Source organism: Streptomyces sp. SD15, from assembly GCF_054462255.1.
In genome coordinates, this window is sequence record NZ_JBTLMO010000022.1 from 1 (window position 1) to 115343 (window position 115343).

88 protein-coding genes, 1 tRNA gene, 1 rRNA gene and 3 pseudogenes (1 of these 93 running past the window's edge) are annotated in these 115343 nt (G+C 69.9%); 64 read left to right on the plus strand and 29 right to left on the minus strand.

The genetic code is table 11. The features are described from left to right. The 3 genes from rrf to ACX28W_RS22265 form a co-directional block, all read left to right on the plus strand. Window positions 1–73, plus strand: a 5S ribosomal RNA gene (gene rrf / locus ACX28W_RS22255); the annotation flags it as partial. A 114-nt stretch (window positions 74–187) separates the two neighbouring features. Continuing rightward, the gene (locus ACX28W_RS22260; protein WP_459000996.1) at window positions 188–850 is read left to right on the plus strand and encodes a DegT/DnrJ/EryC1/StrS family aminotransferase; all 663 of its coding nucleotides are present in this window, start codon (window positions 188–190) and stop codon (window positions 848–850) included. Window positions 851–944: 94 nt separating this feature from the next. Then, window positions 945–1020 (plus strand) — tRNA-Thr (locus ACX28W_RS22265). A gap of 60 nt (window positions 1021–1080) precedes the next feature. On the opposite strand, the gene ACX28W_RS22270 is transcribed toward ACX28W_RS22265, so the two are convergent. Next, window positions 1081–3828, minus strand: coding sequence for a SpoIIE family protein phosphatase (locus ACX28W_RS22270; protein ID WP_459000818.1), 2748 nt, complete (start codon window positions 3826–3828; stop codon window positions 1081–1083). Between the two features lie 367 nt (window positions 3829–4195). Here ACX28W_RS22270 and ACX28W_RS22275 point away from each other — a divergent pair, with 367 nt between their 5' ends. The 10 genes from ACX28W_RS22275 (at window position 4196) to ACX28W_RS22320 (ending at window position 19076) form a co-directional block, all read left to right on the plus strand. Further along, window positions 4196–9694, plus strand: a complete 5499-nt coding sequence (locus ACX28W_RS22275) for a HAMP domain-containing protein (protein ID WP_459000819.1) — start codon at window positions 4196–4198, stop codon at window positions 9692–9694. A 301-nt stretch (window positions 9695–9995) separates the two neighbouring features. Then, window positions 9996–10679 carry a response regulator gene (locus ACX28W_RS22280; protein WP_153288245.1) on the plus strand — a complete coding sequence of 228 codons (684 nt, stop codon included), beginning with the start codon at window positions 9996–9998 and terminating at the stop codon, window positions 10677–10679. Between the two features lie 122 nt (window positions 10680–10801). Continuing rightward, on the plus strand, window positions 10802–13543 hold the full coding sequence (locus tag ACX28W_RS22285; protein WP_459000821.1) for a DNA translocase FtsK: 2742 nt from the start codon (window positions 10802–10804) through the stop codon (window positions 13541–13543). Between the two features lie 269 nt (window positions 13544–13812). Then, window positions 13813–14667: a helix-turn-helix domain-containing protein gene (locus ACX28W_RS22290; RefSeq protein ID WP_459000822.1), complete on the plus strand. Its 855-nt coding sequence runs from the start codon at window positions 13813–13815 to the stop codon at window positions 14665–14667. A gap of 91 nt (window positions 14668–14758) precedes the next feature. Further along, window positions 14759–16234 carry a 30S ribosomal protein S12 methylthiotransferase RimO gene (gene rimO, locus ACX28W_RS22295; protein WP_459000823.1) on the plus strand — a complete coding sequence of 492 codons (1476 nt, stop codon included), beginning with the start codon at window positions 14759–14761 and terminating at the stop codon, window positions 16232–16234. Beyond that, complete coding sequence (pgsA, locus tag ACX28W_RS22300) at window positions 16231–16944, plus strand: CDP-diacylglycerol--glycerol-3-phosphate 3-phosphatidyltransferase (RefSeq protein ID WP_459000825.1); 714 nt, start codon at window positions 16231–16233, stop codon at window positions 16942–16944. The genes rimO and pgsA overlap by 4 nt, the downstream gene beginning before the upstream one ends. Continuing rightward, on the plus strand, window positions 16941–17486 hold the full coding sequence (locus tag ACX28W_RS22305) for a CinA family protein (RefSeq protein WP_459000826.1): 546 nt from the start codon (window positions 16941–16943) through the stop codon (window positions 17484–17486). Before pgsA ends, ACX28W_RS22305 begins: the two co-directional genes overlap by 4 nt. Window positions 17487–17595: 109 nt before the next feature. Beyond that, window positions 17596–17973: a helix-turn-helix domain-containing protein gene (locus ACX28W_RS22310; protein WP_459000828.1), complete on the plus strand. Its 378-nt coding sequence runs from the start codon at window positions 17596–17598 to the stop codon at window positions 17971–17973. A gap of 207 nt (window positions 17974–18180) precedes the next feature. Then, entirely contained in the window at window positions 18181–18651 is a 471-nt protein-coding gene (locus ACX28W_RS22315) for a Dps family protein (protein ID WP_459000830.1), read from the plus strand. A gap of 167 nt (window positions 18652–18818) precedes the next feature. After that, window positions 18819–19076 (plus strand): hypothetical protein, encoded by a 258-nt coding sequence (locus ACX28W_RS22320; RefSeq protein ID WP_459000832.1) that lies wholly within the window; start codon window positions 18819–18821, stop codon window positions 19074–19076. A 59-nt stretch (window positions 19077–19135) separates the two neighbouring features. Here ACX28W_RS22320 and ACX28W_RS22325 read toward each other — a convergent pair whose 3' ends face one another. From ACX28W_RS22325 to ACX28W_RS22335, 3 genes are read right to left on the minus strand one after another with little or no spacing between them, the layout of a single operon-like run. Then, window positions 19136–19897: an SDR family NAD(P)-dependent oxidoreductase gene (locus ACX28W_RS22325; RefSeq protein ID WP_459000834.1), complete on the minus strand. Its 762-nt coding sequence runs from the start codon at window positions 19895–19897 to the stop codon at window positions 19136–19138. 32 nt (window positions 19898–19929) lie between these two features. Beyond that, window positions 19930–20769 (minus strand): Fpg/Nei family DNA glycosylase, encoded by an 840-nt coding sequence (locus ACX28W_RS22330; protein ID WP_459000836.1) that lies wholly within the window; start codon window positions 20767–20769, stop codon window positions 19930–19932. 35 nt (window positions 20770–20804) lie between these two features. After that, window positions 20805–25805: an ATP-dependent helicase gene (locus ACX28W_RS22335; protein ID WP_459000838.1), complete on the minus strand. Its 5001-nt coding sequence runs from the start codon at window positions 25803–25805 to the stop codon at window positions 20805–20807. 133 nt (window positions 25806–25938) lie between these two features. Between ACX28W_RS22335 and ACX28W_RS22340 the strand changes: the two genes are divergently transcribed. From ACX28W_RS22340 to ACX28W_RS22350, 3 genes are read left to right on the plus strand one after another with little or no spacing between them, the layout of a single operon-like run. Continuing rightward, on the plus strand, window positions 25939–26928 hold the full coding sequence (locus tag ACX28W_RS22340) for an AraC family transcriptional regulator (RefSeq protein WP_459000840.1): 990 nt from the start codon (window positions 25939–25941) through the stop codon (window positions 26926–26928). Beyond that, window positions 26829–27584 carry an AzlC family ABC transporter permease gene (locus tag ACX28W_RS22345; RefSeq protein ID WP_459000998.1) on the plus strand — a complete coding sequence of 252 codons (756 nt, stop codon included), beginning with the start codon at window positions 26829–26831 and terminating at the stop codon, window positions 27582–27584. Before ACX28W_RS22340 ends, ACX28W_RS22345 begins: the two co-directional genes overlap by 100 nt. Continuing rightward, entirely contained in the window at window positions 27581–27889 is a 309-nt protein-coding gene (locus ACX28W_RS22350) for an AzlD domain-containing protein (RefSeq protein WP_459000842.1), read from the plus strand. Before ACX28W_RS22345 ends, ACX28W_RS22350 begins: the two co-directional genes overlap by 4 nt. A gap of 45 nt (window positions 27890–27934) precedes the next feature. Here ACX28W_RS22350 and ACX28W_RS22355 read toward each other — a convergent pair whose 3' ends face one another. Then, window positions 27935–28879 (minus strand): hypothetical protein, encoded by a 945-nt coding sequence (locus ACX28W_RS22355; RefSeq protein WP_459000843.1) that lies wholly within the window; start codon window positions 28877–28879, stop codon window positions 27935–27937. Window positions 28880–28959: 80 nt separating this feature from the next. Here ACX28W_RS22355 and ACX28W_RS22360 point away from each other — a divergent pair, with 80 nt between their 5' ends. Then, window positions 28960–29154 carry a DUF3046 domain-containing protein gene (locus ACX28W_RS22360; protein ID WP_459000844.1) on the plus strand — a complete coding sequence of 65 codons (195 nt, stop codon included), beginning with the start codon at window positions 28960–28962 and terminating at the stop codon, window positions 29152–29154. 60 nt (window positions 29155–29214) lie between these two features. Next, on the plus strand, window positions 29215–30429 hold the full coding sequence (locus tag ACX28W_RS22365) for an AI-2E family transporter (RefSeq protein ID WP_459000846.1): 1215 nt from the start codon (window positions 29215–29217) through the stop codon (window positions 30427–30429). On the opposite strand, the gene ACX28W_RS22370 is transcribed toward ACX28W_RS22365, so the two are convergent. After that, the gene (locus ACX28W_RS22370) at window positions 30419–30589 is read right to left on the minus strand and encodes a hypothetical protein (RefSeq protein WP_459000848.1); all 171 of its coding nucleotides are present in this window, start codon (window positions 30587–30589) and stop codon (window positions 30419–30421) included. The two genes, ACX28W_RS22365 and ACX28W_RS22370, sit on opposite strands and share 11 nt — an antisense overlap. Window positions 30590–31030: 441 nt before the next feature. Here ACX28W_RS22370 and recA point away from each other — a divergent pair, with 441 nt between their 5' ends. The 4 genes from recA to ACX28W_RS22390 all read left to right on the plus strand — a co-directional run bounded on the left by recA (window position 31031) and on the right by ACX28W_RS22390 (window position 37002). Next, on the plus strand, window positions 31031–32155 hold the full coding sequence (recA, locus tag ACX28W_RS22375) for a recombinase RecA (RefSeq protein WP_459000850.1): 1125 nt from the start codon (window positions 31031–31033) through the stop codon (window positions 32153–32155). 3 nt (window positions 32156–32158) lie between these two features. Next, window positions 32159–33193 carry a recombination regulator RecX gene (gene recX / locus ACX28W_RS22380; protein WP_459000852.1) on the plus strand — a complete coding sequence of 345 codons (1035 nt, stop codon included), beginning with the start codon at window positions 32159–32161 and terminating at the stop codon, window positions 33191–33193. A gap of 537 nt (window positions 33194–33730) precedes the next feature. After that, window positions 33731–34471, plus strand: coding sequence for an ArsR/SmtB family transcription factor (locus ACX28W_RS22385; RefSeq protein WP_459000853.1), 741 nt, complete (start codon window positions 33731–33733; stop codon window positions 34469–34471). Continuing rightward, window positions 34468–37002, plus strand: coding sequence for an FtsX-like permease family protein (locus ACX28W_RS22390; protein ID WP_459000855.1), 2535 nt, complete (start codon window positions 34468–34470; stop codon window positions 37000–37002). Before ACX28W_RS22385 ends, ACX28W_RS22390 begins: the two co-directional genes overlap by 4 nt. Window positions 37003–37079: 77 nt before the next feature. Here the strand turns inward: ACX28W_RS22390 and ACX28W_RS22395 are convergent, their stop codons facing one another. From ACX28W_RS22395 to ACX28W_RS22405, 3 genes are all read right to left on the minus strand, one after another. Further along, complete coding sequence (locus ACX28W_RS22395) at window positions 37080–37478, minus strand: rhodanese-like domain-containing protein (RefSeq protein WP_459000857.1); 399 nt, start codon at window positions 37476–37478, stop codon at window positions 37080–37082. Continuing rightward, the gene (locus ACX28W_RS22400) at window positions 37475–38023 is read right to left on the minus strand and encodes a cupin domain-containing protein (RefSeq protein WP_459000858.1); all 549 of its coding nucleotides are present in this window, start codon (window positions 38021–38023) and stop codon (window positions 37475–37477) included. Before ACX28W_RS22400 ends, ACX28W_RS22395 begins: the two co-directional genes overlap by 4 nt. 326 nt (window positions 38024–38349) lie before the next feature. After that, window positions 38350–40071, minus strand: a complete 1722-nt coding sequence (locus ACX28W_RS22405; RefSeq protein ID WP_459000860.1) for an FAD-dependent monooxygenase — start codon at window positions 40069–40071, stop codon at window positions 38350–38352. A 259-nt stretch (window positions 40072–40330) separates the two neighbouring features. Here ACX28W_RS22405 and ACX28W_RS22410 point away from each other — a divergent pair. After that, a pseudogene (locus ACX28W_RS22410) lies at window positions 40331–40795 on the plus strand (transposase); the annotation flags it as partial. Window positions 40796–40833: 38 nt separating this feature from the next. On the opposite strand, the pseudogene ACX28W_RS22415 reads toward ACX28W_RS22410, so the two are convergent. The 5 genes and pseudogenes from ACX28W_RS22415 to ACX28W_RS22435 form a co-directional block, all read right to left on the minus strand. Then, window positions 40834–40956 (minus strand): annotated as a pseudogene (locus ACX28W_RS22415) (IS5/IS1182 family transposase); the annotation flags it as partial. A gap of 112 nt (window positions 40957–41068) precedes the next feature. Next, window positions 41069–41980: an amino acid ABC transporter permease gene (locus tag ACX28W_RS22420; RefSeq protein ID WP_459000862.1), complete on the minus strand. Its 912-nt coding sequence runs from the start codon at window positions 41978–41980 to the stop codon at window positions 41069–41071. Beyond that, on the minus strand, window positions 41977–42645 hold the full coding sequence (locus ACX28W_RS22425) for an amino acid ABC transporter permease (RefSeq protein ID WP_459000864.1): 669 nt from the start codon (window positions 42643–42645) through the stop codon (window positions 41977–41979). Before ACX28W_RS22425 ends, ACX28W_RS22420 begins: the two co-directional genes overlap by 4 nt. Window positions 42646–42760: 115 nt before the next feature. Continuing rightward, window positions 42761–43606 carry a glutamate ABC transporter substrate-binding protein gene (locus ACX28W_RS22430; RefSeq protein WP_459000866.1) on the minus strand — a complete coding sequence of 282 codons (846 nt, stop codon included), beginning with the start codon at window positions 43604–43606 and terminating at the stop codon, window positions 42761–42763. Between the two features lie 82 nt (window positions 43607–43688). Further along, a complete protein-coding gene (locus tag ACX28W_RS22435; protein WP_459000868.1) occupies window positions 43689–44465 on the minus strand; it encodes an amino acid ABC transporter ATP-binding protein in 777 nt (258 codons plus the stop codon). A 283-nt stretch (window positions 44466–44748) separates the two neighbouring features. Between ACX28W_RS22435 and ACX28W_RS22440 the strand changes: the two genes are divergently transcribed. Beyond that, complete coding sequence (locus ACX28W_RS22440; protein ID WP_459001000.1) at window positions 44749–45435, plus strand: response regulator transcription factor; 687 nt, start codon at window positions 44749–44751, stop codon at window positions 45433–45435. Between the two features lie 9 nt (window positions 45436–45444). Continuing rightward, window positions 45445–46851, plus strand: a complete 1407-nt coding sequence (locus tag ACX28W_RS22445) for a sensor histidine kinase (RefSeq protein ID WP_459000869.1) — start codon at window positions 45445–45447, stop codon at window positions 46849–46851. A gap of 21 nt (window positions 46852–46872) precedes the next feature. Here the strand turns inward: ACX28W_RS22445 and ACX28W_RS22450 are convergent, their stop codons facing one another. Next, on the minus strand, window positions 46873–47871 hold the full coding sequence (locus tag ACX28W_RS22450) for a TAXI family TRAP transporter solute-binding subunit (protein ID WP_459000871.1): 999 nt from the start codon (window positions 47869–47871) through the stop codon (window positions 46873–46875). A 96-nt stretch (window positions 47872–47967) separates the two neighbouring features. On the opposite strand from ACX28W_RS22450, the gene ACX28W_RS22455 reads away from it, so the two are divergent. Then, window positions 47968–48444 (plus strand): pyrophosphohydrolase domain-containing protein, encoded by a 477-nt coding sequence (locus ACX28W_RS22455; RefSeq protein WP_459000873.1) that lies wholly within the window; start codon window positions 47968–47970, stop codon window positions 48442–48444. 32 nt (window positions 48445–48476) lie between these two features. Here ACX28W_RS22455 and ACX28W_RS22460 read toward each other — a convergent pair whose 3' ends face one another. Together ACX28W_RS22460 and ACX28W_RS22465 are read right to left on the minus strand one after the other, a co-directional pair. Beyond that, window positions 48477–49790, minus strand: coding sequence for a cation:proton antiporter (locus tag ACX28W_RS22460; RefSeq protein ID WP_459000875.1), 1314 nt, complete (start codon window positions 49788–49790; stop codon window positions 48477–48479). Between the two features lie 4 nt (window positions 49791–49794). Continuing rightward, a complete protein-coding gene (locus tag ACX28W_RS22465) occupies window positions 49795–50280 on the minus strand; it encodes a cation:proton antiporter regulatory subunit (RefSeq protein ID WP_459000877.1) in 486 nt (161 codons plus the stop codon). 95 nt (window positions 50281–50375) lie between these two features. Between ACX28W_RS22465 and ACX28W_RS22470 the strand changes: the two genes are divergently transcribed. The 4 genes from ACX28W_RS22470 (at window position 50376) to ACX28W_RS22485 (ending at window position 54698) form a co-directional block, all read left to right on the plus strand. Continuing rightward, window positions 50376–51524, plus strand: a complete 1149-nt coding sequence (locus ACX28W_RS22470; RefSeq protein WP_459000879.1) for a HAMP domain-containing sensor histidine kinase — start codon at window positions 50376–50378, stop codon at window positions 51522–51524. Then, window positions 51521–52189: a response regulator gene (locus ACX28W_RS22475; protein ID WP_459000881.1), complete on the plus strand. Its 669-nt coding sequence runs from the start codon at window positions 51521–51523 to the stop codon at window positions 52187–52189. The genes ACX28W_RS22470 and ACX28W_RS22475 overlap by 4 nt, the downstream gene beginning before the upstream one ends. A gap of 134 nt (window positions 52190–52323) precedes the next feature. Then, complete coding sequence (gene miaB, locus ACX28W_RS22480) at window positions 52324–53844, plus strand: tRNA (N6-isopentenyl adenosine(37)-C2)-methylthiotransferase MiaB (protein ID WP_459000882.1); 1521 nt, start codon at window positions 52324–52326, stop codon at window positions 53842–53844. A 134-nt stretch (window positions 53845–53978) separates the two neighbouring features. After that, entirely contained in the window at window positions 53979–54698 is a 720-nt protein-coding gene (locus tag ACX28W_RS22485) for a class III extradiol dioxygenase subunit B-like domain-containing protein (RefSeq protein ID WP_459000883.1), read from the plus strand. A gap of 113 nt (window positions 54699–54811) precedes the next feature. On the opposite strand, the gene ACX28W_RS22490 is transcribed toward ACX28W_RS22485, so the two are convergent. Both ACX28W_RS22490 and ACX28W_RS22495 read right to left on the minus strand, forming a co-directional pair. Next, the gene (locus tag ACX28W_RS22490; protein WP_459000885.1) at window positions 54812–55075 is read right to left on the minus strand and encodes an antitoxin; all 264 of its coding nucleotides are present in this window, start codon (window positions 55073–55075) and stop codon (window positions 54812–54814) included. A 24-nt stretch (window positions 55076–55099) separates the two neighbouring features. After that, entirely contained in the window at window positions 55100–55360 is a 261-nt protein-coding gene (locus ACX28W_RS22495) for a hypothetical protein (RefSeq protein WP_459000886.1), read from the minus strand. Window positions 55361–55543: 183 nt separating this feature from the next. On the opposite strand from ACX28W_RS22495, the gene miaA reads away from it, so the two are divergent. The 6 genes from miaA to hflX all read left to right on the plus strand — a co-directional run bounded on the left by miaA (window position 55544) and on the right by hflX (window position 63807). Beyond that, entirely contained in the window at window positions 55544–56482 is a 939-nt protein-coding gene (gene miaA / locus ACX28W_RS22500; RefSeq protein ID WP_459000888.1) for a tRNA (adenosine(37)-N6)-dimethylallyltransferase MiaA, read from the plus strand. 108 nt (window positions 56483–56590) lie between these two features. After that, a complete protein-coding gene (locus tag ACX28W_RS22505) occupies window positions 56591–57190 on the plus strand; it encodes a hypothetical protein (protein WP_459001002.1) in 600 nt (199 codons plus the stop codon). Between the two features lie 48 nt (window positions 57191–57238). Beyond that, on the plus strand, window positions 57239–58108 hold the full coding sequence (gene dapF, locus ACX28W_RS22510) for a diaminopimelate epimerase (protein WP_459000889.1): 870 nt from the start codon (window positions 57239–57241) through the stop codon (window positions 58106–58108). Window positions 58109–58410: 302 nt separating this feature from the next. Beyond that, the gene (locus ACX28W_RS22515) at window positions 58411–60564 is read left to right on the plus strand and encodes a RelA/SpoT family protein (protein ID WP_459000891.1); all 2154 of its coding nucleotides are present in this window, start codon (window positions 58411–58413) and stop codon (window positions 60562–60564) included. Between the two features lie 79 nt (window positions 60565–60643). Continuing rightward, the gene (locus ACX28W_RS22520) at window positions 60644–62143 is read left to right on the plus strand and encodes a M1 family metallopeptidase (RefSeq protein ID WP_459000893.1); all 1500 of its coding nucleotides are present in this window, start codon (window positions 60644–60646) and stop codon (window positions 62141–62143) included. Between the two features lie 170 nt (window positions 62144–62313). Next, a complete protein-coding gene (hflX, locus tag ACX28W_RS22525) occupies window positions 62314–63807 on the plus strand; it encodes a GTPase HflX (protein WP_459000894.1) in 1494 nt (497 codons plus the stop codon). A gap of 107 nt (window positions 63808–63914) precedes the next feature. On the opposite strand, the gene ACX28W_RS22530 is transcribed toward hflX, so the two are convergent. After that, a complete protein-coding gene (locus ACX28W_RS22530; protein ID WP_459000896.1) occupies window positions 63915–65144 on the minus strand; it encodes a trypsin-like serine peptidase in 1230 nt (409 codons plus the stop codon). 354 nt (window positions 65145–65498) lie between these two features. Between ACX28W_RS22530 and ACX28W_RS22535 the strand changes: the two genes are divergently transcribed. The 8 genes from ACX28W_RS22535 to ACX28W_RS22570 all read left to right on the plus strand — a co-directional run bounded on the left by ACX28W_RS22535 (window position 65499) and on the right by ACX28W_RS22570 (window position 77791). Continuing rightward, complete coding sequence (locus ACX28W_RS22535) at window positions 65499–65699, plus strand: hypothetical protein (protein ID WP_459000898.1); 201 nt, start codon at window positions 65499–65501, stop codon at window positions 65697–65699. Window positions 65700–65853: 154 nt separating this feature from the next. After that, a complete protein-coding gene (locus ACX28W_RS22540) occupies window positions 65854–67065 on the plus strand; it encodes an MFS transporter (protein ID WP_459001004.1) in 1212 nt (403 codons plus the stop codon). Window positions 67066–67343: 278 nt separating this feature from the next. Continuing rightward, window positions 67344–68648 carry a respiratory nitrate reductase subunit gamma gene (locus tag ACX28W_RS22545; RefSeq protein ID WP_459001006.1) on the plus strand — a complete coding sequence of 435 codons (1305 nt, stop codon included), beginning with the start codon at window positions 67344–67346 and terminating at the stop codon, window positions 68646–68648. 165 nt (window positions 68649–68813) lie between these two features. Further along, entirely contained in the window at window positions 68814–70343 is a 1530-nt protein-coding gene (locus ACX28W_RS22550; protein WP_459000899.1) for a diaminobutyrate--2-oxoglutarate transaminase family protein, read from the plus strand. A 274-nt stretch (window positions 70344–70617) separates the two neighbouring features. Then, window positions 70618–72768 carry an IucA/IucC family protein gene (locus ACX28W_RS22555; RefSeq protein WP_459000901.1) on the plus strand — a complete coding sequence of 717 codons (2151 nt, stop codon included), beginning with the start codon at window positions 70618–70620 and terminating at the stop codon, window positions 72766–72768. 39 nt (window positions 72769–72807) lie between these two features. Then, entirely contained in the window at window positions 72808–73719 is a 912-nt protein-coding gene (locus tag ACX28W_RS22560; protein WP_459000903.1) for a GNAT family N-acetyltransferase, read from the plus strand. A 57-nt stretch (window positions 73720–73776) separates the two neighbouring features. Then, window positions 73777–75726, plus strand: a complete 1950-nt coding sequence (locus tag ACX28W_RS22565) for an IucA/IucC family protein (RefSeq protein WP_459000905.1) — start codon at window positions 73777–73779, stop codon at window positions 75724–75726. An 88-nt stretch (window positions 75727–75814) separates the two neighbouring features. Next, entirely contained in the window at window positions 75815–77791 is a 1977-nt protein-coding gene (locus ACX28W_RS22570) for an ATP-dependent DNA helicase (protein ID WP_459000906.1), read from the plus strand. A gap of 239 nt (window positions 77792–78030) precedes the next feature. Here ACX28W_RS22570 and lexA read toward each other — a convergent pair whose 3' ends face one another. Continuing rightward, window positions 78031–78807: a transcriptional repressor LexA gene (lexA, locus tag ACX28W_RS22575; protein WP_459000908.1), complete on the minus strand. Its 777-nt coding sequence runs from the start codon at window positions 78805–78807 to the stop codon at window positions 78031–78033. A gap of 519 nt (window positions 78808–79326) precedes the next feature. Here lexA and nrdR point away from each other — a divergent pair. Further along, window positions 79327–79881: a transcriptional regulator NrdR gene (gene nrdR / locus ACX28W_RS22580; RefSeq protein ID WP_459000910.1), complete on the plus strand. Its 555-nt coding sequence runs from the start codon at window positions 79327–79329 to the stop codon at window positions 79879–79881. A 150-nt stretch (window positions 79882–80031) separates the two neighbouring features. Then, complete coding sequence (locus ACX28W_RS22585) at window positions 80032–82929, plus strand: vitamin B12-dependent ribonucleotide reductase (protein ID WP_459000912.1); 2898 nt, start codon at window positions 80032–80034, stop codon at window positions 82927–82929. 104 nt (window positions 82930–83033) lie between these two features. Here ACX28W_RS22585 and ACX28W_RS22590 read toward each other — a convergent pair whose 3' ends face one another. Further along, complete coding sequence (locus ACX28W_RS22590) at window positions 83034–83567, minus strand: TerD family protein (RefSeq protein ID WP_459000913.1); 534 nt, start codon at window positions 83565–83567, stop codon at window positions 83034–83036. A 150-nt stretch (window positions 83568–83717) separates the two neighbouring features. Here ACX28W_RS22590 and ACX28W_RS22595 point away from each other — a divergent pair, with 150 nt between their 5' ends. The 4 genes from ACX28W_RS22595 (at window position 83718) to ACX28W_RS22610 (ending at window position 88025) form a co-directional block, all read left to right on the plus strand. Then, window positions 83718–84323, plus strand: a complete 606-nt coding sequence (locus ACX28W_RS22595) for a YdbC family protein (RefSeq protein ID WP_459000914.1) — start codon at window positions 83718–83720, stop codon at window positions 84321–84323. Between the two features lie 106 nt (window positions 84324–84429). Next, window positions 84430–85113 (plus strand): histidine phosphatase family protein, encoded by a 684-nt coding sequence (locus tag ACX28W_RS22600; RefSeq protein ID WP_459000915.1) that lies wholly within the window; start codon window positions 84430–84432, stop codon window positions 85111–85113. After that, window positions 85103–86008, plus strand: coding sequence for an ADP-ribosylglycohydrolase family protein (locus ACX28W_RS22605; protein WP_459000916.1), 906 nt, complete (start codon window positions 85103–85105; stop codon window positions 86006–86008). Before ACX28W_RS22600 ends, ACX28W_RS22605 begins: the two co-directional genes overlap by 11 nt. Window positions 86009–86393: 385 nt before the next feature. Next, window positions 86394–88025: a DUF4153 domain-containing protein gene (locus ACX28W_RS22610; RefSeq protein WP_459000918.1), complete on the plus strand. Its 1632-nt coding sequence runs from the start codon at window positions 86394–86396 to the stop codon at window positions 88023–88025. Between the two features lie 111 nt (window positions 88026–88136). Here ACX28W_RS22610 and ACX28W_RS22615 read toward each other — a convergent pair whose 3' ends face one another. Next, the gene (locus ACX28W_RS22615) at window positions 88137–89684 is read right to left on the minus strand and encodes an MFS transporter (protein WP_459000919.1); all 1548 of its coding nucleotides are present in this window, start codon (window positions 89682–89684) and stop codon (window positions 88137–88139) included. A gap of 173 nt (window positions 89685–89857) precedes the next feature. Between ACX28W_RS22615 and ACX28W_RS22620 the strand changes: the two genes are divergently transcribed. The 3 genes from ACX28W_RS22620 (at window position 89858) to ACX28W_RS22630 (ending at window position 91960) form a co-directional block, all read left to right on the plus strand. Further along, the gene (locus ACX28W_RS22620; protein ID WP_459000920.1) at window positions 89858–90481 is read left to right on the plus strand and encodes a TetR/AcrR family transcriptional regulator; all 624 of its coding nucleotides are present in this window, start codon (window positions 89858–89860) and stop codon (window positions 90479–90481) included. Window positions 90482–90563: 82 nt separating this feature from the next. Next, window positions 90564–91265 carry a ribonuclease HII gene (locus ACX28W_RS22625; RefSeq protein WP_459000921.1) on the plus strand — a complete coding sequence of 234 codons (702 nt, stop codon included), beginning with the start codon at window positions 90564–90566 and terminating at the stop codon, window positions 91263–91265. 68 nt (window positions 91266–91333) lie between these two features. After that, window positions 91334–91960 (plus strand): hypothetical protein, encoded by a 627-nt coding sequence (locus ACX28W_RS22630; protein WP_459000922.1) that lies wholly within the window; start codon window positions 91334–91336, stop codon window positions 91958–91960. Between the two features lie 289 nt (window positions 91961–92249). On the opposite strand, the gene ACX28W_RS22635 is transcribed toward ACX28W_RS22630, so the two are convergent. Continuing rightward, complete coding sequence (locus tag ACX28W_RS22635) at window positions 92250–92885, minus strand: hypothetical protein (protein ID WP_459000923.1); 636 nt, start codon at window positions 92883–92885, stop codon at window positions 92250–92252. A gap of 183 nt (window positions 92886–93068) precedes the next feature. Next, window positions 93069–93335: pseudogene (locus tag ACX28W_RS22640) on the minus strand (hypothetical protein); the annotation flags it as partial. A gap of 270 nt (window positions 93336–93605) precedes the next feature. On the opposite strand from ACX28W_RS22640, the gene ACX28W_RS22645 reads away from it, so the two are divergent. After that, on the plus strand, window positions 93606–95765 hold the full coding sequence (locus tag ACX28W_RS22645; RefSeq protein WP_459000925.1) for a DEAD/DEAH box helicase: 2160 nt from the start codon (window positions 93606–93608) through the stop codon (window positions 95763–95765). 88 nt (window positions 95766–95853) lie between these two features. Here ACX28W_RS22645 and ACX28W_RS22650 read toward each other — a convergent pair whose 3' ends face one another. Then, window positions 95854–96012 (minus strand): hypothetical protein, encoded by a 159-nt coding sequence (locus ACX28W_RS22650; protein ID WP_459001008.1) that lies wholly within the window; start codon window positions 96010–96012, stop codon window positions 95854–95856. Window positions 96013–96145: 133 nt separating this feature from the next. Between ACX28W_RS22650 and ACX28W_RS22655 the strand changes: the two genes are divergently transcribed. The 7 genes from ACX28W_RS22655 to ACX28W_RS22685 all read left to right on the plus strand — a co-directional run bounded on the left by ACX28W_RS22655 (window position 96146) and on the right by ACX28W_RS22685 (window position 107387). Continuing rightward, the gene (locus ACX28W_RS22655) at window positions 96146–97819 is read left to right on the plus strand and encodes a DUF4192 domain-containing protein (protein ID WP_459000926.1); all 1674 of its coding nucleotides are present in this window, start codon (window positions 96146–96148) and stop codon (window positions 97817–97819) included. A gap of 683 nt (window positions 97820–98502) precedes the next feature. After that, window positions 98503–100635, plus strand: coding sequence for a glycogen debranching N-terminal domain-containing protein (locus tag ACX28W_RS22660; protein ID WP_459000927.1), 2133 nt, complete (start codon window positions 98503–98505; stop codon window positions 100633–100635). A 132-nt stretch (window positions 100636–100767) separates the two neighbouring features. After that, a complete protein-coding gene (locus tag ACX28W_RS22665; protein WP_362073472.1) occupies window positions 100768–101526 on the plus strand; it encodes an NUDIX hydrolase in 759 nt (252 codons plus the stop codon). Window positions 101527–101650: 124 nt separating this feature from the next. Beyond that, complete coding sequence (locus ACX28W_RS22670) at window positions 101651–103570, plus strand: ABC transporter ATP-binding protein (RefSeq protein WP_459000928.1); 1920 nt, start codon at window positions 101651–101653, stop codon at window positions 103568–103570. A 3-nt stretch (window positions 103571–103573) separates the two neighbouring features. Beyond that, window positions 103574–104461: a FadR/GntR family transcriptional regulator gene (locus tag ACX28W_RS22675; RefSeq protein ID WP_459000929.1), complete on the plus strand. Its 888-nt coding sequence runs from the start codon at window positions 103574–103576 to the stop codon at window positions 104459–104461. Window positions 104462–104900: 439 nt separating this feature from the next. Further along, entirely contained in the window at window positions 104901–106436 is a 1536-nt protein-coding gene (locus tag ACX28W_RS22680; RefSeq protein ID WP_459000931.1) for an RNA polymerase sigma factor, read from the plus strand. Window positions 106437–106568: 132 nt separating this feature from the next. Beyond that, window positions 106569–107387 carry a serine protease gene (locus ACX28W_RS22685; RefSeq protein WP_459000933.1) on the plus strand — a complete coding sequence of 273 codons (819 nt, stop codon included), beginning with the start codon at window positions 106569–106571 and terminating at the stop codon, window positions 107385–107387. Window positions 107388–107762: 375 nt separating this feature from the next. Here ACX28W_RS22685 and ACX28W_RS22690 read toward each other — a convergent pair whose 3' ends face one another. Continuing rightward, window positions 107763–107993 carry a DUF7455 domain-containing protein gene (locus ACX28W_RS22690; protein ID WP_362073487.1) on the minus strand — a complete coding sequence of 77 codons (231 nt, stop codon included), beginning with the start codon at window positions 107991–107993 and terminating at the stop codon, window positions 107763–107765. A 441-nt stretch (window positions 107994–108434) separates the two neighbouring features. Here ACX28W_RS22690 and ACX28W_RS22695 point away from each other — a divergent pair, with 441 nt between their 5' ends. From ACX28W_RS22695 to ACX28W_RS22705, 3 genes are all read left to right on the plus strand, one after another. Then, window positions 108435–110558, plus strand: a complete 2124-nt coding sequence (locus ACX28W_RS22695; RefSeq protein WP_459000935.1) for a DNA gyrase/topoisomerase IV subunit B — start codon at window positions 108435–108437, stop codon at window positions 110556–110558. Between the two features lie 535 nt (window positions 110559–111093). Beyond that, entirely contained in the window at window positions 111094–111582 is a 489-nt protein-coding gene (locus ACX28W_RS22700) for a DUF485 domain-containing protein (protein ID WP_459000937.1), read from the plus strand. After that, window positions 111579–113171, plus strand: coding sequence for a solute symporter family protein (locus tag ACX28W_RS22705; protein ID WP_459000939.1), 1593 nt, complete (start codon window positions 111579–111581; stop codon window positions 113169–113171). Before ACX28W_RS22700 ends, ACX28W_RS22705 begins: the two co-directional genes overlap by 4 nt. 135 nt (window positions 113172–113306) lie before the next feature. Here the strand turns inward: ACX28W_RS22705 and ACX28W_RS22710 are convergent, their stop codons facing one another. Beyond that, window positions 113307–113987 carry a response regulator gene (locus ACX28W_RS22710; protein ID WP_459000940.1) on the minus strand — a complete coding sequence of 227 codons (681 nt, stop codon included), beginning with the start codon at window positions 113985–113987 and terminating at the stop codon, window positions 113307–113309. After that, window positions 113984–115343, minus strand: the 3' portion of a protein-coding gene (locus ACX28W_RS22715; protein ID WP_459000942.1) for an ATP-binding protein. The gene runs 479 nt beyond the window's last position; only the last 1360 of its 1839 coding nucleotides appear in the window; its start codon lies beyond the right edge, outside the window; it ends in the stop codon at window positions 113984–113986. The genes ACX28W_RS22710 and ACX28W_RS22715 overlap by 4 nt, the downstream gene beginning before the upstream one ends.

Here is a 115343-nt window from a genome sequence, read left to right on the forward strand (position 1 = left end):
CCCGGAAGCTAAGCCTCACAGCGCCGATGGTACTGCAGGGGGGACCCTGTGGGAGAGTAGGACGCCGCCGAACTAATATTAGAAGAGCTGGTCCCCGAACTTCGGTTTGGGGACCAGCTCTTTTTTGTTGTGTGTCACTTTGCGTTCACATTGCACGACAAGCATCCGCGACATGGGTACTGCTGCAATGCTCAAGGCCGCAGGCGTCGGAGCTCGTGACGAGGTCATCGTGTCGGCGTTCGGGAACGTGGAAGTCGCCGAGGCCGTGACCCAGGCCGGCGCGTCGGCCGTCTTCGCCGATATCGACCCGGTGACGTACTGCCTCGATGCCGGCGCGGTCGAGGCGGCCGTGACTCCGCGGTCGGTCGCCGTCGTCGTCGTACACCGCTTCGGGCGGTCGGCCGACCTGGTGCGGCTGCGGGACGTCGGGCAGCGGCACGGGCTCCTGGTACTGGAGCTGGGGGAGTCCGAGGCGCCGTACGACGAGATCGCGCAGCGCAGGCAACGGGCCGCCTATCTCGACGGTCGGTTGAGCGGGGTGCGCACGCCGCGGGGCGGTGACGGGCACACATACCAGCAGTACGTCGTGCGAGTGCCCGGCAATGGGCGGCCGGACCGGGATGCCTTCGCTCGGGCCGTGCGGGCCCGGGGAGTTGAATGCCGGGTGCCGGTGAAGACGCCTGTGCACCGGCTGCCCGGATTCCGTCGGGACGTATGCCTGCCGGAGACCGAGCGGGCTGCCGACGAGACCCTCGCGCTGCCCGTGGACGCGTCGTTGACGAAGCGGGACATGCAGCGGATCGTCTCCGCATGCAATGCGCTTGGCGGTCTGCTGCAGCCCGCCTTCTGACCCGACAAGGCGCAACGGGACCGATTAGGAGCACGCTTCTGTTCGGGGTATGATCTATTTCGTTGCCGCGAGGGAAACCTCGAAAAGGTGACCGGCCCCCCTAGCTCAGTCGGCAGAGCGTCTCCATGGTAAGGAGAAGGTCAACGGTTCGATTCCGTTGGGGGGCTCCAGCGAGAAAAGGCCTCCGCCCTTGTGGGCGGGGGCCTTTCGCATGTCCGGATGTCCCGGCCTCAGTCCTTCTGGAGGCCGGGTACCCGCATCGCCAGAATCGCCATGTCGTCGGACGGGGCGTCAGAGGCGAAGCGTTCTACCGCGCGCATGACGCGGGCGGCGACCGCTCCCGCCGTCAGGCCCGTGCATGCGGTGAGAACGTCCGTGAGACCGTCGTCGCCCAACATGCGGGTGCCCTCGCGGCGTTCGGTGACGCCGTCCGTCACGCACAACAGCACGTCGCCCGGATCGAGGGTGATCGTCTGCTCGTACAGTTCCAGGTCGTCCATGACGCCGAGGAGCGGCTGCGGTTCGGCGGCCGCCTCGACCGTTCCGTCCTGGCGCAGCCGGAGCGGGAGCGGGTGGCCCGCGCAGACCACCTTCAATACGGCGCTGCCGTCCGCCTGGGGCCACAACTCGCCGTAGAGCAGGGTCAGGAAGCGGCTGCGGGCGCCCTCGTCGAGGATCGCGGAGTTGAGGCGCTCCAAGACGGCCGGGCCGCCGAAGCCCTCACGGGCCAGCAGACGCAGTGCGTGCCGGGCGAGGCCCGTGACGGCCGCAGCCTCCGGGCCCGTACCGCAGACGTCGCCGATGGCGAAGCCGTACGCGCCGTCGCGGATGGGGAAGAGGTCGTAGAAGTCGCCGCCGACCTCGTTGCCCTCGCCGGCCGCGCGGTAGATGACCTCGACCTCGACGCCCTCGATATGAGGGAGTTCCGGGGGCAGGAGGCTGCGCTGGAGGGACTGGCTGATGGCCATGCGCTCCGAGTACAGGCGGGCGTTGTCGAGGGCCAGGGCGGCCCTTCGGCTCAAGTCCTCGGCCAGTTCCAGGATCTCCTGGCGGAAGTGTTCGTCCGACGGCTTGCCCAGCGTCAGCATGCCGATGACGCGGTTGCGGGCCACCAGGGGGAGTACGACGGTCTCGCCGCCGACCGCCGAGGCCGTCGCCAGTGTCGTACCGATGCCGGAGCTCACCGAGGCGGGTTCCCTGAGGCCCAGGCTGCGCATGGAGGTGCGCAGGGCCGCCTCGTGGGCCGCTGCGGCGGGGGCGGGCCAGACACGGGCGCCGGGGGTGGGGACCGGGTCGGGCGGGGCGATCTTCGAGAGCAACGCCTTGAGGCCGTCGATGCGGTCCTCGTCCTCGTGCAGGACGTACGAGAGATACGGGTCCGAGGCCTGGTCGGCGATCGTGTAGACGGCGCACCAGGTGGCCAGGGTCGGGACCGTCATCTGGGCCATGAGGGCCAGGGTCTGGTCGCGGTCCAGGGTGCCGGCGAGGAGGTCGGAGGCCTCGACGAGGAAGGACAGGGAGCCGCGGCGCAGGCGCTCCAGCTCGCCCAGTCGGGCCGATTCCACCGCCAGCGCGATGCGGTCGGCGGCGAACTGGAGGCGTAGGGCCTCCTCGTTGGAGTATCTGCCGGGAGCCTCGGCCGCGACGCCGAGCGAGCCCGTGAGGCGCCCCTCGACCTTCAGCGGGACCGTGACGACCGAGCGCATGCCGGTGCCGCCGAGCAAGGGTACGGCGCCAGGAACGACCGTCAGGTCCTCGTGCACGGCGGGCATGCGGGCCGATCCGTAGCGGCCGGGGCCCGCCTCGACGGGGACGCGGGCGAAGCGCTGGCGGGCGGAAGGTAGGCCCGTCGAGGCTCGTACCTCCAACTCCGTTTCGTCGTCGGTCGCGAGGAGCAGGAAGGCCGAGTCGCCGTCGAGCATGTCGCGGGCGCGCTCGACCGTGCGCTGGAGGAGGCCGTCGAGGTCGTCGGGGGCCGGAGAGCCGATGAAGACCTCGAAGGGGTCCGTGGCCTGGCCCTCGGAGCTGGTGGTCGTGTCGGAGGCCGAGATGCGCAACGGCGTCTGGAGGACGGCGCGTTCGTGGTCGCGGACGAGAAGACAGACCGTGGAGGGTTCGCCGCCCGTGTCGCGGACCCGGAGATGGGAGGCGTAGACGGGAGTGACACGGCCGTTGGCGTCGCGGATGCCGTAGCTGCCCTCCCAGCGCGACAGTTGGAGAGCCTCGGCGACGCCGGTGCTGGTGCCAGGGGTGTGCGGCCAGGCCGCGAGGTCGGCGAGGGGTTTGCCGACGACCTGCTCGGCGGCGTACCCGAAGAGGTCTTCCGCGTCCTCGTTCCAGGCGGAGATGGCGGAGGCGCGGTCGATCTGGATGACCGCGACGCGCACACGGCCGTCGGCGAGCGGGAGGAGGGCCGCCGGGAGAGCAGGGCCCGCGGTGCGGGTGCCGACCGGGCGCTCGGGGAGGTCGAGCTGGAACCAGACCTGTTTGTGCGTGGGCGAGTACTCGACGCCCCAGTGGCCGGCCAGGGCCGCGCACAACTGAAGGCCGCGGCCGCCCTCGCGGTCGGGGCTGCCCATATTCACGGCCGTCGCCTGGAGTGGAATTTCACGTTCCGGGTAGCGGTCTGCCACCTCGATGCGTACGCCGTCGTCGCTGCGCAGACACAGGACATCCGCGGAGGTGCCCGCATGCACGACAGCATTGGTGACGAGTTCGCTGGTGAGGACCACGGCGTCGTCGACGATGTCGGCGAAGCCCCAGCCCTGGAGGGTGTCACGGACGAAGGAACGGGCGGTCGCTACCGATCGCCCGACGGGATCGAAGCTGGCGGCCGCGCGCGCGGTGATCACAGAACTCCTTGTCCGGTTGTCGGCGTGCGAGGCTCCGTGGTCGACCCGCTCCTGCCGCGGCAGTGCGTTGTTCTCCGTCGGCCGAGGATCCTGGGGCGGTCCCTCAGGATGCAGTCCGGTGGTCATGGTGCGGTGCCCCTCCGATGCCTGCCCGCTCGTTCTCGTGCCACCGCCCAGGCCGGACGGAAGGCGCGGCTGGACAGCCGCATGCAAGGTTACTTACCTTCGCGGTCCGTGCGGATGCCGGTCACCAGTGTTTCCGTCCGAAGGGTCGCTGATTCCGTCCCGGCGGTGTGCGGACGATGTGCGAAGCTGCCGAACTGTTATGGCCGGGTTCGGCCGGGGTGAAACACTGGGCAGGCTCCAGTGAGAAGGTCCTGGCAGGCCGAGTGCCTTCCGGTCCGCCGAGCAGTAGTACCTGAGCAGTAGTACCCGATCAAGTAGTACCCGAGTACACCGAGCAGTAATGGTCGACCCTTGCGGGAGGGACACAGTGGAGTCTGGCGAAGCGACGCGGGGTACCAAGACGCGCGCAAAAGGCGGACAGTCCCTGAACAACGAGCGCGCGCCACGCACTGGCACCACGGCGGTGGACACGGCTGCCCTGAACCGGCTGCTGGCAGCCCTGGTGTCGATGCGGGACGGCAATTTCCGAAAGCGTCTGACGGTCTCCGGCGATGGCGTGATGTCGGAGATCGCGGCTGTTTTCAACGAGGTGGCCGATCGCAATCTGCATCTGACGGGCGAGTTGTCACGGGTGCGGCGGATGGTCGGACGTGAGGGAAAGCTCACGGAGCGGCTGGAAGAGGGCGCCTGCGAGGGTTCCTGGGCGGCGGCGATCGACGCGTCCAACGCGCTCGTCGATGATCTCGTACGACCGGTCTCCGAGGTCGGCCGGGTGCTGTCCGCAGTGGCGGAAGGCGACTTGTCGCCTCGCATGGAGCTACGGGCGCAGGCGGCGGACGGCAACGGGCATCCGCTGCGCGGGGAGTTCCTCAAGGTCGGGCGGACGGTCAACAATCTGGTCGACCAGCTCTCGACGTTCACCGATGAGGTCACGCGTGTGGCCAGTGAGGTGGGCACCGAGGGCAAGTTGGGCGGACAGGCACGGCTGCGCGGCATGTCCGGTTCGTGGAAGGATCTCACGGATTCGGTCAACACCATGGCGTACCGGCTGACGGCTCAGGTGCGTGACATCGCTCTGGTGACGACGGCGGTCGCCAAGGGTGATCTGTCCCGGAAAGTCACAGTTCATGTGGCCGGCGAGATGCTCGAACTGAAGAACACCGTCAACACGATGGTGGACCAGCTGTCTTCGTTCTCCTCCGAGGTGACGCGAGTCGCGCGTGAGGTGGGCACCGAGGGCGAGCTCGGCGGTCAGGCGCAGGTACCGGGTGTGGCCGGCGTGTGGAAGGACCTCACCGATTCGGTGAACCTGATGGCCGGCAACCTCACGGCCCAGGTGCGCGGGATCGCGCAGGTGACGACGGCGGTCGCCAGCGGTGACCTGTCGCAGAAGGTGACCGTGTCGGCGCGCGGCGAGGTCGCGCAGCTCGCCGAGACGATCAACCAGATGACCGAGACGCTGCGGACGTTCGCGGACGAGGTCACGCGGGTGGCCAACGAGGTCGGCGGCGAGGGACGGCTCGGCGGGCAGGCGAATGTGCCGGGTGCGGCGGGGACGTGGAAGGACCTGACGGATTCGGTCAACACGGTCTTCCGGAATCTCACGACCCAGGTGCGGGACATCGCCGCGGTGACGACGGCCGTGGCCAATGGTGATCTCTCGCAGAAGGTCAGCGTCGAGGTCGCCGGCGAGATGCTGGAGCTGAAGAACACCGTCAACACGATGGTCGACCAGCTCTCGTCCTTCGGTGACGAGGTCACGCGGGTGGCGCGCGAGATCGGTGTCGAGGGTGAACTGGGCGGTCAGGCGCAGGTGCCGGGCGCGGCCGGTACGTGGAAGGACCTCACCGACTCCGTCAACACGGCCTTCCGGAACCTGACGGGCCAGGTCCGCAACATCGCGCAGGTGACGACGGCCGTGGCCAACGGTGATCTGTCGCAGAAGGTCACCGTCGACGTGTCCGGCGAGATGCTCCAGCTGAAGAACACCGTCAACACGATGGTGGACCAGCTGTCCTCGTTCGCCGACCAGGTGACACGGATGGCCCGGGACGTGGGCACGGAGGGCCGCCTCGGCGGTCAGGCCCGCGTGGATGGCGTATCCGGCACGTGGAAGGAACTCACCGACTCCGTCAACTTCATGGCGGGGAACCTGACCTCGCAGGTACGGCAGATCGCCCAGGTGACGACGGCCGTGGCCCGGGGTGACCTGTCGCAGAAGATCGATGTGGACGCGCGGGGCGAGATCCTCGAACTGAAGAACACCATCAACACGATGGTCGACCAGCTCTCCGCCTTCGCGGACCAGGTGACGCGGGTCGCCCGCGACGTGGGTACCGAGGGGCGGCTGGGCGGTCAGGCGCAGGTGCCCGGCGTCGCCGGTGTGTGGCGCGACTTGACCGACTCCGTGAACGGCATGGCGGGCAACCTCACCGCCCAGGTGCGGAACATCGCGCAGGTCGCGACCGCGGTGGCCCGGGGTGACCTGTCGCAGAAGATCGATGTGGACGCGCGGGGCGAGATCCTCGAACTGAAGAACACCCTCAACACGATGGTCGACCAGCTCTCGAACTTCGCCGAGCAGGTGACGCGGGTGGCCCGTGAGGTGGGCACGGAGGGCATGCTCGGCGGGCAGGCCGAGGTGCAGGGTGTCTCCGGCACCTGGAAGGACCTCACCCAGTCCGTGAACTTCATGGCGAACAACCTGACGAGCCAGGTGCGCGGGATCGCTGAGGTCACGACCGCGGTCGCCAAGGGCGACCTGTCGAAGAAGATCACGGTCGACGCGAAGGGCGAGATCCTCGAACTCGTCACCACCGTCAACACGATGGTCGACCAGTTGTCCAACTTCGCCGAGCAGGTGACCCGGGTGGCCCGTGAGGTGGGCACCGACGGCAACCTGGGTGGTCAGGCGCGGGTGCCCGGTGTCACGGGCATCTGGAAGGACCTGAGCGACAACGTCAATGTGATGGCCAACAACCTGACCAACCAGGTGCGGAACATCTCGCAGGTCGCGACCGCGGTGGCCAACGGCGACCTCACCAAGACGGTCACGGTCGAGGCGAGCGGCGAGGTCGCACAGCTTGCGGACACCGTCAACACGATGGTGAAGACGCTGAGTTCGTTCGCCGACCAGGTGACCCGGGTGGCCCGAGAGGTGGGCACGGACGGCATCCTCGGCGGTCAGGCCCATGTCCCGGGAGTCGCCGGTACGTGGAAGGACCTCACCGAGTCCGTGAACGGGATGGCGTCCAATCTGACCGGCCAGGTGCGCAACATCGCGATGGTCACCACGGCCATTGCCAAGGGCGATCTGACCAAGAAGATCGACATCGACGCGCGCGGCGAGATTTTGGAGCTCAAGACCACCATCAACACGATGGTCGACCAGCTGTCGTCCTTCGCCGAGGAGGTCACCCGAGTCGCCCGTGAGGTGGGCACCGAGGGCCAGTTGGGCGGCCAGGCGCGGGTACGCGACGTCGACGGCACCTGGCGCGACCTCACCGAGTCGGTGAACGAGATGGCCGGGAACCTGACCCGGCAGGTGCGTGCCATCGCGCGCGTGGCGACCGCGGTGACGCGTGGTGACCTGAACCTGAAGATCGACGTGGATGCCTCGGGCGAGATCCAGGAACTCCAGGACTACATCAACAAGATGATCGCCAACCTGCGCGACACCACGATCGCCAACAAGGAGCAGGACTGGCTCAAGGGCAACCTCGCCCGGATCTCCGCCCTGATGCAGGGGCGGCGCGACCTCGACGACGTGGCTTCGTTGATCATGAGCGAGCTGACGCCCGTTGTCTCCGCGCAGCACGGTGCGTTCTTCCTGTCCATGCCGCTGGTCGACGGCAAGGAAGAGGGGAACGAGGTGGACGCGTACGAGCTGCGCATGCTCGGGTCGTACGGCTACTCGATGGGCTCCATGCCGACGTCGTTCCGGCCCGGTGAGGCGCTGATCGGGACAGCCGCCCAGGAGAAGCGCACGATCCTGGTGGAGAACGCGCCGAGTGGCTATCTGAAGATTTCCTCCGGGCTCGGCGAGGCGCCCCCGGCGCAGGTGATCGTGCTTCCGGTGCTCTTCGAGGGGACCGTGCTCGGCGTCATCGAGCTGGCGTCGTTCACGCCGTTCACGCAGATCCAGAAGGACTTCCTCAACCAGATCGCCGAGGTGATCGCGACGAGCGTCAACACGATCTCCGTCAACACGAAGACGGAGGTGCTGCTGAAGCAGTCGCAGGAGCTGACCGAGCAGCTCCAGGAGCGGTCGGCCGAGTTGGAGAGCCGTCAGAAGGCGCTTCAGGAGTCCAACGCGCAGCTGGAGGAGAAGGCCGAGCAACTCGCCCAGCAGAACCGCGACATCGAGGTCAAGAACACCGAGATCGAGGAAGCCCGGCAGGTCCTGGAGGAACGCGCCGAGCAGCTCGCGGTCTCCATGCGCTACAAGAGCGAGTTCCTGGCGAACATGTCGCACGAGCTGCGGACGCCGCTCAACTCCTTGCTGATCCTCGCCAAGTTGCTCGCCGACAACGCGGAGACGAACCTCACCCCGAAGCAGGTCGAGTTCGCCGAGACCATCCACGGAGCGGGTTCCGACCTGCTCCAGCTGATCAACGACATCCTCGATCTGTCCAAGGTCGAGGCAGGCAAGATGGATGTGTCACCGACCCGCATCGCGCTGGTCCAACTCGTCGACTACGTAGAGGCCACTTTCCGCCCGCTGACCGCAGAGAAGGGGCTCGACTTCTCGGTCCGCGTGTCGCCGGAGCTGCCCGCCACGCTGCACACCGACGAGCAGCGGCTCCTGCAGGTACTGCGCAACCTGCTGTCCAACGCGGTGAAGTTCACCGACTCCGGTGCGGTGGAGTTGGTGATCCGGCCCGCCGGCGCGGATGTTCCGGTGGCGATCCGCGAGCAGCTCCTGGAGGCGGGCTCGCTGCAGGACGCGGACGCCGCTCTGATCGCGTTCTCGGTGACCGACACCGGCATCGGGATCGCGGCCAGCAAGATGCGGGTGATTTTCGAGGCCTTCAAGCAGGCGGACGGCACGACGAGCCGGAAGTACGGCGGTACGGGTCTGGGACTGTCCATCTCGCGGGAGATCGCCCGCCTGTTGGGCGGTGAGATCCACGCGCAGAGCGAGCCGGGACGCGGTTCGACGTTCACGCTGTATTTGCCGCTGCACCCGAGCGAACTGCCCCCGCAGGGCTACGGTCAGCTCGCGCCCGTACTGGAGGCCGGTGAACTGCTCGCCTCCGAGGCGCAGTTGTCCGGGGCGGACATCGATACGCCGGCCGAGGTGAAGTCGTACCAGGAGACCCAGAACGGGCCTGCCGCGCTCTTCAGGCGGCGCCGCAGGGTGTTGCCGCCGGCCGAGCAGCGGACGGCGCTACCGGGGCAGCCGAACGGGGTCTCGGGCGCGGCTCAGGAGCAGTGGGCGGCCACGGCGCAGCAGGACGCGGCGGCGCGTTCGCGCGGCGGCATCCGGTTCGAGGGCGAGAAGGTGCTGATCGTCGACGACGACATCCGTAACGTGTTCGCGCTCACCAGTGTCCTGGAGCAGCACGGGCTTTCGGTGCTGTACGCCGAGAACGGGCGTGAGGGCATCGAAGTCCTGGAGCAGCATGATGATGTGACAGTCGTCCTGATGGACATCATGATGCCCGAGATGGATGGGTATGCAACGACCACGGCGATTCGCCGGATGCCGCAGTTCGCCGGTCTGCCGATCATCGCGCTCACGGCCAAGGCGATGAAGGGTGACCGGGAGAAGGCCATCGAGTCCGGTGCTTCCGATTACGTCACCAAGCCGGTCGATCCCGATCATCTGCTCTCCGTGATGGAGCAGTGGATGCGTGAGGAGTGAGCGGGATGCGGGTCGCTGCGTGGTGTCGGCGACCGGGACGCGGGGGTGGGCGCGCCGATTCGTCGGCGCGGCACGCCCGACGTCGCATAACTCGCTGTGGCCGACGCAGTGTAGAAGTGCGGGATTCGGGGAACCTTCTGGTCTCCCGCTACGTTTCTGCTACGTGCACAGTGACATCGCGGTGACAGGGTGTGGCGACAGGCGGGGTGCGGCTACCATGACCGGCACAAGGACGGGCGGCGCAAGGGAGCCGTCCCCTGGGGCGGAGCCCGGTGCACTGCCGGGGCGAGGAGGGCGGGCCATGGTGCAGAAGGCCAAGATCCTCCTGGTCGATGACCGGCCGGAGAATCTGTTGGCGTTGGAGGCGATCCTCTCCGCGCTCGATCAGACACTGGTGCGGGCATCGTCCGGGGAGGAAGCGCTCAAAGCACTACTCACGGACGACTTCGCGGTCATTCTGCTGGACGTCCAGATGCCGGGCATGGACGGTTTCGAAACCGCCGCGCACATCAAGCGGCGAGAGCGGACTCGGGACATCCCGATCATCTTTCTCACCGCGATCAACCACGGCCCGCACCACACCTTCCGGGGGTACGCGGCGGGTGCGGTCGACTACATCTCCAAGCCGTTCGACCCGTGGGTGCTGCGCGCGAAGGTCTCGGTGTTCGTCGAGCTCTACATGAAGAACTGCCAACTGCGGGAGCAGGCCGCGCTGCTGCGGCTCCAGCTGGAGGGCGGCGGCAAGGCGGCGCTGGGTACGGCCAAGGAGCCGGCCGGTCTCCTCGCCGAACTCTCCGCGCGGCTCGCGGCTGTTGAGGAGCAGGCAGAGGCGCTGTCCAAGCAGCTCGACGACGACTCGGCGGACGCGGCGGCGGTGGCGACCGCGGCCCATCTCGAACGCAAACTCACAGGACTGCGGCGAGCGCTGGACGCGTTGGAACCGGGCACGGGGAGCGGGGCGCCATCGGTGCCCTCGCAGAACTGAGTTTCATGGTTCTGCGCTCGCGGTGAGTCGGCGTCAGTTCCGCGCCCTGGAAAGGGCGACACGAACGGGTGAAGCAGTAGGCACACGTGTCGGCTGTCGTCTCCACCGGTAACCTCACACACATGGCCTCACGTCAGTCCGCAGCCAAGAAGCCGCCCGCGAAGAAGGCGGCCGCTCCGACGAAGGCTCCGGCGAAGAAGGCCCCCGCGAAAAAGGCAGCCGCGAAGAAGGCGCCTGCCAAGAAGGCCGCGGCGAAGAAGCCCGCACCCGCGCCGGCGCCCAACCCGACCGCGGGCGTGTACAGACTCGTACGCGCCGTGTGGCTGGGCATCGCGCACGCCGTCGGAGCGATGTTCCGCGGCATAGGGCGGGGCGCGAAGGGGCTCGACCCGGCGCACCGCAAGGACGGCCTCGCGCTCCTGCTGCTCGGCCTGGCGCTGATCGTCGCGGCGGGCACGTGGTCCAATCTGCGCGGTCCCGTCGGTGACCTTGTCGAGATGCTGGTGACCGGTGCCTTCGGCCGCCTCGACCTGCTGGTTCCGATACTGCTCGCGGTCATCGCCGCCCGCTTCATCCGGCACCCGGAGCAGCCCGAGGCCAACGGCCGTATCGTGATCGGCCTGTCCGCGCTCGTCATCGGCGTGCTCGGTCAGGTCCACATCGCCTGCGGTGCGCCCGCGCGCAGTGATGGCATGCAGGCGATAAGGGACGCCGGCGGGCTCATCGGCTGGGGCGCCTCCACGCCACTGACGTACGCGATGGGCGACGTCCTCGCCGTACCGCTCCTGGTGCTGCTCACGGTCTTCGGTCTGCTGGTCGTCACGGCGACCCCGGTCAACGCGATCCCGCAGCGGCTGCGGCTGCTCGGGCAGAAGCTGGGCATCGTCCAGGCCGACATCCACGAGGACGACCTCGGCGAGGACGACGAGCGCTACGACGAGCAGTGGCGCGAGGCGCTGCCCGCGCGCTCCCGGCGGCGCTCGCGCGCCCCCGAGGGGTACGACCCCGAGGGCGCCGAGGAGGAGGCCCTCACCAAGCGCCGTGGCCGCCCCCGGCGGTCCGCCGTGCAGCACCCCGGCCTGAACCGGCCGATGGACGCGGTGGACGTCGCCGCGGCCGCCGCTGCCGCGCTCGACGGGGCCGTGCTGCACGGGATGCCGCCCTCGCCGCTGGTCGCCGACCTGACCCAGGGCGTCACCGTGGAGCGCGACGGGTACGAGGAGACGACTCCGGTGCCCGCCGCGCGCGCCGCCAAGGCCACCCCGGGCGCGAAGCGGCCCAAGCAGGAGGCCCTGGACGTCGAGTCCGTCGTGCCCGACCTCACCAAGGCCGCGCCCGACCAGCCGCGCGACCTGCCACCGCGGGCCGAGCAGCTCCAGCTCTCCGGCGACATCACCTACTCCCTGCCGTCGCTGGACCTCCTGGAGCGGGGCGGCCCCGGCAAGACGCGCAGCGCCGCCAACGACGCGGTCGTCGCCTCGCTGCAGAACGTCTTCATGGAGTTCAAGGTCGACGCCGCCGTCACCGGCTTCACGCGCGGTCCCACGGTCACGCGCTACGAGGTCGAGCTCGGCCCCGCCGTGAAGGTCGAGCGGATCACGGCCCTCACCAAGAACATCGCGTACGCCGTCGCCAGCCCCGACGTGCGGATCATCAGCCCGATCCCCGGCAAGTCGGCGGTCGGCATCGAGATCCCCAACACCGACCGCGAGATGGTCAACCTCGGCGACGTGCTCCGTCTCGCGGACGCGGCCGAGGACGACCACCCGATGCTGGTCGCGCTCGGCAAGGACGTCGAGGGCGGCTATGTGATGGCCAACCTCGCGAAGATGCCGCACGTGCTCGTCGCCGGAGCCACCGGTTCCGGTAAATCCTCGTGCATTAACTGCCTGATTACGTCCGTCATGGTCCGCGCGACACCCGAGGACGTGCGGATGGTCCTCGTCGATCCCAAGCGGGTCGAGCTGACCGCGTACGAAGGCATCCCGCACCTGATCACGCCGATCATCACCAACCCGAAGCGGGCCGCCGAGGCGCTGCAGTGGGTCGTACGGGAGATGGACCTGCGCTACGACGACCTTGCGGCGTTCGGCTACCGGCACATCGACGACTTCAACGAGGCCATCAGGAACGGCAAGGTGAAGCTGCCCGAGGGCAGCGAGCGCGAGCTGACGCCCTACCCGTACCTCCTCGTGATCGTCGACGAGCTCGCCGACCTGATGATGGTCGCGCCGCGTGACGTCGAGGACGCCATCGTGCGCATCACCCAGCTCGCGCGCGCGGCCGGTATCCACCTGGTGCTCGCCACACAGCGGCCGTCCGTCGATGTCGTCACCGGCCTGATCAAGGCGAATGTGCCGTCCCGGCTCGCCTTCGCCACTTCCTCGCTCGCCGACAGCCGCGTCATCCTCGACCAGCCGGGCGCCGAAAAGCTGATCGGCAAGGGCGACGGACTGTTCCTGCCGATGGGCGCCAACAAGCCGACCCGTATGCAAGGCGCTTTCGTGACCGAGGCCGAGGTCGCGGCCATCGTGCAGCACTGCAAGGACCAGATGGCGCCGGTCTTCCGGGACGACGTCACCGTGGGCAGCAAGCAGAAGAAGGAGATCGACGAGGACATCGGTGACGACCTCGACCTGCTGTGCGCCGCCGCCGAGCTGGTGGTGACCTCGCAGTTCGGGTCCACCTCGATGCTCCAGCGCAAGCTGCGCGTCGGCTTCGCCAAGGCCGGGCGTCTGATGGACCTCATGGAGTCCCGAGGCGTCGTCGGCCCCAGCGAGGGGTCCAAGGCACGTGATGTTCTGGTGAAGGCTGACGAGCTGGATGGAGTGCTCGCCGTGATTCGTGGGGAAGCTGAAGCGTAGAGCCACGTCGGCTTCGGCTTCGGCTGCTGCGCGACACGCTGCGCGGCAGGTTGATATGCGAACGTGACTCACCCGTAAGGAGTCGGCGGGCAACCGTTTCCCTTCGGCGTTCGTCAAGTTGAGCGAGGGGACACCTACCTGTCCCAGCATCAGGATGACCGGCCATTCTGATGGCGTACAAAGTGCTACCGCCCGGTTGCCCCACCCTTTCGTACCCCCCCTAAACTGAACCTCCAGCACAGGTGGCTACACGCTCGAAAGGCGCCCCCGTGTCCATCGGCAACTCCCCTGACGGCAACTCCCCTGAAGACGAGCGTCCGTTCGAAGAGCACAGTGAAGAAGGCCTCTCGATCGGTCGTGCTCTGCAGCAGGCGCGCATCGAGGCCGGACTGACCGTCGACGACGTCAGCAACGCCACCCGGGTCCGCATCGCCATCGTGCACGCGATCGAGCAGGACGACTTCGCCCCCTGCGGCGGTGACGTCTACGCGCGCGGTCATATCCGGACTCTGGCCCGCGCCGTGCAGCTCGATCCGGCTTCGCTGCTCGCGCGGTACGACGCCGAACACGGCGGGCGCCCCGCGCCGACCCCGGCCGCCCCGCTCTTCGAGGCGGAACGTATCCGCCCGGAGCGCCGTGGACCGAACTGGACCGCCGCCATGGTCGCGGCGATCGTCGCGGTGATCGGCTTCGTCGGGTTCACCATGGTCAAGGGCACCGAGGGGAGCGACGCGAAGTCGCAGGTCGCCGAGGGGTCCACGCCGAGCGCCACCAAGTCCACCTCCTCGGCCGGCCCCAAGACCAGCAAGCCCACCGACCCGAAGCCCGACCCCTCCGACAGTGCCATCGCGGCAGCCCCACAGGACAAGGTGACCGTCCAGGTGAGCGCCCCCGACGGGCGCAGCTGGATCTCCGCGAAGGACCACAACGGGCGGCTTCTCTTCGACGGTCTGCTCAAGCAGGGCGAGTCCAAGACCTTCCAGGACAACAAGCAGATCGACCTGGTCCTCGGCGATGCGGGCGCGATCCAGCTCTATGTGAACGGCAAGGAGATCGACGACCGGTTCCAGCCCGGCCAGGTCGAGCGGCTGAGGTACACCAAGGGCGATCCCGTCGTCGGATAACGGGCTCATAGGACAGGCGGGCACGGGGTTGGCCAAGATCGGCCAACCCCGTCGACGTGGGCTGTCAGCGGGACGAAGTAGTCTTGAGCCCATGCCTGAACGCCGTACCGTCGCACTCGTCACCCTTGGCTGCGCCCGTAACGAGGTGGACTCGGAGGAGCTCGCAGGCCGCTTGGAGGCGGACGGCTGGCAACTCGTGGAGGACGCCGAAGAAGCGGACGTCGCCGTCGTCAACACCTGCGGCTTCGTCGAAGCCGCAAAGAAGGACTCCGTCGACGCCCTCCTCGAAGCCAATGACCTCAAGGGTCATGGCAGAACCCAGGCCGTCGTGGCGGTGGGCTGCATGGCCGAGCGGTACGGCAAGGAGCTCGCCGAAGCCCTCCCCGAGGCCGACGGCGTGCTCGGCTTCGACGACTACGCGGACATCTCCGACCGCCTCCAGACCATCCTGAACGGCGGCATCCACGCCTCGCACACCCCGCGCGACCGGCGCAAGCTGCTGCCGATCAGCCCGGCCGAGCGGCAGAGCGCCGGCGAGGAGGTGGCCCTTCCCGGCCACGGCGCGCCCTCGGACCTCCCCGAGGGCGTGGCCCCGGTCTCCGGCCCCCGTGCGCCCCTGCGCCGCCGCCTCGACGGCTCCCCGGTCGCCTCGGTGAAGCTGGCCTCCGGCTGCGACCGGCGCTGCTCCTTCTGCGCCATCCCGTCCTTCCGCGGCTCCTTCATCTCGCGCCGCCCCAGCGACGTGCTGAACGAGGCTCGCTGGCTCGCCGAGCAGGGCGTCAAGGAGGTCATGCTGGTCTCCGAGAACAACACCTCGTACGGCAAGGACCTGGGCGACATCCGTCTGCTGGAGACGCTGCTGCCCGAGCTTGCCGAGATCGACGGCATCGAGCGTGTGCGGGTCAGCTACCTGCAGCCCGCCGAGATGCGGCCCGGGCTCATCGATGTCCTCACCTCGACGCCGAACGTCGCGCCCTACTTCGACCTGTCCTTCCAGCACTCCGCGCCCGACGTACTGCGCGCGATGCGGCGCTTCGGTGACACCGACCGCTTCCTGGAGCTGCTCGACACCATCCGGTCCAAGGCCCCGCAGGCCGGTGTGCGGTCCAACTTCATCGTGGGCTTCCCCGGCGAGACCGAGGCCGACCTCGCGGAGCTGGAGCGCTTCCTCACGGGCGCGCGCCTCGACGCGATCGGTGTCTTCGGGTACTCCGACGAGGAGGGCACGGAGGCGGCGACGTACGCCGACAAGCTGGACGAGGACGTCGTCGCCGAGCGCCTCGCGCGCGTGTCCCGGCTCGCTGAGGAGCTGGTCGCACAGCGCGCCGAGGAGCGTGTCGGGGAGACCCTGTACGTGCTCGTGGAGTCCCTGGACGAGGAAGACGGGGCCTACGGTCGCGCAGCGCACCAGGCGCCCGAGACGGACGGGCAGGTGCTGTTCACGAGCGGCGAAGGTCTGACCGTCGGCCGTATCGTCGAGGCCAAGGTGGTCGGCACGGAAGGTGTCGACCTGGTGGCCGAGCCGCTCCCGGGCTCGCTTCCGTGTACCGAGGAGGCGGCCAGATGACCGGAGTCCCGGCATCCGCGGCGGGCGGCTCCCCCAGCGCGAAGGGTGCGGCGGGTGCTCCCGGTGCCCCCGGGGGCAGCAAGTCGGCGCGGGGCGGGAAGCTGGGCGCTGCGGCCGTCAATCAGGCCAGCCTCTGGAACATCGCGAACATCCTGACCATGATCCGGCTCGTCCTGGTGCCGGGCTTCGTGGCGCTGATGCTGGCCGACGGCGGGTACGACCCCGCCATGCGCGCCTGGGCGTGGGCGGCCTTCGCCGTCGCCATGATCACCGACGTCTTCGACGGCCACCTGGCGCGCACGTACAACCTGGTCACCGACTTCGGGAAGATCGCCGACCCCATCGCCGACAAGGCGATCATGGGGGCGGCGCTGATCTGTCTGTCCGCGCTCGGTGATCTGCCGTGGTGGGTGACGGGAGTCATTCTCGGGCGCGAGCTCGGGATCACCCTCTTGCGTTTCGTGGTGATCCGCTACGGGGTCATTCCGGCCAGCCGCGGTGGCAAGCTGAAGACCCTGGCGCAGGGCGTGGCGGTCGGGATGTATGTCCTGGCGCTGACGGGGCCGCTGGCCACCCTGAGGTTCTGGGTGATGGCCGTGGCGGTCGTCCTGACCGTGGTGACCGGGCTCGACTATGTGAGACAGGCCATTGTGCTGCGCAGGAGCGGAATCGCCGAGCGGCGGGCGGCGGCCGAGGAGGCGGAACGGTGAGTTCCGTGGCCGCCGAAGTGCTGCGACTACTCACGGTGAGGGGCGAAACGCTCGCCGTCGCCGAGTCGCTGACCGGTGGCCTGGTGGCGGCGGAGATCACCGCGACCCCCGGGGCCTCGCAGGCCTTCCGGGGCTCCGTGACCGCGTACGCCACCGAACTCAAGCATGAGCTGCTGGGCGTCGACGCCGCTCTGCTGGCCGAGCGCGGTGCGGTCGATCCGCAGGTCGCGGCCCAGATGGCGGCCGGTGTGCGCAAGGCGCTCGGCGCGGACTGGGGGATCGCGACCACGGGTGTCGCGGGGCCCGAGCCTCAGGACGGACGGCCGGTGGGGACGGTTTTCGTCGCCGTCGACGGTCCTTCGGACGCGTTTTCCGAGAGCGCTGGTGGCGGGAAAGTGGCAGCGCTGCGGTTGAACGGCGGTCGGGCGGAAATCCGTATGGAGAGTGTACGGAGCGTACTCGCGCTGCTCCTGAAGGAGCTCGCGGGCGAACAGACCGGGAATGAGCGGGCACAGGATACGGAACAGAACGGGGGGACTTGATGTTTGCAGCCCTGAGTGAACACGACATCGCTCCCCGCACGGCCGCCGCGCAAGGCGGTACGGTGGGGCGTGAAGGATGCGGCTACGCGGTCCGAGGAGGGAGCCACCGATGATTCTGCTCCGTCGCCTGCTGGGTGACGTGCTGCGTCGGCAGCGCCAGCGCCAGGGCCGTACTCTGCGCGAAGTCTCCTCGTCCGCCCGAGTTTCACTCGGCTATCTCTCCGAGGTGGAGCGGGGGCAGAAGGAGGCATCCTCCGAGCTGCTCTCCGCGATCTGCGACGCGCTGGACGTACGGATGTCCGAGCTCATGCGGGAAGTGAGCGACGAGCTTGCTCTTGCCGAGCTGGCTCAGTCTGCAGCGGTTGCCCAGCCGGTGCCTGCACCGGTGCGCCGTCCGATGCTGAACTCCGTATCGGTCACCGGTGTGCCACCGGAACGGGTCACTATCAAGGCGCCTGCCGAGGCGGTCGACGTCGTCGCCGCCTGACGCTCAGGAGTTCGCGCTCATGAGCTGAACATGCTTGAGCGAAAGCCCCGGCCGGGGCTGCTTCAGGGAGACCTGGAGGAGGACCGGCCGGGGCTTTCGCTGTCCAGGGTGGGTTTCGTTTACCCGTTTACCTTCGAACACCTTCGAGTGACCTGAATTGTGCGTATATGCCATGGTTGGTGGGGTCGAAAGAATCGGAGGATCCCGATGTACGTCGTGAAGAGCCCGTTGGCCGACGCCGACCTGAAGATCGTGGCCGAGGCGCTGCAAGGCGCACTGGTCGACCTGGTGGACCTCGCCCTCGTGTCGAAGCAGATCCACTGGAACGTCGTCGGCCCGCGCTTTCGAACCGTCCATCTGCAGCTCGACGAGGTTGTGGACACCGCGCGGCTGCACTCCGACACGGTGGCGGAGCGCGCCTCGACGCTGGGGGTCTCGCCCGACGGACGGGCCGCGACCGTGGCCGCCAGCAGCGGCATCGGCGCGACACCCGGGGGCTGGGTCAAGGACACCGACGCCGTGGGGGCACTCGTGAACGCGCTGGGTGCGGTGATCACCCGGATGCGGGAGCGGGTGGAGGCGACCGCCGAACCGGACCCGGTGAGCCAGGACATCTTCATCCAGATCACGGCCGACCTCGAGAAACACCACTGGATGTTCCAGGCGGAGAACGGGTGACGCCTGCGGGCCGCGGGCGGCTGTCTTCGGCGACCGCTGGGCGCTTCTTGGTGCCCACCGAGCGCCGCGGCCGGCTCCGCATGTGCCTGGGGTGCGCCGTTGTGCCGTTGGTGCGCCCTGCCGGTGGGTGAGGGCGCAGGTCTAGCTTCGGGCTGGAGGTGGACACCATGGCGGGGCGAATAGTGCGCTGGGGGGTGGCGCTGGGGCTCGGTGCGCTGTGGTGGTGGGGGGTGCTCCGGCTCGTGCTGGTGCCCGATGCCGGGGTGTTGGAGGGGGCGGTCGCGGCCGGAGGGTGGGGGCTGAGTCTGCTGCCGGTGCACTGTATGCCGAAGGCGCAGGCGGTGGGGGCCGCCGGGTCGGCTCAGTGGCTGGAGGGGTGGCGGCGGCGTGGGGCGCGCGGGGGGCGGGCCCCGGGCGCGCGGTAGGGGGCCGAGGCGTTCGGGTGGGGTGGGTGCGGCGGCGCTGGGGAGGGCGGGGGAGCCGGTTACCAAGGCATCGCGACGCCGCCGTTCGGGCGGAGGATCTGGCCCGTCGTGAACGCCGAGGCGTCGCCGGCCAGGTGCAGCACGGCGTGGGCGACGTCCTCGGGTTCGCCGACCCGGCCCAGTGGCGACAGTCGGGCCATGGCCGCCTCGGTGCGCGCCTGTGCCTCACCGTGGCGGTCGGTCATCGGCGTACGCGTCCAGCCGGGCGCGACAGCGTTGACACGGATGCCGTACGGGCCGATCTCGGTCGCCAGGGTCTTCGTCAACTGGACGACGGCTGCCTTCGTCACGCCGTAACAGAGCAGCCCGCGCCCCCCGGTGTCTATCGCGCCCGACGCCATGGTGACGATGCTGCCGCGGATGTTCTTCTCGATCATGAGGCGGGCGGCCTCCTGGCAGGCGTAGAGCACACCTTTGAAGTTGACGTTCAGTACTCGGTCGAGGTCCTCGTCCCGGGTCTCCAGCACCTCGCTGCTGTGCATGATCCCGGCCACCGCCGCCATCACGTCGAGGCGCTCACAGGACATGACGGCCCGCTTGAGCTGGGCGCGGTCGGTGACGTCGAGAGTGTGCGTGTGGGCCGTGCCGCCCTGGTCCTTGATGAGGGTCGCCGTCTCGTGCAGGCCCTGGGGATCCCGGTCCGCACAGTGGACGGCGGCTCCGGCCTCGGCGAGCAGGACGGCGGACGCGCGGCCGATGCCGCCGGCGGCGCCGGTGATGAATGCGGTGCGTCCGGTGAGGTCGTACGCCTTGACGGGCATGAGGGGACGGTACGAGGGTTTCTGACGGACCGTCAATTGGTTGGGCGTCGGGGGCTTGCGTGGCGATTGGCGCCCGCCGGCGGGGTGGGGCCCACCTGGCACCTCGGGCACCAGTACGTGGGGCGCGCGCGGGAGCCGTCGCCCTGGTCGGCCGAGCGGATCGGGGTGCCGCAGCGCAGGCAGGGGCGGGGTGTGCGGCCGTACACGAAGAGGTTCTGGTCGCGGCGGGCCGTGGTGCTGCGGACCGGGCGGTCACGGTTGGCCTCGAGCAGTTTCTTCGCGAGGACGGGCAGCTGGGCGGCGCGGTCGGCGGGAAGTTCGCCGATGGGCAGCCAGGGGGTGACCCGGAGGAGGAAGCAGAGCTCGCTTTTGTAGACATTGCCGATGCCCGCGAGGTTGCGCTGGTCGAGCAGGGCCTCGCCGAGGGGGCGGTCGGGGTCCTTGAGCAGGTTCTCCAGGGCCTGATCGGGGTCCCAGTCCGGGCCGAGGAGGTCGGGGCCGAGGTGGCCGACGGCGCGGTCCTCGTCCGTGGTGCGGAGCAGTTCCAGTACGGGGAGGCGGTACCCGACGGCTGTACGGTCCGCGGTGCCGAGGACGGCCCGGATCTGGTGGGCGGGGCCGCCGCTCCAACGCCCACCGGTCGCGTACACCTTCCAGACGCCGTCCATGCGTAGATGCGAGTGCAGCGTCAGGCCACCCTCGATGCGGGTCAGGAGGTGCTTGCCGCGCGGGATGACGTCCAGGACCGTGCGTCCGGTGAGGTCCGCGGTGGCGTACTTGGGCACCCTGAGGTCGGAGCGGATCAGCACCTTGCCCGCGAGTGCGATGTGCAGGCGCCTCGCGGTCTGCCAGACGGTGTCTCCTTCGGGCATGGGGTCCAGGGTGGCATGGATCGAGGGCGGGGCGCTTACGCGCGCAGGCGCAGTCCGCGGGGGGTCGCGATGAAGCCCGCCTCCTCCAGGAGGGTGCCGATGGGGGAGGTCAGGGCGGAGGCGCCGTTGACGCGCTCCACGGTGACCGTGCCGAGGGAGCCCGCGCGGGCGGCCGCGGAGAGGGCTTCGGCGGCGGCACGCAGACGTGCGTCCTCCGTGACCGCGCCGTCCGGGTCGGAGGGCCAGGCCAGCAGGGTCTTGCCGCCACGCTCCATGTACAGCGTCAGCTCGCCGTCGACGAGCACCACCAGGGAGCCCGCCTTGCGGCCCGGCTTGTGACCGGCGCCGGTGGGGGGCTCGGGCCAGGGGAGGGCCGCGCCGTACGCGTTCGCGGGGTCAGCGGCGGCCAGGACTACGGCATGGGGAGTACCGCGGGAGTAGGAGCGGGAGCGGTTGGGGGAGAGGGCAGGGCCGCTAGCCGGGTAGGCCGGGTCTGCGGAGAAGGCGGAGTCGGCTGAGAAGGCGGAGTCGGTCGTGAAGCCGTGGTCGTCGTCGGCGAAGCCGGAGTCCTCCGGAAAGTCGAAGGAATCCGGCCGGGTGTGGTCGTCGGGGAAGGCGGGGTTGTTCGGACGTCCGCGGCTGCCGGGGAAGCCGGGGAAGCCGGGGAAGCCGGAGGCGAGCGTGCGGTTGGTGTCGCTCGGGGAGGCGTGCGGGCCCGGGAATCCGTTCGATCCTGGGAATCCGTTCGGGCTCGGGAGACTGCTCGGGAGGTCCGGGTCGGTCAGGGACTCGCCGCGGTCCCGCGCGTTCGCCGCCGCGCGCAGGCGGTCCACGGCGCCGTCCATCGCGAACTGGGCGGCCCCGAGCCCTTCCACCACGTAGCCGCGGCGTGCCTGGCCGCTGTCCTCGAAGGCGGACAGGATGCGGTACACCGCGGAGAAGCCGCCCTCGACTCCTTCCGCGGCGACGGCGCCGCGCGTCACCACGCCGTGCCGGTCGAGCAGTGTGCGGGCGAGGGCGTGGGCGCGCACGGTGGAGTCGGGTTCACGGGCGGGGAGCAGTGACCAGCGGCCGGCCACGGTCGGCGGGCCGGTACGTGACTGGGGGCGGGCGGCGCCGGTCAGGGAGCCGTAGCGCCCGCGGGGGACCGTGCGCTTGGCGCGATGGGCTGTGGACCCGGCGGTGCGGCCCGAGCCCAAGAGGGAGCGCATCGGAGCGAGCGTGTCGTTCGTGAGCCGTCCGGACCAGGCCAGGTCCCAGATCGCGTCGGCGAGTTGGGGATCGGTGACGTCGGGGTGCGTGGTGGCGCGGACCTGGTCGGCGATCTGGCGGAAGAACAGTCCGTAGCCGCCGGAGAGGGCGTCCAGGACCGACTGGTGCAGCGCGGTCGGCTCCAAGGGGTGCGGGGGCGGCAGGAGCAGGGGGGCCGCATCCGCCAGGTACAGCGAGACCCAGCCGTCCTTGCCCGGCAGCGCACCGGCCCCGGCCCAGACCACCTCTCCGGAGGCGGTGAGCTCGTCGAGCATCGCGGGGGCGTAGCCGGAGACCCGGGAGGGCAGGACCAGCTTCTCCAGAGCGGAGGCGGGCACCGAAGCGCCCTGCAACTGCTCGATGGCGCGCACCAGCCCGTCGACGCCGCGCAGCCCGTGGCCGCTGCCGACGTGCTGCCACTGCGGCAGGAACTGGGCGAGCGCGGCGGGCGGCACCGGCTCCAGCTCGTGGCGCAGGGCCGCGAGCGAACGGCGCCGCAGCCTGCGCAGTACGGTCGCGTCGCACCACTCCTGACCGATGCCCGCCGGATGGAACTCCCCTTGGACGATGCGGCCCCCCGCGGCAAGGCGCTGCAGAGCGCCGTCCGTGACGGCCGTGCCGAGACCGAAGCGGGCGGCGGCCGTGGTGGAGGTGAACGGGCCGTGAGTGCGCGCGTACCGCGCGAGGAGGTCGCCGAGCGGGTCCTTGACCGGCTCGGTGAAGGCCTCCGGGACACCGACGGGCAGGGCCGTGCCGAGCGCGTCGCGCAGGCGGCCGGCGTCCTCGATCGCCGCCCAGTGGTCGGCGCCGCCGATCCGGACGCGGATCGCGCGGCGGGCCGAGGCCAGCTCCTGGGCCCACTGCGGTTCGGCGCCGCGCTCGGCCAGTTCGGTGTCCGTGAGCGGGCCCAGCAGGCGCAGCAGGTCCGCGATGCCTTCGGTGTCCTTGACGCGCCGGTCCTCGGTGAGCCATTGGAGCTCCCGCTCCAGCTCGGTCAGGACATCGGCGTCGAGCAGCTCGCGCAACTCGGCCTGGCCGAGGAGCTCGGCCAGCAGCCGCGAGTCCAGCGACAGGGCGGCGGCGCGCCGCTCGGCGAGCGGTGAGTCGCCCTCGTACAGGAACTGGGCGACGTATCCGAAGAGGAGGGAGCGGGCGAAGGGGGAGGCCTCTGGCGTGGTGACTTCGACCAGCCGCACCTTGCGCGACTCGATGTCACCCATCAGCTCGGTCAGCCCGGGGACATCGAAGACGTCCTGGAGGCACTCGCGGACCGCCTCCAGGACGATCGGGAACGAGCCGAACTCACTGGCCACCTGAAGCAGTTGGGCGGCACGCTGGCGCTGCTGCCACAGCGGGGTGCGCTTTCCGGGGCTGCGGCGCGGCAGCAGCAGCGCGCGAGCCGCGCACTCGCGGAAGCGGGACGCGAAGAGCGCCGAGCCGCCGACCTGGTCGGTGACGATCTGGTCGACCTCGCCCTTGTCGAAGGCGACCTCCGCCGCGCCGACGGGGGCCTGCTCGATGTCGTACTCTCCGCCCCTCTTCGTGGGCTCCTGGTCGAGCAGGTCCAGGCCCATCAGGTCGGCGTCGGGCAGGCGCAGCACGATGCCGTCGTCGGCGTGCATGACCTGGGCGTCCATGCCGTACCGCTCGGAGAGCCGGGCGCCCAGCGCGAGGGCCCAAGGGGCGTGGACCTGGGCGCCGAAGGGGGAGTGCACGACCACTCGCCAGTCGCCCAGCTCGTCGCGGAACCGCTCGACGACGATCGTGCGGTCGTCCGGGATGTGTCCGCATGCCTCGCGCTGTTCGGCGAGGTAGGAGAGCACGTTGTCCGCGGCCCAGGTGTCCAGTCCGGCGGCGAGCAGCCTGAGCCGGGCGTCGTCCTTGGGGAGCGATCCGACCTCGCGGAGGAACGCGCCGACCGCGCGGCCCAGTTCGAGCGGGCGGCCGAGCTGGTCGCCCTTCCAGAAGGGGAGCCTGCCGGGAACTCCAGGGGCGGGCGAGACCAGAACACGGTCGCGGGTGATGTCCTCGATGCGCCAGGAACTTGTGCCGAGGGTGAAGACATCGCCGATGCGGGACTCGTAGACCATCTCCTCGTCGAGTTCGCCGACCCGGCCGCCGCCCTTCTTGGGGTCGGCGCCCGCGAGGAAGACTCCGAAGAGCCCGCGGTCGGGGATGGTGCCCCCGGAGGTGACGGCGAGCCGCTGTGCGCCGGGGCGCCCGGTGACCGTACCGGCGACGCGGTCCCAGACCACGCGGGGCCTGAGCTCAGCGAAGGCGTCGGACGGATAACGGCCCGCGAGCATGTCGAGCACGGCAGTGAACGCCGACTCGGGGAGCGAGGCGAAGGGAGCCGCCCGGCGGACCGTGGCGAGCAGGTCGTCGACCTGCCAGGTGTCGAGCGCGGTCATGGCGACGAGTTGCTGGGCCAGTACGTCCAAGGGGTTGGCGGGGACTCTGAGGGACTCGATGGAGCCGGTGCGCATCCGCTCGGTGACCACCGCCGCCTGGACGAGGTCGCCGCGGTACTTGGGGAAGACAACGCCTGTGGAGACGGCGCCCACCTGGTGGCCCGCGCGGCCCACGCGCTGCAGGCCGGAGGCCACGGACGGCGGGGACTCGACCTGGACGACCAGGTCCACCGCGCCCATGTCGATGCCGAGTTCGAGGCTGGAGGTGGCGACCACGGCGGGGAGACGGCCGGCCTTCAGGTCCTCCTCGACGAGCGCTCGCTGCTCCTTGGAGACCGAGCCGTGGTGGGCGCGGGCGATGACGGCAGGTGCGCCCTGGGCGGCGCCCGAGCCGCCCATCAGCTGGGCCGGGGCATGGGCCTCCTCCAGGGGCTCGCCGGTCGCCCTCTCGTACGCGATCTCGTTGAGCCGGTTGCACAGGCGCTCGGCCAGGCGGCGGGAGTTGGCGAAAACGATCGTCGAGCGGTGGGACTGGACGAGGTCGGTGATCCGCTCCTCGACGTGCGGCCAGATGGAGGGCTTCTCGGCGCCCTCATTGCCATTGGCGACCGGCGAGCCACCCAACTCGCCCAGGTCCTCCACCGGGACGACCACCGACAGGTCGAACTCCTTGCCGGACGGCGGCTGGACGATCTCCACCTTGCGCCGGGGCGAGAGATAGCGTGCGACCTCGTCCACCGGACGCACCGTCGCCGACAGGCCGATGCGGCGTGCAGGCTTGGGCAGCAGTTCGTCGAGGCGCTCCAGGGTGAGCGCGAGATGGGCGCCGCGCTTGGTGCCCGCGACCGCGTGCACCTCGTCCAGGATCACCGTCTCGATGCCTGTCAGCGCGTCGCGCGTCGCCGAGGTCAGCATCAGGAACAGCGACTCGGGCGTCGTGATCAGGATGTCCGGCGGGCGCGTGGCCAGCGCTCGACGCTCGGCCGGCGGGGTGTCGCCGGAGCGGATGCCCACCTTCACCTCCGGCTCGGGCAGCCCGAGGCGCACCGACTCCTGTCGGATGCCGGTCAGCGGGCTGCGCAGATTGCGCTCCACGTCGACCGCGAGGGCCTTGAGCGGTGAGACGTACAGCACCCGGCAGCGCTTCCTGGGGTCGGCCGGTGGTGGGGTCGAGGCCAGCTGGTCGAGCGCGGCCAGGAACGCGGCGAGGGTTTTGCCGGAGCCGGTCGGGGCGACCACCAGCACGTCCGAGCCCTCGCCGATGGCCCGCCACGCTCCGGCCTGGGCCGCGGTGGGCGCGGAGAAGGCCCCCGTGAACCAGCCGCGGGTCGCGGGGGAGAAGCCGTCGAGGGCTCGGTGTGCGGAGCTGACCATGCGTCCATCCTGCACCCGGCCACTGACAATTGCGCTGACCTGCGGAAATGTGGCCGCAGGACTTCTCGCCGCAGTGTGGGGACGACGTCGCCGACGGCGTGGGCCGTCCTCGTACCTGGCGCAGAATGGGGGCATGGCAGGTTCGGCGGAGCGGGCGCGGCACTGGCAGTACGCGGAACTGCCCGGTGTCGATCTGCTGCGTGCCCGCTTCGTCGAGAAGATCTTCGTGCGGCACACGCATGAGAACTTCGTCATCGCCGCCATCTCCGACGGGGTGGAGGTCTTCCACCACGGCGGCGGTGACCAGTACGCCGGCCCGGGCGCCCTCGCGCTGGTCAATCCCGACACCCCGCACACGGGCCGGGCGGCCGTCCCCGAAGGCTGGCGGTACGGGGCGGTGTACCCCTCGCCGGAGCTGGTGGCCGAGATCGCCGCCGAGACCACCACGATCCGTGGCACCCCCGGATTCAGCAGCCCGGTGCTCGACGACCCGCACGCCGCGGGGCTGGTCCACGAAGTGCTCCGCGCCGCAGAGGAGGGCAACGCGCTCGCCGCCGACACGCTGCTGCGGGTCGCCGTGACCCGGCTGCTGCGACTGAACGGAGGACCGCTGCCGCAGCGGGCCGTGCACACCGCGGGCGCCCGGATCGCCGTACGCGCGCGTGCCGTGCTGGAGGAGCGGATGGCTGAGCCCCCGACCCTGGAACGGCTCGCGGCCGACTTCGGCACCAGTCCGTTCGCGCTGCTGCGCGCCTTCCGGGACACCTACGGCATGCCGCCGCACACCTGGCTGACGGACGCCCGTGTACGGCGGGCTCGCCACCTCCTGGACGCCGGTTGTGCGCCCGCCGAGGCGGCCGTCGCCGTCGGCTTCACCGACCAGCCGCATCTCAACCGTCACTTCACCCGGATCGTGGGCGTGCCCCCGGGCGCCTACCAGCGCGAGCGCAAGAACGTACAAGACGCCGACGGGCGGCCGCACCTACCGTCCAGGGCGTGGCAGAACAGACAGCACTCGCAGACATACGCAGTGAAGACGCCGGAAAACCCGACGCCGCCGTCGTCCGGGACGCCCTGGGAGTCGGGATCGCCGTCGGACTGTCCGGCTTCGCCTTCGGGGTGACCTCGGCCGGCAGCGGGCTCACGGTGCTGCAGACCTGCGCGCTCAGCCTCCTGGTGTTCACCGGGGCCTCGCAGTTCGCGCTCGTGGGCGCGCTCGCGGCCGGGGGCAACCCGCTCACAGCGGCGGCGGGCGCCTTCTTCCTCGGTGTACGCAACGCCTTCTACGGCCTGCGTCTGTCGCAACTGCTGGCCCTCCCGCGCGCGGTGCGCCCGTTCGCCGCGCAGTGGGTCATCGACGAGACCACGGCCGTGGCGCTCGCCCAGCCCACCCGCCGCAGCGTCCGCATCGGCTTCACCGTCACCGGACTCACCCTCTACGTGCTGTGGAACCTCACCACGCTGCTCGGCGCCGTCGGGGCCGAGGCCATCGGCGACACCGACGCCTGGGGGCTGGACGCAGCCGGGCCCGCGGTGTTCCTGGCGTTGCTCGCGCCGATGCTGAAGACCACCACGGAGCGTGCGGTGGCCGGTGTCGCGGTCCTTCTGGGGCTCGGTCTGCTGCCCGTGCTGCCCGCCGGAGTCCCCGTGCTGGTGGCCGCGCTGTCCGCTCCAGCCGCCCTCTACCTGGAGGGGCGCCGTAGTCCCAGGACCTCCGGCGATCTGAAGACCGCCGATGAGCTGAAGACCGCCAACGACGCACCCAAGGAAGACCGTTGAACATCTGGATCGCGATCGGCGCGACCGCCGTCGGCTGTTATGCCGTGAAGCTCATCGGGCTGGTGGTTCCCGTCGGCGTCCTGGAGCGGCCGTTCGTCAAGCGCCTCGCCGCCCTGCTCCCCGTTGCCCTTCTGGCCGCCCTCACGGCCCAGCAGACCTTCGCCGACGGGCGCGTTCTGGTCGTCGACGCGAAGGTCGCGGGACTCGCCGCGGCCGCCGTCGCACTGATCCTTCGCGCCCCCTTCCTGCTCGTGGTCGGCGCGGCCGTGGTCGTGACGGCGGGCGTACGGGCGATGACGGGCTGACGCCCGGGGCACGTCGGTCGGCGGTCCGCGCACGCGCCCCTGGGGTCAGTCGATGGGCCGCCCGTACGCCCGTAGTGTGCGCAGCGCCTCGATCGTCACCATGGGGCGGCATTCAAGGGCGGTGCCCGGTGCCCATGGACGCCAGCGGATCGGCCAGCCGCCGTCCTCCTGCTGCTCGCCCGCCAGGAAGTCGAGCGAGCGCGCCATTTCCTCGTCGGTGAACCACGCGCGTGCGAGTGAGCCCGGGGCCTTCGCGTAGTCGTAGGGAAAATGGCGCTCGCCCGGCGCGTAACCGGGCGCTACCGGGAACGCTTCGAGGTGCTCCGGATCCAGGGCCGCGAGGCGGTGTTCGCGCACCAGACGGCCCAGCCGGTCGGCGGCGGCCTGCGCGCGCGGGCGGTCGGGAGCGGAGTCCAGGAAGGCCACGGCCGACTCGATCTCGTACGGATGGGACTTCTCCAGGGACTCGACCGCCTGCCAGCAGAAGTCGGTGGCCCGGAACAACCAGGCGTGCCACACCTCGTTGCGGTGCAGCAGACCCAACACGGGTCCAGTGGCGAGGAGTTCGCTCGGCGGGTCGTCGACGACAGGCATGAAGGGAGCGTGTGGATAGCCGCGCTGGCTGGGATGGATCGCCGGCAGCGCGCCGTCCGGCGCTGACACGGAGGTCAGATAGCGGCATACGCGCTCCACGCGCTGTCCGCCGCAGCGGCCGATCGAGTCGAGGACGCGCAGCGCGTGCCCGGTGTGCAGTGGCTGGCTGACCGGGCCGCGCAGATCGGGCTCGAGCGCGTGACCGTACCCCCCGTCGTCGTTGCGGTAGGCGGCCAGCGCGGTCTCCACCGCTTCGGCGTCGCCGTCCAGAAAGTGATACGCGAAGCGGCGCTGTTCCAGCACCCGCGCGGTGAGCCAGATGAAGTGCTCGGCGCGTGCGAGCGGGGTGTGCGCCGGGGGCGTCGGGGGGAGTGGGGATGCTCCTGATTCGGCCATGTGTCAGACCGTAGGACGGAAAGCGGTCTCGACGAGCGGTCCCGGTCGGGGCCCACTCTCAGGAGCGGGATACTGGGGTCATGCGGTTGACGGTCTTCTGGCAGCGGATGGCGGATCACTTCGGTGCGGGGTACGCCGACACCTTCGCGCGCGATCACGTGATGACGGAACTCGGCGGGCGGACCGTGAACGAGGCGCTGAATGCCGGCTGGGAGGCCAAGGACGTGTGGCGCGTGGTGTGCACGACCATGAACGTTCCGTACGAAAACCGCTGACAGGCCAAGAAGATCCGGCCCCGGGCACCGATTGTCCGTGGCGTGGGCGAGACTTGCACCGTGGCCCCGACAGACGAGACCGCGCAGGTCGACCAGCAGGCATCACCGTCCGGCACGACGTTGCCCACCCCGCCTCCGGGCGGGGACGCCGCCGCGCAGGGCGGGCGCATGCCGCGCTGGCTGCCGCGCGCCATGGTGCTCGCGCTCACGCTCATCGCCGTGTTCCAGCTGGGCAGTTGGGCATTCCACCAGCTGATCGGGCTGTTGATCAACATTCTGATCGCGTTCTTCCTGGCGCTCGCCATCGAGCCCGCGGTGAGCTGGATGGCCTCGCGCGGCATGCGCCGGGGGCTGGCCACCTTCCTCATGTTCTTCGGCGTGCTGATCGTGAGCGCCGGATTCATCACGCTGCTCGGCTCGATGCTCGCGGGCCAGCTCGTCAAGATGGTCGAGGGCTTTCCCGAGTACCTCGACTCGGTCATCAACTGGATCAACACGACCTTCCACACTGACGTGAGACGGGTGGACGTCCAGGACAGCCTGGTCCACTCCGACTGGCTGCGGAAGTACGTGCAGAACAGCGCCACCGGCGTCCTGGACGTGTCCGCGCAGGTACTGGGCGGTCTCTTCAAGCTGCTGACGATCACGCTGTTCTCGTTCTACTTCGCCGCCGACGGGCCCCGACTGCGGCGCGCCCTGTGCTCCGTGCTGCCGCCCGCCCGGCAGGCCGAGGTGCTGCGCGCGTGGGAGATCGCCGTCGACAAGACCGGCGGCTATCTCTACTCGCGCGGCCTGATGGCGCTGATCTCCGGCATAGCGCACTACATCCTGCTGGAGTTGCTCGGCGTGCCCTACGCGCCCGTGCTCGCCGTCTGGGTGGGCCTGGTCTCGCAGTTCATCCCCACCATCGGCACGTATCTCGCGGGCGCCCTGCCGATGCTGATCGCCTTCACGGTCGACCCCTGGTACGCACTGTGGGTGCTGATCTTCGTCGTGATATATCAGCAGTTCGAGAACTATGTGCTGCAGCCGAAGCTGACCGCCAAGACCGTGGACATCCATCCCGCCGTCGCTTTCGGTTCGGTCGTCGCGGGCACCGCACTCCTCGGCGCCGTCGGTGCCCTGATCGCCATCCCCGCGGTCGCCACGCTGCAGGCCTTCCTGGGGGCGTATGTGAAGCGGTACGACGTCACGGACGATCCCCGGGTGCACGGACACCGGACCAGGGTCTCGCGCTCCCTCTTCGTGCGGCTGCGAGGGCTGTTCAGCAGATGAGGATCACCATGTGAGCGCCCGCCCACATCCCGGCGGCCAGAACCGACGCCGTGTAGTAGCCGACTGTGTACATGACGTGTTGTCGCGTTCGGCCGCTCCGTGGCGTACGCGACAGCAGCCAGGCCGGCGCGGGCAGGACCAGCACGGCGTGCAGGCTCACGAGCTTCCTTTGGCATCTGCAGCGATGTGCCATCCGCCGTGTCGTGTGTCCGGCGCCGGGCGAGGACGTCGGGACCCCACTGTCTTGCGGACGTCCGGATGAGGCATCGCGGGTGTGCCGCACCCCTGGCGGACTATGTGACGCACCTCTCGTGGGCGGGTGTGCCGTATCCCTGTTCTGGCGGGATGCGGGCCTGGGGTCAGGCCGTTGTCGGACCGCGAACGTAGTCTCGTAGGTGCCGCGTGGTGCGCTTGACACCAAAATCGAACATCCATTCTTATGGAATCTCCGGCGGGAGCTCTCGACGGGATTTCGGCGGGGTTTTCATGGAGATGTGCCCGAGTTATCCACAGGCCGGACGGGCGTCGGGGCGCATTGTCAGTGGCAGGCGTTAGCGTCTTTGACGTGAAGCGATCGACTCAAGCAAACCGGGTGGAACCCATGGCAGGTACTGACCGCGAGAAGGCGCTCGACGCCGCGCTCGCGCAGATTGAACGGCAATTCGGCAAGGGCGCGGTGATGCGCCTGGGCGAGCGGCCGAATGAGCCCATCGAGGTCATCCCCACCGGGTCGACTGCCCTCGACGTCGCCCTCGGTGTCGGCGGCCTTCCGCGCGGCCGAGTGGTGGAGGTGTACGGCCCGGAGTCCTCCGGTAAGACGACGCTGACGCTGCACGCGGTGGCGAATGCGCAGAAGGCCGGCGGCCAGGTGGCCTTCGTGGACGCCGAGCACGCCCTCGACCCCGAGTACGCGAAGAAGCTCGGCGTCGATATCGACAACCTGATCCTGTCCCAGCCGGACAACGGCGAGCAGGCGCTGGAAATCGTGGACATGCTCGTCCGATCCGGCGCGCTCGACCTGATCGTCATCGACTCCGTCGCCGCCCTGGTGCCGCGCGCGGAGATCGAGGGCGAGATGGGCGACTCGCACGTGGGTCTGCAGGCCCGTCTGATGAGCCAGGCCCTGCGGAAGATCACCAGCGCGCTCAACCAGTCGAAGACCACCGCGATCTTCATCAACCAGCTCCGCGAGAAGATCGGCGTGATGTTCGGCTCCCCGGAGACCACGACGGGTGGCCGGGCGCTGAAGTTCTACGCCTCGGTGCGGCTCGACATCCGGCGCATCGAGACGCTGAAGGACGGCACCGACGCGGTCGGTAACCGCACCCGCGTCAAGGTCGTCAAGAACAAGGTCGCGCCCCCCTTCAAGCAGGCCGAGTTCGACATCCTCTACGGCCAGGGCATCAGCCGCGAGGGCGGCCTGATCGACATGGGCGTGGAGAACGGCTTCGTCCGCAAGGCCGGTGCCTGGTACACGTACGAGGGCGACCAGCTCGGCCAGGGCAAGGAGAACGCGCGCAACTTCCTGAAGGACAACCCCGACCTCGCCAACGAGATCGAGAAGAAGATCAAGGAGAAGCTGGGCGTCGGTGTGAAGCCGCAGGAGCCCACCGCCGAGCCGGGCGCGGACGCGGCGGTCTCGACCGCCCCGGACGATGCCGCGAAGACGGTGCCCGCTCCCGCGGTCAAGGCCACCAAGTCCAAGGCCGCGGCGGCCAAGAGCTAGCCCATGACGCGACGAACCGACTGGGCCGAGTACGCCTACCCCGTCGCCTTGGAGGGGCAGGGGCACGGGGAGGACGGCGGCTCGGCCAGAGACGGTGGAGGATCGCACGACGGAGACGAGACGCCCAGAGACGAGACGTACGGGGATCGGGCGTACGGAGATCGGGCGTACGGAGGTCGGACGTATAGAGGTCGGGCCGGCGGGATGTACGGAGCCGAGGGGTTTTACGGCGGAGATCCGGACGGCCATGGTTCGGACGGAGACGGTTCGGAGGGCGATCGTTCGCCGAGCGGCGACTCACTCGGTCGTGTCGGCCCGCCCGACGGCAGTGACGGTCTGACGCGCGACGGTGACGGCCTGGCAGGCGGTCACAGTTCGCCGAGTCGTGATTCGCGCCGTGGCGGTGGCGGTCGGAGCGGCGACGGAGGGCCGCGTGGACGAGGGCGTCGGAGGCGTGGCGGTTTCGGTGAGCCGTCCGGTGCCCCACAGGACGGAGGCGCTCCTTTCTCGTCGAGGGCCGGGGAGGGGGAGCCCCCGGCGGACCCGGCTGAGCGGGCGCGGGCGATCTGTCTGCGCCTGCTCACCGGGACCCCGCGCACGCGGAAGCAGCTCGCGGACGCACTGCGCAAGCGCGAGATCCCCGACGATGTGGCGGACGAGGTGCTGTCACGGTTCGAGGAGGTCGGCCTGATCAACGACGGCGCTTTCGCCGACGCCTGGGTGGAGTCCCGGCACCACGGCCGGGGTCTGGCCCGGCGGACGCTCGCGCAAGAACTGCGGACCAAGGGCGTCGACTCGACGCTGATCGACGAGGCCGTCGGACAGCTCGACTCTGAGCAGGAGGAGGCGACAGCGCGCGAGCTCGTGGCGCGCAAGCTGCGCGCCACGCGTGGCCTCGACCGTGACAAGCGGCTGCGGCGCCTCGCGGGCATGCTTGCCCGCAAGGGCTACTCCCAGGGCATGGCCTTGCGAGTGGTCCGCCAAGCCCTGGAGGAAGAGGGCGAGGACACGGAGGGGCTCGGGGACGAGGGTTTCTGACCTTGCGGGGTTCCCCGCCGGGGGTTTCTGGCCCGGTCCCATGGGTCCTCAGCAGAGGGTTTCTGGCCCCGCAGGTTCTCGATAGAGGGTTTCGACCCCGAGGTTCCCGATAGAGGTTTTCTGACGCCGCGCCTTCCCGATAGAGGGTTTCTGGCTCCGAGGGTTCACGGCAGGGGGTGCCCCGGCGGGCGTTGCGGCGTCGGTTTCCCGGGGATGCCTCAGGGCCGACGGCTGCGTCCGGGGGGCGTGGGACGGGCCGATCTCGGCGTCCTGAACAGGGGGCCGAGTGGAGGCGTCGACCGCACTCAGTGCGCGCACGCATGCTCGAGCTCAGGAGCGACGCATGTCCGGGCCCGCGCGCCATGTGTGTTCCGGGCTCAGGGGCGAGTGTCCGAGCCCGGCGGGACTGTCCAACTCCCCGTTGCCGAGGTGGGGTTAACCCCCGGCTGAAGACGCCGGACCGCCGCAATGCACAAGTACCTGTGCACAGACGACTGTGTACGCATGGCACAGGAACCCGGCGCGACAGACCCCCCGGTGAGGCGAACCGCGGAGACGACTTCGCACACCCCCACCGAGCTCTCCGACCTCGCCACGCTCAAGGCCCTCGCGCAGCCCCGTCGGCAGCGCGTGCTTCAGCACCTCACCGTGCACGGCCCCGCCACCTCGGCGACGCTGGCCCGAGCGCTCGGGCTCAACACCGGAGCCACCAGTTACCACCTGCGCGAGCTCGCGCGGTACGGCCTCGTGGAAGAACTGGCGGAGCAGGCCAAGGGAAGCGGCCACGGCCGGGAGCGCTGGTGGCGGGCCGTCCCCGGCGACCGGCGCTTCCCGCCGCGCAGCCGCCAGAGCCCCGAGATGCGGCTCGTCATGGACGAGCTGAACCACCACGCGTACGCCGCCGACCTCGAACTCTTCGAGCAGATGCAGCTGCAGAAGCAGCTTCAGGGGGACGCGGACGGTGACCCTTGGGCCGACGCCTTCCCTTACTCGCGCGGAAGCATCCGGCTGACCCTCCCCGAACTCCGCGCGTTCTTCGAGGAGTACATCGCACTGCTCAACCGCTTCAAGCGTCCCGAGGCCGACACCCCGCCCAGCGCCCGCACCGTGCTCACCCGGTTCCTTGCCTTCCCGGCCCCTGACGCCATGCCCGGAAGCAACCCGGCGCCGGACGACACCGACGAACCGCGCGGCGACACCGACGAATTGCCCCGCGACGCCGAGGGGCTGCCCCATGGCGGACCTTCTCACAACGCAACGGAGAGCGGCCCCTCATGATGCTGCGTTACGCCCTGCAGACCGTCCGAGCCCGCAAGGGCGGCTTCCTGGGCGCCTTCCTCGCCCTGATGTGCGCGGCCGCTCTGATCACCGCCTGCGGCACCCTCCTCGAAACGGGCCTGCGTGGCACGATCGCCACCGAGCGGTATGCCGCGACCCCCGTGGTGGTCTCCGCCGACCAGAACGTTCACCAGACCACCGTCAAGCACAAGAAGGGCAAGACCAAGATCAAACACAAGGCCAAGCCGATCGCCGAACGGGCCTGGCTCCCTGACGACCTCGCCGCCAAGCTCCGCCGGGCGCCCGGAGTACGTGAAGTCATCCCCGAACTCACCTTCCTGGCCGAGCCGTTGACACCCGGAGGAACCGTCGACAAGGACCGGCCCGGCTACGGCCATGCCTGGGACTCCGCCGTGCTGACCCCGTACACCCTCACCACAGGCGTCGCGCCCAAGGCCGACGGCGATCTCGTCGTCGACCGTTACCTCGCCGAACGCGCCCACCTGAAGACGGGCGACCGCCTCACCGTTCAGTCGACGCAGAGCCCGCGCACCTACCGCGTGACCGGAATCGCCGCGCCCGCCCAGGACATACGCCACCAGACCTCCCTCTTCTTCTCCACCCAGGAGGCCCGCCGCCTCGCCGCCCACCCCGGACAGGTAACCGCCTTCGGGGTGCTGCCCGCCGAGGGGACGGACACGGCCGGGCTCAAGCAGGCCGTCGCCAAGGCACTGCACGGGACGACCGCGCAGGTCAGCGCCGGTGACGGCCGAGGACCGGTGGAGTTCCTGGACGCGGCCACCGCGCGTACGAAGCTGGTCAGCATGGGCGGCGCGATGGGCGGCACGTCATTGCTCGTGGCCGTCCTCGTGGTCGTCGGCACCTTCGCGCTGTCCGTGCAGCAGCGCCATCGTGAACTCGCCCTGCTGCGCGCCATCGCCGCGACATCGGGCCAGATCCGCAAACTCCTCGGCCGTGAGGCGCTGATCGTCGGTGCGGCCGCCGGCATGACAGGGGCGCTCGCAGGGCTGCCGTTGGGCAGTTGGCTGCACAGCCGGTTCGTGGCCATGGGCGCCGTCCCGGCCACGCTTCAGCACACCGTCAGCGTCTTCCCGCTGTTCGCGGCGGTCGCCGCGACGCTCCTCGGAGCCTGGGCCGCCGCGCGTATCTCGTCCCGCCGGATCGCCCGGATCCGCCCGGCCGAGGCGCTCACCGAAGCCAGGGCCGAACGCACCCGTCCGGCCTGGGGACGGATCCTCGCGGGTCTCGTCCTGCTCGCCGGTGGCGCCGTCCTCGTCGCCGTGCTCAGCGTCCTGCGCACCGAGCCCGCCTCAACCCCGGTGACCTTCCTGGCCGTCGTGGTCCTCGCCGCCGCCGTCGCGCTGCTCGGCCCGCTGCTGGTCGGGGCGGCCGCAGCCGTCCTCGGGGGTCCGCTGCGGCTGATCGGTCCCGGAGGTCGGCTGGCGCGCGCCAACCTGCGCGGGCATGCCGTCCGGATGGCTTCCGTCGTCACACCTCTCACCCTTCTCATCGGTATGACCTGCACGGTTCTCTTCGTCCAGCCGACCCTGGGCAACGCGGCCCGGGCCCAGGCCCGCGAAGGCGTCCGCGCCGACTGGGTGCTGGCCGCCCAGGGCCCCGGCGTACCGGCCGAGGCCACACGGCAGCTGCGTACGCACCACGACACCGCCACCGAAGTGGTCCGTACGACCGTCCGCGTGGGCCTCGACAAGTACGTGGCCCAGGGCGTCACGCCCAAGGGCCTCACCCGCACCTGGGACCCGGACGTCACGGCCGGCTCCCTGGAGAGGCTCGCCGAAGACACCGTCGCCCTCAGTGAACTAGCCGCCGACCAACTCCACCTGAAGCCCGGCGGCACCCTGAAGCTCACGCTCGGCGACGGCACGCCCGCCACACTCACCGTCGTCGCCGTCTATGCCAAGGGCCTCGGCTTCGGTGATCTCACCTTCGCCCACGACCTGGTCGCACGCCATGTGGACAACCCACTCGCCACCACCGTCCTTGTCAGTACCACCCGTACACAGAAAGAACTCGCGACTACCCTCCGTGAGTTCCCGGGCGTCCACGTCCTCGCGCCGGCGACGGCCGACTCGATCCAGGCGGAACGGCAGCAGGCGAACGCCGAGGTCAACTACCTCGCCATGGGGCTGGTCCTGGCCTTCACCGCCATCGCCGTCGTCAACACGCTGGCCATGTCGGTCTCGGAGCGGGTCCGCGAGTTCGCGCTGCTCCGCCTCGCCGGGGCGACCCGTCGACAGGTGCTCGGAATGCTGCGCACGGAGGCGCTCTCGGTCCTCCTGCTCGCGACCGCGCTCGGCAGCGGAATCGCGCTCGCCGTGCTGACCGCCTTCAGCGTCGGCATGACGGGCAGCGCGGCTCCGTCGGTCACACCCCTGGTGTACGTCACCGTGGTCGCGACGGCCGGCCTGCTCGCCCTCGTTGCCACCGCACTGCCGGGCAGGGTGGCCTTGAGGGTGCGCCCCGTCACGGCGGCCACGGCCAAGGAGTGAGGGCCAGTACGTAAGCGGTAAGGGCCGGTACGCAAGGGTGGGCGCCCCTTACAACAGGGGGCGCCCACCCTTGCGTACTACTGGACAGTCACCGGGAACCCGGCCGCCTTCCACGCCTGGAATCCTCCGACCAGGTCGGTCGCCCGGTGCAGCCCCAACTGCTGCAGGGACGCGGCCGCGAGGCTGGACGCGTATCCCTCGTTGCAGACCACCACGACCCTGAGATCGTGGCTCGTGGCCTCGGGGGAGCGGTGGCTGCCCTGCGGGTCGAGCCGCCACTCCAGTTCGTTGCGCTCGACGACGAGGGCGCCGGGGATCAACCCGTCGCGCTCGCGCAGGGCGGCGTACCGGATGTCGACCAGAAGGGCTTCGCCCGCCTGTGCGGCTCCGTACGCCTCCGTGGCCTCCACCCGGTCGAGGCCCTCGCGGACCCGTTCCAGCAACTCGTCGATTCCCACTGGGCGTCGGCTGCTCACTGCCAGTCCTCCGGACGCTCGACCTGCTCGAGGCGCAGCACCTGCCCCGTACGGCTGTAGCGGCGGATCCGGGGCAGGGGCGGGTAGTACGCGTGGACGGAGATCGCGTGCTCCTCGGTGGACTCGTTGAGCACCTCGTGCACGTGGTGGCGGCCGAAGGAGCGGCCCTTGCCGGCAGACAGTCGCCGTTCGCGGTCGACGTCCTCGGTGAGTTCGAGGGTCTTCCAGCCGTCGGTGGGCAGTCGAGCGGCGAGCGAGTACTCCTTGAGTTCGCCCGACGCGGTGAGGAAGGCGCCGACCGAGTCCGCGTGGTCGTGCCAGCCGGTTCCCGTGCCGGGCGGCCAGCCGATGAGCCAGGCCTCACTGCCGCCGGGACCCTCGAGGCGTACCCAGGTACGGCCCTCGGGGTCGAGCGGGAGCGAGGCGATCAGCTCGGTGTCGGCGGCCGTACGGCGCACGAAGTCGAGCAGATCGGCCTGTGTGGGGGCCTGAACCGGCGCGGAGGGGGAAGCGGAGAGGGAAGGGGAGGAGGGGGACACAGACACGGGTACCGTCCTGAGCGTTCGCGTGGGAGCGTGCGGCAGCGGATGAGCGGCGCGCGCGGAGGAAAGAAATGCGAATTCAGCAGGACGGACGACACAGGCAGCCTGGATAGCGGACGAGGTCCAAATGGACCTTCCGCCACAGGTGCACACAGGTGTCGGTCACGATCCGGAGTAGACCATGCCGGTGCAGGCCGGTCAACTGGCAGTCACTATGTGGACCACACGGTGACCGAGCAGGCACCAGGCGGTCCGACGGCCCGAAAGGTCACTGTGGATCAGTGATTCAGCGGATGAGTGGGCCGGTGGGCTAGTGGGCCATTGGGGGGTCAGCTGGTACTCGCCCCGGCCTCCGCCTTCTCCGCTCGCGCATGCTCCGCCTGCGCGGGGCCGCCCAAGGTCGCCTCGGCCGCCGCGTACAGGTCGGCAGGGCGTACCCCGCTGAGCGCAGTGACCAGGTGGCCGTCGGGGCGGATCAGCAGCACGGTGTGCGGGGCGGCGCCCGGGTAGCTCTCCGCGACCAGGAGCTCGGCGGGATGCGGCAGCGCTGTCACGGCGGCCGCGAGCCGGGGCATGATCCCGGCCGTCACCCAGTGCTTCCGCTCCCACACGCCCGTGCCCGGTGCGATCAGTACGACGAGCAGCACCCCGCGCCCGAGCCGTTCCCGCAGCCGTACGAACGAGCCGTCCTCCGCGGTCACCCGCACATCGGCGACCTGCGCACCGGGCGTCGTGTCCACAGGGGCCTGCGACTCGGCGTGCGGAGGCGCGAGCGGCGAATCGGTGTACGCCCCCGGCGCGCCCAGCGGGCCGCGCCCCAGATGACCGTCGGTGAGCAGCGCGTCGTGGCCGCGGGCCGATCCGGGGACGTACGAGCGCAGGCCTCCGCCGCCGCGCAGCAGCGGCAGCGCCTGGTCGGCGGCGCGCAGCCGGGCGGCGACGATACCGCGCCGCTCCACCTGGTAGCTGTCGAGCAGCGCCTCGTGCGGGCCGTGGTGCCAGGCCAGCGCCAGCTTCCAGGCGAGGTTGTCGGCGTCCCGCAGGCCTTCGTCCAGGCCCTGGGTGCCGAGCGCGCCGAGCAGATGCGCGGCGTCCCCGGCGAGGAAGACGCGGCCGACCCGCCACCGGCGGGCGAGGCGGTGGTGGACGGTGTGGACGCCGGTGTCGAGCAGTTCGTACGGAGGTGTGGAGCCGCCGCTCCAGCCCGCGAGGGTCTCCCGGATGCGCGCCACCAGCAGGTCGGGTGTGACCAGGTCCTTGCCGGGCGGCAGCAGCCAGTCCAGCCGCCACACGTCCTCGGCGAGGGGACGCGCGGTCACCTCCCCGGCCGAGGGGCCCGACGCCCGCCACGGCGGCATCCGGTGCAACAACGCCTGGCCGGGCCAGGGGAGTTCCGTACGCAGCGCCGCCACGGCGTATCGCTCGACGGCCGTACGTCCGGGGAAGCGGATGTCCTGGAGCTTGCGCACGGTCGAGCGCGGCCCGTCGCAGCCGACGAGGTAACTGCCGCGCCACCAGGTGCCCTTGGGGTCGCGGGTGTGCGCGGTGACGCCCGAGGTCTCCTGCTCGATCGAGTCGACGCGGCTGTGCACGGCGACCTTGATCAGCCGCTGGCGGGTGACGGCCTGGCGCAGGGCCGCGGTCAGCGTGTGCTGGGCGAGGTGCAGGGGGGAGGTGAACTCTTCGGCGCCGCCCAGAACGCCGTCACCAGCGGGGACTCCCGCGCCTCGGGGACTCCTCGTGTCCCCGCGGCCGCCCGCGCCCTCCGCGCCGTCGGCACCCTCCGCACCGAACCCGATCTCGCGCATCACCTGCTTGCGCCGCATCGACCGCCATCCGGCCCAACGGAAACCGGCCTCGGGGAGCGGGAAACCCGTCAGCCGCTCGACGAGTGCGGCCGTATCCTCGCGCAGAACCACCGTCCGCGCGGGCCGCTGTTCGTCCTTCCCCGGCCCTTCGTCCAGGACCACGGAGGGGACCTCCTGGCGGGCCAGCGCAAGGGCGAGCGTGAGCCCCACGGGCCCCGCTCCGACGATGATCACCGGGTCCACGACGTGGTGCCCCCCGCCGGCGGTGGTGTGCTCAGGGATGCATGCGAACAGGAGGTTGGAGCAGGGTGCACGATCACAGAACGTATGCAACAGACTGGGCGGCACTCGGTCAAGCTGAACGCACAGGGACCCCGCTGCGCGGAGGGCGCGTCCGCCCAAGATCCATTCGGCAACCCTTCCTCAACGTGGGGCTGTTGTCCCGCGCCATCGAACCTTGATCATTGCCATCGAAGTTTGATCCCTGTTCGAGTGGATCACCATGCTCATCGCTACCCGCGACGGTGACCGCCGCTGTAAGCTCCCGCCGCACCAGCGCGCGTCGGTAGCCCTGGTGTACCTCGTCAACATGACACGCTTGCGCAGATCGCCGCCGGATTCGGCATATTGGTGCGAACGGCCCTCGCCTACACCGCGACCGTCATCGACCTGCTTGCGGCCTGGGCGCCCGGGCCTGCTCAGGGTGCTACGCGAGTGCGATCCGGACTACGTGCTGATGGACGGCACCCTCGCCGAGTGCGACCGCCGGTGCGACGGCCGCGCCGACTACTCCGCCAAGCACCGACACCCCGGCGTGAAGGTGCAGATCGCGACCGACCCTACTGGCCACGTGCTCTGAATTTCACCGGCTCTGCCGGGCCGGTGCGACGACCTGACCGCCGCCCGCACCCACCGGATTATCCGAATCTGCGAACGCCAAGGCGTGCTCATGCTCGCCGACCGCGCCTAACAGGGCACCGGGCCCTGGGTGACCACCGGCACAAGGATCCCGGTGTGCAGCACGTACAAGGTCCCGCACAGCACCTCTCGGCCAGGCAATGGCTTGCCACCCGGATAGCGGAAGTGCCGCTCACGCTGCGGCAGCAACGGCTCCACACGGTCCCACAACTCATCCTCTTGTGGCTTCGGACTCTGGCTTCCGGCTGACGGCTGTGCATTGCGACGGAGGCAGTGGCGATCACGCCACTGCCTCCGTATACCGGTCATGCCAGCTGACTGCTTATCGGATTGTGTCGCCGGTGCTGGTCCCGAAGGTCCCCCCGACCTCGACCGCGTTGAGGTCTTCGATGTCCTCGGGTCCGAGGACCGCTCCCGTGCTCCGCTTGCTGCGGCGCAGCCTGTTCTCCAGCCAGCTCGCGAAGCTGGTGAGGATGAAGTTCACCACGATATAGATGACCGCCACCACGATGAAGCTCGCGACGACGTTGGCGTAGTTGGCCGCGAGCGTGCTGCGCGAGTTGAGCAGCTCGGTGAAGTTGAGCATCACTCCGCCCAGCGCGGTGTCCTTCACGATGACGACGAGCTGGCTGACGATGGCCGGCAGCATCACGGTGACGGCCTGCGGAAGCAGGATGCTCGTCATGGTCTGGCCCTTGCGCAGACCGACCGCGTAGGCGGCCTCCGTCTGACCCTTGGGCAGCGCGAGAATGCCGGCTCGTACGACCTCGGCGAGGACCGAGGCGTTGTAGAGAACCAGGCCGGTGACGACCGCGTAGAGGGGCCGGTCCTCGCTGCTGATACCGGTGGAGCGGACGTAGAACTCGAAGGCGAACAGCATCAGCAGCAGCACGGGGATCGACCGGAAGAACTCGACCACCGCACCGGCCGGAACGCGGACCCACTGGTGGTCGGACAGGCGTGCGATGCCGAAGAAGGCGCCCAGGGGAAGGGCGATGACCATGGCGAGTGCCGCGGCCTTCAGTGTGTCGGCGAGGCCCGGCAGCAGATAGGTCGTCCAGGCCTGGGATGTGGTGAACGGCTCCCACAGGGCCCATTTCAGCTGTCCCTTGTCGTCCATCGTCCGCCAGATCCACCACAGGAACAGGGCGAGCAGGACGAAGAAGACCACAGAGAAGATCAGATTGCGCCGCTTGGCCCGGGGGCCTGGGGCGTCGTAGAGAACGGAGGTCACCGCTTCACCGCCAGTCGCTTGCTCAGCCAGCCGAGGAGGAGGCCGGTGGGCAGGGTCAGAACCACGAACCCGAAGGCGAAGACCGCGCCGATGGCCAGCGTCTGGGCCTCGTTCTCGATCATCGTCTTCATCAGGCTGGCGGCTTCGGCCACGCTGATGGCGGCTGCCACGGTGGTGTTCTTGGTCAGTGCGATCAATACGTTGGCCAGCGGGGCGATGACCGAACGGAAGGCCTGCGGCAGCACGATGAGCCGCAGTGTCTGGCTGAAGCTCAGGCCGATGGCGCGTGCCGCCTCCGCCTGCCCGACGGGCACGGTGTTGATGCCGGAGCGCAGCGACTCGCAGACGAAGGCCGCGTGGTAGGCGACGAGACTGAGCACCGCCAGCCGGAAACCCTGGAGCGGGAAGTCGTCGGACGCTCCCATCGTCACGCCGAAGATGTCGGCGAGGCCGAGTGAGCTGAAGACGATGATGACCGTCAGGGGGATGTTCCGGACGATGTTCACATAGGCGGTGCCGAACCCGCGCATGAGCGGGATCGGGCTGACCCGCATCCCGGCCAGCAGGGTGCCGAGGACAAGGGAGCCGAGGGCGGAGAAGGCGGTGAGTTTCACCGTCATCCAGAACGCCCCTAGGACGTCGTAGCCTTCAAGAAAGTCGAACACGATCTCCCGCGCTTCCGGGTGTGTGGGGTACGTGGAGGACGCGGCACGCCGCCGCCGTGATCGCGGCGGGCGGCGGCGTGCCTGCGAAGTCCTGCGTTACGTGCGGATCTCCGCGTCAGCTGACGATGTCGCCGATCTTCGGGGCGGGCTCGTTCTTGTAGTTCGCGGGACCGAAGTTCGCGTCGACGGCCTTCTGCCAGGAGCCGTCGCTGACCATCTTCTCCAGGGCGGCGTTGACGTCGTTCACGGTCGTGGTGTCGCCCTTCTTGACACCGATGCCGTAGTTCTCGTTGCTCAGCTCGAGCCCGGCCAGCTTGAACTGGTCCTTGTAATTGTCCTGGGCGGCGAAGCCCGCGAGGATCGAGTTGTCGGTGGTCACCGCGTCCACCTTGCCGCTCTGCAGGGCGGCGATGCACTCCGAGTAGCCCGCGTTCTCACGCAGGTTGGCTTCCGGGGCGATCGACTCCTTGACGTTCGACGCCGAGGTGGAGCCGGTCACCGAACAGAGGTTCTTGCCGTTGAGGTCCGTGCCCTTGGCGATGTCGGAGTCCGCCTTGACGAGCAGGTCCTGGTGGGCCAGCAGGTAGGGGCCGGCGAAGTCGACCTTCTCCTTGCGCTCGTCGGTGATCGAGTACGTGGCCGCGATGATCTTCACATCGCCGCGGGCGAGCGCGTTCTCACGGTCGGCGCTCTTGGTCTCGACGAACTCGATCTGGTCAGGCTTGTAGCCGAGTTCCTTGGCCACGTAGGTCGCCACGTCCACGTCGAAGCCGGAGAAGGAACCGTCGGGCTCCTTCAGGCCGAGTCCGGGCTGGTCGTACTTGATGCCGATCTTGATCGTCTTGCTGTCGCCGGAGGCGGAGGAGCCGCTGTCGTCCTTGTCCTCGGAGCCGCACGCCGTGGCGGTGAGGGCGAGTGCGAGGACGGCGGCCGAGGCTGCGGTGACCTTGCGGAGCTTCATGGTGAACATCCTTTGAGTGGTGAAGAGATGCGGGTCTTCAGTGGTGACCTTCAGTGATGAAGTAATGAAGAGACGCAGGCCGTCAGTGGTGCAGGATCTTCGACAGGAAGTCCTTGGCGCGGTCACTGCGGGGATTGCTGAAGAACTGATCCGGCACGGCCTCTTCGACGATGCGGCCGTCGGCCATGAAGACCACCCGGTTGGCAGCCGATCGAGCGAAGCCCATCTCATGGGTGACCACGACCATGGTCATGCCGTCACGCGCGAGCTGCTGCATGACCTCGAGGACCTCGTTGATCATCTCGGGGTCGAGTGCCGAGGTCGGCTCGTCGAAGAGCATGACCTTGGGGTTCATCGCCAGCGCCCGCGCGATCGCGACCCGCTGCTGCTGGCCGCCCGACAACTGCGCGGGGTACTTGTCCGCCTGCGTGCCGACGCCCACGCGGTCGAGCAGTCCGCGGGCGTTCTCCTCCGCCACCTTCTTGTCGGTCTTGCGGACCTTGATCTGGCCCAGCATCACATTCTCGAGCACCGTCTTGTGCGCGAAGAGGTTGAAGGACTGGAAGACCATGCCGACATCGGCCCGCAGCCGGGCCAGTGCCTTGCCCTCATAGGGCAGCGGCTTGCCGTCGATCGTGATGTCGCCCGAATCGATCGTCTCCAGGCGGTTGATGGTGCGGCACAGGGTGGACTTCCCGGACCCGGAGGGCCCGATGACCACGACGACCTCGCCACGAGCGATCGTCAGGTCGATGTCCTGGAGCACGTGCAACGCGCCGAAGTGCTTGTTGACGCTCTTCAGGACGACCAGGTCCTCGGTCGCGGCCACGGCATCCTTGGCCACCGATACTTCGGTCATCGCTCTTGGGCTCCGTCCTCCTCGGTTTCGGAGGACAGTAGTGAGCCGCTACGACCAGCGTCATTACATCTGAGGGTAACTTGAGCATCACGATCCGGTAGCAACCGGACATGAGTCGTAGCACTCGTACGCAACCGCGTACCGGCTGGGTAACGGAAGCCCTCCGCAACCCGAAGTCCCTTGACGCCGGCCTTATCCATCGGCGTGACTTCCATGGTGCACGCGCGCGTGCCTGCGTTCTACAAGCCGAAACGGTATGACCGATGAACCGGAGGGGGCCGGAATGAGACTGCTCCTCGTCGAGGACGACAACCATGTCGCCGCCGCCCTGTCCGCGGTGCTGGCGCGACACGGCTTCGACGTCACGCATGCCCGCAGCGGCGAGGAGGCCTTGCAGGCGCTGGTCCCCGAGAGCGACGGCTTCGGCGTCGTCCTGCTCGACCTGGGCCTGCCCGACCAGGACGGCTACGAGGTCTGCGGCAAGATCCGCAAGCGCACCAGCACACCGGTGATCATGGTCACGGCCCGCTCCGACGTACGCTCCCGGATCCACGGCCTCAACCTCGGTGCCGACGACTACGTGGTGAAGCCGTACGACACCGGGGAACTGCTCGCCCGTATCCACGCCGTCAGCCGGCGCAGCGTCCCTGACGACATCGCGGTCCCCGGCGAGAACGCACTGCGGCTCGGGCCGGTGCGCATCGAACTGCCCACCCGCCAGGTCAGCGTGGACGGTTCGGTCGTCCAACTGACCCGCAAGGAGTTCGACCTTCTCGCGCTGCTCGCCCAGCGGCCCGGAGTGGTGTTCCGCCGGGAGCAGATCATCAGCGAGGTGTGGCGCACCAGTTGGGAGGGGACCGGACGCACCCTGGAGGTGCACGTCGCCTCTCTGCGCTCCAAGCTGCGCATGCCGGCGCTGATCGAGACGGTGCGCGGCGTCGGGTACCGGCTCGTCGCCCCCGCGGCGTAGCGTGCACCGGTGCGCACCCGCCTGCTTCCCCTGCTCATCGTCCTGATGGCCGCCGTGCTGCTCGCGCTCGGTGTTCCGCTCGCCGTCAGCTTCGCGGCCGCTGAGCAGCAGCGTGTGGTCGTCGACCGCATCGACGACACGGCGCGCTTCTCCGCCCTCGCCCAGTTCGTCACCGACCGGCCGAGCGGCTCCCGGGTGGGCACCACGGACGAACGCCGCGAAACCCTGCGCAAGGAACTCGCCGCGTACCACGACGTGTACGGCATCCGCGCCGGCGTCTTCTACCGCAACCTCGACCCGATGGCCAACGCGCCGGAGAACTGGTATCTGCCCGAGGGGGGCGAGGGGCGCGAGGCTTTCAACGAGGCGCTCCTGGGTCGCCGCAGCCATGACCCCGAGCAGGTCTGGCCCTGGCAGCGCCACCGGCTCGTCGTCGCGTCCCCGGTCATCAGGGACGGTGACGTCATCGCGGTCGTGGTCACCGACTCGCCCACCGGTCAGATGCGTTCGAAGATCCTGCGCGGCTGGGTGATCATCGGCGCGGGTGAGGTCGCCGCGATGCTCCTCGCCCTCGGCGCCGCGCTGCGCCTGACCGGCTGGGTGCTCAGGCCCGTACGGGTCCTCGACGCCACGACCCACGACATCGCGACCGGACGCCTCAATGCCCGGGTCGCGGTCGCCGGAGGTCCGCCGGAACTCAGGCGCCTGGCCCGGTCGTTCAACGAGATGGCGGACAACGTCGAGGATGTCCTGGAGCAGCAGCGCGCCTTCGTCGCCGACGCCTCGCACCAGTTGCGCAACCCGCTGTCGGCGCTGCTGCTGCGCATCGAACTGCTCGCTCTCGAACTGCCGGAGGACAATGAAGAGATCGCCTCGGTCCGCACCGAGGGCAAGCGTCTCGCCCAGGTCCTGGACGACCTGCTCGACCTCGCGCTCGCCGAGCACGCCGAAGCGGACCTGCGGCTCACCGACATCGGCGAGCTGACGGCCGAGCGCGTCGCGTCCTGGTCACCCCTCGCCGGCAGCAAGGGCGTACGGCTGGCCGGGACCTGCCCGGCCACCACCGCCTGGGCCGACCCGATCGCGCTGTCCAGCGCCCTGGACGCGGTGATCGACAACGCGCTGAAGTTCACGCCGGAGGGGGAGAGCGTCGAGGTGGCGGTCTCCTCGAACGGCGAGGTCTCGACGGTCGTCGTCACCGACGGCGGGCCCGGCCTCAGCGACGAGGAGCTGGCCCGCATCGGCGACCGCTTCTGGCGCAGCGCCGGGCACCAGAACATCAAGGGCTCGGGCCTCGGTCTGTCCATCTCCCGGGCGTTGCTCTCGGCAGGAGGCGGCTCCATCACGTACGCCCATCACGAGCCGCACGGACTGCGGGTGACGGTGACGGTGCCGAGGTCGAGGCCCGGCTCCTGACCGGGAGTGGTCCGGCCAGTGCTACGGCTTGACCGAGCGGTAGTAGCGTCGCGCACCCTCGTGCAGTTGCAGCGGGTCGGTATAGATGGCCGTCCGCAGGTCCACCAGCTGGGCCGCGTGCACCTGGGCGCCGATACGGTCGCGGCTGTTGATCACGGTGTGGGTGAGTTCCTCGGTGAGCCCCGGGTCCGAGTCCTCGCGGGTGATCAGGAAGTTCGCCACCGCCAGCGTCTGCACGGACGAGCCCTGCTGCGCCTCGGGATAGGCGTCGGCGGGCATCACCGCGGCCCGGTAGTAGCGGGAGGCGCCGCCCTGCTCGTGCAGCTTCGCGATCAGGTCGCTGCCGATCGCCACCAGCCGGATGTCGGACCTCTCCGAGAGCTTCTGGACGGCGCTCGTCGGCAGACCGCCGGACCAGAAGAAGGCGTCGATCTTGTGCTGTTGGAGCAGGTCGGGCATGGTTCCGATGCCGTCCGGGAACGGCGAGATGTCCTTCTGCGGGTCGAGCCCGGCTGCCTCGAGCACATGGTCCGCTATCAGCCTCACCCCGGAACCGTCCGGCCCCACGGCCACCTTCTTGCCCTTCAGATCCGCCACGGACTGCACGGACGAGGAGCGCGGGACCACCAGGTGTACGTAGTCGTCGTACAGCCGTGCGCAGCCGCGCAGTTGGTCCGCTCCGGGCTTGTTCTCCATGATGTACGTCTCCACCGCGTCCGCCGCCGCGATGGTGAAGTCGGCCTGTCCCGTGGCCACCCGCTGTACGTTCTCCTGCGAACCGTCGCTGTTGAGCAGTCGTACGTCCAGGCGCGGCATGTCGTTCGCGATCGCGGCCTGCAGGAGCGTGCCGTACTTCTGGTAGACCCCGGTCGGTGTGCCCGTGCTGAACGTGATCGTCCCGTCCGGCGACTCCTCGCCCAGCGGCAGCAGCCACCACAGCAGCAGCCCGAACACCACGAACGCGGCCGCCGAGCCGAACAGCGCGCGGCGCTTGCCGATACGGGGGAGTGCCTGGAACATGCGCGCGATCCTGCCAGTCCGGACGCCGTCCTGACCAGGGCCGGGCACGCGGGCCGGGCTCACGAGGGAACCGGATCGGGTCGGTAGGGTCGGCGGATGCAGTCTTCTCCCGCTTCTCCCGCTTCCGCTTCTCCCGCTCCTCATTCTGCCGCTCCTCTTTCTCCCCCTCCCTTTTCTCCCGCTTCCCTGGTCCGCGAGTTCCACCGCGCCTTCGGCCTTGACACCCGCAGCATTCCGACGGAGGTCTCGCCGGACCTTGCCGCCCACCGCGGCGAACTGCTCGCCGAGGAGGCCGGCGAAGTCGCCGAGGTCTCGGTCACGGGACCACTCGACCGGCTCGCGCACGAGCTGGCCGATGTCGTGTACGTGGCGTACGGCACCGCGCTCGTCCATGGCATCGACCTCGACGCGGTGATCGCCGAGGTCCACCGGGCCAACATGACGAAGCTGGGCCCCGACGGCAGCGTCGCCCGGCGGGCCGACGGCAAGGTCCTCAAGGGGGATAGCTATCGGGCTCCGGATGTGGCGGAGGTTCTGCGGAGGCAGGGCTGGAGGGAGGCGGTGGACGCGTAGGTCCGTTCTGCTCTCCGCCGGATCAGGTTTGCTCAGTCGCTGACGGCTGTCTGTTGCCGTGCCGCTCCACCGGGTTCCGATTCCGGATCTTGATCTGGATGCGGATGGGGATGCGGATGGGGATCCGGGTTCCGTTCCGTTTCCGTTTCTGTCGGTCGTGCCGCGGCGCTCTGGCGCTCCGGATGGCCGGCGAACCTGGTGGTGAGCCTCATGGCCAGGGGCTGGGTGTAGCGGGCGGTGAGCGGGCCGACGACCACCAGGATCAGCACGTACGCCGTGGCCAGCGGACCGAGCGAGGGCTCGATGCCGGCGGTGACCGCGAGTCCGGCGATGACGATGGAGAACTCGCCGCGCGCGACCAGCGCTCCGCCCGCCCGCCACCGGCCGTTGACGGAGATGCCGGCCCGATGCGCGGCCCAGTATCCGGTCGCGATCTTCGTCAGGGCCGTGACGGTGGCCAGCGCGAGCGCGGGCAACAGCACGGGCGGGATGCTCGCCGGGTCGGTGTGCAGCCCGAAGAAGACGAAGAAGATGGCCGCGAACAGGTCCCGCAGCGGGCTGAGCAGCGTGTGCGCGCCCTCCGCGACCTCGCCGGAGAGGGCGATGCCGACCAGGAACGCGCCGACGGCGGCGGACACTTGGAGCTGCTGCGCGATGCCGGCGACGAGGATGGTCAGGCCGAGCACGACCAGCAGCAGTTTCTCGGGGTCGTCGCTGGAGACGAAGCGGGAGATGACGCGGCCGTAGCGGAGGGCCACGAACAGGACGAGTCCCGCGGCTCCGAGGGCGATCGCCAGCGTCACACTGCCCGCGGCCAGCCCGACCCCGGCCACCAGCGCGGTGACGATCGGCAGGTAGACCGCCATCGCCAGGTCCTCCAGGACGAGGATGCTGAGGATGACGGGTGTCTCGCGGTTGCCGACCCGGCCCAGGTCGCCCAGGACTTTGGCGATGACACCGGACGACGAGATCCAGGTGACGCCCGCCAGGACCACGGCGGCGACCGGCCCCCAGCCGAGCAGCAGTGCGGCGGCCGCGCCCGGCAGGGCGTTGAGGGTGAAGTCGACCAGGCCCGACGGATAGTGGGCCTTGAGGTTGGAGACCAGATCGCTGGCCGTGTACTCCAGGCCGAGCATCAGCAGCAGCAGGATGACGCCGATCTCGGCGCCGGTGGCGATGAACTCCTCGCTCGCGCCGAGCGGGAGCAGCCCGCCCTCGCCGAAGGCGAGACCGGCCAGCAGGTAGAGCGGGATCGGGGAGAACCGCAGCCGGGCGGCCGCCCGGCCGAGCAGGCCGAGACCGAGGATGATGGCGCCGAACTCGATCAGCAGAACCGCGGAGTGCACGGGCTCACTCCCGTCCGAGTATCGCCGCGGCGCCGTCGACGCCTTCGCGGGTGCCGACGACGATCAGCGTGTCCCCGCCCGCCAGCCGGAAGTCCGGGGCGGGGGAGGGGATCGCCTCGGCGCGGCGCAGCACGGCCACGATGGAGGCACCGGTCTCGGTCCGCATCCGGGTGTCTCCGAGCACCCGCCCGTTCCAGCGCGACGTCGCGGCGACTTCGACGCGCTCCGCGATCAGCCCGAGATCCGTGGTGTACAGCAGACTCGGGCTGTGGTGGGAGGGCTTCAGCGCGTCGATCAGCGAGGCCGCCTCGCCACTCGTCAGTCGCAGCGACTGCGCGCAGGAGTCGGGGTCGTCGGCCTGGTACACGCTCACTGTGCGGGCGCCGTCACGGTGTGCCACCACCGACAGGTGGCGCTGTTCGCGGGTCACCAGGTCGTACTGGACCCCGATGCCCGGCAGTGGCGTCGCCCGAAGGCGTGGAGCGGACATGATCTCCCCTTGCTGGTCGGCACGGCTGGTGTTGCTGGTCGGCACGTTGGTACGCGCAAAACGGTCATGCTGCCATCTCCCCGTACGGTGGCGACATGGGTGCTGGCACGGATGGACAAGGCCGCTCGGCGGGCGCGAAGCTGACCGGGCCTGCGGCGTGGCCGCAGGCCGGGAAGGACGGGGTGCCCGCTGCGGGGCGCGCGACGGCCGGAAGGGGCGGGCAGAGCAACGTGTCGCTGTTCCGGCGGATCTTCCTGCTCAATGCCGCTGGTCTGACCGTGGCGACCGCGTCGCTGCTGGGCCCGGTCACCGTGTCGACGCCGATACTGCCGGGCGAGGCGCTGGTCGTGGTCGCGGGGCTGGCGGTGTTGCTCGTCGTCAACGCGATCGTACTGCGGATCGGACTGGCTCCGCTCGGACGGCTGGGCCGCGCCATGGTCACCGCGGACCTGCTGCACCCAGGGGCCCGGGCGCCCGTCACCGGCCCCGCGGAAGTCGCCGAGCTGATCACCACGTACAACACGATGCTCGACCGGCTCGAGACCGAGCGCGCCACCAGTTCGGCCCGCGCGCTGTCCGCGCAGGAGAGCGAACGACGGCGTATCTCCCAGGAGCTCCATGATGAGGTGGGCCAGACCCTGACCGCCGTACTCCTGCAGCTCAAGCGGGTCGCCGACCGGGTGCCCGGAGATCTGCGCGAAGAGGTGCGCCAGGCACAGGAGGCCACGCGTGGCAGCCTGGACGAGATCCGCCGCATCGCCCGCCGGCTGCGTCCGGGTGTCCTGGCGGAGCTCGGTCTGCACAGCGCGCTGCGTTCCCTGGCGGCCGAGTTCACCGGGCACGGGCTGTCCGTACGCCACCACCTCGACGGCGACCTGCCGCCGCTGACCGAGGAGACGGAACTCGTGGTCTACCGAGTGGCCCAGGAAGCGCTCACCAACACCGCACGGCATGCCGGCGCCGATCGCGCGGAGCTCCGGCTGCGGCGCGTCCCGGACGGCCTCGAGGGTGCCGGTGGCGTTGGAGGCGTCGAACTGCTCGTCCGCGACAACGGCAAGGGGCCCGGCCAGGTGCGGGAGGGGGCGGGGATCCGCGGCATGCGTGAACGGGCCCTGTTGATCGGCGCCGCGTTCTCGCTCGGGGCCGGGCCCGAGGCAGGAACGGACGTACGGCTGCGCATCACGACGACAACAGGCGGACCGCCGCGGCTCCACACCGGCGCCGATTTCGACGGGGACCGATGATGCCCCCGCCCGCCCGGCAACCCACGCGCGTCCTGCTCGCCGACGATCACACGCTCGTGCGCCGTGGGGTACGGCTCATCCTGGACGGCGAACCCGACCTGAGCGTCGTGGCCGAGGCGAGCGACGGCGCCGAAGCCGTCGCCCGGGCCCGGGACACGGACGTGGACCTCGCCGTCCTCGACATCGCCATGCCCCGTATGACCGGACTGCAGGCGGCCCGAGAACTCTCCCGCCGCCTGCCCGACCTGCGCATCCTCATCCTGACCATGTACGACAACGAGCAGTACTTCTTCGAGGCGCTCAAGGCCGGTGCCTGCGGTTACGTGCTGAAGTCGGTCGCCGACCGCGACCTGGTCGAGGCGTGCCGGGCGGCCATGCGCGACGAACCGTTCATCTGTCCCGGCGCCGAGACCGCGCTCGTACGCAGCTATCTCGACCGTGTCCGGCGCGGCGAGGGGCTGCCCGCGCGTGCCGTCACCGAGCGCGAGGAGGAGGTGCTCAAGCTGGTCGCCGAGGGCCATACGACGAAGGAAATCGGCGAACTCCTCTTCATCAGCGCCAAGACCGTGGAGAGCCACCGGGCGAACCTCCTGCAGAAACTCGGCATGCGCGACCGCCTGGAACTCACCCGGTACGCGATCCGCGCGGGGCTCATCGAGCCGTGAAGGTCAGTCGCCGGAGGTGTAGTGAGTGCCGTCGGCGGTGACTCCCGGAGTTCCGTGAAGACGTGACTCGCGGTCGAGGATCCCGAGTCCGTCGCCGTCGCGGGCGTACCTCGGGAACCGCCTACCCTTATGGCATGAGCAGCAGCGACCGGAGCCAGGCAGTGGACGTCAATCGAAGCTATGAGATCCGCACCTATGGGTGCCAAATGAACGTCCACGACTCCGAACGGCTCTCGGGGCTCCTCGAGGATGCCGGCTATGTTCGCGCGCCTGAAGGCTCGGACGGTGACGCGGACGTCGTCGTCTTCAACACCTGCGCGGTACGGGAGAACGCCGACAACCGGCTGTACGGCAACCTCGGCCGGCTCGCTCCGATGAAGACGAAGCGCCCCGGGATGCAGATCGCGGTCGGTGGCTGTCTCGCGCAGAAGGACCGCGACACCATCGTGAAGAGGGCGCCCTGGGTGGACGTCGTCTTCGGCACGCACAACATCGGCAAGCTGCCGGTTCTCCTGGAGCGCGCCCGCGTGCAGGAAGAGGCGCAGGTCGAGATCGCCGAGTCGCTCGAGGCGTTCCCCTCCACGCTGCCCACGCGCCGCGAGAGCGCGTACGCGGCCTGGGTCTCCGTCTCCGTCGGCTGCAACAACACCTGCACCTTCTGCATCGTCCCGGCGCTGCGCGGCAAGGAGAAGGACCGCAGGACGGGCGACATCCTGGCCGAGATCGAGGCGCTGGTCGGGGAGGGCGTCTCCGAGATCACGCTGCTCGGGCAGAACGTCAACGCGTACGGCAGCGACATCGGCGACCGCGAGGCGTTCAGCAAGCTGCTGCGGGCCTGCGGGCAGATCGACGGTCTGGAGCGGGTGCGCTTCACCTCGCCGCACCCGCGCGACTTCACGGACGACGTGATCGCGGCGATGGCCGAGACGCCGAACGTGATGCCGCAGCTGCACATGCCGCTGCAGTCCGGTTCGGACACCGTTCTGAAGGCGATGCGCCGCTCGTACCGCCAGGAGCGCTACCTGGGGATCATCGAGAAGGTGCGGGCCGCCATCCCGCACGCGGCGATCACCACCGACATCATCGTGGGCTTCCCGGGCGAGACCGAGGAGGACTTCGAGCAGACGATGCACGTCGTCCGTGAGGCGCGCTTCGCGCAGGCCTTCACCTTCCAGTACTCCAAGCGTCCCGGGACCCCCGCCGCCACCATGGAGAACCAGATCCCCAAGGAGATCGTCCAGGCGCGCTACGAGCGTCTGGTCGCCCTCCAGGAGGAGATCTCCTGGGACGAGAACAAGAAACAGGTCGGCCGCACCCTCGAGCTGATGGTCGCCGAGGGTGAGGGGCGCAAGGACGGCGCCACCCACCGCCTCTCGGGCCGCGCCCCCGACAACCGCCTGGTCCACTTCACCAAGCCCGAGCAGGAAGTACGCCCCGGCGACGTTGTCACCGTCGAGATCACGTACGCCGCCCCGCACCACCTCCTCGCCGAGGGCGCCGCCCTGAAGGTGACCCGTACGCCCGCGGGGGACGCCTGGGAGAAGCGGAACGCCGCCGAGGCGGTCAAGCCGGCCGGCGTCATGCTGGGGTTGCCGAAGATCGGCGCCCCGGAGCCGCTGCCGGTGGCCACGGGCAGCGGGTGCGGCTGCGACTGACGTCGGCACGCGGCGGGACGGAGTGCAGGCCATCGCTCGCGCGGGATGTGCGGATGATCGAGGAGTGATGCTCTCGCGGGATGTGCGGATCGAGGAGTGACGCTCGACCGCCGCGCGGGGTTACGCTGCCGATCATGCTTGTCGCTGCCGCAGTCTGCCCCTGTCCGCCGCTGCTCGTCCCTGAGGTCGCCGCCGGTGCGGCGCCCGAAATGGCCGCCGCGCGTGCCGCGTGCACGGACGCGCTGGGCGTGCTCGCCGCCTCGCGGCCCGACCTGCTGGTCGTGGTGGGACCCGCCGAACAGAGTGGGCGCGGGCCGCACCCGGAGGGCACGCGGGGCTCGTTCCGAGGGTTCGGCGTCGATCTCGATGTGCGCCTCGGGGGAGGCAAGGCACGTGCGGGGGCGGCGGAGCGTGAGCTTCCGCCCTCGCTCGCCGTTGCCGCCTGGCTGCTGGGGCGCACGGACTGGTCCGACGCCCCGGTCGAAGGTCTCGGCGTGGGGGAACCTCTCGCGGCCGAGCGGTGTATCCAAGTCGGAGGGGAGATTGTCGCGCAGGCCGAGCGGGTGGCCCTGCTGGTGATGGGCGACGCCAGCGCGTGCCGGACGCTCAAGGCGCCCGGCTATCTCGACGAGCGCGCGGCAGACTTCGACGCGGAGGTCGCGCGTGCGCTGGGCACGGCGGACGTGGCCGCCCTGAAGGCACTGGACGCCGAGCTGGCGTACGAGCTGAAGGCCTCCGGCCGCGCTCCCTGGCAGATCCTCGCTGGTGCGGCCGACGGCGCCGACCTGGGCGGCGCCCTGCTCTACGAGGACGCGCCCTACGGGGTGGGGTACGTGGTGGCGGCCTGGTCGTAGGGGCGCGCACCACGCAGGGGCAACAAGACGGGGCAGCGCGCGAACGCGGCGGACGGCCGCGAGCCCTTGGCTGCTCCGTAGCCGTCCGCCGATGTGTTGCGCTGCGCGCTGGTTCAGGAAGCCGGAGGGGGTGGAGGCGCGTCCGGCGGAGGCGTGGCGCCGCCGCTGTCCTTGTGCGCGAGTCGCTCCATGGCGCCCTTCGCCTTGCCCGTGCCCGTCTGGATCTTGTCGCTGTACTTGTGCTTGGTCTTCTCGTCGACCACCTTCGCGGCCTTGTCGAGACCGTGACTGACCTTGTCTCCGTGCTGTTGCGCGAGGTCCGAGACCTTGTCCTTGGCGGGTGCCAGTTTGGCTTTCAAATTGTCCAGGAGGCTCATGGTCCACCTTCCCTCGCGGGACAGTTACTTGCGGGCGCCCTCGCCGGCCTCGTTGTCGGCAGCCTTTTCTGCGGTCTGCTGCTGGGGGATCTCGACGTCTTCCGTGGTGGTCTCCGCGGTCCGTGCCGCCTCGGCCTCGCCCCCGCTCTCGGACGATCCCTTCGCCTCTTCCGCCACCTCAGCCTCCGCCCCGGCATCGGCCGTCTGCGTGTCGGCCTGCACCTCGGCGGTTGACGCCTCCTCCGTAGCCTTCGACCTCCGGAGAAGCCGTGCAAAAACGCCCATATCCACTCCATACGTTACTCGTGAGGGCGAAATCCCGCGTCGCCCGGTGCGTCCCATTGCGTCGCCCGGGTCACCGGTCCTCGAAAACCGGCGGCTGGAACCTCGCAACAGGGAACGACCCCGGACCCGTGGTGTCACGTAACTCGTTCGAGGAAGGGGTGTGAGGTTTGCGAGACTGGGACGGTGAGTAGCACACCCCCCGTCCCCCGGGTCATCGCCGTCGTCGGTCCTACCGCGGCAGGAAAGTCCGATCTGGGCGTTTTCCTTGCCCAACGTCTCGGAGGAGAGGTCGTCAACGCCGACTCCATGCAGTTGTACCGAGGGATGGACATCGGCACCGCCAAGCTGACGCCCGGGGAACGCGGCGGAATTCCGCACCACCTCCTGGACATCTGGGACGTGACCGTGACGGCCAGCGTCGCCGAGTACCAGCGGCTCGCCCGCGCCCGCATCGACGCGCTGCTCGCCGAGGGCCGCTGGCCCATCCTGGTGGGCGGCTCCGGGCTGTACGTCCGTGGGGCCGTCGACCATCTGGAATTCCCCGGCACCGACCCCGAGGTGCGCGCCCGCCTGGAGGAGGAGCTCACGCTGCGCGGCTCCGGCGCGCTGCACGCACGGCTGGCCATGGCCGACCCCGAGGCCGCCCACGCGATCCTGCCCAGCAACGGCCGCCGCATCGTCCGCGCCCTCGAGGTCATCGAGATCACCGGCAAGCCCTTCACCGCCAATCTCCCCGGTCATGACTCGGTGTACGACACCCTCCAGATCGGCGTCGATGTGACGCGCCCCGAGCTCGACGAGCGCATCGCGCGCCGGGTCGACCGGATGTGGGAGGGAGGGCTCGTGGACGAGGTGCGCGCGCTGGAGGCGCAGGGCTTGCGGGAGGGGCGCACGGCGTCGCGCGCGCTCGGGTACCAGCAGGTGCTGGCGGCGCTCGCCGGGGAGTGCACCGACGGCGAAGCGCGCGCCGAGACGGTGCGCGCCACCAAACGCTTCGCGCGCCGCCAGGACTCCTGGTTCCGGCGGGATCCCCGGGTGCACTGGCTGAGCGGCGCCGCGACGGATCTCACGGAACTGCCGGAGCTCGCAATGGCGTTGGTCGAACGACCGGTTACAGCCTGATCACGTCATGGCATCGGGACGCCCCGGCCGTCAACCAGGCCTCCGGTGCCGTGCCATCATCGAGCTTCGATCGACCAAGTGGAGTCCTAGTTGGGAGGGCGCGTGGCGATGGAGGCCGGCCCTCGCAACACCGCACAGGACGCGGAGCACGAGTCCGCGCAGGAGCAGCAGGAACCGCTGGAGACACCGGATCACGAAGAGGATCGGCTCGGCCCGGACGGGTATCGGCCGAGTCCTGACGGGGACAGGCTCAGTCCTGACGTGGACGGGTTGAGTTCCGACGGGGACAGTCTGAGTTCCGACGGTCCCGACGAGTCCCCTGGCGGCGTGACCGCCGACGGGCCGGGCCTCGACGAGATGTCCCCGGAGCCCGAGGTCGAGGTCGAGCTGCGCCCGCAGCGCCGGCTGCGCATCTGGCAACTCGCGCCCATCGTGGGCCTGGCCGCGATCGGCTCGCTGATGTTCGCGTTCCCGCTGGCCTTCGAGTTCGGTGACGGCGGCGCTGTGGTCGCCATGCTCGGCCTGCTGATCTGCTCGTGCGCCGCGGGCTGGGGCATGATGGCCGCCCGCCGGGTCGGCTACACCTGGCCGGGCCTTCCACCGCGCGGCTCCGGCCGCCGTCTGGACTGGCGTGTGGTGCTCGCGTACGTCGTGGTGGTCGCGGTGGTGGCGGTGCTCGCCGTGTGGCGCGTCGCCCGCCTGCGCTGAGGCCCCCGCCAGGGCCGGAGTGTCGGACCGGCACCGTACGATCGAGGAATGAGCACGCGAATCGCCTTCCTCAAGGGGCACGGGACCGAGAACGACTTCGTGATCGTCCCCGACCCGGAGAACGCCATCGACCTGCCCCCGGCCGCCGTGGCCGCCCTGTGCGACCGGCGCGCGGGCATCGGCGGGGACGGACTGCTGCACGTCGTGCGGTCCGCCGCGCACCCCGAGGCCAAGCAGATGGCGGCCGAGGCGGAGTGGTTCATGGACTACCGCAATGGCGACGGCTCGGTCGTGGAGATGTGCGGCAACGGAGTGCGTGTGTTCGCGCGCTACCTCCAGCGTGCCGGGCATGTGGCCGAAGGGGACATCGCGGTCGCCACACGCGGAGGCGTGAAGAGCGTGCACCTCGCCAAGGACGGGGACATCACCGTCGGCATGGGCAAGGCGCTCCTCCCCGAAGGGGACGTCACCGTGAGCGTCGCCGAGCGCAGCTGGCCCGCGCGCAACGTCAACATGGGCAACCCGCACGCCGTCGCCTTCGTGGACGACCTCGCGCACGCCGGCGATCTGTTCGCGCCGCCGCCGTTCACTCCGGCATCGGCGTACCCGGACGGGGTGAACGTCGAATTCGTGGTCGACCGAGGCCCGCACCACGTCGCCCTGCGCGTTCACGAACGCGGCGTCGGGGAGACCCGCTCGTGCGGCACGGGCGCGTGTGCCGTGGCCGTCGCCGCGGCCCGCCGTGACGGCGCCGACCCGGCCCTGACCGGAGCTCCGGCGACGTACACCGTGGATGTGCCCGGTGGACGTCTGGTGATCACCGAGCGCCCGGACGGCGAGATCGAGATGACCGGCCCCGCGGTGATCGTCGCCGAGGGCGAGATCGACGCGGAGTGGCTCGACGCCGCGCGACGGTGAGCGGAGGTCTCGGCGCGGGCGAGACCGGGGCCGAGACTGAGCACATGGCTCGACGCGATGCCCGCTCGGGCCCCCGGTGGCTCGGTTCGGTCACCCGCGACCATCCGCCTGGCCCAAGACCGTAAACCTCTGATCCTTCGCTCGAATGGGTGATCCGTTTCACGCTCGGCGAGAGGCGGTCAGTCGCGCGTGTTCGGCTCGGTAGCATCAAGCACCGGCCCGGACGGGGGATCGACACCAACCCCTGAGCCGTGTACGCCATGGGGCACCCCGTCCGCCGGTCTAGGCAGCCGGAGGTGCCCATGAGTGCGGAGGCGACGAACCCCGCGACGCCAGGCCCTGCAACGCCAGGCTCTGCAGCGCCCGGAGCGCACCGCAGGAAGGGCCGTCCCCGGATCGACCTGCGTCGCCTCGGACGGGCCGCGCTGCTCGGTCCGGCGGCCCGTGACCGGTTGCCCGACGCGATCGGTCATGTGGCCGAGGCGCACCGCGCCCACCATCCCGAAGCGGACCTGGAGCCGCTGCGCCGGGCCTATGTACTGGCGGAGTCCTCGCACCGCGGCCAGATGCGCAAGAGCGGCGAGCCGTACATCACACACCCTCTCGCCGTGACCCTGATCCTCGCCGAACTCGGCGCGGAGACCACGACGTTGACCGCTTCCCTGCTTCACGACACCGTCGAGGACACGGAAGTGACCCTCGATCAGGTGCGCGAGCAGTTCGGTGACGAGGTCTGTTACCTGGTCGACGGCGTCACCAAGCTGGAAAAGGTCGACTACGGCGCCGCGGCCGAGCCCGAGACGTTCCGCAAGATGCTCGTCGCCACCGGCAACGACGTCCGCGTGATGTCGATCAAACTCGCCGACCGGCTGCACAATATGCGGACCCTCGGCGTCATGCGTCCCGAGAAGCAGGCGCGCATCGCCAAGGTGACCAGGGACGTTCTGATTCCGCTCGCCGAACGGCTCGGTGTCCAGGCGCTCAAGACCGAGCTCGAGGACCTCGTCTTCGCCATCCTGCACCCCGAGGAGTACGAGCACACCAGGGAGCTGATCGTCGACAACGCGTCGCGCGACAGCGACCCGCTCGCGGAGATCGCCGAAGAGGTCCGTACGGTCCTGCGCGAGGCGGGACTGCAGGCCGAAGTCCTCATCCGGCCACGGCACTTCGTCTCCGTACACCGCGTGTCGCGCAAACGCGGCCCCATGCGCGGCTGCGACTTCGGACGGCTTCTGGTACTCGTGAACGAGGACGCGGACTGCTACGGAGTCCTCGGCGAACTGCACACCTGTCTCACGCCGGTCGTCTCGGAGTTCAAGGACTTCATCGCGGTCCCCAAGTTCAACCTCTACCAGTCGCTGCACACGGCCGTCGCCGGCGGTGACGGCGAGGTCGCCGAAGTCCTCATCCGCACCCACCAGATGCACAAGGTCGCCGAGGCCGGGGTCATCGCGCTCGGCAATCCCTACGCTCCTCCTTCGGAGGAGCAGACGGACGGCGACGAGCGCCCGGCCGACGGTGAGCGGGTGGACCCCACCCGCCCCGGCTGGCTCTCCCGGCTCCTCGACTGGCAGCAGGGCGCCTCGGATCCGGACACGTTCTGGTCCACGTTGCGCGAAGACCTCGCCCAGGACCGCGAGATCACCGTCTTTCGCGCCGACGGCGGCCCGTTGGGCCTTCCCGAGGGCGCCAGCTGTGTGGACGCCGCGTACGCGCAGTACGGCGAGGATGCGCACGCCTGCATGGGCGCCCGCGTCAACGGCCGCCTGGCGACGCTGAGTACGGTCCTGAAGGACGGCGACACCGTGCAGCTCCTGATGGGGCAGGACCCGGCCGCGGAGCCCTCCAGGGAGTGGCTGGAGCACGCGCACACGCCCGCCGCCAGGATCGCCATCCAGCGCTGGCTGGCCGCGCATCCCTCGCCCGGCGACGTGAAGCCCCCCGAGACCCCCGCTGCGGCCCCCAGGCCGTCCGCCGACGCGCCCGCCGCCCGCCCAGCCGCCGCGAACGCCGTCGTCGAGCAGCCCGGCGCCTCCGTACGCCTCGCCGGCTGCTGTACGCCCGTACCGCCCGACGAGGTGACGGGCTTCGCCGTGCGCGGGGGAGTGGTGACCGTCCACCGCGTCGAGTGCGCCGGAGTGGCGCGCATGAAGAGCGCGGGGCGCGCGGAGGTCGGCGTGCGCTGGGGCGACACCACCGAGTGCCGGGTCACGCTGGTCGCCGAGTCCTTCGGGCGCCCGCATCTGCTCGCCGACCTCACCGAAGCCATCGCCATGGAGGGCGTCGCGATCGTCTCGGCGACCGTCGAACCCCCCACTCAGCAGCGCGTACGCCACACGTACACGCTCCAACTCCCGGACGCGGCCCACCTTCCCGGGCTGATGCGGGCGATGCGGAACGTGCCGGGCGTGTACGACGTGAGCCGGGCGCAGCATTCGGCGGCAGCCGCGCAGTAGGGCTCAGGGCACGACCCGTTCGAGTGGGCTCGGCGCGAGTCGTCGGCGGATCGCGGGTGCGCGCTGGTAGCGATGGTCCATGCCGCTCACGCCCCGCCCCAGGATCCCCCGTCTCCCGTCCCGCCGCATCAAGTCCGCGCTGCTCGCCTCGGCCGTGTCCGTCTGTCTCGTCGCCGCGAGTGCCCCGTCCCCGGCCACGCCACTCGGCGTCGGCGACCGCCTCTTCCCGTACCTGGGCAATCCCGGGTACGACGTCGCGTCGTACGACCTGTCCTTCACCTACGCCGGCGCCAACAACAAGCCGCTCGCGGCCGTCACCACGATCGACGCCGTGACGTCCGAGCGGCTCAAGCGCATCAATCTCGACTACGCGCACGGAACCGTGGAATCGGTCGAGGTCAACGGGGCGTCGGCGTCGTTCGCGAGTGCCGAAGAAGATCTCGTGGTGACGCCCGCGGAGCCGGTGCCCGCCGGCAGCTCGATGCGGATCACCGTGCGGCACACGAGCAATCCGGTCGCCGCCGAGAACCAGGACGGCGGCTGGGTGCAGACCAAGGACGGGCTGGCCATGGCCAACCAGGCCGACGCCGGGCACCTGGTCTTCCCGTGCAACGACCACCCGTCCGACAAGGCGATGTTCACCATCCGTGTCACCACGCCCGACGGCTACACGGCCGTGGCCAACGGCCTGTCGAGCGGCGTGGACCGTGCCCGTCGGTCCACGACCTGGACGTACCGCACCGCGCACCCCATGGCAACCGAACTGGCCCAGGTGTCGATCGGCCGTTCCACCGTGCTGCACCGCTCCGGGCCGCACGGCCTGCCGGTACGCGATGTCGTGCCCACCAAGGACCGCGAACGGCTCGAACCGTGGCTCAAGAAGACGCCCGACCAGATCGCCTGGATGGAGAGCAAGGTCGGCCGGTACCCCTTCGAGACGTACGGGCTGCTGATCGCCGAGGCACGGACCGGCTTCGAACTGGAGACACAGACGCTCTCTCTCTTCGAGAGAGAGCTCTTCAAGGAGTCCGCGTACCCGAAGTCGTACGTCGAGTCGATCATGGTGCATGAGCTGTCGCACCAGTGGTTCGGCGACAGCGTCAGCCCGCGCACCTGGTCCGACCTGTGGCTCAACGAGGGGCACGCCACCTGGTACGAGGCGCTGTACGCCGAGGAGAAGGCGGACAAGCCCATGGCGACCCGTATGAAGGCGGCCTACCGCGCGTCCGACAGCTGGCGGGCCGCAGGGGGGCCGCCAGCGGCGCCGAAGGGGCCCAAGCCCGGCCAGAAGATCAGCATCTTCCGGCCGAACGTCTATGACGGGGCCGCGCTGGCCCTGTACGCGCTGCGCCAGGAGATCGGACACTCCGCCTTCGAGCGCCTGGAGCGGATCTGGGTGAGCCTCCACCACGACGGCGTCGCGTCGACGGAGGACTTCATGAACCTCGCTTCCAGCGTCGCGAACCGCGACCTGGACGGGTTCTTCCAGGCCTGGCTGTACGACGAGAAGACGCCGCCGATGCCCGGTCACCCGGACTGGAAGAGCGACGCCCCGCAGGCGCGCAAGGGCGCCCGATAACTCGCGTGACGAGACGGGCCGTGCCGTGCGACCATCTTCCAGTCGGCGGCGCGGCCCCACCGAGGGTTGGCCCCGCGGAAACCGGGAATCTCCCGGTGGCCTCGGACGTTGTTCACTGTGGCGGGCGGTGTCCGTCGCCGCACCGCTATCCCCATCGACGTAAGGATCCAATGACCTCCTCTTCTTCCCCTTCCCAGGACGCGCAGAGCCTCGCGCAGAACTACCCCGAAGGTCTTCGGGCCGATGCCCTGATGGAAGAGGACGTCGCCTGGAGCCACGAGATCGACGAAGAGCGGGACGGCGACCAGTTCGACCGCTCCGAGCGTGCGGCCCTGCGCCGTGTCGCCGGCCTCTCCACCGAGCTCGAGGACGTCACCGAGGTCGAGTACCGACAGCTCCGTCTGGAGCGCGTGGTGCTCGTCGGTGTGTGGACCACGGGGACCATTCAGGACGCGGACAACTCGCTCGCCGAGCTGGCGGCCCTCGCGGAGACCGCGGGCGCGCTCGTGCTCGACGGCGTCGTCCAGCGCCGTGACAAGCCCGACGCGGCCACCTACATCGGCTCCGGCAAGGCCAATGAGCTGCGGGACATCGTCCTGGAGACCGGCGCCGACACCGTGATCTGCGACGGTGAGCTGAGCCCTGGCCAGCTGATCCACCTCGAAGACGTCGTCAAGGTCAAGGTCATCGACCGTACGGCCCTGATCCTGGACATCTTCGCCCAGCACGCCAAGTCCCGAGAGGGCAAGGCGCAGGTCGCGCTCGCGCAGATGCAGTACATGCTGCCGAGGCTGCGCGGCTGGGGCCAGTCGCTGTCCCGTCAGATGGGCGGCGGCAAGGGCGGCGGCCTCGCCACCCGTGGTCCCGGTGAGACCAAGATCGAGACGGACCGGCGTCGTATCCGCGAGAAGATGGCGAAGATGCGCCGCGAGATCGTGGACATGAAGACCGGCCGCGAGATCAAGCGCCAGGAGCGCCGCCGCAACAAGGTGCCCTCGGTCGCCATCGCCGGCTACACCAACGCCGGTAAGTCGTCCCTGCTCAACCGCCTCACGGGCGCGGGCGTGCTGGTCGAGAACTCGCTGTTCGCGACCCTCGACCCGACCGTGCGCCGGGCCGAGACCCCGAGCGGTCGGCTGTACACACTGGTCGACACGGTCGGGTTCGTACGCCACCTGCCGCACCACCTCGTCGAGGCGTTCCGCTCCACCATGGAGGAGGTCGGCGACTCCGACCTGATCCTGCACGTGGTGGACGGCTCGCACCCGGCGCCGGAGGAGCAGCTGGCCGCCGTGCGCGAGGTCATCCGCGACGTGGGCGCGACCAAGGTGCCCGAGATCGTGGTGATCAACAAGGCGGACGCGGCCGACCCGCTGGTACTCCAGCGGCTGATGCGGATCGAGAAGCGCTCCATCGCGGTCTCGGCCCGCACGGGCCTGAACATCGACGAGCTGCTCGCGCTCATCGACAACGAGCTGCCGCGCCCCTCGGTCGAGGTCGAGGCACTCGTGCCGTACACACACGGCAGGCTGGTGGCGCGCGCCCACTCCGAGGGCGAGGTGATCTCCGAGGAGCACACCCCGGAGGGCACGCTGCTCAAGGTGCGGGTGCACGAGGAGCTGGCGGCGGATCTCGCGCCGTACGTTCCTGCACCGGCGCTCTAGTCCGACGTACGAAGGCCCGCCCCCCTCTCACAGGGTGGCGGGCCTTCGTCATGGGTGAGCGCGGTGCCTACCGCCGCCGTTGTGCGGCCCCGGTCACGCCCGTCGCGTCACCGGCCCGCGAACTTCTCGCTCACCGAGTCGTACACGCCCTCAGCCACATCGCCGAGGTGCGGACCCGCCAGCCAGCCCGCACTGACCGGTCCGATGGAGGTGTTGGACACCAGTGCGGGCCGGCCGTCCGACCCGGTCGCCACCCAGCCGCCGCCGGACGAACCACCCGTCATGGTGCACCCGATGCGGTACATCGTCGGATCCGCCTCGGCGATCGAGAGCCGGCCCGGCGCGTCCGTGCACTGGTACAGAGTCTCACCGTCGAACGGCGCCGCCGCCGGATAGCCGGTCGCCGTGATGCTCGCCACTTCCTGCACCGCCGGAGCGTTGAAGTCCACCGGGAGCGCCGAACCGACCGTCTCCTCCAGGGACTTGCCGTTGCTGCCCTTCTCCGGCGTCACATGCAGGACCGCGAAGTCGTACGACGCGCCCTCGCCGCCCGTGGAACCACCCTGCTCGATCCACTGGTCCGAGGTCTGCGCCCAGTCGCTCCACCAGACGCCGTACGGAGCGACCTCCTCCCTGGTGGCGTTCGTCAGTTGGGCGGCCGTCCTGGCGTCGTTGTTGTACGAAGGCACGAAGGCGATGTTGCGATACCAGCCGCCCTTCTTGCCCGCGTGCACGCAGTGCCCCGCGGTCCACACGAGGTTCGACTTGCCCGGGTGTGCCGGGTCCTCGACCACGGTCGCCGAGCAGACCATCGTGCCCTCCGGGGAGTCGAAGAGCACCTTGCCCGCCTCGGGCGCGTTGTCGTGGTACGTGGCGTTCACGGCCTTCGCCGTCACGGGGGCCGGGGTCGGGTCGGTGACGCCCTGGTCACCGGAGAGGTCGTTCTCGTCGACGCCCTTGTTCTTGTCCGGGTCGTCGGCGTCGCGCATCCGGTCCGGGTCCCACAGCCCCTTGATGATGGGGTTGATGAAGTCGTTGGCCTCGCGCAGCCAGTCGTCCTTGCTCCAGTCCTTCCAGGCGCCGTTCTTCCAGTTGTCGATGTCGATGCCGTGCTCTTTGAGCTTGTCCTTGATGTCGTCGGGGATCTTGATCTTGTCGTCGCCGTTCTGGGACGCCGACGCACTGGACCCGTCGCTCGCCGTGGTGTCGCCCGAGTCGCAGGCGGTGGCGGTCAGCGCCAGCACCACGGTGAGGCCGACGGCGGCCAGCACGGGGGAGGTTCCGCGGCGCGCGCTCCTCCCTCGACGAGCGGCGAAGGGCGGGCGTATGGATCGCATGGTGTGAACTCCCCCTGGTATTAAGAGAACTCTGCGCTGCTCGAGCGGTTGCGTACGAGCTGCTGCGTGCTTGTACGTGTTCGTACCCGCAGCTCGTACGGATGTGCCGAACCGGACCCCCTTGGTACGGGACCGCGGGTGCCGATCGGCCGGTGATCACTCGGTATCGCCGAACGGCACCAAAGACTATGCGGTCGCTGTGGGGGACACCTGACGGAACGGCAACGGTTCCGCTACGGGCTGTCTGATCTGGCAATCTTCACAGCGATCGCCGGTTTGACGTTCTCTCGCGTCTGATCCTGTCGTTGGCTGTCGTCCCCCCTTGACGTCAACTGCCCATGTCAGCCACCTGTGTTGACGTCAGCCCTTGAGTGCCCGGTTGACGAACTCGCCCGGCGCAAGAACCAAGGCATCGATCGCGAGCAGCCGTTCGCCGAGGCCGACCTGGTCAGCCTGCACGTCCTGCCGCTGCCGGACACCCACCGCCTCGTGGACACCCACGCTCCGGCCCTGATGCGGACACCGGCGCCCCCGCCCAACGCGGACGGTCGTTGAGGGGTTCTGGCACCGCATCCAAGGGGCCTGCGGTGCCAGCGGTCCTAGTGCCGCGGCACTACCGTAAAAGGGAAAGGACGGACAGATGGAGCTGTTGAAGTCAAAGAGAGGCAGTTCGCCGTCGGGTGCTCCAGTGTCCGGTCAGGCGTGGCTGATGCTGGCCCTGGCCACCGTCGGTTTTGCCGTGAACTTCTGGGCGTGGGCGCTGCTCAGCCCGCTCGGCCCCCGGCTCAAGGACAGCCTCGACCTGTCGTCGTTCGAGCAGTCGCTGCTGGTGGCGGTGCCGGTCGTGGTCGGCTCCCTGGGCCGTATCCCCGTCGGCGCGCTGACCGACCGGTACGGCGGTCGCGTCATGTTCCCGATCGTGTCCGCGGTCACCATCGTGCCGGTGCTCTATCTCGGCCTGGCCGGGCATTCCTCCCTCGCCGCGCTGCTGATCGGCGGATTCTTCCTCGGCATCGGCGGCACCACCTTCGCCGCCGGCGTGCCCCTCGTCAACGCCTGGTTCCCGCCCGAACGGCGCGGCCTGGCCATCGGCATCTTCGGCGCCGGTATGGGCGGCACCGCCATCAGCGCCCTGACCACCGTGAAGCTGGCCGACGCACACGGCATGGCGACACCGTTCCTGATCACCGCCGTGGTCCTGGCCCTGTACGCCGTCGTCGCCGCGCTGCTGCTGCGCGACGCACCCGGCCGCACCGTACCGACCGAACCCCTGGCCCGCAGGCTGGCCGCCACCGCCCGGCTGGGCGTCACCTGGCAGGCGTCCGCGCTGTACGCGGTGGCCTTCGGCGGCTACGTCGCCTTCTCCGTCTACTTGCCCACCTACCTCAAGACCGGCTACGGCCTGACCCAGGCGGACGCCGCGAACCGCATGGCGGGGTTCGTGCTGCTGGCGGTGGCGATGCGCCCGATGGGTGGCTGGCTGTCCGACCGGCTGGGCCCGATCCGGGTGCTGGCCGGCTCGCTGGCCGTGGTCGTGGCAGGGGCGGTCGTGCAGTCGTTCACCCCGGCGCTGGCGCCGGTGGGGACCATCGCCTTCCTGGCCATGGCGGCCGCGCTCGGGGCGGGCAGCGGGGCGACCTTCGCCCTGGTGGCGCTGCTGACCCCGGCCGGCCAGGTCGGCTCGGTCACCGGAGTGGTCGGCGCCGCGGGCGGCCTGGGCGGCTTCCTGCCGCCGCTGGTGATGGGCTCGCTGTACGGCGCGTACGGTTCCTACGCAGTCGGCCTCGTGCTGCTCGCGATCGTGGCCGCCGCGGCACTGGTCTACACCCTCACCGGTATCCGTGCCGCTGTGGAAACCGCCCAGCGGAAGCAGCGCACCGGAATTCGGGGCGAGCACCACACCGCCGGCCGCTACGCGTAACGGGCCGGCCGCCTGACCGGGCCGCGTCCCTGACCCCTCCTGGGGCACTCGGCCGTAGGCATGGCGGCTCGGAGCCCGGGTAGCTGCCGCTTGCACGCAGGTGCTCTTCGAACGAGCCACGTGTTGCTCCTGTGGTGTGGCTGATGCCCCTCGCCCGGGGGGACAGCGCCCGTAGAGTCGTTTTCGGCCGAAACCGACATGATTCGAACGGGCCCGCACGCCCGGGGCGGAGTGGCGCGGTGAGCACGGAGACCAGCCGGAAACAGGCGCGGACGGGCCTGGACGGCGATCTGGCGGAGGCGCTGGTACGCAGCCGCCGGTTCTTCACCCGGGCCGAGGTCTCCAAGGACCTCCGCTCACTGCACAGAACGGGCGGCCGGCAGGCGGACGAGTTCTACCGTGACCGCTGGTCGCACGACAAGGTGGTGCGCTCCACCCACGGGGTGAACTGCACCGGCTCGTGTTCGTGGAAGGTGTACGTCAAGGACGGCATCATCACCTGGGAGGCCCAGCAGACCGACTACCCCTCGGTCGGCCCGGACCGCCCCGAGTACGAGCCGCGCGGTTGTCCGCGCGGCGCGGCCGAGGCCCGCTACCGCGGCCAGAAGGTCGTCGCGGTCTCCCCGGACTACGCGGACAACGTGAAGTTCGCCGACGAGTGGCTGCCCGCCCAGCCCGGCACCGACGGCGCCCTGGCGATGGCCATGGGGCATGTGGTCCTCAAGGAGTTCTTCGTCGACCGGGAGACGGAGTACTTCACGTCGTACGTGAAGCGGTACACCGACCTGCCGTTCCTGGTCACTCTCGACGAGGCCGAGGCCGAGGCCGAACCGGGCACCTACGTGCCGGGGAAATTCCTGACCGCCGCCGACCTCGGTGCCGGGGCCGCCGAGGCCGAGAACGCGGAGTTCCGTACCGTGCTGCTGGACGCGGCCACCGGAGAGCCGGTGGTGCCGAACGGCACGCTCGGCGACCGCTACGGCGAGTCCGGGGCCGGAAAATGGAACCTCGACCTCGGCGACACCGAGCCCCTGCTGTCCGCCGACGGCGGAGGCGAGGCACCGGTCACGGTCGACCTGCCGCGCTTCGACGCTCCGGTCGGCAGCGCCTACCACATCGTCGCGGTCGCCCTCGGTATCGTCGCCGGCGTCGCCACTGTCGGCGGGCTGGCCATCCTGATCCACCGGCGGCGCACCGTCGGCCCGGTCTTCTCCGCCACCACCCGCAACGACAAGGCCATGTACGTCTCCCTCACCGTGACCATCGCGCTGGGTCTGTCCGCCACCGTGGCCGCGAACGTCGTCGGCGGCGGCTACGACTACCGCGAAACCATCTCCCCCTGGTTCCGCTCCATCTTCTACCTCCAGCCCGATCCGGACCTGATGACCGGCGCCCCGGTGCTGTTCCAACTCCACGCCCTCAGTGCCCTGCTGCTCTTCGCGGCCTGGTCCTTCACCCGGCTCGTCCACATGCTCACCGCACCGCTGGGCTACCTGACCCGTCCCTACATCGTCTACCGCAGCCGCGACACCGGCCTCGGTGCCTGCGCCCCGCGCCGGGGCTGGGAGCGCTCCGGGTCGTGAGGGGCATCCGGGGACGGGCCGTCACCGCAGCGGTTCCGTCACGACAAGGATCTTGGACTCACCCGCTTCCCGCCGAGGGTCGCGTCGTTGGTACGTACGGGGGTCTGCCGCCTGCGTTCAGAGCCCCTGCCAACTCGCCTTTGGACAGCCGGAGGACCCGAAGTCGTGGCCGTGACCGAGTCTGCGGTGGTGCCGGTGGGGCGCGAGCCCGAGGAGCCGCGGGAAGGTGTGCCCGAGACGGCGCGAGAGGGTGTCGGCGCGTCCGAGCGGGCGCGCACGGCGCATGAGGGGATTCTGCGGCGCCAGTCGGCGCGCGAGTCGGCGGCGCGTACCTATGCGCGCGCCCTGCCGATCGTCCCCGTGCGGGCGCGCGGGCTGACGATCGAGGGCGCGGACGGGCGCCGGTATCTCGACTGCCTCTCCGGCGCGGGGACCCTGGCCCTGGGGCACAACCACCCAGTGGTCCTGGAGGCGATCAGAAAGGTCCTCGACTCCGGGGCGCCGTTGCACGTCCTCGACCTCGCCACGCCCGTCAAGGACGCCTTCACGACCGAGCTGTTCCGCACGCTGCCGCCGGAGTTCGCCGGCCGCGCCCGGGTGCAGTTCTGTGGACCGGCCGGGACGGACGCCGTCGAGGCCGCGTTCAAGCTGGTGCGCGCGGCGACCGGGCGCTCCGGGATGCTCGCGTTCACCGGCGCGTATCACGGGATGACCGCGGGGGCGCTCGAAGCGTCCGGGGGAGCGACCGAGGTGCGGGTCGCGCGGCTGCCCTACCCGCAGGACTACCGCTGTCCGTTCGGCATCGGCGGCGAGCGCGGAGCCGAACTCGGCGCGCGTTGGACCGAGTCCGTGCTCGACGACACCAAGTCGGGCGTGCCCCGCCCCGCCGGGATGATCCTCGAACCCGTCCAGGGCGAGGGCGGAGTGATTCCCGCGCCCGACGGCTGGATGCGCCGGATGCGCGAGATCACCGCGGCGCGCTCCATTCCCCTGATCGCGGACGAGGTCCAGACCGGGGTCGGCCGGACCGGCGCCTTCTGGGCCGTGGAGCACAGCGGGATCACCCCGGACGTGATGGTCCTGTCCAAGGCCATCGGCGGCAGTCTGCCCCTGGCCGTCGTCGTCTACCGCGACGACCTCGACGTCTGGCAGCCGGGCGCCCACGCCGGCACGTTCCGCGGCAACCAACTCGCCATGGCCGCGGGCGCGGCGACCCTCGCGTACGTTCGCGAGAACGGTCTCGCCGAGCGCGCCGCAACCTTGGGCGACCGCATGCTCACTCAACTCCGCCAACTCGCAGGGGAGTTCCCCTGCATCGGCGACGTACGAGGCCGTGGGCTGATGATCGGTGTCGAGCTGGTGAACCCCGAGGCCTGCCCGAATCCCGCCGCCGACGGTCCCCGACCCGCCGCCCCCGAGCTGGCCGCCGCTGTGCAACGCGAGTGCCTGCACCGAGGCCTGATCGTGGAACTGGGCGGCCGGCACTCCAGCGTGGTGCGGCTCCTCCCACCCCTGACCATCAGCGACGAACAGGCGACCGCAGTGCTCGACCGACTGGCGGACGCGGTGGGGGCGGCGGTGGGCGGGGGTTCGGGCCGTGGTGGTCCGCTTCTGCGGAGCGGCGGGGGCCGTGGTGAGCCGGGTGAACCAGCAGAGCAGGGCCGGAGCCACGAGTTCGGTGAGCTCGCCGGATAGGACCTGGGTGCTGCCCGGCCAAATCCCACTGTGCCCCCGCAGCCGACCGGCCCCCCACCCCAAGCAGCGTCCGTCTCCCGAACCAATGTCCACGACCCGGGCCGCCCCTCGCTGAGGGAGGAAACAGTCCCTCACCCAGACCACCACCCCCTCGACCAGATCCACCGACCCCACCCGAATCAACCAGGAACGCCAAAGGCCCCACGCACCACGTACGCCAGTACCGCCTCGGTTCGTCGCCGCACGAGCCCGAACGACCCCACGAGGAACTCTCTTGAACGCCACCCCCGCATCCGACGGCCGTCCCGACACCCACGAGCGAGCCGCCCGTGGCACGCAGACCCCGCTCGCGCCGGGGGCCGAACAGGTCCCCCGGCAGAAGGGAGGGGCCGGGGAGGTCGAGCGGCTGCGCGGCGCCACCGCCGACCTGTTGGAGCACCCCGCTGCTCACACCGCGGCCCAGTCGGCTGCGGTCGAGAACCTGCTGCGCTGCTGGGTGCGGGAGAACAACCTGTCCGCCCCCACCGACGGCACCCTCATCATCCCCCTCCCTGCCAGCGGCACGTCCCTCCTGGCCCCGGTCCGCTACTGGTCCCCGACCGGCTGGCACCGCTTCGGCCTCCCGTACCTCGCCGACGCCCCCGACGAGGCACCGCCCGCCGACGCGGTCACGCTGGCAGTACTGCTCGCGCGCCAAACGGCGACGGGCGCCGAGACGGAGGTGGCCGCCGAGACCGCGCTGGGCGCGGAGACGGTGGCGGGCGTCGGGACGACAACCGCGGGCACTGCGGCGCCTGCGCGCACTGCGGCGCCTGCGGACACTGCGGCGCCTGCGCGCACTGCGGCGCGCGCCGACGATCCCGTGCCCCCCACCGGTGCGACAGCCACGACCGGATCGGCGCCCGCTGCCGACCCCGTGCCCGACGCGTCCGCGCAGGACCCGCACATCCCCACCGGTGACGGTTTCGACCTTGTCGGCCGCGTCGCGGACTCCGTGCGGCGCACTGTCGTATTTCTCAGCGACCGCAGGGAACGCCCCGCCGACACCCCCGACTTCTTTCTCGCTGCCGAGCAGGCACTCCTGCTGGGACACCCGTGGCACCCCACCCCGAAGAGCCGGGAGGGACTCTCCGAGGCCGAAGCACGGCGGTACTCACCCGAGCTGCGCGGCTCCTTTCCGCTGCACTGGATGGCGGTCGCCCCGTCGGTGCTGGCGGCCGACTCGGCGTGGACGGAGCGCGGTCGACCCGTCTCCGCCGAGCAGCTCACCACGCGGCTGGCCGGAGCCGAGCTGTCGCTGCCCGACGGGTATGCCGCCCTGCCGCTGCACCCCTGGCAGATGGGCGAGGTCCGGCACCGTCCCGAGACCGCGGCCCTGCTCGACGCGGGGCTGCTCCGGGACCTCGGCCCGCACGGCCCCGCCTGGCACCCCACCTCCTCCGTCCGCACCCTCTACCGCTCCGGTGCTCCCGCGATGCTGAAGCTGTCGCTGGGCCTGCGCATCACCAACTCCCGTCGAGAGAACCTCCGCAAGGAACTCCACCGTGGAGTGGAGGTCCACCGTCTGCTGCGCAGCGGCCTGGCCAAGCAATGGCAGGCTGCCCACCCGGGCTTCGACATTGTCCGCGACCCGGCCTGGCTCGCCGTCAACGCCCCCGACGGCACCCCTCTGGTCGGGCTCGACGTGATGATCCGCCACAACCCGTTCAGCCCGACGGACGACGCGGGCTGCATCGCGGGGCTCGTCTCACCCCGGCCCCACGCCCAACCCGGCGCACGGAGTCAGGCACACGACAGGCCCCCTATGCGATCCCGGCTCACCGAGATCGTCACCCGCCTCGCCGGGCGCACCAGTCGACCTCGCGGTGCCGTCGCCACCGAGTGGTTCCTGCGCTACCTGGAGCAGGTCGTACGCCCCGTGCTCTGGCTGGACAGCGAAGCGGGGATCGCGCTGGAAGCGCACCAGCAGAACACCCTCCTCCTGTTGGACCCCGAGGGCTGGCCCGCGGGCGGCCGCTACCGCGACAACCAGGGCTACTACTTCCGCGCCTCACGACGCGAGGAACTCGACGCCCGGCTGCCCGGCATCGGCGAGCACAGCGACACTTTCGTCTCCGACGAGGTCACCGACGAACGCTTCGCCTACTACCTCGCCATCAACAACGTGCTCGGTCTCATCGGCGCCTTCGGCTCCCAATGCCTTGCCGATGAACAGCTGTTGCTCGCCGCTTTCCGCCGCTTCCTCGCCGACGCGGCCTCCGGCCCGGCGCGACTGCGTACGTCCTTGCCCGCCCACCTGCTCGACTCACCCGTCCTGCGTTGCAAGGCCAACCTGCTGACCCGGCTGCACGGCCTCGACGAACTCGTCGGCCCGGTCGACACCCAGTCCGTCTACGTCACTATCACCAACCCCCTTCATTCCTGAGGACCATGACCCACCCCGTCTCCTGAGAGGAGCGTCGCCGTGCCCCCCACTGACGCGAGCACCGACGCCGGTACCGCCCCCGTCACCGATCTTGGCGCCGACCCGGGCCCCGGCTCGGGCACGGACAGCGAGGACACCCTCGACCTGCGTCTGCCCGACGAGCTCATCGCGCTCTTCGCCGATGAGGTCGCATCAGCCGGGGGTACCGGGGAAGCCGGGGGACACAGCGCGGCCGCGGCCGACGCGAAGGCCGATGACGGCCGCGGCCGGGGCGACGAGCGCAGCCAGGACCAGCAGGGCAGACAGGGCTGGCAGGACTGGCAGGACTGGCAGGGCTGCGCAGACGCCGGGGAGACCGCTCCCGTCAGTCCGGCCGGTGACGACCTGCTCGACCACGTCGGTGGCTGGGGCCCGACCCTCACTCCTATGGGCACCTTCCACCTGGTTCCGGTGCGTGTCGAGCGTGATCTCCCGCTCATCACCCGCTGGATGAACGACCCGGCCGTCGCGGAATTCTGGGAGCTGGCAGGACCTGAGTCGGCCGCCGAAGCACATCTACGCCTTCAGCTCGACGGCGACGGACGCAGCGTGCCCTGCCTCGGCGTGCTGGAGGGCACCCCCATGAGCTATTGGGAGATCTACCGCGCGGACCTTGATCTCCTGGCTCGCCACTATCCCTCTCGTCCGCACGACACCGGACTCCACCTCCTCATCGGTAGTGTCGCCAACCGCGGACGAGGCCTCGGGTCCGCCTTGCTCCGAGCCGTCGCCGACCTCGTACTGGACAAGCGCCCTTCATGTGCACGTGTCGTCGCTGAACCCGATCTGCGCAACACCCCCTCCGTCTCCGCCTTCCTGAGCGCCGGTTTCCGGTTCTCCGCCGAGGTCGATCTGCCCGACAAGCGGGCAGCCCTCATGGTCCGAGACCGGGCCCTGCGCGATCTGTTGTAGCGCCATCACTTTTAGTACACCGCTCGTCCCGATCCGGTTCCCTGTCGAGGAGTCCCCGTGCCGCATCCATCCGCCACCCCGGCCTCCGGAGAGCCGCCCGCCCTGTACGACCCGCCTGAGCTGCGCAAAGACCGATGGGAGCAAGCCGGCCGCCGACTGCTCACGAAGATGATCGGCGAGTTCGCATATGAGGAGATCATCCGGCCGGAGCCGGAGCCGGAGCCGGAGCCGGAGCCGGAGCCGGAGCCGACGGGAGAACTGATCCCAGCGCGCAGCCAGCACGATGCGGCGACCAACCTGGACACCGCACAAAGGTCACCGACCCCCGCGCCTGCCCGTCTCTCCCCCCGACGCCCCTACACCCTGCGCCTCGACGCCGGTGGCATCCTCTCCTTCCGTGCCCGCCGTGCCGCGTACGACAGCTGGCGCGTCGACCCCGCCTCGCTCACCCTCACGGAAGAGGGGGAGGAGCCCCGCCCGTTCACCGACCCGCTCGACTTCGTCGCCCGAGCCCGCGGCACGCTGGAACTCGACGGCGCGACGCTCGGCCATGTGATCCGTGAGCTGAACACGACGCTCGCGGCGGACGTGCGCCTCGACCGTGACGCCCTGACGGCGGCCGAGCTCGCCGACCTCGGCTACGCAGAGCTGGAGGGCCACCAGAGGGGCCACCCCTGGATCGTGCTGAACAAGGGCCGCCTCGGCTTCTCCGCGAGAGACGCCGCCGACTGGGCGCCCGAGGCCCGCAGAGCGAGGGCGCTTCCGTGGATCGCGGTACACACCACACTCGCCACCTACCGAGGCGTCCCGGGCCTCGACACCGCGGAACAGCTCTACGCACGCGAACTCGCCCCCGCCACAAGGGAGACCTTCGACGCGGCACTACGCGCGCGCGGGCTCGCACCGGAGTCGTACCTCTATCTGCCTGTGCACCCCTGGCAGTGGGACGCCGTCGTACTGCCGCTGTTCGCGTCGTCCGTCGCCGCCGGCGCGATCGTGCCGCTGCCCTCGGACGGCGATCTGCGCCTGCCCCAGCAGTCGATCCGTACGTTCCTCAATGTCTCGCGCTCGGACCGGCACACGGTGAAGCTGCCGCTGTCCGTGCTCAACACCCTGGTGTGGCGCGGTCTTCCTACGGAACGAACGCTCGCCGCCCCCGCCGTCACCGCTTGGATGCAGGCTCTCAGGGACGCCGACCCGTTCCTGCGGGACACCTGCGGAGTGATCCTGCTCGGAGAGGTCGCCTCGGTGACGGTGAACCACCCCGTGTACGACGCACTTCCCGAGGTGCCCTATCAGTACAAGGAGTTGCTCGGAGCTATCTGGCGCGAGCCGCTCTCACACGACCTGGCCCCCGGAGAACGCGCCCGCACTTTGGCCGCGCTCCTGCACATCGACCCGTGCGGTCGCGCCTTCACGGCGGAGCTCGTCGCCCGCTCGGGCCTCGCTCCCGAGATCTGGCTGCGCCGTCTGTTCGCCGCGCTCCTGCCGCCGCTGCTGCACTTCTTGTATCGGTACGGCACGGTGTTCAGTCCCCATGGAGAGAACGCGATCGTTGTCTTCGACGACCATGACGTACCTGTCCGCCTGGCCGTGAAGGACTTCGTGGACGATGTCAACGTGAGTGCGGATCCCCTGCCCGAGCACGCGTCCATGCCGGACGACGTACGGAAGGTGCTGCTGACCGAGCCGCCGACGTTCCTTACCCAGTTCATCCATTCCGGGCTCTTTGTAGGCGTCTTCCGCTATCTCGCGCCGCTCTGCCAGGAGCAACTGGGCGTTCCGGAGGCCGGGTTCTGGTCGCTGGTCCGCGCGGAGATCGTCCGCCACCAGACGCGCTTCCCCGAGCTCAAGGAGCGTCACGAGGCGTTCGACCTGCTCACTCCTCGTATCGAGCGGCTGTGTCTGAACCGCAACCGGCTGCACCTCGACGGGTACCGCGACCGTCCCGAGCGCCCGCATGTCGCTGTGCACGGCACGGTGCCGAACCCCCTGCACCAGTGTTGATCCCGCGTTGCCCACTCGTCTTGATCGCGTCCGTCGTCCCGGCCTTGATCGCCCGGTTGTCAGTGGCGCCCCGTAGTCTGGCAAAGCTATGACAGAGTCCTCACTCCCCGAACTCCTGCATGCTGCCGTCACTGCCGTCGGCGGCACGGAGCGCCCTGGCCAGGTGACCATGGCCGCAGCCGTCGCGGGTGCCATCGACGACAGCTCCCACCTGCTGATCCAGGCGGGCACAGGTACTGGTAAGTCGCTCGGCTACCTGGTGCCGGCGCTCGCCCACGGGGAGCGTGTCGTCGTGGCCACCGCCACCTTGGCGCTCCAGCGGCAGCTCGTTGAGCGCGATCTTCCGCGGACCGTGGACGCGCTGCATCCGCTGCTGCGCCGCCGCCCCCAGTTCGCGATGCTCAAGGGCCGGTCGAACTATCTGTGCTTGCACCGATTGAACGAGGGCGTGCCGCAGGAGGAGGAAGAAGGCCTCTTCGACCAGTTCGAGGCGGCCGCGCCCACGAGCAAGCTGGGGCAGGACCTGCTGCGGCTGCGGGACTGGTCGGACGAGACCGAGACAGGCGACCGCGACGACCTCACACCGGGCGTCTCCGACCGCGCGTGGGCCCAGGTGTCCGTGTCGTCCCGGGAGTGCCTGGGCGCCTCGAAATGCGCTTATGGGGCGGAGTGCTTCGCCGAGATGGCCCGCGAGCGGGCCAAGCTCGCCGAGGTCGTCGTCACCAACCATGCGCTGCTCGCCATCGATGCCATCGAGGGCGCGCCGGTCCTCCCCCAGCACGAAGTGCTGATCGTCGACGAGGCCCATGAGCTGGTCTCCCGAGTCACCGGTGTCGCGACCGGCGAGCTCACCCCTGGCCAGGTCAACCGCGCGGTCCGCCGCGCCGCGAAGCTCGTCAACGAGAAGGCTGCCGACCAGCTTCAGACGGCTGCCGAGGGCTTCGAGCGGCTGATGGAGCTCGCGCTCCCGGGACGCCTGGAAGAGATCCCGGAGGATCTGGGATACGCGCTGATGGCGCTGCGCGACGCCGCCCGGACGGTGATCTCGGCCATCGGCTCCACCCGCGACAAGTCCGTCCAGGACGAGGACGCCGTACGCAAGCAGGCCCTCGCCTCGGTGGAGAGCGTGCACGACGTGGCGGAGCGGATCACGAACGGCTCCGAGTGGGACGTCGTCTGGTACGAGCGCCACGACCGCTTCGGCGCATCGCTGCGGGTCGCCCCCATGTCCGTGTCCGGCCTTCTCAGGGAGAAGCTCTTCGCGGATCGCTCCGTCGTCCTCACGTCCGCGACGCTGAAGCTCGGTGGCGACTTCAACGGTGTGGGGGCGTCGCTGGGGCTCGCCCCGGAGGGCACGGAGGGCGACGACCTTCCGCAGTGGAAGGGCGTCGACGTCGGCTCGCCCTTCGACTACCCCAAGCAGGGCATTCTGTATGTGGCCAAGCATCTGTCGCGCCCCGCGCGTGACGGCGACCGCGCGGACATGCTGGACGAGCTCACCGAGCTGATCCAGGCCGCGGGTGGCCGCACGCTCGGCCTGTTCTCGTCGATGCGGGGCGCCCAGCTCGCGGCGGAGGAGCTGCGGACGCGCATCCCCGAGTACCCGATCCTGCTGCAGGGAGAGGAGACGCTCGGCGAGTTGATCAAGAACTTCGCGGCCGACCCGAAGACCTGTCTTTTCGGCACGCTCTCGCTCTGGCAGGGAGTCGACGTCCCCGGTCCCAGCTGCCAGCTGGTCGTCATGGACAAGATCCCGTTCCCGCGCCCCGACGACCCGCTGATGAGCGCCCGCCAGAAGGCCGTGGAGGACGCCGGGGGCAATGGCTTCATGGCTGTCGCCGCGACCCATGCGGCGCTGCTGATGGCGCAGGGCGCCGGCCGCCTCGTGCGAGCCACGGGAGATCGCGGTGTCGTGGCCGTATTGGACCAGCGACTGGCGACGGCGCGCTACGGCAGCTATGTCAAGGCGTCACTGCCCGACTTCTGGTACACCACGGATCGTAATCAGGTGCGGAGGTCGCTCGCCGCGATCGACGAGGCGGCGCGGAGCGTGGAGGACGCGTAGCGTCTCCACGGCGGGCTGGTGCACGCTGCGTTTCCCGGGCAGGGCCGATGGGAGCCTCGCCCGGAACGGTCCCGCAACACCGTTCGTGCGACGACGCGGAGGGCACCGGGAACATCGCCCCCAGGCCCCTGCACACATCCAAGGACCTGGTCGGGAAAACGTCAGGGCCCCGGAACCGGCGCAGTTGGTTCCGGGGCCCGATCAGGGGCTGGGCGGTGTGTCTCGCCCGATGCGCGCTGTCACACGCGCCGCAACACTGCCACCACCTTGCCGAGGATGGTCGCCTCGTCGCCGGGAATGGGCTGGTACGCGGAGTTGTGCGGGAGCAGCCACACATGGCCGTCCTCGCGCTTGAAGCGCTTCACCGTGGCCTCGCCGTCGAGCATCGCGGCCACGATGTCGCCGTTCTCCGCGACCGGCTGGCGGCGGACCGTCACCCAGTCTCCGTCGCAGATGGCGGCCTCGATCATCGAGTCACCGACGACCTTCAGGACGAACAGCTCGCCGTCGCCGACCAGCTGCCGGGGAAGGGGGAAGACATCCTCCACCGACTCCTCGGCGAGGATCGGGCCACCCGCTGCGATACGGCCGACGAGGGGGACGTACGACGCGGCCGGCTTGCCCGTCGTGTCCGTGGGCTGCGCCGAGGACTGGTCGGAGCCCCGGACCTCGTATGCCCGTGGGCGGTGCGGGTCGCGGCGCAGGAAGCCCTTGCGCTCGAGCGCCATCAGCTGATGTGCGACCGAGGAGGTGCTGGAGAGGCCGACCGCCTGTCCGATCTCCCGCATCGACGGCGGGTAGCCGCGCCGCTGCACGGAGTCCCTGATGACCTCGATCACCCGGCGCTGCCTGTCGGTGAGTCCCGAGCTGTCCGCCCGGATGCCTGGAGGTCGGCCCGGCAGGGCGCGCTTGGGCCCCTCATGATTCGTGGCTTCATTCATCGCATGCACCGGCTCGAGTCGGCCCTGGGAGCGGTCCTGGGCAGTGATGGTGGCACTGTCTGCGGTGGTGGTCACGTCGGCCCCTCTCGATGGTCTCCCTGCTGGACAACGGTAGTTGCTTTCGAAAGGTTGCGCCAAACACACGTTCGAGTGAAAAAACGCAGATTGCCTGACGTGGTCAGGTGTCTGGGTGTATGGCTGACGCTACATCCGGCGGACAAAAGGGCTCATTGCTGTACCCTTCACCGCCGGGGCGATGGCTGTGCCGACAGATGTGGGCCGCCGCCCAGTCTGCCATCCGGCACCTCGCCGGCCGGGCACCGGCCCCCTGTCTCGCGCGGTGGCCACGGTATCCCCGTACGTCCGGGATCGGTATGGCTGTGCGGCACATGCCGAAACGTGTGCGACACGCGTGCCATGGGCGAATTTGCGGGTCGATCCCCACATCTAGTGGTTGGATTTCTGTAACAGCCCAGAAGTTGTGGTCCCCCGGGTCTTCGGACCTCCGGCCATCGCCTATGCTTGGGGCTGCTTCGAGGGGCCCAGGAGGTCTCGCGAGGTCTATGAGTCGTGCTGTGAAGGAGGGTTGGAGCCATGCACTGCCCCTTCTGCAGGCACCCCGACAGCCGCGTCGTCGACAGTCGTACGACCGATGACGGCACGTCGATCCGCAGGCGCCGCCAGTGCCCCGACTGCTCCCGTCGTTTCACGACCGTGGAGACGTGCTCGCTGATGGTGGTCAAGCGGTCCGGCGTCACCGAGCCCTTCAGTCGTACCAAGGTCATCAACGGCGTGCGCAAGGCGTGCCAGGGGCGGCCGGTCACCGAGGACGCCCTCGCCCAGCTCGGCCAGCGGGTCGAGGAGGCGGTGCGCGCCACCGGAAGCGCCGAGCTGACCACCCATGATGTGGGGCTGGCCATACTCGGTCCGTTGCAGGAACTCGACCTCGTCGCCTACCTGCGATTCGCGTCCGTGTACCGGGCGTTCGACTCGCTCGAGGACTTCGAGGCCGCCATCGCGGAACTCAGGCAAGAGGCGAGGCCCCGCCTCGCCGCGGACGACGATGACGCGGACGCGGAGCGCCCGGAAAGCGACCGCGGGTCCGGAGGGACTGTCCAGGTCCCCGTGCCCGCCAACGCCGCCGACTGAGGACAGGACCGGCATGAGCCGGTCGATCGGCGGCGACCACAGACCTGCTGCGAGGGACCGCGTTTGCGGCGCCCGCAGCGCCAGACACACACCGTGCCACGGGAAGAACGAGGCACTTCAGGGCGTTTTAGCCCGATACAGGGAGGCGGCATGACAGAGACGGCGAGCGGTCCGGCACGAGGTTCCCGCGCCAAGGGCGGAACCAAGGCCACCAAGGGACTGCGCATCGAGCGTATTCACACCACCCCCGGCGTGCACCCGTACGACGAGGTGGAGTGGGAGCGCCGTGACGTCGTCATGACCAACTGGCGCGACGGCTCGATCAACTTCGAGCAGCGTGGCGTCGAGTTCCCCGGCTTCTGGTCGGTGAACGCGGTCAACATCGTCACCAGCAAGTACTTCCGCGGTGCCGTCGGCACCCCGCAGCGCGAGGTGAGCCTCAGGCAGCTCATCGACCGCATCGTGAAGACGTACACGAAGGCAGGTGAGGACTACAAGTACTTCGCCTCGCCCGCCGACGCCGAGATCTTCGAGCACGAGCTGGCGTACGCCCTCCTGCACCAGATTTTCAGCTTCAACAGCCCGGTCTGGTTCAACGTCGGGACCCCGCAGCCCCAGCAGGTCTCCGCCTGCTTCATCCTGTCCGTCGACGACTCCATGGAGTCGATCCTCGACTGGTACAAGGAAGAGGGCATGATCTTCAAGGGCGGCTCCGGCGCCGGCCTGAACCTGTCACGCATCCGCTCCTCCAAGGAGCTCCTCTCCTCGGGCGGCAACGCCTCGGGTCCCGTCTCCTTCATGCGCGGTGCCGACGCCTCCGCGGGAACGATCAAGTCGGGTGGCGCCACGCGCCGCGCGGCCAAGATGGTCATCCTCGACGTCGACCACCCCGACATCGAGGACTTCATCGAGACCAAGGTCAAGGAAGAGGAGAAGATCCGCGCCCTGCGTGACGCGGGCTTCGACATGGACCTGGGCGGCGACGACATCACGTCCGTCCAGTACCAGAACGCCAACAACTCGGTCCGCGTGAACGACGCGTTCATGAAGGCGGTCGAGGAGGGCGGCAAGTTCGGCCTCACCTCCCGCATGACCGGCGAGGTCATCGAGGAGGTCGAAGCCAAGGCGCTCTTCCGCAAGATGGCCGAGGCCGCCTGGGCCTGCGCCGACCCGGGCATCCAGTACGACGACACGATCAACAACTGGCACACGTGTCCGGAGTCCGGCCGTATCAACGGCTCGAACCCGTGCAGCGAGTACATGCACCTGGACAACACGTCCTGCAACCTCGCCTCGCTGAACCTGATGAAGTTCCTGAAGGACGACGGCAAGGGCCACCAGTCCTTCGACGTCGAGCGCTTCGCCAAGGTCGTCGAGCTGGTCATCACCGCGATGGACATCTCCATCTGCTTCGCCGATTTCCCGACCGAGAAGATCGGCGAGAACACCCGCGCCTACCGTCAGCTGGGCATCGGTTACGCCAACCTCGGCGCCCTCCTGATGGCGACCGGCCACGCCTACGACTCCGACGGCGGCCGCGCCCTCGCCGGTGCCATCACCTCGCTGATGACCGGCACCTCGTACAAGCGTTCCGCGGAGCTCGCCGCGGTGGTCGGCGCGTACGACGGCTACGCCCGCAACGCGCAGCCGCACCAGCGCGTCATGAAGCAGCATTCCGACGCCAACGCCGTGGCCGTCCGCATGGACGACCTGGACACGCCGATCTGGGCCGCCGCCACGGAGGCCTGGCAGGACGTGCTCCGCCTCGGCGAGAAGAACGGCTTCCGCAACGCGCAGGCCTCGGTCATCGCGCCCACCGGCACCATCGGCCTCGCGATGTCCTGCGACACCACCGGCCTTGAGCCCGACCTCGCGCTGGTCAAGTTCAAGAAGCTGGTCGGCGGCGGCTCGATGCAGATCGTCAACGGCACCGTCCCGCAGGCCCTGCGCCGCCTGGGCTACCAGGAGGAGCAGATCGAGGCGGTCGTCGCCCACATCGCCGAGCACGGCAATGTGATCGACGCCCCGGGCCTCAAGCACGAGCACTACGAGGTGTTCGACTGCGCCATGGGCGAGCGTTCCATCTCCGCGATGGGCCACGTCCGCATGATGGCCGCGATCCAGCCGTGGATCTCCGGCGCGCTCTCCAAGACGGTCAACCTGCCGGAGACGGCGACTGTCGAGGACGTCGAGGAGGTCTACTTCGAGGCGTGGAAGATGGGCGTCAAGGCGCTCGCGATCTACCGCGACAACTGCAAGGTCGGCCAGCCCCTCTCCGCCAAGACCAAGGAGAAGGAGAAGGTCGAGGTCACCGCCAAGGCCGAGGCGACCATTCGCGAGACGGTCGAGAAGGTCGTCGAGTACCGTCCCGTCCGCAAGCGCCTCCCCAAGGGGCGTCCCGGCATCACCACCTCCTTCACGGTGGGCGGCGCCGAGGGCTACATGACCGCCAACTCCTACCCGGACGACGGTCTCGGCGAGGTCTTCCTGAAGATGTCGAAGCAGGGCTCCACCCTCGCGGGCATGATGGACGCCTTCTCGATCGCGGTCTCCGTGGGCCTGCAGTACGGCGTGCCCCTGGAGACGTACGTCTCGAAGTTCACGAACATGCGCTTCGAGCCGGCCGGTATGACGGACGACCCGGACGTGCGGATGGCGCAGTCGATCGTCGACTACATCTTCCGCCGCCTGGCGCTGGACTTCCTGCCCTTCGAGACGCGCTCCGCGCTCGGCATCCACTCCGCCGAGGAGCGTCAGCGCCACCTGGAGACGGGCTCCTACGAGCCCGCCGACGACGAGGTCGACGTCGAGGGCCTCGCCCAGTCCGCGCCGCGTGCGCAGGAGCTGAAGGCCGTCGCCACGCCGAAGGCCGAGGTCGAGGCGGCCGTGCCCGCCCCGAAGCAGGCCCACACCAGTGCCGAACTGGTGGAGATGCAGCTGGGCATCCAGGCGGACGCCCCCCTGTGCTTCTCCTGCGGCACGAAGATGCAGCGGGCCGGCTCCTGCTACATCTGCGAGGGCTGCGGCTCGACCAGCGGTTGCAGCTGACCTGAAGCTCTGAAGGGCGGCACGACCACCGGTCGCGCCGCCCTTCGGCGTTTTCACGGTCCTACGGAGGGACCATTTTGGGAGTGGGGTCCCCGGGGATCCGTTCACGCGTCGCGGCGACTGCCCATCACCTGAGGGAAGGCCGCCAGGTCCGTGTCGTAACCGTGGATGCCCGGGTGGAAGTTCCACTCTCCGGAGTCATCGCGTACGAACTCGCCGACCGTCGCGGCCGTCGCCCCCAGGACGTCGCCGAAGTCCTCCTCCGCCAGCAGGGTGTAGCCCTCGCGCATGCGCAGGGCGGGGTTGAGTACGCCGACGAACGTCCTGTGGCCGGCGCCCTGTTGGATCAGGACGCCGACCACCACGCGCGCGTAGCGGCTGTCGAGGCGGTTCAGCTCCAGCGTCATGACCTCGTCCCAGCCGAACCCCTTGCCGTCCTTGCTGTCCCGGTTGAGATAGATGGTGCCGTCGGGTGAGCGGCTGTCGAAGTGCACTACGTAGGCGGGCTTTCCGTACGGGTCGCTGCCCAAGTAGGTCGCCGCGATGATGTCGAGGTCGGTGGCCGGCTCGCCGACGGGACTCGGGTCCCACTTCGTCGCGAGCTCGACCTTGCGGATGCCCTTGTTGAGACCGTTCACTGGATCTCCCCCTTCTCCAAGTGCTTCCTGCCCCAACTGCTGTGCGGTCAAGGCCGGTTGCCCATCGTGCCATGCGCGCGGGGGCGCTCGCTCGGGTGCACTCCGCCGGAGCGTGACCGACGCCACGCTCCGTGGCCTTACGATGGCGCGGTGCTGGTCAAGTGGATTCGCTGCACCGTGGTGGACCGCCGCGGTTTCGAGCGGGGGCAGCGAAAGTGGGCGGGGCTTCTGGGTGAGCCGGGTTTCCGGGGACAGGGCGGGGGCTGGAGCCGGGGGCGGGCCGGTGTGGCGCACATCTTCGCCTTCTGGGAGAGCCGTGCCTTCTACGACTCCTTCATGGCCCGCTCGCACGACCGGCTTGCCGCCGCTCAGTCGGGCACCTTCAAGGACTCACAGGTCAAACTCTTCGATCATCGATTCGACGTGAAGACCGGTTTCGAACCGCGCTTCACGGACGCGGACCTGCTGCGGGTGGCCCACTGCCGCATCCACGAGGAACGGGCCGAGCACTTCGCGCTGATGCAGGAGAAGGTCTGGAATCCCGCGATGGCGGGCTCGCCCGGCATGGTGCGAGGGCTGTTCGGTGAGGCGCCGGGCCATGAGTTCCTGATTCTGTCCATGTGGCAGTCGGCCGCCGAGCACGGAAAGTACCGCTCCGAGCGCGTGGAGCGGCTCGCGCTGCGCGCCCAGACGGAGGCCGACGTCGCGGCCCTCGCGGGCGACATCGTCGGGTTGGAGCCCACCTGGACGGTCTGACGGGAGCGCTTGTCGTGGGTGCCCTATGGGCGGGTGATGTGTGATCTACGCCGTACGGAGCCCGTATGAGTGCTCGATCGGCCGTCAGCCGTTTTAGGGTCTTGGCATGGTACGACCACGGCGCATCGTCCTCGTCCGGCACGGCGAGTCGGCGGGCAACGCCGATGACACCGTGTACGAACGTGAACCCGACCACGCTCTGGCGCTCACCGAGAAGGGGTGGCAGCAGGCGGAGGAGACGGGCAAACGGCTGCGGGAAGTCTTCGGGCGGGAGCGCGTAAGCGTGTACGTGTCCCCGTACCGCCGTACCCACGAGACGTTCCGGGCCTTTCATCTCGACCCCGAGCTCATACGGGTGCGTGAGGAACCGCGGCTGCGCGAGCAGGACTGGGGAAACTGGCAGGACCGCGACGACGTACGCCTCCAGAAGGCGTACCGGGACGCCTACGGGCACTTCTTCTACCGCTTCGCGCAGGGGGAGTCCGGCGCCGACGTGTACGACCGGGTCGGCGGTTTCCTGGAGAGCCTGTACCGGAGCTTCGAGGCGCCGGACCACCCGCCGAACGTGCTCCTGGTGACGCACGGCCTGGCCATGCGCCTGTTCTGCATGCGCTGGTTCCACTGGACGGTCGCGGAATTCGAGTCACTGTCGAACCCGGGGAACGGCGAGGTGCGGATGCTCGTTCTCGGAGACGACGGCAAGTACACGCTCGACCGGCCGTTCGAAAGCTGGCGTGACCCCGAGCCGTACGGAGTCAGCGGGATAGAGTGGCAGAGCGATGACCGTTGACTCCTCTCCCAACGGGCGCCTGGACCGTGCCCTGGCCAGCTTGCGCGGACTCGCGGTGGGAGACGCGCTGGGCTCTCAGTTCTTCGTGCCCGCGAACTATGCGCTGCTCAAGTGCCGAGAACTGCCGTCCGGCCCCTGGCAGTGGACGGACGATACCGAAATGGCCTCCTCCGTAGTGGCCGTTCTGGCCCGGCACCAGCGCATCAACCAGGACGAGCTGGCCCGCTCCTTCGCCGAGCACCACGACTTCGACCGAGGCTACGGGCCTGCGGTCAACCGCCTGCTGAGGCAGATCCGGGAGGGGGGAGACTGGCGCGAGCTGGCGTCCGCCCTCTTCAAGGGACAGGGCTCGTGGGGCAACGGCGCCGCGATGCGCATCGCCCCCCTGGGAGCCTGGTACGCGGACGACCCCGAGCAGGCGACCCACCAGGCGGAGATCTCGGCGTACCCGACGCATCAGCACCGAGAGGCCGTTGTCGGTGCCATGGCCGTCGCCGCGGCAGCCGCCCTGGCGGCCGACCCCGCGGGCCCGCCGAGCGCCGAGGCACTGCTCGACGGCGTCATCGCGCTCGTCCCGCGCAGCGCCGTGGGGGCGGGGCTGCGGCGTGCCCGGGACATGCTCGACTACGGGGACACCGCGACGGTCGCCGCCGTACTGGGCTGTGGACGGCGCACGACGGCGCACGACACCGTGCCGTTCGCTCTCTGGTCGGCGGCCCGGACCCTGAGCGACTACGAAGAGGCCTTCTGGACGACTGCCCAGGTGGGCGGCGACATGGACACGACCTGCGCCATCGTGGGCGGCGTGGTCGCCTCCGGGAAGGCCGGGGCTCCGCCGGGCGCGTGGGTGAAGCGGACGGAGGCGCTGCCCGACTGGGTGGCGATTGGGGCGTAGGGCATAGGCGGACGGGGGCGACCGGGGGCAGGGCGCGTGCCCCGTCAGGGAGCGTGTCGCCCCGGCGGGCGGCTTCCGGAGAGCGTCACAGCCCAGCGTGCGGAGCGGGTGCCGCGGATGCGGCATCGTCCCATGTGCCCTCCGTGCCGCGCGCGCCACGGACGCCGTTGCCGTCCGCACAAGGCCACCGAGACGCATGAGGCTCTCTCTGTCACAGGCTTGCTACAGCGTGGCCGCCAGGGTCTGAGGCGGTCCGGCTGTGGATACTCTTTCCGCCACGCCGCCTGTTGATCATGCCGGGCGTGCGCCGACGAGACACCGGTCACCAGCCTTCCGCCCCAGCGGCGTCCAGTGGGTTGCGCATGGGCCGGCTGGGAGGGGGCCCGTGTCCGACATACCGTCCACGCCTGAGCGGAGAGATCCGGAACCGGCGAAGTCGAGGGATCCCGAAGACTCCGTCCGCACATTCGCGTCCACGGGCGACCGGACCGAGTCCACCGACGACGCCGACTGGGCCCAAGCGTCATTCACGCCCGTTCCGTGGCTGGCCGACTTCCAGGCAGAGCGGGCGGCGCCGGTGCGTACCGCCACGTTGTGGGCCGTGCTCGCCACCGGTGTACTCAGCATGCTGCTGTTGGGGGACGGCCTGGCAGTCAACCTGCTGCTGGTCGCGATCCCGGCCGCGCTCGCCGCGTACTTCGCAGCCGAGGCTGCCGGACGCCGCCCCCGCCTGTGGACCCTGGCCTGGGCCATCGGCGGGCTCGCCCTGCTGATCGTGCCCGCCCTGCGCGACGCGGACTGGCCGTCGTTCCTCGCCGGCGTCACCGCGGTCGCGCTCGGCTCGCTGGCACTGCACGGCGGCCGTACCTGGCCCGCCGTCCTACTCGGTCCCATCGGCGTGTTCAATGCCCTGGTCACCGGCCCCACCTGGGGCTGGCGAGGGCTGCGTGAACGGTCCGGCGGCGGCCGAGGCAAGCTGGGCGTGGGCCTGCGTGCGCTCGTCGTGACCGCGATCCTGCTGCTGGTCTTCGGAGCGCTGTTCGCGAGTGCCGACGCGGCCTTCGCGGATCTGCTCGGCGATCTGGTGCCGGATGTCTCCGTCTCCGGTGTACCCAAGCACGCCCTGCTCCTGGTGCTCGGCCTGGCCGGATCGCTCGCGGTCGCGCACACGGCCGCGGCGCCCCTCCGGTGGGACCGCGTCGAGGTGCCCGAAGGCCGGCCCCGTGGCCGCGTCGAGTGGGCGCTGCCCCTGATCGTGCTGACCGTGCTCTTCGCGGCCTTCAACGCCGTCCAACTCGCCGTTCTCGTCGGCGGATACGACACCGTTCTGGAGAAGACCGACCAGACATACGCCCAGTACGCGCGCCAGGGCTTCTGGCAGCTGTTGCTGGTGACGCTTCTGACCGTGCTCGTCATCGTCTTCGCGCTGCGCTGGGCGCCCCGTGACGGCGCGCGCGACCGGACGCTGGTACGCGGAGTGCTGGGAACTCTGTGCGCCCTGGCGCTCGTTGTCGTGGCATCAGCTGTGCGGCGTATGGACATGTATGTGGGGGAGTATGGGCTGACGCGACTGAGGATCTCGGTGGTGGCCGTGGAGCTCTGGCTCGGTCTGGTCATCGTGCTCATCATGGCGGCCGGAGTGTGGGGCGCCCGCTGGCTGCCGCGTGCCGTCGCCGCCACCGCCGCGGCAGGTGTGCTCGCCTTCGGGCTGATGTCGCCGGACGCTTTGATCGCCGAGCGCAATGTGCAGCGGTACGCGGATACCGGCAAGTTCGACCTCGACTACGCGCGCGACCTGTCCGCCGACGCCGTACCGACCCTCGACAAGCTGGCGGAGCCGTTGCGCTCCTGCGCGCTGCGGTTGCTCGCGGACCAACTGCGTGAGGACAATTCACCCTGGTACGCCACCAGCTGGGGAGAGGCCCGCGCCCGGGACATCCTCCGCGACCGGCCGCCGTCCACGGGCGTGGACTGGAGTGTGTGCGCCGACTTGGGGGAGAGCGCCGCGTACCGCTGAGCGCAGGGGTTCATGCCGCACAAGGCTCGGCACTGTGTCGTACTGCGGATGGCCGGATCGTGGTCCTCGCCGTCTGTCCCCGGACCCGATCCGGCCTCCGCAGCCCCCTTGTCAGCCCGCGGCAGGTCCTGCCGTGCCGGCGAGGGCGTCCAGGTCGCTTTTGCGGACCCGTATCACCACCACGGCGGTGACCAGGGCCACAGCGGCCATCACGGCGGCCGGGATGAAGGCGGTCGAGATGCCGTGGGCGAGCACTTCGTGGCCCCAAGGAGCGGGCAGCTGGTTGGTCTTGGCGAACTCCGCCTGCTGTTCCGGCGAGGAGTCCGTCAGGAACCTCGGCATCTGGTCCTTCGCCTCGTCACGGCTGGCGGAGCCGAAGACCGTGGTCAGGATGGAGAGTCCGAGCGAACCGCCCACCTGCTGCGTGACGTTGAGGAGCCCGGACGCCGCGCCCGCTTCGTGCTGGGCTACGCCGGAGACCGCGGTGAGGGTCAGCGTCACGAAGTTCAGGCCCATGCCGAAACCGAAGAGCAGCATCGGGCCGAGCACCCCGCTGACGTACGAGCTGTCGGGGCTGATGAAGGTCAGCCAGCCAAGGCCGAGCACGACGAGGGTGGATCCGACGACCATGAACGGCTTGGGGCCCAGTACCGGCAGGAATCGCTGTGAGAGACCGGCGCCGATGCCGATCGCGGCCGTCACAGGGAGGAAGGCGAGACCGGCTTCGATGGGTGTGTAGCTGAGCACGTTCTGCACGAAGAGGACGATGAAGAAGAACATGCCGAACATCGCGGCAGCCAGGCTGAGCATGATCACGTATGTGCCCGAGCGGTTGCGGTCGGCGAACATCTTCAGCGGCGTGATCGGTTCCTTCGCCCGGCTTTCGATGAGGGCGAAGCCCAACAGCAGGACCACGGCCGCGGCGAATGACCCGATGGTGAGGCTGTCGCGCCAGCCTTCCTCCGAGGCGCGGATGAACCCGTACACCAGGGAGGCCATACCGGCCGTCGAGGTGAGCGCGCCCGCGATGTCGAAGCGTCCGGGATGGCGCTCGGACTCGTTGATGTACATCGGCGCGAGCACGGCGATCAGTACACCGATGGGCACGTTGACGAAGAGCACCCAGCGCCAGTCGAGCCACTCGGTGAGCATGCCGCCCGCGAGGAGACCGACGGCGCCACCGCCTGCGGAGACCGCGGCGAAAACGGCGAAGGCCCGGTTCCGTTCCGGGCCTTCGGGGAAGGTGGTGGTGATGAGTGCCAGCGCGGTGGGGGACGCTATTGCGCCACCCACACCCTGGAGGGCGCGTGCGGCCAGCAACTGCCAAGGCTCCTGGGCGAGTCCGCCCAGCAGCGAGGCGAGCGTGAACAGCAGGATGCCGGTCATGAAGACCCGGCGCCGACCGAGGATGTCACCCGCCCGGCCACCGAGAAGCAGCAGGCCACCGAAGGTGAGGGTGTACGCGCTGACCACCCAGGTCAGCTCGGTCGTACTGAACTTGAGTGCGTCTTGAATGTGCGGGAGGGCGATGTTCACAATCGTCGCGTCGAGTACCACCATGAGTTGGCAGGCCGCGATGACGGCGAGTGCGATGCCGGGATGCCCCTCCCGGCGGGCCGCTCCTGGCTTTGGGTCTTTGACTAACTGAGAGGTTGTCACCATGGTTCCCCCACAAGTGCGTTAGTGAACGCTCGCGTTCACTGTCGCGTCAACGGTAGTGAGTCCCCGACAGTGAACGCAAGCGTTCACTGAAGTCGCTGCCGCGTGGCGTCACTCGAACGCTCGCCCTACCCCGAACTCCCCGCTCCCCCACGCACAACGGAGATACTCAGATGGTGACTTCGCGTTGGACGGCCGCCCCCGCTCAGGCGGCCTCCCTGCGTCGACGCGGTGCCGTGCTCGAACGCGCGATCCTCGACGCCGCGCTGGAGCAGCTCAGTACCGTCGGCTGGAACGGCCTCACCATGGAGGGTGTCGCCGCGCGCGCCCAGACGGGCAAAGCCGCGGTCTATCGACGCTGGCCGTCCAAAGAGGACCTCGTCGCGGACGCGCTGAAGGCCGGACTGCCGAGCTTGGCGGAGGCGCCCGACCTGGGGAGCGTCCGGGAGGACCTCCTGGAGCTGTGCCGACAGGCGCGTGAGGCGATGTTCTCGCAACCCGGGTTCGCACTGCGTTCAGTGCTTTACGAATGCGACGCATCGCAGGCAGAACGCTTTCACGGTGTGATCCTCGGCGGGGTCATCGAGCCGACCAAGCGTCTCCTGCGAGAGATCGTTCACCGTGGTATTGAGCGGGGAGAGGTGCGTCCCGACGCCGCGAACTCCTATGTCTTCGACGCCATTCCGGCGATGATGATGTACCGCTCCAAGGTGTGCGCCAGCGAATGGGGTGAGCGGGATCTGGAGGAGATGATCGACCAGCTGATGGTCCCGCTGCTGCGGCACGGGGGCGCCTGATCCTTGCTGACGGGGGGGTTGTGGTTGCTCGGGGAAACCTGGGTGTCGCGAGGGTCTCCCGGCGGCGTAGGCTGAGGGCGCCATGCCGTACGAACCACCTACCCACACCGTCGAGCGCTCCCTCCGCGCCACGACCGGAGCGAAGATCATTGCCGGTGTCGACGAGGTGGGCCGCGGCGCCTGGGCCGGCCCGGTCACCGTCTGCGCCGCGGTCACGGGGCTGCGTCGGCCACCCGAAGGCCTCACCGACTCCAAGCTGCTCACCGTCAAGCGGCGTACCACGCTGGCCGTGGAACTGGAGAAGTGGGTGACGTCGTTCGCCCTGGGGCATGCCTCTCCGGAGGAGATTGACGACCTGGGGATGACTGCCGCGCTGCGGCTCGCTGCGGTGCGCGCCCTGGAGGCCTTGCCGGTCCGCCCCGACGCGGTCATCCTCGATGGGAAGCACGACTACCTCGGGTCGCCGTGGAAGGTCCGTACGGTGATCAAGGGTGACCAGTCCTGTGTGGCCGTCGCGGCGGCCTCGGTGATTGCCAAGGTTCAGCGCGACAAAATGATGGCCGAACTGGGTATCGACCATGCAGACTTCGGTTTTGCGGCCAACGCCGGGTATCCGTCCCCGGTGCACAAGGCCGCGCTGGAGGAGCGGGGCCCCACTCCGTACCACCGGCTGTCCTGGGCGTATCTTGATGCGCTGCCCCAGTGGCGGCACCTCAAGAAGGTCCGCAGCTGGGGGAACGGAAGCGGTCCGGAGATCGAGGGTCAGCTCGGCTTCGATTTCTGACGGTTCCGCTCGCACTCATGTGCCACCCGCCGACGCTAGTCGCACCGGCGTTTGATAAAAATCAGCTCATGCCTCTCATTCCCGAGGAGCCTCAGATTCACGAGAGTGCCCAGGGTCCCCGCGCCACTCCGGCCAGTGGCCGAACCGCGCCGACCCCCCGTCCTGTACCCGGTCCCCGTCCCGTGGCTCCGCCGCGTCCCGGACGTCCGGGACCTGTCCGGCCGATGCCGGCCCAACGCACCCCGCGCGAGCCGGTCGTGGCCGCGCCGGGGCCATCCGTCCCAGCGGCCGCTCCGGCTGCCGCCACCCCGCAGATCCAGCTGATCCCGGCCTCGGCCGAGGGTGCGCTGGATGCGGCCGAAGAAGCCGTCGACCTGCTGTTGGAGTCGGGCCGCGCCCCCGGTGAGGTGCTGGTGATCACCACCGGTGAACCGCATCCGTGGGCCGCGCACGAACTCTCCTTCGGTGAAGCCGCCTACTGGGCGCAGCACGACGCGGGCGACGACGTCTTCTACGCCGACGCCTCCGCCGCGGGCCGGGCGGTGTCCCGTCCTGTGGTCGTGGTCGCCGTCAACGGCGGTCCTGACGCTGTTGCCGCCACCGCCCTGCCGCTGGCTCTCGGTCGGGCCGGCGCCCTGCTGATCGTCTGCGGTGACCCGCAGCAGATCAACTCGGTGCTGGGCGCCGGGGTCTGAGCGAATCCCGGACGGTGTCCGGGGGCGCTCGCGGTGCCCGAAGGCGACGGAGGTGGCCCTGCGGCGGCACTTGTACGGCGGTCTTTTCGACGTGCGCGCAGTGCGCGACGCTGCCTGGTTGTCGGTCGGTCGGCCGTGACCGGTCCGGTCACGGTTGCCCCACCGGTCGTCCCAGGCTGCCCCAGCTCGGCTTTGCGAGCTGAGGCGGCCGCCATGGCGCGGGCTGACATGCTCGGGCCACGGGGGCCGCGTCCCCTCGGGGCGGGGCGGAGCCTGGAGGGGGTCCGGCTCAGCGCGCCGCCGCTCGGCGCAGTACGTCCGACGCGGCGCCTCCGGTGCGTGGCAGCGGCGGCGGTGCCGCGGTCGTGGCGAAGGACTCCGGCGGCGAGTCCGTGTGCGGACGGCGTCCGCCACGGCCCTCGCCGAGAACCTGCCAGCCGTCCTGCGTCAGCGTGATGTACGCCCCGCAGCGCAGCCCGTGGAGTGTGCAGGCGTCCCGCAGCCCCCACATCCACGCCCCGTCCTCCTCCGTCCAGCGCGCCTCACCCTCACGGCAGTAGAGCAGCACAGCGGTGCGCACCGGGGTGCGGCGCCGCAGGTCGTGCGGGATGACCCGGCGCAACTGCGCGAGCAGGGCGTTGCGGAACACCCAGCCGTCGGCCGGAGCCGGACGCCGGGTGAACGAGGCGCTCGCCCTCAGCCGCTCGTCCGCGTCGAGGACGGCCACGATCGCGGTCGCAGGTCTCGGCCGGTGCCGTGCGTGAAGTCCGCTGACGACCTCACGGGGATTGCGCAGCAGCGGAATCCCCGCGGCGGCCCATTCGGCGGGTTCGAGCATCCGGGCCAGTGGGTTGGCGGAAGCGGCGGACAGGTCGGCAGACGTCGACATGGATGCCGCCGAGGACGGAGCGAATCCGAAGGTCACGGTCCTCCCTTCGGCTACGCGCCCACACAGCGGGCGAGGTCGGACTGGGGGAGCGCACACCGCAGCAGGGCCCTACCGGACCACGGGCGAGCCGTGCGGGGAGCGGACCTCAATTCTCCTTGTCGAACTTGGTTGCGGCAACGAGCAATTGGGGCCACCGACCGTTTTCCTGCCGTACGTCGTTTATATCCCTGCCCCGTGTTCTTGATGACGACACGTGAGCCATGCCTGTACTGCCAGGACCAGGGGCAACACACCCTGCGCCGCGGAGCGTCGGAGCGTGCGCGCGGCCACCGCGAGGGTCCAGCCGGTCTCCGTCGCGTCGTCCACGAGCAGCACGGGACCGTCCGTTTTTTGCGGGCGGCCGATTTCCGGGATCCGCGCTCCCAGCGACTGGATCAACCGTGGACGCGTACCCAAGGCCATGGCGGCCACACCGACCGGGCGCGGCAGGCCCGCCGGTCACGTCTTGCGGGGCTCGACGTCGACGCCCGCGTGGCCGAGTTCGCCGCCGGCCGCGGCGAGCGCCGCAGGGGACACGGACGTCTCGAACCGGGCTTGGCGCTCTGACCTGCGCAAACGTGTTGATCCAGGGTGGTCGTGGCCGAGTGATGTGTCCTGGCCATCCTCGATCGGCGCGTGGCCGGTGGACCGTTCACGAGGTTGTTGTCACGCGGGGTGAATTGGCCGATTGGCCTTGCCATCGGGTTGCATGGGGGCATGGACAACCTGGAGCTCCGCGCTGAAGCCGATGCCATCCTCGCTGAGCTCGTCGGTGCCCCGGGGGGTGCGGCGCGGCTGCGGGAGGACCAGTGGCAGGCGGTGGCGGCTCTGGTGGAGGAGCGCCGGCGTGCCTTGGTGGTGCAGCGCACCGGCTGGGGCAAGTCGGCGGTGTACTTCGTCGCCACGGCTCTGCTGCGCCGGCGTGGCTCCGGCCCCACGGTGATCATCTCGCCGCTGCTGGCGTTGATGCGCAACCAGGTCGAGTCGGCGGCGCGGGCAGGGATCCGGGCGCGCACCATCAACTCGGCCAACCCGGAGGAGTGGGACACCATCTACGAGGAGGTCGAGCGCGGCGAGACCGATGTTCTCCTCGTGAGTCCGGAACGCCTCAATTCTGTAGATTTTCGCGAGCAGGTGTTGCCCAAGCTTGCGGCCACGACCGGTCTTCTGGTGGTCGACGAGGCGCACTGTATTTCCGACTGGGGGCACGACTTCCGCCCCGACTACCGCCGGTTGCGCACGATGCTGGCGGAGTTGCCGGCGGGTGTGCCGGTCCTGGCCACGACGGCGACGGCCAACGCGCGGGTGACCGCGGATGTGGCCGAGCAGTTGGGGACGGGGGGCGGGGGCGCTCTGGTTCTGCGGGGGCCGCTGGACCGGGAGAGCCTGCGGTTGGGGGTCTTGGAGTTGCCGGATGCGGCGCATCGGCTGGCGTGGCTGGGGGAGCGGCTGGGGGATCTGCCGGGTTCGGGGATCATCTACACGCTGACGGTGGCGGCGGCGGAGGAGGTCACCGCGTTCCTGCGCCAGTGCGGGCACACCGTGACGTCGTACACAGGAAAGACGGAGAACGCCGATCGGTTGCAGGCAGAGGAGGATCTGCTGGCGAACCGGGTGAAGGCGCTGGTGGCGACCTCGGCGCTGGGGATGGGCTTCGACAAGCCGGACCTGGGATTCGTGGTGCACCTGGGGTCGCCGTCGTCCCCGATCGCCTATTACCAGCAGGTGGGGCGTGCGGGGCGTGGTGTGGACCATGCGGATGTGCTGCTGCTGCCGGGGCGGGAGGACGAGGCGATCTGGGCGTATTTCGCTTCGGTGGGCTTCCCGCCCGAGGAGCAGGTGCGGCGCACGCTGGCGGTTCTGGAACAGGCGGGTCGTCCGCTGTCGCTGCCTGCGCTCGAGCCGTTGGTGGATCTTCGGCGTTCGCGGCTGGAGACGATGCTGAAGGTCCTGGACGTGGATGGGGCGGTCAAGCGCGTGAAGGGGGGCTGGACCGCCACGGGGCAGCCGTGGGCGTACGACGCGCAGCGGTATGCGTGGGTGGCCCGGCAGCGTGAGGCGGAGCAGCAGGCCATGCGGGACTACGTGGCGACCACGGGGTGCCGGATGGAGTTCTTGCAGCGGCAGCTCGACGACGAGAAGGCCGTCCCATGCGGTCGCTGCGACTCCTGCGCCGGGCCCTGGCTCGATCCCGCCGTCTCGCCCGGCGCTCTCGCCGGCGCGGTGGGGGAGCTGGACCGCCCGGGGGTCGACGTCGAGCCGCGCCGGATGTGGCCCTCGGGTATGCCCGCGGTCGGGGTCGACCTCAAAGGCCGTATCCCAGTAGGCCAGCAGGCGGCCACCGGACGTGCGCTGGGAAGGCTGTCGGACATCGGCTGGGGCAACCGCCTGCGTCCGCTGCTCTCGGCGCAGGCCGCGGACGGGCCGCTTCCGGACGACGTGCTGACCGCCGTCGTGACGGTGATGGCCGACTGGGCGCGCTCACCGGGCGGCTGGGCCGGCGGCGGCCCTGACACGGTCGCGCGGCCGGTAGGGATCGTCGCCATGCCCTCCCGCACCCGCCCGCAACTGGTCGCCTCACTGGCCGGGGGCCTGGCCCGGGTCGGCAGGCTCCCGCTGCTGGGCAGCCTGGCCTACACCCCGCAGGCCGGCGAGCATGCGGCGCACCGCAGCAACTCCGCCCAGCGGCTGCGCGCCCTGGCCGCCTCGTTCACCGTGCCCGACGAACTCGCCGCCGCCCTGGCCCACACCCCCGGCCCGGTTCTGCTCGTCGACGACTACACCGACTCCGGCTGGACCCTGGCCGTAGGTGCACGCCTCCTGCGCCAGGCCGGAGCCGACCAGGTACTCCCACTCGCCCTCGCCCTGGCCGGGTAGACGACGGGCGCACCAGGAGCAGGCCGACGAAGAGCAGCAGCGCGGTGAACATGGCGAGGCCCGGGGTCAGTAACACCGCGGACTTGCCTCACTCCGCGCGCTGCACGACCCGGGCTCTGCGCTTCTCGGCTACCAGGGCCTCGATGGCGCGCCACTGATCCTCGCGCAGACGGGCGGCGCCCGCCGGGCCGCCGACGAGGCGGGCGAGTACGGCGTCGGCCGCGAGGCGCGGGTCTTCGTTGGTCATGCCCCCATGCAACCCGATGGGTCGGACATCGCGTGAACCAGCCTGCCGCCTTGTGGACAACTCGTGTCGTGTTCACGGCCGCGGTTATCCACAGGCCGAAGCGGAATTTCGAGATTCGCGGGATGGTCACGGCATGACGAATCACGACGAAGCGGCCGGTGCGTCCGGCAACGGTGACATCAGCGGGCATGGTCGACATGGGGGAGACGGCGTGCACGGTCGGCACGCAGCAGAGGGTGGGCGCGGCGGGCATGACGAAAGTGCCGCGGGCGGCGCGCGGAGGGGGCGGCTCGGGAGCGGAGGACCTGATCTGCCCAGCGAGCACCAGGTCACCCTGCGGACGCCGGCCGAACTGGCCGATGCCTTGCCGTACCTGCTCGGGTATCGGCCGGAGGACAGCATCGTGCTGGTCGCCCTGCACGATCGAGAGCGGCGCGGTCGCTTCGGCGGGCGTGCGCGGCTCGGCATCCCCGCCCACGCGGACGATTGGCCTTCCGTGGCCGAGCAGCTGGCGCAGGGTTTGGTGAAGGGAAGCGAGCGCAGAGGTGCCCGGCCCGAGAGCATGGTCGCCTACCTCTGCCTGGAACCGGAGAGCGGAGAGTCGGGACGGGACGTCATGGAACGTCTGCGGCCGCTGGCGCAGTTGCTGCGGACGGCCTGCGGTCGCCTTGACGTTCCTGTGATCGAGGCCCTGTGTATTTCCGACGGTCGCTTCTGGTCGTACTGCTGCCCGGGCCAGGGGTGCTGTTCGTCCGACGGGGAGCCGATCGGTTTGCCCGGCACCTCCGTCATCGCCGCCGCCGCGACTTACGCGGGCCTCCAGGTGCGGGGGTCCCTGCGGGAATTCACGGCCCGGCTCGTTCCCTGGGAGAGCGCGGTCGCGCTGGAGCAGGAGGCCGCGCTCGACACGGCGAGCATGGCTCTGGTCCCCAGGATCCTGGACGACGAGAGTCGCGCACATGTGGCTGCGGAGGCCCTCGAGCTGGCCCGGCAGATCATGAAGCGGCTGGCCGACGCTCCACCGGTGTCCGGCACCCGTCCGGCGGACCTTCGCGACGACGGACTCATGGAGCACGACGAGGCCGCCACGCTGATCCTCGGTCTTCAGGACCGCACGACCCGTGACCGTGCCGCCGAGTGGATGGAAGGGGACGAGGCGGGCCCGGCCCTGCGCCTTTGGCGAGCGCTGGCCCGCCGCTGCGTCGGCTCCTACGGCGAGCACGCCGCGGCACCCCTCACTCTGGCGGGCTGGGTCGCCTGGTCGACCGGCGACGAACTGGAGGCCCGGGAAGCCTTGGCCATGGCCCTCGGAGCTGATCCCGACTATCTCTTCGCCCGACTTCTGCACCAGGCGTGCAACGAGGGCCTGGACCCGGAATCGATCCGCCGCTGCCTGCGTGCGGAGCGTATCGGGCGCACCGGGGCGCAAGCGGGGCAACCATCGGAGCCCGCTCTCTCGGCGCCGCGTGATGTTGCCGGGCCGCGGCCGGGCTCGGGACGGCCAGGAGCAGCGGCCTCTTCCGAGCAACTCGACGTCGTGGTGCCGTCGACGGGCTCCGGCTCAGCCGGACGGACGGCGCAGTCCTCGGGCACCGCAACCCGTCGCCGACGTGGGGCGCGCTCGGCAGGAAGCGGGGGAGTCCGTCCGAGTCGTCGCTCCCCGGGGGCGGGCAGTCTCCATCGGCGTCGGCCTGCCGACGAAGCCTCACCGGCCGGGGACGGACCGGGCCGTGCGCCTGAGGGGACGAGCGGTCGGCCACGGGCCCGCCGTGAGGCCGGTCGGCGCGGTGAGGGGGAGGAGACATGAGCGCCGGAAGCAGAGTGAGGTGGCGAGCAACAGGCCGGGTGAACGTGCGGGTGTCCTTGGTACGGGGTGTCGCTCTGCTGGTACGGGGTGTCGCTCCGCGCCATGCGACGGCACGCCCTCACCTCCGTGCCATGGGTGGCAAACGATGTTGCTGCCGCGCCGAAGGTGGATCGCACGCTCACCACGACGAGGGACATGACTCCCTCGCGGCAGTGGACCGTCACGACGAAGGCTGCTCCCACCATGCCGATGACGGAAGGCGCTTCCATCCTGCCGGTGGTCGCCAGGGCTCCCGCCGCGCGGTGGGCGGGCAGTACGCCCACTGGGCCGTCGGCGAGCAGCAAATTCAGCGCGCCGATGACCCATGGGACGCGCATCGCGCCGATGGCGAGCAGCACGCGCACCGAGCCGATGGCGCCCTGTGTGCGTCTCCCCGCCCGATTGCCACGTCCCCTTGGTGCACCGACCGTGTCCCGGTCGGCCTGGACGCGGCCTGCCGACCACCTCACCGCCATTCGGTCGGCTTCCCCGGCCCAGGGCGTGACCCGGAGCCGGGCCATGCCGTTCACCTGTGTGGCGGTACGCGTGGCCGAGCCGCGCCGCCGCAACACCCCGACCCTCCGGAGCCCCCAACCCGGCGCCGAGTGCGCCCAAGGCGCACCGAGCGCGGAGGAAGCCGCCCCATGCTTTTGCCCAATCCGTCATCCAGCCCTGATGGCGACCTCCCGCCGGGTCGCCCGACTGCGCAGCCCTTCACGCGGCGAGGTGGTTCGTCGGCCCAGTTCGCCGGAGCGGAGAGCGCTTCGAGCTCCTTCAACGGAGCGGGCGGTCCCGCAACTCGTCACGCGCCGAACGCGCCGCGCCGGACCACGGACCTGCCACCGGCGCACACCGCGCTGATCTGCGTCGCCCTGCCGGGACTGGCGATCTCCACGGAACAGGGGCAGCTGACCGGCCATGGACTGGAGGGGTTCTACCGCGGAGGTCGGCGGATACTTTCCCGCTGCCAGGTGCGGGTGGCGGGGCGCGAACCGCTCGCCGTGCAGGCCCGGATGGTCGCGGCCGACCGAGCCCGCTTCGTGGGGACGGTCCGCGCGTCCGCCGACGGTGGCCCGGATCCGAACGTGGTCGTGGAACGGACACGCTACGCGGACGGCACGGAGCGGATCACCCTGCAGAGCGCCGCTCCGCGCACCCTGCGCCTGCCCGTCGAAGTCGCCCTGGGCACGGATCTCGCGGAGCTCGGCTCGGTTGCCTCGGGCCGTGCGGGGCCCGAACTGCCGGCCAGCGTCCACGACTCGGGCCTGCGGTGGTCCTGCGCCGCGGGAAACTCGGCAGTTACCGCCGACCCGCCGCCCGCCGATGCCCTGGCCTCCGCGGGGCTGCTCCGGTGGGAGATCGAACTGCCGCCCGGCGGAGCGCGAAGCGTGGAGCTGCGGGTACGTCCGGACGGCGCGGGGCTCATCAGAGCGGTGGGACACGGCGCGGCGAGCCCGCTGTCCCAGGCCCGGGCGGTGAGCGACGATCCCAGGGTTCCGGCGTTCCTGCACACCTGTGTCGAGGATCTCCAGGCCCTGCTGCTGCGTGACCCCCTCCACCCGTCCGACACGCACCTTGCGGCAGGGGCGCCGTGGCGCTGCGGCCTGGCCCCGGCCGAGGCACTGGCCGCGGCCCGGATGACGTTGCCACTCGGCGCTGGGCTCGCCGCGGGCACTCTGCGGACTCTCGCCCGCACCCAACTCGCGGGCCCCGGACCGCAGTCCGGCCTGATCCCCGGACCGCGCCGGGACGCGGGCCCGCACCTGCCTCCGGGCTGCACGGCCACCGAAGCGACCCTGCTGTTCCCCGTGCTCCTCGCGGAAGCCCGGCGCTGGGGCCTGGCGGAGCATGAGACGGCGGAGTTGCTTCCCGCAGCCGAGCGCTGCCTCACATGGCTGCGGACTGCCGTCGGCGGCGGCACCTACGTGCCCGACCCGGACCCCGGCGGGCCGCTTCGCTGCGAGACGCAGGCGCACGCCCATCGGGCGGCACTGCTGGGCGCCGATCTGCTCGACGCACATGGCAGACCGGGTGGTTTGGAGCTGCGGCAGTGGGCGCAGGAGCTGCGGACCGCGTTCCGCGAGGACTTCTGGGTCGACGACAGGGGCGGCGGCAGACCGGCGGCCGCCCGAGCCCTGGACGGGCGCCTTGTGCCGCGCCTCGGTGCGGGTAGCGTCCACCTCCTCGACACGGGACTGCTCGGCTCCGGCGCGCTGGCACCCGGCCTGCTCGACAAGGTGCAGACGGAGCAGCTTGCGCGGCTGCTCGGCGGCCCGGCCATGGACTCGGGCTGGGGGCTGCGCAGCCTGGGCGTCAGCGAGGCGGCGTACAACCCCTTCGGCCACCGGGGTGGCGCCGTGCGCGTTCAGGAGACCGCGATCGCCGTCTCGGGACTGGCCGCCGCGGGCTACGAAAAGGAGGCGGGCGCGCTGCTGCGGGGGCTGCTGACAGCGTCCGAGACCTTCGGGCACCGACTGCCCGAGATGTACGCGGGAGAGCAGCGCACGGAGGCCGGCGCCCCCCTGCCGCATCCCGCGGCCTGCCGACCGGCGGCCACGGCAGCGGCAGCCGGGGTACTGCTTCTCACCGCCCTCGCCGGGATCCGCCCCGACGCCCCGGCCGGGACGGTGACACTGCGCCCGGTCAGCAGCGCACCGCTGGGCGAGATCGGGCTGACCGGACTGCGGATCGCGGGCGCCCCCTTCTCCGTGCGCATCAGCAGGCTCGGTCTCGCCATGGTCGAGGAGGCGGCCGACTGGCTGCAGTTGGGAGTGTGACCCTTGCGGGACGCGCCTTCGGACGGGGATGGGCAGCGGCTGGTGGGACCCGTACCGGACGGAAGGGGATCAGCGGTGGAAGCGGCCTGCGAAGGGCGTGTTTATCGTCAGGCAGACGACTATGATCGCGGCATGCCCTACGACCCGTCGGCCTTTCCGCCCTTTGCCGTGACCGTGGACCTGGTCGTGCTGACCGTGCGTCGCCATGCCCTGTGCGCGCTGGCGGTGCGGCGGGGTGAGCAGCCGTTTCAGGGGCGGTGGGCGCTTCCGGGCGGCTTCGTGCGGTCCGACGAGGATTTGGCGCAGGCGGCGGCGCGCGAGTTGGTCGAGGAGACCGGGCTGTGTGCCCACGACCCATCCGCCCCGGCACAGGACAACGGCGCGCACCTGGAACAGCTGGCGACCTACGGCGACCCCAAGCGCGACCCGCGGATGAGGGTGGTCAGCGTCGCCCATCTCGCGCTGGCTCCCGATCTGCCCGCACCGAGGGCCGGTGGTGACGCCAACAGCGCGCGCTGGGCACCTGTGGAGGAGCTGTTGCAGCAGGGTGGTTACGCCCGCGACGGTGAACAGGCGGCGCCTCTCGCCTTCGACCACGCGCAGATCCTCTCGGACGGTGTGGAGCGTGCCCGGTCCAAGATCGAGTACTCGTCGCTGGCCACCGCTTTCTGCCCGACCGAGTTCACCGTGGGCGAGCTGCGCCGTGTGTACGAGGCCGTGTGGGGTGTGGCACTCGATCCGCGCAACTTCCACCGCAAGGTGACGGGCACACCGGGTTTCCTCGTGCCCACGGGCGGCACGACCACGCGCCAGGGCGGTCGACCCGCCCAGCTGTTCCGAGCGGGCGGCGCCACGTTGCTCAATCCGCCGATGCTGCGGCCCGAGGTCTGACGAGGGGAGAGAGAGGGAGTGCCCGACTCGGGGCCGGGGCGTTCTCGCGAGAGAGATGAAGGCCGGGTCGCGATGAGCCTCAGGCTGCCCGAAAAAACGGAAATATAGCGCTATCTTGCTGTGAGTGATCCAGGCCATCGGATTGACCAGCAACCCCTGTAAGGATTTTCCGGCCGCTGTCGACGACGTGTCCTTCGAGGCGCGCGCGGGCCGCGTCACCGCGCTCCTCGGAGCCCCTGGCGCGGGCAAGACGACGACGCTAAGGCTCATGCTCGAACTTCAGCAGGGCCGCGGAATCACCTACTTCAGAGGCCGCCAGCTGCACCGGATCGCCCATCCGTCGCGCGAAGTCGGCGTGCTTCTGGGTGAGGTGCCCGGCCATCCCGCGCGCACGGTCCGCGGACAGCTCCGCATGCTGTGCGCCGCCGCCGGTGTGCCGGTGCGGCGTGCCGACGAAGTGCTCGAAGTGGTCGGGCTCGTCAGCCTGCGCGACGAGCGCCTGCGCACCCTTTCACGTGGCATGGACCGCCGCCTCGGTCTTGCCTGCGCACTGCTGTCCGACCCGCACACCCTCGTCCTCGACGATCCCGCCGACGGGCTCTGCGCCCGAGAGGGCCGCTGGCTGCACGGGATTCTGCACGCGCACGCGGCTCAGGGCGGCACCGTGCTGTTCACCACGGCCGATCCCAAGGAGGCCGCGCGGACGGCCGACCGGGTCGTCACGTTGGAGGAGGGCCGACTCGTCGCCGAGCAGGAGGTCTCGGACTTCGCCCGCACCCGGCTCCGTCCCCGGGTGGCCGTCCTCAGCCCGCACGCCGCCCGCCTCGGCGCCCTGCTCACCAAGGAAGCCCGCACCGCACAGCGTTCCGTCGAGATCGTGCGAGAGGACGGCAACCGGCTCTCGGTGTACGGCAGCACATGTGCCGACGTCGGTGAGACCGCCTTCCGGCACCGCATCCTCGTACACCAACTCGCCGACGAGATCGGCGACATGGGATCCCGGGTCGCGTCGCCCGACGACGGTGACGCGCGCGCTGCCGACGAGCCGAGCCCGACAGAGTCGCCGACCGCGGAGACTCTGCCCCCGCTCCCGCCGCCCATCGCCGTACGCCAAGCCCCGAGCCCGCTGCGTCCGCTGCGCTACGAACTGCGGCGTGCCGCCGGAGTCGGCACCGGCTACCTCACCGTTGCCGCCGTGCTGGTCACGTCCGCGCTCCTGTCCGTATTTCTGGCCAGAATCGGTCACACGTCTCAGCCGCGCCTGCTGGCCGCCTGGCCGCAGCAATGCCCCCTGCCCCCTGCGGCGCTCGGCGCGGGGCTGCTCGGGGCGATCGCCTTCGGCGAGGAATTCCGCCACCCCGCCCTGGCCGCGGACCGCGGCACCGTCCCCCGCCGCCTGGGACTGCTCGCCGCCAAACTCCTCGTCGCCTCGGCCACCGCGCTGATACTGGCTTTCCTCACCGTGGGCTGCAACCTCGAAGTGCTCTATCTCGTCTACGGACGGGAGCTCACCGGAGTTCCCGCCGACTGGCTGTCCTTGAGCGCGAGTTGGATCGGACTCGTGGTGGGCTGCGCCTGGGCGGGGGTGCTGGCGGCGGGCATCTTCCGTGCCACGACCGCCGGGCTCGCCGCGGTGCTCGCCGTGCCGATCGTGGTCGTACCGCTCGTACAAAAGGCCTTGGAGGGGCCGTCCGTACGGACGGCGGCCGGGTTTCCGGAGCGACTGTGCGAGCTCGTGCTGATGCAGTGGCCGTTCGGTGGAGAGCGCTATCTGGCCGCCGGAGCGCGGCTGATCGCCCAACCCGTGGGTGGTGCACTGATGTTGTCGCTGACCGCTCTGCTCTGCGCATATCTGCTCACGACCCTGCGGAGCGGGGTTCGATGGCGACCGTCCGTACCCTTCCGTTCCCGCCATGCACACAACTCCCCGGAGAACGCCCATTTCTTTCCGATAAGGCGTCAATTGCGACGGGGTGAGCGATCACCCTTTCGTGTGCTTTTCACCAAAGACCTCAAGGGAGTTGGAGACAGCGCCGACAAATGATCCGTGAGTACCCTTGCGCACACCATGATGACCGCCGCCCGCTCCGCAGACTCCGGCCTGACCGGCCCGGGCGAACTCGACCGCTACCCCTACGCCGAGACCCCTGGTGCCGAACGCGTCGGCGCCTCCGCATGGGAGAGTCCGGACCCGGAGCTGGGCCGCGTGGGCCGACGCGCCGCGGGCAGCCGCGGACGCGGACTGCACGGCCAACTCGTCCAGCAGCTGGGCCAGATGATCGTTTCCGGCGACCTCGGTGCGGACCGCCCGCTCGTTCCCGAGGAGATCGGACAGCGGTTCGAGGTCTCCCGCACCGTCGTCCGTGAATCGCTCCGCGTGCTCGAAGCGAAGGGTCTGGTCAGCGCCCGCCCCAATGTCGGTACGCGGGTGCGCCCCGTCAGCGACTGGAATCTCCTCGACCCGGACATCATCGAATGGCGGGCCTTCGGGCCGCAGCGCGACGACCAGCGGCGCGAGCTGAGCGAGCTGCGCTGGACGATCGAGCCGCTCGCCGCGCGTCTCGCCGCGGGGCACGGGCGTGAGGAGGTCCAGCAGCGTCTCGGCGACATGGTCGAGATCATGGGCCACGCGATGGCACAGGGTGACTCGCTCACCTTCTCGCGGGCCGACGCGGAGTTCCACTCGCTGCTCATCCAGGTCGCGGGCAACCGCATGCTGGAGCACCTTTCGGGGATCGTCTCGGCCGCGCTCCAGGTCTCGGGCGGCCCTGTCGCCGGCTGTGACCGGCCGAACGAGGCTTCCCTGGGGCACCACGGTCGGATCGTCGACGCTCTGGCCGCGGCCGACGGCGCGGCGGCCGAGGCGGCCATGCGGCAGTTGCTCACCGTCCATCCCGAGGTGGAGCGCGTGGTGCCCGCGCCGCGCGAGCACTGACCGCGGCCCGAGGGCGGCGTGGTCGGGGGCATGTGCCCTCTCATGGCATCGCTTGGCCGGCGAACCACTCCTGTCGGATCCCGCCGGACCCCGTCGGATCCTTCCGGGATCCGACGGGGTCCGGCGGTGCGATGAGGTGATGAACCCATCGGTTTGCGGTGATGGGTCCACCGGCTGACCCCATCTGACCGTATCTGTGCGTTTTTGAGCGCTTACGGGGTGTGACTCGGGCCACGCAGATTGGGCGTAACGCTCCTCGGAACTGCGCGATGACCTAAGAGGTGACAGCCGAGGAGGGAATACGGACGCCGCTTACGGCGCTGTGCTTCTTCCCGGCCCCCGCCCGCGCCGTCGGCCCATTTCCAAGTCGGCGGTCGTCGGTTCCTGTTCGCAATGGACGGGGCCGGAAGCCGTTTTCCAACGTTCCGAGAGGTTGTTCGTGTCGGCCAGCACATCCCGTACGCTCCCGCCGGAGATCGCCGAGTCCGTCTCTGTCATGGCGCTCATTGAGCGGGGAAAGGCTGAGGGGCAGATCGCCGGCGATGACGTGCGTCGGGCCTTCGAAGCTGACCAGATTCCGGCCACTCAGTGGAAGAACGTACTGCGCAGCCTCAACCAGATCCTCGAGGAAGAGGGTGTGACGCTGATGGTCAGTGCCGCGGAGCCCAAGCGCACACGAAAGAGCGTCGCAGCGAAGAGTCCGGCCAAGCGCACCGCCACCAAGACGGTCGCGGCGAAGACGGTGACCACCAAGAAGGCCACCGCCACCGCCGCCCCGGCGGTGCCCGGCGCCGACGATCCGGCTGAGGACGCGTCCGCCAAGAAGGCCACTGCCAAGAAGACGGTCGCCAAGAAGGCCGTCGCGAAGAAGACGGTCGCCAAGAAGACGGCGGCCAAGAAGACCACTGCCAAGAAGGACGACGTCGAGCTGGTCGACGACGAGGCGGTCGAGGAGACTCCGGGCAAGCCCGGCGCCGAAGAGCCCGCCGAGGACGGCGCCCAGGGCTTCGTACTGTCCGACGAGGACGAGGACGACGCGCCCGCGCAGCAGGTCGCCGCGGCCGGCGCCACTGCCGACCCGGTCAAGGACTACCTCAAGCAGATCGGCAAGGTCCCCCTCCTCAACGCCGAGCAGGAGGTCGAGCTCGCCAAGCGCATCGAGGCCGGTCTGTTCGCCGAGGACAAGCTGGCCAACGCCGACAAGCTCGCCCCCAAGCTCAAGCGCGAGCTGGAGATCATCGCCGAGGACGGCCGCCGCGCCAAGAACCACCTGCTGGAGGCCAACCTCCGTCTGGTGGTCTCCCTGGCCAAGCGCTACACCGGTCGCGGCATGCTCTTCCTGGACCTCATCCAGGAGGGAAACCTCGGTCTCATCCGCGCGGTCGAGAAGTTCGACTACACCAAGGGCTACAAGTTCTCCACGTACGCCACCTGGTGGATCCGTCAGGCGATCACCCGCGCGATGGCCGACCAGGCCCGCACCATCCGCATTCCGGTGCACATGGTCGAGGTCATCAACAAGCTCGCGCGCGTGCAGCGCCAGATGCTCCAGGACCTGGGCCGCGAGCCCACCCCGGAGGAGCTGGCCAAGGAACTCGACATGACCCCCGAGAAGGTCATCGAGGTCCAGAAGTACGGCCGCGAGCCCATCTCCCTGCACACCCCGCTGGGCGAGGACGGCGACAGCGAGTTCGGTGACCTCATCGAGGACTCCGAGGCCGTGGTCCCGGCGGACGCGGTCAGCTTCACGCTCCTCCAGGAGCAGCTGCACTCCGTCCTCGACACCCTGTCCGAGCGCGAGGCAGGCGTCGTCTCCATGCGTTTCGGTCTCACCGACGGTCAGCCGAAGACCCTCGACGAGATCGGCAAGGTGTACGGCGTCACGCGTGAGCGCATCCGCCAGATCGAGTCCAAGACGATGTCGAAGCTGCGTCACCCGTCGCGCTCGCAGGTGCTGCGCGACTACCTCGACTAGGTCTCGGCCGTACGGCATTGAGGGCCCGACTCCCGATGGGGAGCCGGGCCCTCAGCACGTGTGCGGCGTGCGCGACATCGCCCGCTGGATCACTCTGGGTATTCCATGGTCATCCCAGAGTGAGGAGTGCGAATGCGCCGTCCCATCGCCCCAGCGCTGGCCCTTGCGGCCGCGGCGGCCCTGATACCTCTGTCGCCCCCTGCCCCGGCGGCTGCCGACAGCGTCGTCGTCGGCGGATTTCCGGTCGACATATCCCAAAGCCCGTGGACGGTGGCGCTGTCCAGCCGTGACCTGTTCGGAGGTACGCGCGCGGGGCAGTTCTGCGGCGGCGTGGTGATCGATCCGTCGATGGTGCTGACCGCGGCCCACTGTCTGAGCCAGGTTGTGCTGGGCGCACCACCTCAGCAGATACGTGACCTGAAGATCATCGCCGACCGTGGCAACCTGCTCTCCGGCAAGGGCCAGGAGATCTCGGTGCGCGACACCTGGGTCAACCCGGGGTACGACAGCTTCACGAACGCCGGGGACTTCGCCGTGCTCACGCTCGCCTCCCCGCTGCCCGAGAGCGCGGTCATCCGTATGGCGCCCTCCAAGGACACCGCGTACACGCCTGGTACGGCCGCCATGGTCTACGGCTGGGGTGATACGACGGGCGGCGGCGACTACGCGCTCAGTCTGCGTGCCGCCCCCGTGAAGGTGCTGTCCGACACCCTCTGTAAGCAGGCGTATTCGGGTGGCGCGGACGGAACCTATCGGGCTGACTCCATGCTGTGTGCCGGGGAGATCGCGGGTGGGCGGGATGCCTGCCAGGGGGACAGCGGCGGGCCGCTGGTCGCCCAGGGGCGGCTGATAGGCCTTGTGTCGTGGGGCAGCGGCTGCGGGCGGGCTGGAAGCCCCGGGGTCTACACAAGGGTCTCGGCCGTCGCCAGGTCGCTGAGCCGGGCCCGCTGAGGCGCCGGCGGAAGTAGTACGAACAGCAGTCGCCCGGCGCGTGAGCGGTATGCGCCACAGCTTTCGGTGCGCGCGGAGCGCTGTGCACCGCAGCTCTCGGTGGACCCGCAGCTCTCGGTGGACGAGCTGCAGCCGTGTGCACCGCAGCTCTAGATGGACGGGCTGCAGCGGTGTGCGCTGCCGCATCCGGGTGCCCGAAAGTGGCGCACGGCACGGCAGTCGCTCGGAGGGCGAGCGGACGATACGAACCGCAAATCCGCAGTCGCTCAGGGCGCACGGGGAAGCGGTACGCATACGGGTGGCCACCCCCGGTAGTGGGGGCGGCCACCCGTACACCGGCCTATGCCGGGGCTGGCTCGTCGTTGATGCGAAGTGTCAGCGTTCTTCGTCGTTGGACGTCGCCGGGACCGACGTCAGTCGCTCCGTCTCGTCCTGTATCTCAGCGGCGATCTTCTTGAGTTCCGGCTCGAACTTGCGCCCGTGGTGGGCGCAGAAGAGCAGTTCACCGCCGCTGCTGAGGAGGACGCGCAGATATGCCTGGGCGCCGCAACGGTCGCAGCGGTCAGCGGCCGTCAGCGGGCTCGCGGGGGTCAGAACAGTAGTCACGTCGCCTCTTCTCTAGCTCGACGAGCTGTCGTACCAGGGTCAACATCCAACCAGGCCGAAAACGTTCCCGCTCGTGGCTTTTCCTCGAAAAATTCTCTCCGGGGCGGTTGTCTGCTGCCAGGTGGCGGCGAATGGGCCGTATTACGTGTCTTCGTGTCTTACGGGTTCGCGCAGTCTGTCAGGGTCGATCCTCCCGGCTGGCTTGCCGGTTGTTCATGAGGACGTGCCCGGAGCCTAAATGGTTCATGCCTGGAAGGGAACGTGATATGTACTTCACTCCATCGAGGGATCGAACACCCATGCGACTCTGGACTAGTCTGAGTTTCATGCGAGGGTGGCGTTACAACGGCTCTACCAGGCCTCGGTACCCTCTGAGCGGTGACCGAAGCCGGACCCTTACCCATCAGGGCCCCATCTGAAATTCAGCGAGGAGCGAACCGCGTGACCGCCGAGACGTCCGTGCCGTCCACAGCGTTGCTGACCGGAGCAGACCGGGACGGTTCCAACTACACCGCGCGGCACCTTCTCGTCCTCGAGGGGCTCGAGGCCGTGCGCAAGCGCCCAGGCATGTACATCGGGTCGACCGACAGTCGCGGTCTGATGCATTGTCTCTGGGAGATCATCGACAACTCCGTCGATGAGGCACTGGCGGGCTACTGCGACCACATCGAGGTGATCCTGCACGACGACGCCTCGGTGGAGGTGCGGGACAACGGCCGCGGTATCCCGGTCGACGTGGAGCCCAAGACCGGTCTCTCCGGCGTCGAGGTCGTGATGACCAAGTTGCACGCCGGCGGCAAGTTCGGCGGCGGCTCGTACGCGGCGTCCGGCGGTCTGCACGGCGTGGGCGCATCCGTGGTGAACGCGCTCTCCGCCCGGCTGGACGTCGAGGTCGACCGCGGCGGTCACACCCATGCGGTGAGCTTCCGGCGCGGCACTCCCGGAGCCTTCAAGGCGGACGGTCCCGACGCCGGCTTCGACGCGAGCAGCGGGCTGCGCAAGCTCAAGAGGATTCCCAAGACCCGCACCGGCACGCGCGTGCGCTACTGGGCCGATCGCCAGATCTTCCTCAAGGACGCCAAGCTCTCTCTGGAGAACCTGCACCAGCGCGCCCGTCAGACCGCCTTCCTGGTGCCGGGCCTGACCATCGTCGTCCGCGACGAGTTCGGGCTCGGCGAGGGCGGCAGCAAGGGTGAGGAGTCGTTCCGCTTCGACGGCGGAATCAGCGAGTTCTGCGAGTACCTGGCGACTGACAAGCCCGTCTGTGATGTCCTCCGCTTCTCTGGGCAGGGCACCTTCAAGGAGACCGTCCCGGTCCTGGACGATCACGGGCAGATGACGCCGACCGAGGTCACCCGCGAACTCGGCGTCGACGTGGCGATGCGCTGGGGCACCGGCTACGACACGACTCTGAAGTCGTTCGTGAACATCATCGCCACGCCCAAGGGCGGCACGCATGTCGCGGGCTTCGAGCAGGCGGTCACCAAGACGGTCAACGAGGTGCTGCGGGCCAAGAAGCTGCTGCGTGTCGCCGAGGACGACATCGTCAAGGACGACGCCTTGGAGGGCCTGACCGTCGTCGTCACCGTCCGCCTCGCCGAGCCGCAGTTCGAGGGTCAGACCAAGGAGGTGCTCGGCACCTCGGCGGCCCGCCGCATCGTGACGAACGTCGTCTCCAAGGAGCTCAAGGAGTTCCTCACCTCCACGAAGCGGGACGCGGCCGCGCAGGCCCGGGTCGTCATGGAGAAGGCCGTCGCCGCCGCTCGTACGCGGATCGCGGCCCGCCAGCACAAGGATGCGCAGCGCCGGAAGACGGCCCTGGAGTCCTCCTCGCTGCCCGCCAAGCTCGCCGACTGCCGCAGCGACGACGTCGAGCGCAGCGAGCTCTTCATCGTCGAGGGAGACTCCGCGCTCGGCACCGCCAAGCTCGCGCGCAACTCCGAGTTCCAGGCGCTGCTGCCGATCCGCGGCAAGATCCTCAACGTTCAGAAGGCGTCTGTCACAGACATGCTGAAGAACGCCGAGTGCGGTGCGATCATCCAGGTCATAGGAGCCGGGTCCGGCCGGACCTTCGACATCGACGCGGCGCGCTACGGGAAGATCATTCTTCTCGTCGACGCCGATGTCGACGGCGCGCATATCCGGATTCTGCTGCTGACGCTGTTCCAGCGCTACATGCGGCCGATGGTCGAGGCAGGGCGGGTGTTCGCTGCCGTGCCCCCGCTGCATCGCATCGAGCTCAGCCAGCCCAAGAAGGGGCAGGACAAGTACATCTACACGTACTCGGACCGCGAGCTGCGGGACACGCTGCTGGAGCTGCAGCGCAAGAACGTGCGGTACAAGGATTCGATCCAGCGTTACAAGGGTCTTGGCGAGATGGATGCCGATCAGCTGGCCGAAACGACGATGGACCCGCGATACCGGACTCTGCGCAGGATCAATATCTCCGACCTGGAGGCGTCCGAGCAGGTGTTCGATCTGCTGATGGGGAACGATGTGGCTCCTCGCAAGGAGTTCATCTCCAGCTCTGCGGCCACGTTGGATCGGTCGCGCATCGACGCGTAGGTGCGGCGCTCGTGGCGGCCCGGTGAGTGGGTGGGTCGTGGCCGTGCGGGTACGTCGAGCCCGTCGCCGCCGGATCAGGCGCGGGCCCGGCAAGGGAGGCGCTGCTCGATCCGAACGTGAGTGACGGGCTTGCGCGACGTACCGGCACGGCCCCTGCCGCGGGTGGGGCGGCTACGGGAGTGTGGGGCTGGGGCGGCTTACCGTCCGGCGCGGGTCGGCGCCCTTCGGCGTTGTGGAGCAGGGGCACCAAGGCCGGTGCGGTCGTCCGGGGCGTGGGGCTTTTCGGGATCGGCCTCCTGCTGGGCGTGCACCAGGAAAGCTCCGCTCTGCTGCTCGCTCTCGCGGCCACGCTGCTGGTCCGCTCCGGGATCCTGGTCTGGCGGTCCGTTACGCCTTCGGGAAGGGTCTCGTACGGCCACCGGTGGGTTGAGTCATCCGATGGGGTGAAGAGCGCGGAGAGAAGAGTCCGGGATCTTCCCGATCTGCCCATCCTTGGGCACGCGACCGAAAGAGGGTCGCGGACAAGGAGAGTTCGGTGGAGAAGCACGACGGTCGCGACACCGGGGAACTCCGGTTCGACGACCCCTGGTACGACGCGCTCGCCTCCGGCTGGGGCGAGTTGGACGGCACGGGAGCGGCTGCTCCCGCTGTGCCGTCCGCGCGCCCGGAGCACGAAGGCCGGGTGGGCGGGACGGCCGACGTCTATCTGGAGGTGCAGCGCAGCGCGGCGTTTCAGGAGGTGCGCAGCCGGTACCGGAGGTTCGTGGTCCCGGGCGTTGTCGTGTTCTTCACCTGGTACGTGGGCTATGTGGTGACCGCGACGACGGCACCTGCGTTGATGGCCCGGCCCGTCGCCGGCGCTGTGAACGTGGCGATGGTGGCGGGCCTCGGGCAGTTCCTCACCACGTTCCTGTTCACCTGGGCGTACGCACGGCATGCGCGGCTGCGCAGGGACCGGGCCGCGCTCGATCTGCGCTGGGACACCCAGGAGCTGACACGAAGTGTCAGAGGTGGTGAGCTGTGACCGGCAACCATCAGACGCTGGCCCTGCTGCTGTTCAGCGCGTTCGTGGCGGTGACGCTGGCGATCACGACGTGGGTGAGCCGCAACCGGCATGGTTCGGCGGAGGAGTTCTATGCAGGCGGGCGGCTGTTCTCTCCGATGGAGAATGGGTTTGCCATCTCGGGTGACTACATGTCGGCGGCGTCCTTCCTCGGAGTCACGGGACTCATCTCGCTCTACGGCTACGACGGGTTGTTGTACGTCGTGGGGTTTCTGGTCGCTTGGCTGGTCGTCCTGTTCCTGGTCGCCGAACTGGTGCGCAACTGCGGCCGGTTCACACTCGCAGACGTCATCGCTGCCCGAATGAGCGAGCGACCGGTGCGGATCGCGGCGGGAACCTCCTCGGTGACTGTGTCCGTTCTGTATTTGCTGGCGCAGATGGTGGGTGCGGGCAGCCTCGTCGCGCTGCTCCTTGGGGGTACGAGCGAGGCGGCGCGGAACTGGACGGTGGTCGGCGTCGGCGCCCTGATGGTGATCTATGTGTCGTTGGGAGGGATGCGGGCCACCACCTGGATTCAGATCGTCAAGGCGGTCCTGTTGCTGGGCGGTGCCATCGCCCTGACGGTGCTCGTCCTGGTGCGGTTCCACGGGGATGTCAATCAGTTGCTGCGTTCGGCGGCGGAGCGCAGCGGGCACGGTGACGCGTTTCTTGCGCCGGGGCTGAAGTACGGCGGAGACTGGACCGCGCGCTTCGACTTCATCAGCCTGGGCCTCGCGCTGGTGCTCGGCACGGCCGGGTTGCCGCACATCCTGTCGCGTTTCTACACCGTGCCGACCGCGCGGGCGGCACGGCGGTCGGTGGTCTGGTCGATCGGGCTCATCGGAGGCTTCTACCTGATGACGATCGTGCTGGGCTTCGGGGCCGCCGCGATCGTCGGTCCGCAGGCGGTGCGCGGGTCGAACGCGGCGGGGAACACGGCGGTTCCACTGCTCGCGCTCGATCTGGGCGGCGGTGCCAATTCAACCGGAGGAACGGTTCTCTTCGCGATTGTCGCGGCCATCGCCTTCGCCACGATTCTCGCGGTCGTCGCCGGCATCACCCTGGCGTCCTCGGCGTCCGTGGCCCACGACCTCTATGCCTCGCTGCGACGCCGACGTGCGAAGCCGCGCAGCGAGGTCGCCGTGGCGCGAACCGCGGCGGTGGGCATCGGCGTGGTCGCGATCGCGCTCGGGCTGCTCGCCCGCGATCTCAATGTGGCATTCCTGGTAGGCCTCGCCTTCGCGGTCGCCGCGTCCGCGAACCTGCCGGTGCTGTTGTACTCGTTGTTCTGGCGGAGTTTCACGACGCGCGGCGCGGTGTGGGCGGTATACGGGGGCCTGGTGCCCGCGTTGCTGCTGGTGTTGCTGTCGCCGGTGGTGTCAGGAAGCCCCGAATCGCTGTTCCCGGGCGTGGACTTGCAGTACTTCCCGCTGCAGAACCCCGGCCTGGTGTCGATTCCGCTCGGCTTCCTCGCGGGCTGGCTGGGCACGGTCACCTCGGCGGAACCGCCGGACGAGGCCAAGCACGCGGAGACCGAGGTGCGGTCGCTGACGGGTGCCGGGGCGGTCTGAGGGCGCCTGTCGCGACGTAGGCGATCGCCCCTCAGAGCGTGACCCACGGGTACCGATGCTCCGGGCGCCCCGTGTCCCCCGTACTACGGCGTGATGCCCGAGGACGGTCCTCAAGGCGGTAACGCCACCGTGCCCTCAGGCGCGGGTCGCCCAGATGTAGCGGTGCTCCGGGCGGCCCGCGTCTCCGTACTTGAGGGTCAGCCTGGCCCGCCCCGTGCGCTCCAGGAACTTCAGATAGCGCTGGGCGGTCTGCCTGCTCAGTCCGGTCTGCTCCGCGATCTCCTGGGCCGACAGCGGCCCATCGGCGTTCACCAGGACGCGGCGCACGAGCTCCGCGGTCGTGGGGGAGTGCCCTTTGGGCAGGTCCGGCTCCGCACTCGCGGACAGGGCGCCGAAGATCCGGTCGACCTCGGCCTGTTCGGCCTCGCCGCCGCCGTCGAGGGTACGGCGCAGGTCCGCGTACGCCTCCAGCTTGGCGCGCAGGCCCGCGAAGGCGAACGGCTTGACCAGGTACTGCAGCGCGCCCTGCCGCATCGCGGCCTGGACGGTCGAAATGTCACGGGCCGCCGTCACCATGATGACGTCGGTCTGATGACCGCGACGGCGCATCTCCTGGACGACGGCGAGACCCGTGTCGTCGGGCAGATAGTGGTCCATGAGGACCAGGTCCAGGTGCGGCAGCGTCTCCATCCGGCGCAGCGCCTCCGCGGCGCTGTGCGCCTGGCCCGCGACATGGAAGCCGGGCATCTTCTCGACGTACGCGGCGTTGACCCGCGCGACCCTGGTGTCGTCGTCCACGACCAGGACCTCGATCATCGCGACTCCTCCTTGACGGTCGTCTTGGTGGTGGTTTCCAGGGACGGGGTCGGCTCCGGCCGGCGTTGGGTTTCAGGCTCGGGGACGAGTGCGCCCCGCGTCCCCGGGGCGATGCCTGCCTCCGCGGCGACGCCCCTGTCCGACGCGACGCCCGTGTCCGAGGCGAACCCTGACTCCGGAGCGAGACCTGCCTCCGGAGCGGGACCGGCCTGTGGTGCGAGAGCCGCCTCCGTAAGCGCCTCCGGCAGGACGACCGTGAACTCCGCGCCGCCGCCGTTCGCCTCGGTGACCTCCGCGCTGCCTCCTTGCCGCTCGGCCAGTCGGCGCACCAAGGAGAGCCCGATTCCGCGCTTGCCGTGTGCGGGCGGCTTTTTGGTCGACCATCCGTCGGTGAAGATCAACTCCCGCCGGTCCGCCGGTATCCCGGGCCCGGTGTCGCGCACCCGCAGCACGGCCGTACGCCCCTCGGCGCGCAATTCGACTTCTACGCGCGCGTGCGGCGTGCCCGCGACGGCGTCGAACGCGTTGTCGACCAGGTTGCCGACCACCGTGACCAGTCCGCGCGGGTCGACCACCCGGTCGGGCAGCAGGGTCCTGTCCGAGATCCACAGGGCCACGCCGCGCTCGGCCGCGACCGTGGCCTTGCCGACCAGCAGGGCGGCGAGCAGCGGATCGTGGATCTTCTCGGTGACCTGCTCCGCGGTGACCCGGTGGTCGCCGACCACCTCGTCGACGAACTCCACGGCGTCGTCGAACATCTCCAGTTCGAGCAGCCCCAGCAGCGTGTGCATGCGGTTGGCGTGTTCGTGGTCCTGGGCGCGCAGGGCGTCGATCAGACCGCGCGTGGAGTCGAGTTCGCGGCCGAGCTGCTCCAACTCGGTGCGGTCGCGCAGGGTGGCCACGGCGCCTCCGTCGTCGGTCGGCATGCGGTTGGCGATCAGGACGCGCTGACCGCGTACGGTCAGCAGATCCGTGCCGGTGACCCGCCCGGTCAGCACATCGGTCGTCCGGCCTGGCCCGAGCACGTCGTCGAGCGGCTGTCCGATGGCCTCCGCGTCGAGCCCCAGCAGGCGCTGCGCCTCGTCGTTGAGGAGACGTACGCGGCCGACGCGGTCCAGCGCGATGACGCCCTCCCGAATGCCGTGCAGCATCGCCTCGCGCTCGGCGAGCAGCGCCGAGATATCGGAGAAGGCCAGGTCACGGGTCTGCCGCTGGACCCGCCGGGAGAGCAGATACGCGGCGAACGCGCCGACGGCCAGGGCCCCGCCGGCATACGCGAAGAGTCCAGGGATGGCGTGGATCAACCGGGCGCGCACGCTGTCGTACTCGATGCCCACCGAGACCGCGCCGATGATG

What these genes read in the sequence shown, in the direction of transcription:
- ACX28W_RS22315 (WP_459000830.1), top strand. Translation starts at nt 18,181, where the DNA reads ATGTACGTCGTGAAGAGCCCGTTGGCCGACGCCGACCTGAAGATCGTG.
- ACX28W_RS22280 (WP_153288245.1), top strand. Translation starts at nt 9,996, where the DNA reads ATGGTGCAGAAGGCCAAGATCCTCCTGGTCGATGACCGGCCGGAGAAT.
- ACX28W_RS22710 (WP_459000940.1), bottom strand. Translation starts at nt 113,987, where the DNA reads ATGATCGAGGTCCTGGTCGTGGACGACGACACCAGGGTCGCGCGGGTC.
- ACX28W_RS22625 (WP_459000921.1), top strand. Translation starts at nt 90,564, where the DNA reads ATGCCGTACGAACCACCTACCCACACCGTCGAGCGCTCCCTCCGCGCC.
- ACX28W_RS22485 (WP_459000883.1), top strand. Translation starts at nt 53,979, where the DNA reads ATGCTTGTCGCTGCCGCAGTCTGCCCCTGTCCGCCGCTGCTCGTCCCT.
- dapF (WP_459000889.1), top strand. Translation starts at nt 57,239, where the DNA reads ATGAGCACGCGAATCGCCTTCCTCAAGGGGCACGGGACCGAGAACGAC.
- ACX28W_RS22330 (WP_459000836.1), bottom strand. Translation starts at nt 20,769, where the DNA reads ATGCCCGAAGGAGACACCGTCTGGCAGACCGCGAGGCGCCTGCACATC.
- pgsA (WP_459000825.1), top strand. Translation starts at nt 16,231, where the DNA reads ATGACCGGAGTCCCGGCATCCGCGGCGGGCGGCTCCCCCAGCGCGAAG.
- ACX28W_RS22320 (WP_459000832.1), top strand. Translation starts at nt 18,819, where the DNA reads ATGGCGGGGCGAATAGTGCGCTGGGGGGTGGCGCTGGGGCTCGGTGCG.
- ACX28W_RS22665 (WP_362073472.1), top strand. Translation starts at nt 100,768, where the DNA reads ATGCCCTACGACCCGTCGGCCTTTCCGCCCTTTGCCGTGACCGTGGAC.
- ACX28W_RS22515 (WP_459000891.1), top strand. Translation starts at nt 58,411, where the DNA reads ATGAGTGCGGAGGCGACGAACCCCGCGACGCCAGGCCCTGCAACGCCA.
- ACX28W_RS22390 (WP_459000855.1), top strand. Translation starts at nt 34,468, where the DNA reads ATGATGCTGCGTTACGCCCTGCAGACCGTCCGAGCCCGCAAGGGCGGC.
- ACX28W_RS22310 (WP_459000828.1), top strand. Translation starts at nt 17,596, where the DNA reads ATGATTCTGCTCCGTCGCCTGCTGGGTGACGTGCTGCGTCGGCAGCGC.
- ACX28W_RS22520 (WP_459000893.1), top strand. Translation starts at nt 60,644, where the DNA reads ATGCCGCTCACGCCCCGCCCCAGGATCCCCCGTCTCCCGTCCCGCCGC.
- ACX28W_RS22260 (WP_459000996.1), top strand. Translation starts at nt 188, where the DNA reads ATGCTCAAGGCCGCAGGCGTCGGAGCTCGTGACGAGGTCATCGTGTCG.
- ACX28W_RS22495 (WP_459000886.1), bottom strand. Translation starts at nt 55,360, where the DNA reads ATGGGCGTTTTTGCACGGCTTCTCCGGAGGTCGAAGGCTACGGAGGAG.
- miaB (WP_459000882.1), top strand. Translation starts at nt 52,324, where the DNA reads ATGAGCAGCAGCGACCGGAGCCAGGCAGTGGACGTCAATCGAAGCTAT.
- recA (WP_459000850.1), top strand. Translation starts at nt 31,031, where the DNA reads ATGGCAGGTACTGACCGCGAGAAGGCGCTCGACGCCGCGCTCGCGCAG.
- recX (WP_459000852.1), top strand. Translation starts at nt 32,159, where the DNA reads ATGACGCGACGAACCGACTGGGCCGAGTACGCCTACCCCGTCGCCTTG.
- ACX28W_RS22660 (WP_459000927.1), top strand. Translation starts at nt 98,503, where the DNA reads ATGCTTTTGCCCAATCCGTCATCCAGCCCTGATGGCGACCTCCCGCCG.
- ACX28W_RS22325 (WP_459000834.1), bottom strand. Translation starts at nt 19,897, where the DNA reads ATGCCCGTCAAGGCGTACGACCTCACCGGACGCACCGCATTCATCACC.
- ACX28W_RS22650 (WP_459001008.1), bottom strand. Translation starts at nt 96,012, where the DNA reads ATGACCAACGAAGACCCGCGCCTCGCGGCCGACGCCGTACTCGCCCGC.
- ACX28W_RS22475 (WP_459000881.1), top strand. Translation starts at nt 51,521, where the DNA reads ATGATGCCCCCGCCCGCCCGGCAACCCACGCGCGTCCTGCTCGCCGAC.
- nrdR (WP_459000910.1), top strand. Translation starts at nt 79,327, where the DNA reads ATGCACTGCCCCTTCTGCAGGCACCCCGACAGCCGCGTCGTCGACAGT.
- ACX28W_RS22435 (WP_459000868.1), bottom strand. Translation starts at nt 44,465, where the DNA reads ATGACCGAAGTATCGGTGGCCAAGGATGCCGTGGCCGCGACCGAGGAC.
- ACX28W_RS22570 (WP_459000906.1), top strand. Translation starts at nt 75,815, where the DNA reads ATGACAGAGTCCTCACTCCCCGAACTCCTGCATGCTGCCGTCACTGCC.
- ACX28W_RS22505 (WP_459001002.1), top strand. Translation starts at nt 56,591, where the DNA reads ATGGAGGCCGGCCCTCGCAACACCGCACAGGACGCGGAGCACGAGTCC.
- ACX28W_RS22530 (WP_459000896.1), bottom strand. Translation starts at nt 65,144, where the DNA reads ATGCGATCCATACGCCCGCCCTTCGCCGCTCGTCGAGGGAGGAGCGCG.
- ACX28W_RS22540 (WP_459001004.1), top strand. Translation starts at nt 65,854, where the DNA reads ATGCTGGCCCTGGCCACCGTCGGTTTTGCCGTGAACTTCTGGGCGTGG.
- ACX28W_RS22355 (WP_459000843.1), bottom strand. Translation starts at nt 28,879, where the DNA reads ATGGCCGAATCAGGAGCATCCCCACTCCCCCCGACGCCCCCGGCGCAC.
- ACX28W_RS22430 (WP_459000866.1), bottom strand. Translation starts at nt 43,606, where the DNA reads ATGAAGCTCCGCAAGGTCACCGCAGCCTCGGCCGCCGTCCTCGCACTC.
- ACX28W_RS22605 (WP_459000916.1), top strand. Translation starts at nt 85,103, where the DNA reads ATGACCGTTGACTCCTCTCCCAACGGGCGCCTGGACCGTGCCCTGGCC.
- ACX28W_RS22455 (WP_459000873.1), top strand. Translation starts at nt 47,968, where the DNA reads ATGCAGTCTTCTCCCGCTTCTCCCGCTTCCGCTTCTCCCGCTCCTCAT.
- hflX (WP_459000894.1), top strand. Translation starts at nt 62,314, where the DNA reads ATGACCTCCTCTTCTTCCCCTTCCCAGGACGCGCAGAGCCTCGCGCAG.
- ACX28W_RS22470 (WP_459000879.1), top strand. Translation starts at nt 50,376, where the DNA reads ATGGGTGCTGGCACGGATGGACAAGGCCGCTCGGCGGGCGCGAAGCTG.
- ACX28W_RS22630 (WP_459000922.1), top strand. Translation starts at nt 91,334, where the DNA reads ATGCCTCTCATTCCCGAGGAGCCTCAGATTCACGAGAGTGCCCAGGGT.
- ACX28W_RS22620 (WP_459000920.1), top strand. Translation starts at nt 89,858, where the DNA reads ATGGTGACTTCGCGTTGGACGGCCGCCCCCGCTCAGGCGGCCTCCCTG.
- ACX28W_RS22360 (WP_459000844.1), top strand. Translation starts at nt 28,960, where the DNA reads ATGCGGTTGACGGTCTTCTGGCAGCGGATGGCGGATCACTTCGGTGCG.
- ACX28W_RS22440 (WP_459001000.1), top strand. Translation starts at nt 44,749, where the DNA reads ATGAGACTGCTCCTCGTCGAGGACGACAACCATGTCGCCGCCGCCCTG.
- ACX28W_RS22465 (WP_459000877.1), bottom strand. Translation starts at nt 50,280, where the DNA reads ATGTCCGCTCCACGCCTTCGGGCGACGCCACTGCCGGGCATCGGGGTC.
- ACX28W_RS22655 (WP_459000926.1), top strand. Translation starts at nt 96,146, where the DNA reads ATGACGAATCACGACGAAGCGGCCGGTGCGTCCGGCAACGGTGACATC.
- ACX28W_RS22490 (WP_459000885.1), bottom strand. Translation starts at nt 55,075, where the DNA reads ATGAGCCTCCTGGACAATTTGAAAGCCAAACTGGCACCCGCCAAGGAC.
- ACX28W_RS22600 (WP_459000915.1), top strand. Translation starts at nt 84,430, where the DNA reads ATGGTACGACCACGGCGCATCGTCCTCGTCCGGCACGGCGAGTCGGCG.
- ACX28W_RS22340 (WP_459000840.1), top strand. Translation starts at nt 25,939, where the DNA reads ATGGCAGGTTCGGCGGAGCGGGCGCGGCACTGGCAGTACGCGGAACTG.
- ACX28W_RS22645 (WP_459000925.1), top strand. Translation starts at nt 93,606, where the DNA reads ATGGACAACCTGGAGCTCCGCGCTGAAGCCGATGCCATCCTCGCTGAG.
- ACX28W_RS22335 (WP_459000838.1), bottom strand. Translation starts at nt 25,805, where the DNA reads ATGGTCAGCTCCGCACACCGAGCCCTCGACGGCTTCTCCCCCGCGACC.
- ACX28W_RS22450 (WP_459000871.1), bottom strand. Translation starts at nt 47,871, where the DNA reads ATGTTCCAGGCACTCCCCCGTATCGGCAAGCGCCGCGCGCTGTTCGGC.
- ACX28W_RS22685 (WP_459000933.1), top strand. Translation starts at nt 106,569, where the DNA reads ATGCGCCGTCCCATCGCCCCAGCGCTGGCCCTTGCGGCCGCGGCGGCC.
- ACX28W_RS22270 (WP_459000818.1), bottom strand. Translation starts at nt 3,828, where the DNA reads ATGACCACCGGACTGCATCCTGAGGGACCGCCCCAGGATCCTCGGCCG.
- rimO (WP_459000823.1), top strand. Translation starts at nt 14,759, where the DNA reads ATGCCTGAACGCCGTACCGTCGCACTCGTCACCCTTGGCTGCGCCCGT.
- ACX28W_RS22585 (WP_459000912.1), top strand. Translation starts at nt 80,032, where the DNA reads ATGACAGAGACGGCGAGCGGTCCGGCACGAGGTTCCCGCGCCAAGGGC.
- ACX28W_RS22285 (WP_459000821.1), top strand. Translation starts at nt 10,802, where the DNA reads ATGGCCTCACGTCAGTCCGCAGCCAAGAAGCCGCCCGCGAAGAAGGCG.